Source organism: Rhizobacter sp. OV335, assembly GCF_900142965.1.
Lineage (GTDB): Bacteria > Pseudomonadota > Gammaproteobacteria > Burkholderiales > Burkholderiaceae_C > Rhizobacter.
Genome location: NZ_FRCQ01000010.1, coordinates 1 through 114,341 on the forward strand (window position 1 = coordinate 1; position 114,341 = coordinate 114,341).

Sequence of the window (114,341 nt, forward strand, 5' to 3'; positions counted from 1 at the left end):
AGCGCGATCGTGAACTGACTGTCGCCGACTGTTTGACCACAACGAACGAAGTGAGTGACGGGAGTTTCGGCGACGGGCCATCAAACCAGTCAGCGGAGGGGAGTCTTCGCCCCGAGAGGGGCGAAGACCGCACCGTCCGGCGAGCCACAGCCTCCCCACCCGCGCCTTTGCCGCGGAGCACCACCAAGCGTCACCGTTCTCGCATGCTCTCGCCGGCGTGCTCGATCAGCGGCGACAGCAGGAAGTCGATCACGCGGCGCGTGCCGATCTTCACCTCGGCCGACACCGCCATCCCGGGACTCAACGCCACCGTGCGCCCGTCGACCTCGATCGTTCCCTTGTCCAGCCGCACCCGCGTCGAGTAGACCAGCCCGCGCTTGTCGTCGTTGATCGCATCGCTCGACACCGACGCCACGCGCGCATGCAGCACGCCGTAGCGCGTGTACGGAAACGTCTCCACCTTCACCTCGGCCGACTGGCCCGGCGTGATGAAGCCGACGTCGCGGTTCTCGATCATCGCCTCGACTTCCAGCGGCATGTCGCGCGGCACCACCAGCATCAGCGGTTGCGCCGCCGTCACGACGCCACCCACCGTGTGCACCGCCAACTGCTGCACCGTGCCGTCGACCGGTGCGAGCAGCCGCTGGGCATCGCGGCGCGCGGCCGCCTTGCGCAGGTCTTGTTCCAGCGCCGCCGCCTTCTGCTGCGCCACGGTGATGCCGTCGAGCGCGACGCGCCGCGCCTCGGCGATCAGCTGCTCGCGCTGCCGGCGCGATTGCAGCAGGCTGGCATCGACCTCGGTCACGCGGCTGGTCAGCGCGGCCAGGTCGGCCTCCTGCTCGATGCGCGCCTGTTCGCGGTCGAGGTACCCATGCCGCGAAACGAAGTTCCTGTCGACCAGGTCCTTCAGGTCGGCCGCACGCTGGCGCGCGAGCGGCACGGTCTGCTCCAGCTTGTGCACCGATTCGAGCGTCGAGCGGCGGCTCGCCTCGCGCTGCGCCATCTCGGCGTCCAGCCGGGCCAGCCGCGCGAAGTGCTCGCCGATCTGGCCGGCCAGCATGCGGCGGGCCTCGTCGAAATCGCCGTTGCCGACCGACGGCGGGCGCTGCAGCGGCGTGTCATGCCCGCCGGCCACCGCGTCGAGCAGCGCCTGTCCGCGCGCGATCTGCAGCCGCGCCGCGGCCAGGTCGCCTTCGGTGCGGTCGAGGTCGGCCTGGGTGGCCGTCAGGTCCAGCTCGATCAGCAGGTCGCCGGCATGCACCACCTGCCCCTCGGTCACGCGGATCGCGCGCACCGTGCCGGGCTCGAGCGATTGCACCAGCTTGCTGCCTTCGGCCGGCACCACCTTGCCGGACGCGACCGCGACGATGTCGAGCCGCCCGATGCAGGCCCAGGCCACCGCCAGCGCGGCGAAGCCGAGCAGCAGCCCGATCGCGACATGCGGCGCCGGCGACAGCGGTGTCTCCTGCAGCGATTGCGCGGCCGGCAGGAACTGCAGTTCGTGCGGCAGCCGGCGCGGCGGCGCCAGCTCGGCGCGGGCGCCCCACGCGAGCCGCGACGCGCGGCCGTAGCGGCGCAGCAGGTCGCCGAAGGCCAGCAGGCGGACGGGCGTCTTCATGGTCGGCACTCCTTCATGCGCAGGGAGCGGGGCGTCATCCGCGCTGCAGCCGGTGCAGCCGCGCGTAGTGCCCGGCCTCCCGCTGCAGCAGCTCGGCATGCGGGCCGGCTTCGACGATGCGGCCTTCGTCCATCACGACGATGCGGTGGGCATCGCGCACCGCCGACAAGCGGTGCGCAATGATGATCACGGTGCGGCCGCGGCAGATCGCCTTCATGTTGTCGTGCACGATGCGCTCGGATTCGACATCCAGCGCGCTGGTCGCCTCGTCGAACACCAGGATGCGCGGGTTGCCCATCAGCGCGCGCGCGATCGCCAGCCGCTGCCGCTGCCCGCCCGACAGCGTCGAGCCATGCTCGCCGACCAGCGTGTCATAGCCCTCGGGCAGCGCGGTGATGAACTCGTGCGCGCCGGCCAGCGTCGCGGCCTGGATCACCGCGTCGAGCGGCGCGCCGGCATCGGCCAGCGCGATGTTCTCGCGGATGCTGCGGTTGAACAGCATGTTGTCCTGCAGCACCACGCCGATCTGGCGGCGCAGCGAACTCGATTCGATGGTCGACAGGTCGATGCCGTCGATCAGCACGCGCCCGCGCTCGGCCACGTACAGCCGCTGCAGCAGCTTCGCGAGCGTGCTCTTGCCCGAGCCGGAGCGGCCGACGATGCCGATCACCTCGCCGGCGGCGATGTCGATCGACAGGCTCTCGATCACCGGCGCGCGGTCGGGCCGGTAGCGGAACTGCACGTCGTCGAAGGTGATGCGCCCCGCCACCCGCGGCAGGCTGCCGCGCGCGCCGCCGCTTTCGGTGTGGGTGTCGAGGATGTCGCCCAGGCGCTGCATCGACACGCCGGTCTGCTGGAAATCGGTCCACAGCTGGGCCAGCCGCATCACCGGCAGCGCGACCTGCCCGGCCAGCATGTTGAACACGACGAGCTGGCCGACCGACATGCTGCCGTCGATGACCAGCCGCGCGCCGACGTACAGCGTCGCGAGCGTCACCGCCTTCGACACCATCGAGACGCCGCCCTGCGCGAGGCTCGCGATCGTCGTGGTGCGGAAGCTCGCCGACACGTAGGCGGCAAGCTGCTGGTCCCAGCGGCGCGTCCACTGCGGCTCCACCGCCATCGACTTGACGGTGTCGATGCCGTTCACCGTCTCGACCAGGAAGGCCTGGTTCTCGGCACCGCGGTTGAACTTCTCGGCCAGGCGCGCGCGCAGCAGCGGCGTGAGGGCCAGCGACAGCAGCAGATAGCAGGGCAGCGAGGCCAGCACGATCAGCGTCAGCCAGCCGCTGTAGCACAGCATCACCGCGATGAAGACGACCGAGAACAGCAGGTCGAGCACCACGGTGATCGCATTGCCGGTCAGGAAGCTGCGGATGTTCTCGAGCTCGCGCACGCGTGCCACCGAATCGCCGACGCGCCGTGCCTGGAAGTAGGCGAGCGGCAGCGCCAGCAGGTGGCGGAACAGCCGCGCGCCGAGTTCGACGTCGATGCGGCTGGTGGTGTGCGCGAACACGTAGCTGCGCAAGGCCGTCAGCGCGACCTCGAACACCATCACCGTGCCCAGCCCGATCGCGATCACGTCGAGCGTCGTGAAGCCGCGGTGCACCAGCACCTTGTCCATCACCACCTGGAAGAACAACGGCGTGACCAGCGCGAACAGCTGCAGCGCGAGGCTGACCAGCAGCACCTGGCCGAGCAGCCGGCGGTGGCGCACGACCGACGGGATGAACCAGGTGAAGTCGAACTTGCCCCATTCGCGGCCGGCCGAAACGCGCGACGCGAACAGGATCAGCTCGCCGGACCAGCGGGCACGCAACTCGTCGTGGCTCAGCAGTTCCGGGCGGCCGACCGCGGGGTCGTGGATCAGCACCCGGTCGCCGTCGACCTTCGCGATGATGAAGTAGTGCGGCGAGGCGGCGCCGGCGGTGTCTGCTGCAGGGGCCGCACAGGCGACGGCCGGCAGCGCGGTGGTGGCCAGCCGCTCGGGCGTGGTTCGGACGGCCTTGGCCTTCAGCTGCAGCTGCGCCGCGGCCTGCAGGATGTCGGCCGTGCCGAAGCAGCGGCCGCTGTCGACGAACTCGTGCGCGAGCTGCTCGCCGTCGGCGGCCACGCCGTGCAGGCGGGCCATCATCAGCAGGCAGGCGAGGCCGCTGTCGGCGGGGCGGGCGGGGGAGGGCAGCTGCGCCGGTGCGGCGTCGTGGGCCAGGGTCATGGTGCGATGCGCCTAGCTTTTCCAGTATTTGTTCATGGCTGTCAGCACGGCGTCGTAGCCGTCAGTCGTGGACAAATCGCCGGCTGTAGCCGGCAGGTCGAAATCTGCCATCGCGGTCACCAGAGACGCCACATCGGTGGAACTCAAGGTCACGGTCCCGCCGGAGGCCTTGGCAAGAATGCTCTCGATCTGGTGAGCGGCACCCAGGTACCAATCTTCGATCCGCAGGATCTCCGCGGTGGAGTCGGTCGCGCCACCGTAAACGTAGACTTCCAGATCGTTGCCGTCCTGCTTGAAAAACACTTGGCGTTTCGACACGTCGGTGTCGAAGGTGTCATCGCCACCGCTGTCGACGAGGACGTCGTCCCCATCCCCAGGCGTGAAGTTGTAGGTGTCATCGCCGTCGCCGCCGTTGATCAGGTCATTGCCGCTGCTGCCCCACAGAACATCATTGCCGCCATAGCCGAACAGGGTGTCGTCGCCCTTTCCGCCCGAGAGCGTGTCATTCAGGTCTCCGCCGCGCAGGGTGTTCGCGCTATCGGTGCCGATGCGATCAAGCCCGGAGACCTCGGTGCGGATCTTGGCGAGGTTCCAGTCGGAGCCGTGGCCGCTCCATTGGATGATCTGCAGTGGGTTCGAGGTGTTGCCGTCGTCGGCGCTGAAGCTGAAGTCCTCCACCGTGATCTGGTTGGTGTCATCAAGGTCGTCCTTGTCCATGTAGATCACCAGCGACGTTCCTTTCCTGGTCACCAGCACGCTGCTGCTGCTGATGCTGTTGTTTGAGATGCCCAGCGTATTGACCTCGTCGGTCGTGTCGCCGCTGGCGGCCAGCGTGTCCTGCCCGTCGCCGAAGTAAAAATATTGGTCATTGCCCTTGCCACCGTCGAGGACGTCGTTCCCCCCCTGACCCAACAGCGTGTCGTTGCCATCGCCTCCGTACATCACATCGTCGCCGGCTCCGCCGATCAACGTGTCTTTGCCGTCGTACCCGAACAGCGTGTCGTCGCCCGCGCCCCCGTAGAGCGAGTCGTTCAGGTCCGCGCCCCGCACCGTGTCGTCGCCGTCGGTGCCGGTGAGCGTGAGCCCGCCGACCTTGCCGCGGATCGTGGCGAGATCCCAGGTGGCACCGCCCACCGTGATGGCCTGCAGCGGGCTCGAGGTGTTGCCGTCGCCGGCGCTGAAGCTGAAGTCCTCCACCGTGATCTGGTCGGTGTTGTCGGTGTCGGTCTTGTTCAGGTAGATGACCAGCGAGGTTCCCATCCGGGTGAACGCCAGGTCGCTGCTGGCGACGTCCGATCCGAACGCGAGCGTGTTGGTGTCGGTCGCGTTCCCGCCCGCGGCCAGGGTGTCCTGCCCATCACCCTTGTTGAACGCGTAGGTGTCGTCGCCCAGGCCGCCGTTGATGGAGTCGTCCCCGAGGCCGCCGGTCAGCAGGTCCTTGCCGGCCAGTCCGGTCAGCGTGTCGTCGCCGTCCAGCCCGGTCAGCGTGTCGTTGCCCACCGTGCCGCCCAGCCGGTTGTCGTCCTCGTCGCCGGTCGACGCGACGCCGGTGATGTGGTCGAGGATGTCGGCCATGCCCCAGGGGGTGGTCGAACCGCTGAAGGCGATGTTCTGCACCGGGCTGTAGTCGCTGCCGCTGCCGGTGAAGTCGAAATTGTTCACCGTGATCTTGTCGGTGTTGCTCTTGTCGACCTTGTTGAACTCGACGATCAGAGCACCCTTCAACTGCGTCAGCACGATGTCGTCGGTGGTGTAGTCGTCGAGCTGCAAGCTGCTGTTCTTGCCCGGCGCGGTGTCGCGGTAGCCCATCAGCGAATCCTGGCCGTCGCCGTTCGCGAACTCGTAGGTGTTGTCGCCGGTGCCGCCGGTGAGGGTGTCGTTGCCCGCCCCGCCGTTCAAGGTGTCGTTGCCGGCGCGGCCGTCCAGCGTGTCGTTGCCGTAGCTGCCGCTGATGCTGTCGGCGTCGACGGTGCCGCGCAGGATGTCCGTCCCCGAGGTGCCGCCATACAGCTTCGCCAGGATGCCGCTGAGGTCGAGGCTGAACTTGCCGTGGCTGTCGGCGCTGTCGAAGCTGATGGTCTGCAGCGGGTTGTACGGATTGGACGCCGTGTCGCCGTACAGGAAGTTCTCGACGGTGATCTGGTCGGTGGCGTCTCCGCTGAGGCCGATGATCAGCGAGGTCCCCGAGGTTTCGAGCACCAGCTTGTCGGCCGACAGGAGCGGGTCGACGATGTGCAAGGTGTCGTTGCGGCCGACGGTGTTGTCCGACGCATCGACGGTGATCACGTCCAGGCCGTCGCCGACGCTGAACTGGTAGACGTCGTCGCCCTTGCCGCCGATCAGGGTGTCGTTGCCCTTGCCGCCGATCAGCGTGTCGGAGCCGGTGGTGCCGACCAGCTTGTCGCTGCCGCCCGTGCCGGTGTTGGTCTGCTTGACGATCCAGGCGATGTCCTTGGTCGCGTCATTGAAGGCGATGGATTGCAGCGGGTTGTAGGCGTTGTACGGATTGTTGAGCAGGAAGAAGCCCTTCACGGTGACCTGGTCGCCGGAGGTGGGCGTGCCGATGACGAGGTCGGAGCCGCTGCGCGTGAGCGTGGCCTCGCTGCTCTGGAGGTACTTCAGCTCGAGCGTGTCGGTCCGGCCGACCGTGGTGTCGCGGCTGAGCGAGAGCGTGTCCGAGCCGTCGCCTTGCTCGAACACGCAGGTGTCGTTGCCCTTGCCGCCGTCGATGGTGTCGTTGCCCTTGCCGCCGTCGATCCGGTCGTCGGCATCGGTGCCCTTGAGGGTCTGGGCGCTGTCGTCGCCGGAGGTCGAACCCGTGCTGCCCGAGGCGACGACCTTGCCCTGGATGTCGGCGAGGGTCCAGCTGGCCTTGATGGGGTTGCCCTTCGCATCGGTCCCCGTCGTGACGCCGTCGAAGGTGATGGCCTGCAGCGGGTTGTAGGTCGAATCGCTGTTCAGTGCGAACGAGAAGTTCTTGACGGTGAACGACTCCTTGTTCGTCGCGGTGAACGCGTTCAGCGTGATGACCAGGTCCGAGCCCGAGCGGGTCAGCTTGACGTCGCTCTCCACGATGCCCGCCCTGAAGACCAGCGTGTTGCTCTTGCCGCTGGCGTCGTCGTAGACCCCCAGCAGCGTGTCCGCGCCCTCGCCCAGCCCGAACCAGTAGCTGTCGTTGCCCTTGCCGCCGTCGATCAGGTCGTTGCCGGCACCGCCCTCGATCCGGTCGTCGCCGCCGCGGCCATCGATGGTGTCGTTGCCCGCCAGCGCGGTGATGGTGTCGGCGCCGGCGGTGCCGCGCAGCGTGTCGGCGCTGCTGCTGCCTTTGTACAGCTGCGCGAGGATCCCGGCGACGCTGAGACTGGTTCCGTCGTCGAACTTGATCTCCTGCAACGGGTTGTAGCCGTTGCCGGTGTCGTCCTGGTAGAGGAACTTGTCGACCGTGATCTGGTCGCCGTTCGTGCCGACCTTGATCACGAGCGAGGTGCCCGAGGTGCCGAAGGTCAGCGAGTTGGCGGTGACCTTCGAGGCGCCCACGACGGGGGACGTGTGGATCTCCAGCACGTCCGTCCGGTCGGCTTGCGTGTCCTGCGTCAGCGAGGTGATCAGGTCCCGGCCGTCGCCGACGGTGAACTCGATCGTGTCGTTGCCCTTGCCGCCGATGAGGGTGTCGTTGCCGAGGCCGCCGGACATCACGTCGTCGCCGGAGGTGCCCACCAGCCGGTCGTTGCCGGTGCCGCCGGTGTTCATCTTCGTGATCAGCTCGGCAATGTCGTAGTCGGCGATCGGCGTCTGGGGCGTCTTGCCGTCCGCGCTCATGAAGGTGATCTTCTGCAGCGGGTTGTAGTCGTTGTACGGATCGTCGTTGAAGAAGAAGAGCTTCGCCGTGATGCTGTCGCCGGGCTTGCCGCTGAAACCGATCACGAGGTCGCTGCCGCTGCGGCTCAGCAGCAGGTCCGTGGCCGCTATGCCGTTCAGCTGCAGCGTGTTGCTGGGCGTGCTGTCGTGGGTCGAGAGGAGCGTGTCCTGCCCGTCGCCCGCGCGGTAGACACAGGTGTCGTCGCCCAGGCCGCCGGTGATCGTGTCGTTGCCGGTGCCGCCGGTCAGGGTGTCGGCCCCGGTGGTGCCGGTGAGCTGGTCGGCCCCGGTGGTGGGGCTGTTGCTGGTGCCGCCGGAGCCGGCCGCGGCCACGGCGGCCTGCAGCATCGCGAAGGTCCAGGTGGTCTGCGTGCCGTCGAAGATGATCTGCTGCAGCGGGTTGTAGCCGTTGTCGGTGCCGGCGGTGAAGGAGAAGCCTTCGACGGTGATCGTGCTCGCCGGGATCGTGCCGGCGCCCTTGATGCCGATGAGCAGTGAGCTGCCCGAGCGGGTGAGCGAGACGTCGTCGGCCGTGATGCCCGAGGCGAAGTGCAGGATGTTGTTCTTGTTGGCGTTGCTGTCGCTCTGCAGCTTGATCAGGTCGTTGCCGTTGCCGCGGGTGTAGTCGTACGCGTCGTTGCCGGTGCCGCCGTTGAGCGTGTCGTCGCCCGCGCCACCCACCAGGGTGTCGTCGCCGGCGCGCCCATCGATCAGGTCGCCGCCGGCCAGGCCGGTGATCGAGTCGTTGCCGGCGGTGCCGTGCTGGTTGTCCGCGCCGGCGGTGCCGGTGTACAGCGCCTTCAGGATGGCGGCGACGTCCATCGGGGCCGTCGAGTCGCCTTTCAGCGTGGTGACCTTGTCGTCGGCGAAGGTGATGGACTGCAACGGGCCGTAGGTGTTGACCGCGTTGTCGTTGTAGAGGAACTTCTCGACGGTGATCTCGTCGGTCGAGCCGGCGAAGCGGATCAACAGCGAGGTTCCCCCGCTGCCGGTGCTCGCGAAGCTGAGGTCGTTGCGCGACAGGCCGGTGCCGAGCGCCAGCGTGTCGGTGTGGGCGCTGCTCAAGTCGTACGATGCGGCGATCAGGTCCTTGCTGTCGCCGCGGTTGAACCGGTATTCGTCGTTGCCGGCGCCGCCGGTGAGGGTGTCGTTGCCAGCGCCGCCGATCAGCGTGTCGGCGCCGGCGGTGCCGCGCAGGTCGTCGTCGCCGCTGCCGCCGGTGGTCAGGGCCGTGATGATCGACGCGATCGAGAGCCCGTCGAGCGGGTCTTGCGCGGTGCTGCCGTTCGCGCTCATGAAGGTGATGCGCTGCAGCGGGTTGAAATCGTTGTACGGATCGTTGCCGAGGAAGAAGAGCTTCACCGTGATGCTGTCGCTCGTCGTGCCCTTGAAGCCGATCACCAGGTCGTTGCCGGAGCGGCTGAACTGCAGGTCGGCGGACGCGATGCCGTCGAGCTGCAGCGTGTCGACCTTGTTGCCCGCGGTGTCGTAGGTGGCGGCGATGGTGTCCTGGCCACCGCCCGCCGCGTAGATATAGGTGTCGCTGCCCTTGCCGCCGTCGAACTGCTCGCTGCCTGCGGTGCCGGTCAGGGTGTTGTCGCCGGCATCGCCTTCTGTGTTCCTGGTGCTCATCCGCGGGTCCTGGGGCTGAATTGATCGCGCAGCTTAGGAGGCGGCTCTTCGGCCCGTCTACGGTCCAAAGCGACAGGCGAACGGAACTGGCCGCGAAAGCCGGTCATTTTCCGGACATCGCTCACGGGCCTGCCGCGGTGTACTTCCAGGGTGCCGCAGCTGCGGTCGTTCCTGGAGTCCCGTGTCATGACCGTCCGCCTGTCCTACACCCTGCGCCTTGCCGGCGTGCTGGTGGCCACCGCTGTCGCGCTGCCTGCGGTTGCCCGCTGCATCGATGACGAAGGTGTGGAGTCCAGCGTCAGCTACGGCGGCAGGCCCGTGGCGGGCGATGCCGGCGGGCCGCGCGCGTCGCTGCAATCGATGGTCCAGGAGGCCGTGCGGCGCAGCCAGTCGATCGGCGCGGCCAAGCTGCTGGCCGAGGCGGCCGCGGCCGATGTCGACGAGACCCGCATGTCCAGCCGCCCGCAGGCCGGCTTGACCGGCACGCTGGGCCGCGTCGGCACGTCGGCCCCCAACACCGAATCCCTCAGCGGCAACCAGGCTCGCCTGGGCGTCAGCATCAGCGCGCCGCTGTTCGACGGCGGCCGCATCACCCAGCTGACCGACTGGCGCAGCCACCTGGCCGAGGCCGCGCGCCAGGGCCAGCTGAGCGCGCAGGAGCAGGTCGCGCTGACGACCGTGTCGCTCGCGCTCGACCGCAGCCGCTACCGCATGCAGGCGCAGGTCTACCAGCAGTACTCGCGCAAGATGAGCTGCCTGGTCGAGGCACTCGAAACCATCGTGCGCGCCGACAAGGGCCGCACCAGCGAGCTGGTGCAGGCGCAGAAGAACCAGCAGCAGGCCGACCTGCAGCAGGTGCAGACGCTGTCGATGGTGCGCCAGATCGAGGTCAAGCTGCGCCGCTTCGTCGGCGACGGGTTGCCGCCGACCGAAGGCCTGTCGTCGGTGCTGCTCGACGTGCCCAAGCTCGACGAGCTGCTGGCCCAGGCCGACCGCGCCGCCGAGATCGCCCAGCTCGACCAGCAGGCCGAGGCGGCCGACAGCTACGCCCGCGCGGTGGTGGCCGGCCAGAAGCCGCAGGTCAACTGGACGGTGGGCGGCAGCAAGGCCAAGGGCGCCGGCGACGGCACCAACTGGTCGGCCGGCGTCAGCTTCAACATCCCGCTCTACAACGCCAGCAACGACTACTCCAGTGCCGCCGCGCGCAAGCGTGCCGAGGCCGCCAGACTGCAGCGCGCCGACGCGCTGGAAGGCCGGCGCTTCCGCATGAGCGAGGTGCACGAGCAGGCCACCTCCGCCTTCGACCGCGCGCAGCGTGTGATCTCGGTGCTGCGCGACAGCGACCGGGTGCGCAACTTCACGCTGCAGCAATGGCAGCAGCTGGGCCGCCGTTCGCTGTTCGACGTGATGGCCGCCGAGGGCGACCACTACGGCCTGCGCGTCGCCTACGTCAATGCGCTGTACGACGGCGAGCAGGCGAATGCGCTGCTGCGCTCGCTGGGGCTGGGCATCGGCGCCTGGCTCCAGTGACCTTCTTCTGATCCGGACCACACGGAAAGACACCGACACCATGGGAACCAACGACACCAGCCTGCTGGCCCCGCTCGCACTGCATCCGCAGGCCTTCATCGACCCGGAAGCCCACGTGCATGGCGACTGCGTCGTCAAGAGCGGCGCCCACATCTGCCGCGGCGTGGTCATCGAGGCCGGCTGCCAGATCGGCGCCAACGTCGTGTTCGTCGAGGCCGAAGGCCACGAGCCGGTCGGCACGACGGTGCGGCGCCAGGCCTGGATCGGCGCCAACTCGACGGTCTACGGCGGCCTGACGATCGCCGCGAAGGCGGTGGTGCGCCCCGGCTCGGTGGTCACGCGCTCGGTGCCCCCGGGCGCGATCGTCGAAGGCAACCCGGCCGCGATCGTCGGCTATGTCGACACCGACAAGGGCCCGGCGAGCGCGCTGCACCTGCCGAGCGCCGCCAACGGCTTCAAGATCGAGACTACGCCGGTGCACGGCGTCACGGTGCACCACTTCCCGGTGATCCACGACCTGCGCGGCGACCTGACGGTCGGCGAGTTCGACCGCCACGTGCCGTTCAAGCCGCTGCGCTACTTCATGGTGTTCGGCGTGCCCAGCCGCGAGATCCGCGGCGAGCATGCGCACCACCGCTGCCACCAGTTCCTGATCTGCCTGCGCGGCAGCTGCGCGGTGGTGGCCGACGACGGCAAGCGCCGCGTCGAGGTGGTGCTCGATTCGCCGCAGCGCGGCCTGTACCTGCCGCCGATGACCTGGGGCGTGCAGTACAAGTACTCGCCGGACGCGATGCTGATGGTGTTCGCCTCCGACTACTACGACGCGGCGGACTACATCCGCGACTACGGCGTCTTCACCGATCTGGTTGCTGCGCAATGAGCGTGGCTCGGCTGGGCAAGGCGGCGCGGCTGCAGGGCAAGACGCTGGTGTTCCGCGATGCCGCGGTCGCCGACGCCGAATTCATCCTCGGGCTGCGCACCGACGAGGCGAAGTCCCGCCACCTGTCGCGCACCTCCGGCGCGCTGGCCGACCAGCAGGCCTGGCTGGCCGCCTATGCCCAGCGCGACGGCGAGGCCTACTTCGTGATCGAGAGCCTGGCCGGCGACAGGCTCGGCACCGTGCGGCTCTACGACGCCCGCATGGTCGACGGCCACGCCAGCTTCTGCTGGGGCAGCTGGATCCTGTCTGACGCGGCACCGTCGTCGGCCGCGATCGAGTCGGCGCTGATGGTCTACGCGTATGCCCTCGATACCCTGGGCTTTACGAATGCGCACTTTCAGGTCAACCTCGCGAATGAGCGCGTCTGCGCCTTCCACGAGCGCTTCGGCGCCCAGCGGGTCTCGCAGGACGATGTCGAGATCGAGTACACGCTGGCGAACGCGGCGATCCGTGAGGCGATGAAGCGCTATGCCCGTTTCCTGCCCGACCCTCTCAAGGTGAGCATCTGACATGGTTCCCTTCCTCGACCTGAAGTCCGTGCAGCTGCAGCAGCGTGCCGAGCTGGTGGCTGCCTTCGAGCGCGTGCTCGATTCGGGCTGGTACATCATGGGCGACGAGCTGAAGCGCTTCGAGCAGGAGTACGCGGCCTACTGCGGCGCGGCGCACTGCGTGGGCGTGGCCAACGGGCTCGATGCGCTGAGCCTCGCGCTGCGCGCGCTGGACGTGGGCGCGGGCGACGAAGTGATCGTGCCGTCCAACACCTACATCGCGACCTGGCTCGCCGTGACGCACGTCGGCGCGACGCCGGTGCCGGTCGAGCCCGACGAGCGCACGCACAACATCGACCCGGCGCGGCTCGAGGCGGCCATCACGCCGCGCACCAAGGCCATCATGCCGGTGCACCTGTACGGCCAGCCGGCCGACATGGGCCCCATTCTGGAGATCGCGCGCCGTCACGGCCTGAAGGTCGTCGAGGACGGTGCGCAAGCGCATGCCGCGCGTTACAAGGGCGAGCGCCTGGGCGCGCACGGTGATGCGGTGGCCTGGAGCTTCTACCCCGGCAAGAACCTGGGCGCGCTCGGCGACGGCGGTGCCGTCACGACGCACGACGAAGGCCTGGCCACCCGGCTGCGCGAGCTGCGCAACTACGGCTCGAAGGTCAAGTACCACAACGAGGTGATCGGCTGGAACTCGCGGCTCGACGAGCTGCAGGCCGCGCTGCTGCGCGTCAAGCTGCCGAAGCTGGCCGCCGACAACAAGCACCGCGCCGCGATCGCGCAACGCTACCTGCAAGGCCTGGCCGGGCTCGACCTGGTGCTGCCGGTGGTGCCGGCCTGGGCCGAGCCGGCCTGGCACCTGTTCGTCGTGCGGCACCGCCAGCGCGATGCGCTGGCGAAGCGGCTGGCCGATGCCGGCATCGGCACGGTGATCCACTACCCGGTCGCGCCGCACCTGCAGCCGGCGTATGCCTCACTCGGCATCGCGCGCGGTGCGCTGCCGATTTCCGAGGCGATGCACGCGCAGGTGCTGAGCCTGCCGATCGGGCCGACCCAGAGCGTCGAGCAGACCGAGCAGGTGATCCACGCGGTGCGCGACGCCGTGGCGGCACTGGGCTGAACGCGATGAACATCACGACGCTGATCCCCGCCTACAAGACCCGCTACATCCTCGACCTGCTGAACTCGCTGCGCTACCAGACGCGGCCGTCGCAGAAGGTCATCATTTCCGACGACAGCCCGCACGGCGAGTTTCGCGAGGTCTTCTTCTCCGAGCCCTACAAGCCGCTGCTGGCGGGCCTGGACATCGAGTTCCACGAAGGCCCGCGCAACGGCGCGTACGAGAACCTGAAGCAGCTGGTGCGGCTGTGGGACGGCCGCTCCGAGCTGGTGCACGTGATGCTCGACGACGACGTGATGTACCCCGAGTTCTACGAGCGCCACCTGGTGGCGCATGCGTCGGCCAACTTCTCGTGCTCGGTGAGCCGCCGCTGGGTGGCCAACGAGCTCGGCCATCCGATGACCGGGCAGCCGGTGCCGGCGGCGATCGCCCACAACGCCAGCCGCATGATCGCGCTGAGCGACGACGTGATGTTCATGAGCACGGTGGCCGAGTGCAAGAACTACTTCGGCGAGTTCTCGAACGCGATCTTTCGCGCCGACTGCGCCGACCTGTTGCTGAAGCCGGCGCTCGGCGATGTGTCGTACGCCGGGCTGTGGGACCTGGGCGCGTTCGTCGCGGCCAGCATCCGCCGCCCGCTGTGCCACATCCAGGACCACCTCGGCTACTTCCGCATCAGCGCGGGGCAAAACTCGTCGAACGTCAACAGCCCGTTCATGAAGGGCGCGCACCTGGGCTTCGTCGCGCTGGCGGTCGGCGGGCACCGCATCGGCCGCCTGAGCACCGAACTGCTGCAGCAGTGCTGCCGCATCATCCAGCCGGCGCTGAACGTGCGCTACGGCAGCCAGCCCGACATGCAGCCGTTCTGCGCGCTGCTGCCCGAGCTGGCGGCGGGCACGGCCGGCGCCGAAGAGCGCTTCATCGCCGCGTGGAACGACTTCCTCGCGACGCACGGTTTCTGAGGTCGTCCCTGAGGTCGCCCCTGCGCACGCCGCGATGATGCTGAAGCTCGATCGCTACAAGACCTGGATCTCGAAGAGCAACCCGTTCGAGCTCGAGACCTGGGTGCGGGCGCTGCTGGTGCACTACTTCTTCCATGTGTCGGACAAGGCGGCCGTCGAGGTCACCGCGGCGCAGGACGGCGCCGCGCGCGTCGTCAACCTGCTGACGCCGACCGTCTTCAAGGGCGCGGGCCGCATCCGCCTGGCGCCCACCGTGGTGTTCGGCGTGCCGCGTTCGCCGGGCAGTTATTCGTGCAGCTACATCGAGGCGCGCACGCCGCAATCGCTGATCGAGATCGGCGACGGCACGACGATCAACAACCGGGCGGTGATCGTGTCCGAGGGCGCGTCCATCCACATCGGCCAGCGCTGCCTGATCGGCTCGGAGTTCCAGGTGATGGACTCCAACGCGCACCAGCTGGCGCTCGGCCAGCGGCACCTGCCGGACCAGCAGCCGCGGCCGGTGGTGATCGAGGACGAGGTGTTCATCGGCAGCCGCGTGACGCTGCTGAAAGGCTGCCGCATCGGGCGCGGCAGCGTGATCGCGGCCGGCACGGTGGTGCCGCCGAAGTTCGATGCACCGCCGCTGTCGGTGATCGCCGGGAACCCGGCGGTGATCGTCGGGCAGGTGCAGGCACCCGCTTGAACCAAGCAGCCTTTCCAACAAACCAGGAGACGAGAACATGCACGACGAACTCATCGCATCGGTGGCCAACGACTGGTGGTACTACAACGTCGAACTGGCGCCGGGGCTGATCACCAAGGGCACGCACATGCCGCGCGTGCCGATGATGCCGCGCATGCTGCTGCGCAACGCGAACCTGCAAGGCATGGACTGCCTGGACATCGGCAGCATGGAGGGCCTGATCCCGACGCTGATGACGCGCCAGGGTGCGAAGCGGGTGCTGGCGACCGACGCGCTGCCGCACTGCGAGAAGAAGATGAACGCGATCAAGACGATCTACGGCGTCAACTTCGACTTCAAGCAGATCGGGCTGCTGTACGACCTGAGCGTGAAGCTGAAGGACGAAGGCGGCTTCGACTTCATCAACCTGTCGGGCGTGCTGTACCACGTGTTCTCGCCGATGCACGTGCTGGCGGGGATCCGGCCGTTGCTGAAGAAGAACGGGCTGATGATCGTGTCGACCAACGTGATGCGCCGCGAAGGCCACACGCTGGAATACAACCACCGCGGCAACCTGCAGCGCGAGACCAACACCTTCTGGTACCACTCGGTGCCGATGCTCGAATCGCTGATCCGCCTCTTCAAGATGGTGCCGATCGACTGCTACTACTGCCCGCATTCGGATGTGAACCCGGCGAACTTCGCGCCGGGGGTCGACAGCGGCTACATGTCGGTGATGTGCAGGGCGGTGGATGACGGCGACATCCAGGACGGCGACGCGTGGGCCGCCGGGGCGCGGATGGCGTCGTGGGAGTTCCTGTCGCTGTGCAACGGCGAGATGATGAACGGGCAACCCCGCTCGACCATCTCGTACCGCGGCGACCAGGATTCAGGCGGCAAGGCGACCAAGGGCATCGACCTGTTCCAGACCATTGCCGACGAGCGGCATGTGGTGCGGGCGGTGGATGATTCGCGCAATGCGCATACCTTGCGGTTGGCGGACATGTACTGAGTACGCTGCTGCACGCGGTGCCTCAAGCCACCGCCGGCAACCGAAACACCGCCACTGCGTCCACCAGCCGCTGCGCCTGCAGCTTCAGGCTCTCCGCCGCCGCGGCGCTTTCTTCGACCAGCGCCGCGTTCTGCTGCGTCGCCTGGTCCATCTGCGTGATCGCGCTGCCCACCTGGGCGACGCCGGTGCTCTGCTCGCCGGTGGCGGTGCTGATCTCGCCCATCAGCACCGTCACGCGGCGGATCGCATCGACCACCTCGTTCATCGTCGTCCCTGCCTGATCGACCAGCGCGCTGCCCTGCGCCACGCGGTCGACGCTCGCGCCGATCAGGGCCGAGATCTCCTTGGCCGCTGCCGCGCTGCGCTGCGCCAGCGCACGCACCTCGCCGGCCACCACCGCGAAGCCGCGCCCCTGCTCGCCGGCGCGAGCCGCCTCCACCGCGGCATTCAGCGCGAGGATGTTGGTCTGGAACGCGATGCCGTCGATCGTGTCGATGATCGCGGCGATCCGGTTCGAGCTGTCGTGGATGCCCCGCATCGTCTGCACGACGTTCGCCACCACCTCGCCGCCCTTCATCGCCACCGAACTCGCGCCGTTGGCCAGCTGGTTCGCCTGCACCGCGTTGTCGGCGTTCTGCCGCACCGCGGCCCCCAGCTCGTCCATCGACGCGGCTGTTTCTTCCAGCGCCGCCGCCTGCTGCTCGGTGCGCAGGCTCAGGTCGTTGTTGCCGTGCGCGATCTCGGCACTGGCGGTCGCCACGCCCTCGGCATTGGCGCGTACGCCCCGCACCAGGTCGGTCAGCCGGCGTTGCATCTCGGCCAGCGCCAGCAGCAGCAGGCCCGTCTCGTCGCGGCTGCGCGCCTGCACCGCCACCGTCAGGTCGCCAGATGCCACCGCCTGCGCCACCTGCACCGCCTGGTCGAGCGGCCTGACGATCGTGCGGCTCACGCCGATGCCGACCACGATGCCCAGCAGCGTCACGCCGAACATCACCGCCAGGCTCAGCCGGATCGCATGCCGCCCATCGGATGCGGCCTGCGCCGCGATCTGCGCGCTCTCGGCGGCGATGCGCTGCGCCGCCTCGCCGAGCAACTTCACCGGCTCGCGGTCCATGCCCTTCACGCCGTTGTCGCCGGCCGCGGGGTCGAAGCCCGCCGCGGTGAAGGCGGCGTAGCCCTGCCGGTAGCCTTCGCCCATGCGGGCATGCGCCTGCGCGAACTTCTCCACCAGCGTTCGGCTTTCGCCGTCGGTCAGCGCCTCCTGCAGGCGTGCGGCGCCCTCGGACACCGACCGGTCTTCCTTCTGGAACGCGCCCCAGTAACGCTCGAGCTGCTGCGGATCCTTGCCGCGCAGCAGCGTGTTCTTCCACTCCTGGACCTGGGTCTTGAAGCTGTTCTCCAGCGCGGCCGCCGCGCGCTCGTGCGCCACGTAGGTCTGCACGACGGTGTCGTAGGCGGTGAGGGAGCGGTCGAGCTGGCGGATGCCGAACAGCGCCGCGATCAGCAGCAAGGCAAGCGTGAATCCGAAGGCCAGGGGAAGTTTCAGATTCAGCTTCATGGCGCGCTCCGTGCTGCTGGGGCGCGACAAGCATAGACCCGCGGGTTGACCGGCGGGGGATTTAAATCAACGGGCCGTTGCGCTGGGCGTCTTCGGCGAGCAGCCGGTGCTGCTCGGCGCTGAGGGCCGGGTTGGGCAGGTGGGCGGCCGGTGCCGAGGCGACCGCGGTCGCCGGGTGCGCGGCGTCATGCGCCAGTACCTCGCCGGCCGGGGCCGCCAACAACTCGTTCAACTGCACGGTCGGCGTCGAGAGCTTCTCCTTCGCGAACCACACATCCGCCATCTGGTGCTGCGAGCCGTCGCTCATCGTCACGCTCGACACCAACCCCAGCAGGTTTCCGTGGTCCACCTGGCTGCCCGTGAGCGCATGCAGGTCCAGCGACACCACACCCACGTCCGCCAGCGATTTCAGCTCGCCGGCATCCGTCTTGCCGTCGTGGTTCGCGTCGACCCATAGCCGCAGGTCCTTGAAAGCGGCATCGGCGGCGTTGATTGCGCCGTCGTGGTTGCCATCCAGCTGTGCCAGTGCGGCATAGCCGTTCGCCGCCCGCGTGCCGTCGGCCATCCGCGTGCCGATGCCGAACAGCTCACTGCCGTCGTTGATCACGCCGTCGTGGTTGCGGTCCAGCGCCAGCAGCGCCGAGCCTTCCGCGACCCAGCCGGTGCGCGACGCACTGCCGGTGGCCGCGATGTCGAAGCTCACGCCCTGGCTCGCCGCACTCGTGTGGATGCCGGTGCCGGCCAGGTCGAGCACGATCGGCGTCACCGACAGCAGCGCCGAGATCTGCGCGCCCGTCATCACGCCGAGATCTTCCGGCGTGATCGCGGCCACCTGCTGCAGCGACATCGCGGCGATGTCGGCCGTCTCCAGCGCCACCGTCTGCGCGGTCGTCAGCGCGGCGATGTGGTCGGTGCTCAACCCGGCGATCTGGTCGGTGCCCAGCGCCACGATTTGCGCCGTCGACAGTGCGGCGAACTGGTGGGTGCTCAAGACCCCGAGCTGGTCGCTGCCGAGGGCATGGAAGGCGGCGGTGCTGAGGGCCCGCAGGTCCTGCGTCTCCATCGCCGCCACCTGGGTGGCGTCGAGCCCGGCTGCCTGCGCGCTGGTCAATGCGGCGAACTGGGCGGAGCTCATCGCGACGATCTCGTCGGTCGTCAGCGCGGCAACGGCCGCGGCGCCGAGCGCCCGCACCGCGCCGCTGCTCAGCGCGGCCAGGTCGGCCGTCTCCAGCGCCGCCACCTGGGCCGGCGTCAGCGCCGCGGCCTGCGCGGTCGACAGCGCCGCGAACTGCGTGGTCGTCAGCGCGTTCAGGTAGTCGGTCGGCAGTGCTGCAAGCTGCGGACCGGTCAGCGATGCGATCTGCGCCGTCGTCAGCGCGGCGAACTGGTCCGAGCCGAGCGCCTCCATCTGCGCGGGCGTCAGCGCGCGGAACGCGGCCGAGCTCAGCGCGCGCAGGTCGGCGGTCTCCAGCGCCAGCATCTGATCCGTCGTCAGCGCGGCGGCCTGCGTCGCGGTGAGCGCCGCGGCCTGGGCCGTCGTCAGGGCGGCTATCTCGCCGGTCGTCAGCGCGGCGACCGAGGCCGCGCTCAGCGCCTTGATCGCCGCGGTGTTCAGCGCCGCCCAATCGGCCGTCTCAAGGCTCGCCACCTGGGTCGGCGACAAGGCCGCCACCTGCGCTGACGTCAGCGCGGCGAACTGCGCGGTGCCGAGCGCCTGCAGGTCGTCGCTGTTGAAAGAGGCCACCTGCGCCGGCGTCAGCGACGCGATCTGCGCGGTGGTCAGCACCGCCAGCTGTGTCGGGGTCAGCGCGTCGATCTGCGACGCGCTCAGTGCGCGGAACGCGGCCGAACTCAGCGCGCGCAGGTCGGCCGTCTCCAGCGCCGCGATCTGCGCGTCGCTCAATGCAGTGATCTGCGCCGAGCTCAGCGCCGCAGCCTGCGCGGTGGTCAATGCGGCGATCTCGTCCGTCGTCACCGCGGCCAGCGCCAGCGGGTCGATGCCGCGGATCGCGGCCGTCGACAACGCCGCCCAGTCGGCCGTGGGCAGCGCGGCCAGCTGTGCCGGGCTCAGCCCCGCGGCCTGCGCCGAGGTGAGGGCGGCGAACTGCTGTGTCGACATCTGCTGCAGGTCGTCGGTGCCGAGCGTCGCCACCTGCGCTGCTGTCAGCGCGGCGATCTGGGCGGTGCTCAACGCGCCGATCTGCGTCGGCAGCAGCCCGTCGAACTGCGTGGTCGTCAGCGCACCCAGCTGGGCCGTGCTCAACAGCGCGATCTGCGCGGTGGTCAAGGCATCGAGCTGCGCGGCCGACAGCCCGCGCAGCGCGGCCGTCGTCAGCGCGCGCAGGTCGGCGCTCTCCAGGTGCGAGATCTGCTGCGTGGTCAGCGCCGCGGCCTGCGCGCTGTTCAGCGCCGCGAACTCGGCGGTTGTCATCGCGTTCAGCGCCGCGGTCGCCAGCGCGGCGAGCGCGGCCGGCGACAGCGCGGCCACCTGCTGCGTGGTCAGCAGCACGATCTCCTGCGTCGTCAGCGCGGCCAGTTGCGCACTGCTCCAGCCGCGGATCGCCGCGGTGGTCAGCGCGCGCAGGTCGGCCGTCTCCAGGTTCGTGGCCTGCTGCGCGGTGATCGCGCCGGCCTGCACCGGCGTCAGCATGCCGAACTGCGCGGTCGTCAGCGCGTTCAGCTCGCTGGTCGTCATGCCGGCGATCTGCTGCGTCGTCAGCGCCTGCACCTGGGCGTCGGTGAGCCCGGTGGTGTTGGAGGTGGTGACCGGCGGCGCCGGCGTGGCCGACGCGCTCGCGGTGTTGCCGTCGGACGAGAACAGGTCCCGCCAGGCCGAAGGCAGCAGCTTGCCGACCAACCACTTGACGAAGCCGAATTTCATGCGGGCAGGGGGGCGGGTGACGGGCGTGAGCGCGCGGCACGCACTTCAGGGAGTGCGTGCCGCGCCATCATCGGTTGCCGCTCAGATCAGCGGGCCGATGTTCTTCAGGTGCTCTTCATCGGCCAGCAGCTTGTGGTCGATGTGCACCGCGGCGTGCGCCGTCGGTTGCGTCGCCGCCACCGTCGGGGCACTGCTGCCACCGGCCAGCACGTCGCTGGTCGGCGCGGCCAGCACGTCGGCCAGTTGCACCGGCAGTTCCTTGGCTGCCGCCGCATCGGTCGTCGGCGCCTTGCCGAACCACACGTCCGCCATGTCGTGCTTGGCGCCGTCCGCCGTCGTGTAGCTCGACACCAGGCCCAGCAGGTTGCCGTTCTGCACCGTCGCGCCGCTCGCGGCATGCAGGTCCAGAGAGACGATCCCGAAGTCGGCCAGGCCGTGCAGCTCGCCCTTCTCGGAGATGCCGTCCTGGTTGGCATCGACCCACACCTTCAGCTTGTCGAAGTTCACGTCCGCGGCGGTCAGCTTGCCGTCGTGGTTCGTGTCCTCGATCTTCATCGCTTCGTAACCGTTGCCGGCGCGGGTGCCGTCGGCCTTCACGGTCGCGACGCCGAACAGCTCGGTGCCGTCGTTGATCTTGCCGTCGCCGTTGCGGTCCATCACCAGGATGCCGTCGGTCGCGGCCGCCCAGCCCACCTTGTTGGCATGGCCGGTGGCGTTCAGGTCGAAGTTGACCCCGTGCGCCGCCGACACCGTCGAGACGCCGTCACCGTTCAGGTCCAGCACGATCGGCGAGGCCGCCATGAAGGCATCCAGCTGCGGCGACGACATCACCGCGATGTCCTGCCCTTCGAAGGCCGAGATCTGCGTCATCGACATCGCCGCGATGTCCTGGGTCTCCAGGGCCATCGTCTGCGTGGTCGTCAGCGCGATCACCTGGTCGGTCGTCAGCGAATGCACCTGGGCGGTCGTGAAGGCCGCGATCTGGGCACCGCTCAACGCCTGGAAGGTGTCGGTCGTGATGGCCTGGATCTGGTCGGTCGTCAGCGACTGGATCGCGGCCGTGCTCAGCGCATGGATGTCCGCGGTTTCCAGGTTGCCGATCTGCGTGGCCGTCAGCGACTGGATCTGCGCCGTGTTCATCACCAGGAACTGCGAGGCGGTGAACGCGTTCAGGTCGTCGGTCGCCAGGTGCGAGAGCTGCGAGGTCGTCAGGTTGCTCACCTGGCCGCCCAGCGACGACAGCTGCGTCGTGGTCAGTTCACCCAGTTGCGCATCCGTCAGGGCACGCAGCGAGGTCGAGGTCAGTGAGCGCAGGTCCTGCGTCTCGATCACCGAGATCTGGTCGGTCGTGATGCCGAGCACCTGGGTCGCCGACAGCGACGCGTAGTGCGCCGTGGTCAGGGCCTGCAGGTCATCGGTCGCCATCGTGCCGATCTGCGACGCGGTCAGCGAGGCCGACTGTGCCGTGGTCAGCGCCGCGAACTGCGTGCCCGTCAGCGCGTTCAGGTCGTCACTCGACAGGCTGGAGATCTGCGTCGTCGTCAGCGAAGCCACCTGGGCCGTCGTCAAGGCACCGAACTGGTCGGAACCCATCGCGTCCAGCTGCGCGGTGCTCAGCGAACGCAGTGCCGCGGTGCTCAGCGCACGCAGGTCGTCGGTCTGCAGGGCCGCCATCTGGTCGGACGTGAAGGACTGCACCTGGGCCGTCGAGAAGACCGCGAACTGGCTGGTGGTCAGCGCGTTCAGGTCATCGGTGGTCAGCGTGCCGACCTGGCTGGCCGACAGGGCCGCCACCTGGCCGGTGGTCAGGGCCGCCATCTGGTCGGAGGTCAACGCCTCCAGCTGGGCGGAGTCCAGCGCGCGGATCGCGTTGGTGCTCAGCGCGCGCAGGTCGGAAGACTCCAGGTTCGGCATCTGGTCGGTCGTCAGCGCATGCGCCTGGGCCGTGGTCAGTGCCGCGTACTGCGCCGTCGTCAGTGCACGCAGGTCGTCGGATTGCAGGCCGGCGATCTGGGTGACCGTCAGCGATGCCACCTGGGCCGTCGTCATCGCCGCGAACTGCGCGGTGCCGAAGGCGTTCAGGTCGTCGGTGACCAGGTTGCTCAGTTGCGCGGTCGTCAACGCCGTCACCTGGGCCACCGTGAGCTGGCCCATCTGGTCGGAGCTCAGCGCATCGATCTGCGCGGTGCTCATGTTGGCGATGGCCGAGGTGCTGAGGGCACGCAGGTCCGACGATTCCAGGTGCGGGATCTGGTCGGAGGTCAGCGAAGCCACCTGCGCGGTCGACAGGATCGCGAACTGCGTGGTGCTCAGCGCGTTCAGCGAGTCGGAGCTCAGCGACGACAGCTGGGTGGTCGTCAGCGCGCCCACTTGCGCCGTCGTCAGCGACGCGACCTGGTCCGAGGTCAGCGCAGCGAACTGGTCGCTGTTCAGGCCACGGATGCCGGCGGTGCTGATGGCACGCAGGTCAGCCGATTCCAGGTGCGGGATCTGGTCGCTGGTCAGCGCGCCGACTTGCGCGGTGCTGAGCGCAGCGTAGTGCGCCGTGGTCATCGCACGCAGGTCGTCGGTTTCCAGGCCAGCCACCTGGCCGACCGTCAGCGAAGCGACCTGGGCGGTCGACAGCGCGGCGAAGTCGGCGGTGTTCAGCGCGTTCAGGTCGGTGCTGGTCAGGTTGCTCAGCTGCGAGGTGGTCAGTGCGGCCACTTGCGCGGTCGTCAGCTGGCCCATCTGGTCCGAGGTCAGCGCATCGATCTGCGCCGTGGTCCAGTTGCGGATCGCGGCGGTGCTCAGGGCACGCAGGTCGGCCGATTCCAGCGTCGGGATCTGGTCGGTGGTCAGCGCGGCGGCCTGGGCGGTCGACAGCGTCGCGAACTGCGTCGTCGTCAGCGCGTTCAGGTCGTCGGTGCCCAGCTGCGACAGCTGGGTCGTCGTCAGCGCGGCCACTTGCGCGGTCGTCAGCGCGGCGAACTGGTCGCTGGTCAGCGAACCGAGCTGCGCCGAGTCGAGCTGGCGCAGCGCCGTCGTGCTGATCGCACGCAGGTCGCTGGATTCGAGGTTCGGCAGCTGGTCGGTCGTCAGTGCGGCGACTTGCGTGGTCGACAGCGCGGCGAAGTGCGCCGTCGTCATCGCACGCAGGTCGTCCGACTGCAGGCCGGCGATCTGGCCGGCCGTCAGCGATGCGACCTGGGCGGTCGACAGCGCGGCGAAGTCAGCCGTGTTCAGCGCGTTCAGGTCGTCGCTGACCAGGTTGCTCAGCTGGGCGGTCGTCAGGCCGGCGACTTGCGCGGTCGTCAGCTGGCCCATCTGGTCGGAGGTCAGCGCATCGATCTGCGCGGTGCTCCAGTTGCGGATCGCGGCGGTGCTCAAGGCGCGCAGGTCCGACGATTCGAGGTGCGGGATCTGGTCGGTCGTCAGCGACGCGGCTTGCGCGGTCGACAGGATCGCGAACTGGGCGGTGCTCAGTGCGTTCAGCGAGTCGGAGGTCAGCGACGACAGCTGGGTCGTCGTCAGCGCGGCGACTTGGGCGGTCGTCAGCGAAGCCACCTGGTCCGAGGTCAGCGCAGCGAACTGGTCGCTGTTCAGGCCGCGGATGCCGGCGGTGCTGATGGCACGCAGGTCAGCCGATTCCAGGTGCGGGATCTGGTCGCTGGTCAGCGCGCCGACTTGCGCGGTGCTGAGCGCGGCGAACTGCGCCGTCGTCATCGCACGCAGGTCGTCGGTCTCGAGGCCAGCCACCTGGCCGACCGTCAGCGCAGCGACCTGGGCGGTCGACAGCGCAGCGAAGTCCGCGGTGTTCAGCGCATTCAGGTCGGTGCTGGTCAGGTTGGCCAGCTGGGTGGTCGTCAGGCCGGCCACTTGCGCGGTCGTCAGCTGGCCCATCTGGTCGGAGCTCAGCGCGTTCAGCTGGTCGGTGTTCCACGAGCGCAGGGCAGCGGTGCTCAGCGCACGCAGGTCCGAAGACTCCAGGTGCGGGATCTGGTCGGTCGTCAGCGACGCGACTTGCGCGGTCGACAGGATCGCGAACTGGGTGGTGCTCAGTGCGTTCAGCGAGTCGGAGGTCAGCGAGGACAGCTGGGTCGTCGTCAGTGCGGCGACTTGCGCGGTCGTCAGCGAAGCCACTTGATCCGAGGTGAGGGCCGCGAACTGGTCGCTGTTCAGGCCGCGGATGCCGGCGGTGCTGATGGCACGCAGGTCAGCCGATTCCAGGTGCGGGATCTGGTCGCTGGTGAGGGCACCGACTTGCGCGGTCGACAGCGCGGCGAAGTGCGCCGTCGTCATTGCACGCAGGTCGTCGGTTTCCAGTCCGGCAATCTGGCTGACCTTCAGCGCGGCGACCTGGGCGGTCGTCAGCGCGGCGAAGTCAGCGGTGTTCAGCGCGTTCAGGTCCTCGGTCGTCAGGTTCGCCAGTTGGGTGGTCGTCAGGCCGGCCACTTGCGCGGTCGTCAGCTGGCCCATCTGGTCGGAGCTCAGCGCGTTCAGCTGGTCGGTGCTCCACGAACGCAGCGCCGCGGTGCTCAGCGTGCGCAGGTCGGACGATTCGAGCACCGGGATCTGGTCGGTGGTCAGCGACGCGACTTGCGTGGTCGACAGCGCGGCGTACTGCTGCGTCGTCAGCGCGCGCAGGTCGTCGCTGTTCAGCGTCGACAGCTGGGTGGTCGTCAGCGCGGCGACCTGGCCGGTCGTCAGTGCGCCGATCTGGCCCGAGTCGAGGGCGGCCAGCTGGTCGCTGTTCAGCGCGCGGATGGCCGTCGTGCTGATGGCGCGCAGGTCGGCCGATTCGAGGTTCGGGATCTGGTCGGTCGTCAACGCACCGACTTGCGCCGAGTTCATCGCGGCGTATTGCGCGGTGGTCAGGGCACGCAGGTCATCGGATTGCAGGCCGGCGATCTGGGTCGGCGTCAGCGACGCGACTTGCGCGGTGGACAGCGCAGCGAACTGCGCGGTGTTCATCGCGTTCAGGTCGTCGGTGACCAGGTTCGACAGCTGGGCGGTCGTCAGGCCGGCCACTTGCGCGGTCGTCAGCTGGCCCATCTGGTCGGAGCTCAGCGCGTCGATCTGCGCGGTGGTCCAGTTGCGCAGCGCGGCGGTGCTCAGCGAGCGCAGGTCCGACGACTCCAGGTGCGGGATCTGGTCGGTCGTCAGCGCAGCGGCCTGGGCGGTCGACAGGATCGCGAACTGGTTGGTCGTCAGCGCGTTCAGGTCATCGGAGCCGAGGCCGGCGAGTTGCGCCGGCGTCAGCGCAGCGACCTGGCCGGTCGTCAGCGCAGCGAACTGGTCGCTGGTCAAGGCACCGAGCTGGTCGGAGTTCAGCTGGCGCAGCGCGGCGGTGCTGATGGCGCGCAGGTCGGCGGATTCGAGGTTCGGCAGCTGGTCGGTGGTCAGCGCGGCGACTTGCGCGGTGTTCAGCGCGGCGTACTGGGCCGTCGTCAGGGCACGCAGGTCATCGGATTGCAGGCCGGCGATCTGCGTCGCGGTCAGGCCGGCGACTTGCGCGGTCGACAGCGCGACGAACTGCGCGGTGTTCATCGCGTTCAGGTCGTCGGTCACCAGGTTGCTCAGCTGGGCGGTCGTCAGGGCGGCCACTTGCGCGGTCGTCAGCTGGCCCATCTGGTCGGAGGTCAGTGCATCGACTTGCGCGGTGGTCCAGTTGCGGATCGCGGCGGTGCTCAGCGAGCGCAGGTCCGACGACTCCAGGTGCGGGATCTGGTCGGTCGTCAGCGCAGCGGCCTGGGCGGTCGACAGCGTCGCGAACTGGTTGGTCGTCAGCGCGTTCAGGTCGTCGGTGCCGAGCGTCGACAGCTGGGTCGTGGTCAGCGCGGCAATCTGGCCGGTCGTCAGCGCAGCGAACTGGTCGCTGGTCAGGGCGCCGAGCTGGCTGGAGTCGAGCTGGCGCAGCGCCGTCGTGCTGATCGCACGCAGGTCGGCTGATTCGAGGTTCGGCAGCTGGTCGGTCGTCAGCGCGGCGACCTGGGCGGTCGTCAGCGCTGCGAACTGGGCGGTGCTCAGTGCGCGCAGGTCATCGGATTGCAGGCCGGCGATCTGGGTCGGCGTCAGCGACGCGACCTGGGCGGTGGACAGCGCGGCGAACTGCGCGGTGTTCATCGCGTTCAGGTCGTCGGTGACCAGGTTCGACAGCTGGGCGGTCGTCAGGCCGGCGACTTGCGCGGTCGTCAGCTGGCCCATCTGGTCGGAGCTCAGCGCATCGACCTGCGCGGTGCTCCAGTTGCGGATCGCGGCGGTGCTCAGCGCACGCAGGTCCGACGATTCGAGGTGCGGGATCTGGTCGGTGGTCAGCGCGGCGGCCTGGGCGGTCGACAGGATCGCGAACTGGGCGGTGCTCAGCGCGTTCAGCGAGTCGGAGCTCAGCGAGGCCAGCTGGGTCGTCGTCAACGCGGCGACCTGGGCGGTCGTCAGCGAAGCCACCTGGTCCGAGGTCAGCGCAGCGAACTGGTCGCTGTTCAGGCCGCGGATGCCGGCGGTGCTGATGGCACGCAGGTCGGCGGATTCGAGGTGCGGGATCTGGTCGCTGGTGAGGGCGCCGACTTGCGCGGTGCTGAGCGCGGCGAACTGCGCCGTCGTCATCGCACGCAGGTCATCGGTCTCGAGGCCGGCCACCTGGCTGACCTTCAGCGCGGCGACCTGGGCGGTCGACAGCGCGGCGAAGTCGGCGGTGTTCAGCGCGTTCAGGTCTTCGGTCGTCAGGTTGGCGACCTGGGTGGTCGACAGCGCGGCAACCTGGGCCGTGCTCAGCGCGCCCATGTGGTCGGAGTTCAGCGCGGCCAGCTGGTCGCTGTTCAGCGCGCGGATCGCGGCGGTGCTCAGCGCACGCAGATCCTGCGTCTCCAGGTTCGACATCTGCGTCGTCGTGATGGCGGCGGCCTGGGCGGTCGTCATCGCGGCGAACTGCGCAGTGGTCAGCGCGTTCAGGTTGTTGGTGTTCAGGCCGTCGACCTGCGGCGTCGAGGTCAGCGCGGCGACCTGGGCGGTCGTCAGCTGGGCCATCTGGTCGGAGGTCAGCGCATTGATCTGGTCGGTGTTCAGCGCGCGGATCGCGGCGGTGCTGAGCGCGCGCAGGTCGGCCGATTCGAGGTTCGGGATCTGGTCGGTCGTCAGCGCGCCGACCTGGGCCGAGTTCATCGCGGCGTATTGCGCGGTGCTCAGCGCACGCAGGTCATCGGACACCAGTCCGGCGATCTGGGCGGTGGTCAGCGACGCGACCTGGGCGGTGGACAGCGCGGCGAACTGCGCGGTGTTCATCGCGTTCAGGTCGGCGGTGTTCAGGCTCGTCAGCTGGGTGGTGGTCAGGCCGGCCACTTGCGCGGTCGTCAACTGGCCCATCTGGTCGGAGCTCAGCGCGTCGATCTGGGCGGTGGTCCAGCTGCGCAGCGCGGCGGTGCTCAGCGTGCGCAGGTCCGACGATTCCAGGTGCGGGATCTGGTCGGTGGTCAGCGCGGCGGTCTGCGCGCTCGACATCGCGGTGAATTGCGCGGTGCTCAGTGCGTTCAGGTCGTCCGAGGCCAGCGAGGCGATCTGCGTGGTCGTCAGCGCGGCCACCTGCGTGGTCGTCAGCGACGCGATCTGGTCGGAGGTGAGGGCGGCGAACTGGTCGCTGTTGAGGCCGCGGATGCCGGCGGTGCTGATCGCACGCAGGTCCGAGGACTCGATGTTGGGCATCTGGTCGCTGGTCAGCGCGGCGACTTGCGCCGTCGTCATCGCGGCGTATTGCCCGGTGGTCAGCGCGCGCAGGTCATCGGATTGCAGGCCGGCGATCTGCGTCGGGGTCAGCGCGGCGACTTGCGCGGTCGACAGCGCGACGAACTGCGCGGTGTTCATCGCGTTCAGGTCGTCGGTGCTCAGGTTGGCCAGTTGGGACGTGGTCAGTGCGGCGACCTGGGCGGTCGTCAGCTGGCCCATCTGGTCGGAGGTCAGCGCGTCGACTTGCGCGGTGGTCCAGTTGCGCAGCGCGGCGGTGCTCAGCGCGCGCAGGTCGGACGATTCGAGCGTCGGGATCTGATCGGTGGTCAGCGAGGCGGCTTGCGCGGTCGACAGCGTCGCGAACTGCGTGGTCGTCAGCGCGTTCAGGTCGTCGGTGCCGAGGGTCGACAGCTGGGTCGTCGTCAGCGCGGCGACCTGGCCGGTGGTCAGCGCGGCCATCTGGTCGCTGGTCAGCGAGCCGAGCTGGTCGGAGTTCAGCTGGCGCAGCGCGGCGGTGCTGATGGCACGCAGGTCGCTCGATTCGAGGTTCGGGATCTGGTCGGTGGTCAGTGCGGCGACCTGGGCGGTCGTCAGCGCCGCGAACTGGGCGGTGCTCAGCGCACGCAGGTCATCGGACTGCAGGCCGGCGATCTGCGTCGGCGTCAGCGCGGCGACTTGCGCGGTGGACAGCGCGGCGAACTGGTTCGTCGTCAGCGCGTTCAGGTCGTCGGTGACCAGGTTGGCCAGCTGTGCGGTGGTCAGCGCAGCGACTTGCGAGGTCGTCAGCTGGGCCATCTGGTCGCTGGTCAGCGCGTCGACCTGGGCGGTGGTCCAGTTGCGGATCGCGGCGGTGCTCAGGGCACGCAGGTCCGACGATTCGAGGTGCGGGATCTGGTCGGAGGTCAGCGCGGCGGCCTGGGCCGTCGACAGCACGCCGAACTGCGTGGTGCTCAGCGCGTTCAGCGAATCGGAGGTCAGCGACGACAGCTGGCCGGTCGTCAGCGCGGAGATCTGGCCGGTGGTCAGCGAGCCGACCTGGTCGGAGGTCAGTGCGCCGAACTGGTCGCTGTTCAGGCCGCGGATGCCGGCGGTGCTGATGGCACGCAGGTCGGACGATTCGAGCTTCGGGATCTGGTCGCTGGTCAGCGCGCCGACTTGCGCGGTGGTCAGTGCAGCGTACTGGGCGGTGCTCAGGGCGCGCAGGTCATCGGATTGCAGTCCGGCGATCTGCGTCGGGGTCAGGGCCACGACTTGCGCGGTGGACAGTGCGGCGAATTGCGCGGTGTTCAGCGCGTTCAGGTCGTCGGTGGTCAGGTTGGCCAGTTGCGCGGTGGTCAGGCCGGCGACCTGGGCGGTCGTCAGCGCGCCCATCTGGTCGGAGGTCAGCGCGTCGATCTGCGCGGTGGTCCAGCCCTTCAGCGCGGCGGTGCTCAGCGCGCGCAGGTCGTTGGTTTCCAGCGTCGGGATCTGGTCGGTGGTCAGCGCAGCGGCCTGGGCGGTCGACAGCGCGGCGAACTGCGTGGTCGTCAGCGCGTTCAGGTCGTCGGTGCCCAGCGTCGACAGCTGGGTGGTCGTCAGCGCGGCGACCTGGCCGGTGGTGAGGGCGGCGAACTGGTCGCTGGTCAGCGAGCCGAGCTGGTCGGAATTGAGCTGGCGCAGCGCGGCGGTGCTGATCGCACGCAGGTCGCTGGATTCGAGGTTGGGCAGCTGGTCGGTCGTCAGCGCGGCGACCTGGGCGGTCGTCATCGCGGCGTACTGGGCGGTGCTCAGGGCACGCAGGTCATCGGACTGCAGGCCGGCGACTTGCGTCGGCGTCAGCGCCACGACTTGCGCGGTGGACAGCGCGGCGAACTGCGCGGTGTTCATCGCGTTCAGGTCGTCGGTGACCAGGTTGGCCAGCTGGGCGGTCGTCATGGCGGCCACCTGCGAGGTGGTCAGCTGGCCCATCTGGTCGGAGGTCAGCGCATCGATCTGCGCGGTCGACAGGTTGCGGATCGCGGCCGAGCTCAGCGAGCGCAGGTCCGACGATTCGAGCGTCGGGATCTGGTCGGAGGTCAGCGCCGCGGCCTGCGCGGTGGTCAGCGCGGCGAACTGGTTGGTCGTCAGCGCGTTCAGGTCGTCGGTGCCGAGGTGCGCGATCTGCGTGGTCGTCAGCGATGCGACCTGGGCGGTTGTCAGCGCGGCGAACTGGTCGGAGTTGAAAGCGCCCAGCTGGTCGGAGTTCAGTGCGCGCAGCGCGGTGGAGCTCAGCGCCCGCAGGTCTTGCGTCTCCATCACGGCGAGTTCGGCGGTGCCGATCGCGGAGATGTTGGTCGACGGGATCGCGGCGACCTGCGTCGTCGTCAGTGCCTGGAACTGCGCGGTGTTGAACGCGGCCCAGTCCTCGGTCGTCAGCCCGGCAATGGACTTCGTCGACAAGCCGGCGATCTGAGCGGTCGTCAGGAACTGAATGATGCTGGCCATGAAGGGCGTCCTTTGTGTGGAATTCGTTTGCGGGGTCGGTGGGTGTGCGTGCACCTGCTCCAAACCGGACCCAGTCAAACGGGAATATCGGATACATGTGTCGAACCCTTAAGGTGCAAATGAGGCGGGGATACGGCGCTGTTTGCGCAATCCGTCTGGTTTGGGTCCGCATCGGCCGGTGCTGGTAGATTGCGCGCCATGACCGATTTCACGTTTCTCTGGCACGACTACGAAACCTTCGGCCGCGTGCCGCGCCATGACCGGCCGGCCCAGTTCGCCGGCATCCGCACCGATGCCGAGCTGAACGAGCTGCCGGGAGGCGAGCTGATGGTGTATTGCCAGCCGGCGCCCGATTACCTGCCCGATCCGGAGTCCTGCCTGCTGACCGGCATCCTTCCGCAGGCCTGCCTGGAACGCGGCGTGCCGGAGCACGCGTTCGCCGACGCGATCGAGGCGCAGCTGGCGCAGCCCGGCACGGTGGGTGTCGGCTACAACACGATCCGCTTCGACGACGAGGTCACGCGCCACCTGTTCTGGCGCAACCTGATCGACCCGTACGCGCGCGAGTGGCAGAACCAGTGCGGGCGCTGGGATTTGCTCGATGTCGTGCGGCTGACCTGGGCGCTGCGGCCGGAGGGCATCACCTGGCCGACGCACGACGACGGCCGGCCGTCCTTCAAGCTGGAGCACCTGACGGCCGCGAACGGGTTGTCGCACGAGGCGGCGCACGATGCCTTGTCGGACGTGCGGGCGACGATTGCGCTGGCGAAGCTGATCAAGTCACGCCAGCCGCGGCTGTGGGATTTCGCACTGAAGCTGCGCAAGAAGGACGAGGTGCTCCAGGAGATGGGCGTCGGCCGGCCGTTTTTGCACATCTCGGGCATGTACGGCGTCGAGCGCGGCTGCATGGCGCTGGTGTGGCCGCTGGCGCCGCACCCGAGCAACAAGAATGAAGTGATCGTGTGGGACCTGGCCCACGACCCTGCGGAATTGTTCACGCTGGACGTCGAGACGATCCGGCTGCGCATGTTCAGCAAGGCGGACGACCTGCCTGACGGCGTGGCGCGCCTGCCGATCAAGACGATCCACATCAACAAGTCGCCGATGGTGATCGGCAACCTGAAGACGCTGAGCGATGCGGTGGCGGCGAAGTGGGGCGTCGACGTGCCGCTGGCGATGGCGCATGCGGAGCTCGCTGCGAAGCAGGGGCATCTGCTGGCAGGGATGTGGCCGGCGGTGTTCGAGCGGCCGGCACCGAGCGCGAAGCCGGACGTCGACGAGGATTTGTACGGCGGCTTCGTCGGCAACGAGGACCGCAAGGCGCTGCAGCGGCTGCGCGGCTTGTCGCCGCAGCAGCTGGCCGACAAGCGGCCGGCGTTTGCTGATCCGCGGCTGGCGGAGATTTTGTTCCGCTACCGGGCGAGGAATTTTCCGCAGACCCTCAGCGAGGCCGAGCAGGCGCAATGGCTGGAGCACCGGGTGCACAAGCTGCACGATGGGGCGGGGGGGGCGCTGACGCTGCAGGCCTTCTTCGACCGGATCGATGCGCTGCAGGAATCGGAAGCGCTGGCGGAGGATGAGCGGGCGCAGGATATTCTGGGTGCGCTGGTCGACTACGCCACCGAGATAGCGCCTGAGCGGGATTGATTCCCGCCGCGAAGCACCACCTGTTCCTGCTGAGCAAAGCAGATCCCCGACGGAATCCGGCGGTTGCAAAGAAACCCGTTCGCCCTGAGCCTGTCGAAGGGTCGGACTGAGCTTGTCGAAGGCCTGGCTCGCTTCGGGCACAACCCTTCGACGGACGCGCCCTCGACAAGCTCGGTCGCTGCTCGGGCCCTTCGACAGGCTCAGGGCGAACGGGATGCTGCCCGCGCCCGCTCGTCGGTCACTTCAATCTTTTCCCCCCAAACACAGCGCGGCGGTTCCGCAAAGGCGCGGGCGGGGAGGCTGGGGAGCGCCAATCAGGGCGGGGCGCCGGAGCTGGCTGGTTTCTTGGCCCGCGTGCGCAGCACGCTTCGTGAACTGACTGTCGCCGACTGTTTGACCACAACGAACGAAGTGAGTGGAGGGAGTTTCGGCGACGGGCCATGAAACCAGCCAGCGTAGGGGAGTCATCGCCCCCCAGGGGGCGGTGACCGCACCGACCGGCGAGCCCCAGCCTCCCCGCCCGCGCCTTTGCCGCGCAGAAAGACCTCAAGCCTCCGAATATTCCTTGATCCGATCGAAGTTCAGGTACTGGTAGACCTTGTCGGACGCCGCCGTCAGCACCCCCATGTCCGCCATGTACTCGTCCTTCGTCGGAATGCGCCCGAGCTTCGAGCAGATCGACGCCAGCTCGGCCGAACCCAGGTAGACGTTGCTGTTCTTGCCCAGCCGGTTCGGGAAGTTGCGCGTGCTGGTCGAGAACACCGTCGCGCCTTCCTTCACCTGTGCCTGGTTGCCCATGCACAGGCTGCAGCCCGGCATCTCCATGCGCGCGCCCGCCGTGCCGAGCACGCCGTAATGGCCTTCCTCGGTCAGCTGGTGCGCATCCATCTTGGTGGGCGGTGCCACCCACAGCTTCACTGGAATGTCGCGCTTGCCCTCGAGCAGCTTGCTGGCCGCCCGGAAGTGGCCGATGTTCGTCATGCACGAACCGATGAACACCTCGTCGATCTTCGCGCCCGACACCTCGGCCAGCGTCTTCACGTCGTCCGGGTCGTTCGGGCAGGCGACGATCGGCTCGTGCACGTCGGCCAGGTCGATCTCGATCACGGCCGCGTAGTCGGCATCGGCATCGCCCTTCAGCAACTGCGGGTTCGCGAGCCAGGCCTCTTGCGCGGCAATGCGACGCTCCAGCGTGCGCGCATCGGCATACCCCTGCGCGATCATCCACTTCATCAGCGTGATGTTGCTGTTGATGTACTCGATGATCGGTTCCTTGTTCAGGTGCACCGTGCAGCCGGCGGCCGAACGCTCGGCCGACGCATCGCTCAGCTCGAAAGCCTGCTCCACCTTCAGCTCGGGCAGCCCCTCGATCTCGAGGATGCGGCCCGAGAAGATGTTCTTCTTGCCCTTCTTCTCGACCGTCAGCAGCCCCTGCTTGATCGCATACAGCGGGATCGCGTTGACCAGGTCGCGCAGCGTGACGCCCGGCTGCATCGTGCCCTTGAAGCGCACCAGCACGCTCTCCGGCATGTCCAGCGGCATCACGCCGGTGGCCGCGGCGAACGCGACCAGCCCCGAGCCCGCCGGGAAGCTGATGCCGATCGGGAAGCGGGTGTGGCTGTCGCCACCGGTGCCGACCGTATCCGGCAGCAGGAAACGGTTCAGCCAGCTGTGGATCACACCGTCACCCGGGCGCAGCGAGATGCCGCCCCGCGTGCTGATGAAGTCCGGCAGCTCGTGGTGCATCTTCACGTCGACCGGCTTCGGGTAGGCCGCGGTGTGGCAGAAGCTCTGCATCACCAGGTCGGCGCTGAAGCCCAGGCAGGCCAGGTCCTTCAGCTCGTCGCGCGTCATCGGGCCGGTGGTGTCCTGCGACCCGACGCTGGTCATGCGCGGCTCGCAGTACGTGCCGGGGCGCACGCCCTGCTGCTGGCCGTTGACGACCGGCAGGCCGCAGGCCTTGCCGACCATCTTCTGCGCCAGCGAGTAACCCTTCTTGGTATCGACCGGGCTCTGCGGCAGGCGGAACAGCGTCGACGGCGCCAGGCCCAGTGCCTCGCGCGCCTTCGCGGTCAGGCCGCGGCCGACGATCAGCGGAATGCGGCCGCCGGCGCGCACCTCGTCGAACAGCACCTCGCTCTTGACCTTGAACTCGGCGATCACCTGGCCGTTCTTCAGCGCCTTGCCTTCATACGGGCGCAGCTCGACCACGTCGCCCATCGCCATCTGGCTCACGTCGAGCTCGATCGGCAGCGCGCCGGCGTCTTCCATCGTGTTGTAGAAGATCGGCGCGATCTTGTTGCCCAGGCACACGCCGCCGAAACGCTTGTTCGGCACGTACGGAATGTCTTCACCGGTGAACCACAGCACCGAGTTGGTGGCCGACTTGCGGCTGGAGCCGGTGCCGACCACGTCGCCGACGTAGGCCACCAGGTTGCCCTTGGCACGCAGGTCCTCGATGAACTTGATCGGGCCGCGCTTGCCGTCTTCTTCCGGGGTGATTCCCGGGCGCGCGTTCTTCAGCATCGCCAGCGCGTGCAGCGGGATGTCGGGGCGGCTCCAGGCGTCGGGCGCCGGCGACAGGTCGTCGGTGTTGGTTTCGCCACCCACCTTGAAGACGCTGACGGTGATCGACGCCGGCACCTCGGGGCGCGAGGTGAACCATTCGGCATCGGCCCAGCTCTGCAGCACCGCGCGGGCGTGGTCGTTGCCCTTGTCGGCCTTCAGCTTCACGTCGTGGAACTGGTCGAACATCAGCAAGGTGCCCTTCAGGCCCTTGGCGGCGACGGCGCCGACCGCGGCGTCGTCCAGCAGGTCGATCAGCGGGCTGATGTTGTAGCCGCCGAGCATCGTGCCCAGCAGCTCGGTCGCCAGCTCGCGGGAAATCAGCGAATTGGATTCGGTGCCATGCGCGACGGCGGCGAGGTACGAGGCCTTCACCTTGGCCGCATCGTCCACGCCCGCGGGCACGCGGTGCGTCAGCAGGTAGACCAGGTTGGCGCCTTCACCGGCCGGCGGAGCCTTCAGCAGCTCGATCAGTTCGGCGGTCTGCGCGGCCGACAGCGGCAGCGGCGGAATGCCGAGGGTGGCGCGTTCGGCAACGTGTTGGCGATAGGCTTGAAGCATGCGGTTCTCCGGGGGCAATGACGTTCAGGGAAAGGAAAGCCCTGCAGCCGCATTGCGCGGATCTGCCAGGCGCCGGCCGCCGGTCGTCGTCGCGACCCGAGGCACAGGGAACGAAAAAACGGGGGCAGGGCGCTGGCTCGATCTCCGGAGACCGTCGGCGTTTACTTGCCGGCGGCCGCAGCGGCAGCGCGTTGCTTCTCGTGGACGCAGCCGTCGACCAGGCGCTGGCCGACCTTGGTGTCCATCAGCATCGACTTGTTGGCGATCTGCAGCAGCAGCGCGACGCCCTTGACGTCTTCCAGGCGCAGCGCGCCCGTCGACGACGACACCGGCTTCATCGTGAACAGCTTCTTGCCGAAGGCCACGTCGACGTAACCGGGGAATTTCGGGTTGATCGAGACGTCGATCTTCTGGTTGAACTCGCATTCGTACGGGCCGTACAGCGTGCGCTCGGCGGCGTCGAGCTGGGCCTGGTCGGCTTGCGCCAGCGTGGCTTCGACCTTCTTGGGCGGCGCCTTCTTCGCGGCGGCGGCTGCCGGCTTCGCGGCCGGCTTGGCCGGGGTGGCGGGATCGGCGGCCATCGCAGCGGCCGAGGTCAGGCCGAAGGCCAGGGCAAGAATCAGATTGCGGGACATCGTGTCGCTCCAACAGGTTGTGAGAAGGAGCGATTGTGGAGGTGGGTGGTGGCACACATCGGCGGCCAACCCGCGTCTTTGAAACAATTTGATGGCTTGTTGCGCACTTGCCGCGCGCAGGCGTGGAAAACATCACGACCCCTCCGCGAAGAAGGCCTGCCGCACCTCGATCGGCAGCGGCTGTCCGGTGCGGGCGGCGCGTTCCAGCACGTGCCAGTAGTAGCGGTAGCTGGCCCGGTCGTGCAGCGTGTCGCGGTGGCTGGTCGGCGCCCAGCGGGCGGCCTGCGCCGCCATCAGGATCTCGGTCGCGAGGTCGGTTTCGGCGGCGGTCGGCGCGAACGCGTCGACGATGGTGCGGATCTGGTCGGGGTGGATGCTCCACATGCGCAGGTAGCCGAGCTGGCGTGAAGCCTTGGCCGCAGCGTTTTGCAGCAGATCGAGCTTGCGGAATTCGGTGACCACGCAGTGCGACGGCACCTTGCCGTGGCCGTGGCAGGCGGCCGAGATCTCCAGCTTGGCGCGCAGCACCAGCGGGTGCTCGAACTGGCCGGTGGCGCTCATCGCCTGGTGGCCGATCGCGCCGCGGTGGGCCGAGACGAAATCCATCAGCCCGAACGACAGCGACTCGATGCGCGGGTGCGCGGCGATCGCGTCGACCTCGCGCAGCGCGCCGTGCGTCTCGACCAGCGCATGGACCGGGATCTGCCGTTCCAGCCCGTGGCGCACGCCGGCGGCGTCGATCGACGAGATCGCCGCCTGCAGCTGCGCGAGGCTGTCGACCTTGGGCACCATCAGGTAGGCCAGCCGGGCGCCGGCCTGCTTCACCAGCGTGTCGACGTCGGCATCGAAGGCCGCATCGTCCGGCGCGTGCACGCGGGCGCCGACGCGGCCATGGCGGTTGGCGGCCGACATCACGAACGACGCGACCATCTGCGCATGCTCGGCCTCGCCGCCGACCGGCGCGCCGTCTTCGCAATCGAGCGTGATGTCGAACACCGGGCCGAGCTCGGCCTGCAGCGCGAGGCTCTTGTGCATGCGGGCCTCGACGCCGGCGTAGTGGTCGCAGACGGGCAGGGCGGGCGTGCGGTCGCCGGCGCCGAACAGGATGTCACGCGGGTGGATGGTCATCAGGCGGCCTTCTTCGCGACGATGAACAACCGCGGGAACGCCAGCAGCAGCCGGCCGTCCGCATGCGCCGGGTAGGCCTCGGCGATGCGGCGGGTGTAGGCCTCGAGGAACGAGGCGCGCAGCGGGGGCGACAGCGGGTCGATGAACGGCTTCAGCCCGGTGGCGCGCACCCATTCGACGATCGCAGCGGCGTCGGCCATCGGATGCTGGTAGGCGGTGCGCCACACCTGCACCCGTGCGGCCAGCGGTGCCAGCAGGTCGTAGTAGCCGCCCACGCCGAGCATCGGCGTGCGCTTGCGGTCCGCATCGCCGATCGGCTCGGCCCAGGGCGCGAGCGCGGCGGTCTCGCGCATCAGCCGGTGGGTCGGCTCGTCGCGGTTGTCGGGCATCTGGATTGCGAGCGTGCCGCCCGGCGCGAGTTCGGCAAACAGCCGCGGCAGCAGCGCCGCGTGGTCGGGCACCCATTGCAGCGAGGCGTTCGCGTAGATCAGCGCCGCGGGTGATGTGGCGGATGAGGCCGCGCGCCACGCCGAGATGTCGCTGAGCTCGAAGCGGCTGCCCGGCAGGCGCTCGCGCGCGCTGGCGAGCATCGCCTCGGAGGTGTCGGTGCCGACGACCTGCGCACCAGGGAAGCGCCGGACCAGCAGCTCGGTCGAGTTGCCCGGCCCGCAGCCGAGGTCGAACACCGGGCCGGACGGAATGGAATCCACCTGCGCCAGCAGATCGCGCGCCGGGCGCGTGCGCTCGTCCTCGAATTGCTTGTACAGGTCGGGATTCCAGTCGCTCATCGCTTGCTCCATCCATCGCGGGTCGAAAAAAAGGCCGGATGGAGTCCGGCCTTCTCTCGGGCCCGCAGCCGTGCTCACAGCAGGTGCTTGACGCCTTCTTGTTCCTCTTGGAGTTCCTTGAGGGTCAGGTTGATGCGCTCTTGCGAGAACGCATCGATCGCCAGGCCTTCGACCAGCTTGTATTCGCCGCCGGCGGTGGTCACCGGGAAGCCGAACATCGTGTCCTTCGGGATGCCGTACTGGCCGTCAGAGGCAATGCCCATCGTGACCCACTTGCCGTTGCTGCCCAGCGCCCAGTCGCGCATGTGGTCGATCGCGGCGTTGGCGGCCGACGCGGCAGAACTGAGGCCGCGCGCTTCGATGATCGCGGCGCCGCGCTTGCCGACGGTCGGCAGGAACGTGTCCTTGTTCCACACGTCGTCGTTGATCAGCTCCTTGACCGGCTTGCCGTCGATCGTCGCGAAGCGGTAGTCGGCGTACATCGTCGGCGAGTGGTTGCCCCACACGGTCAGCTTCTCGATGCTCGACACCGGCTTGCCGGTCTTGGCGGCGATCTGCGACGCAGCGCGGTTGTGGTCCAGGCGCAGCATCGCGGTGAAGTTCTTGCGCGGCAGGTCGGGCGCGCTCTTCATCGCGATGTAGGCGTTGGTGTTGGCCGGGTTGCCGACCACCAGCACCTTGACGTTGCGCGACGCGACGGCGTTCAGCGCCTTGCCTTGCGCGGTGAAGATCTGCGCGTTGGCGGCCAGCAGGTCCTTGCGCTCCATGCCCGGGCCGCGCGGGCGGGCGCCGACCAGCAGCGCGTAATCGGTGTCCTTGAAGGCGGTGTTGGCATCGCCGTGCGCTTCCATGCCGGCCAGCAGCGGGAACGCGCAATCGTCGAGTTCCATCATCACGCCCTTCAGCGCTTTCTGGGCTTTTTCATCGGGGATCTCGAGCAGCTGCAGGATCACCGGCTGGTCCTTGCCCAGCATCTCGCCCGAGGCGATACGGAACAGCAGGGCATAGCCGATCTGGCCGGCGGCACCGGTGACGGCAACGCGAACGGGTTTCTTGCTCATGAGAGGTCTCCGCAGGGTTCAGTGGTGCCTGAAGTGTAGGGCGAGTCTAGGTGGCGACCCTGCCTTCTGTCAAGGATCTTATGTCTTATATAAGACATCTTCCATCAGTCGTGGACGGCGAGGGCCGAGCTGTGCTGCAATCGCGCACTCATGGCCACTTCGATCCCTTCTTCCTCTGCTGTTGCATCTGCCGGCGAAGCGCCGCCCGCCGAATCCGGCGGGGCCGCTTTCAGCCCGCTGTACCAGCAGATCAAGGGGCTGATCACGCGCAGCCTGCAAAGCGGCGAGTGGAAGCCCGGCGAGGCGATCCCGAGCGAGATGGAGCTGGCCGCGCGCTACAAGGTGAGCCAGGGCACGGTGCGCAAGGCGATCGACGCGATGGCCGACGAGAACCTGCTGGTGCGCCGCCAGGGCAAGGGCACCTTCGTCGCGACGCATGCGGAAGAGAAGATCCAGTACCGCTTCCTGCGGCTGATGCCCGACGACGGCGAGATCGGCGGCGCGACACGCCATGTCATCGATTGCCGCCGCCAGCGGCCGGGCGCCGAGATCGCCCGCGCGCTCGAGCTGAAGGCCGGCGACGCGGCGATCCAGATCCGCCGGCTGCTGCAGTTCAAGCGCGTGCCGGTGGTGCTGGACGACATCTGGCTGCCGGCGTCGCTGTTCAAGGGGCTGACGGCGGAGCGTCTCACCGACTACCGCGGGCCGCTGTACGGCCTGTTCGAAACCGAGTTCGGCGTGCGCATGATCCGCGCCGAGGAGCAGTTGCGGGCGGTGGCGGCCGATGCCGGCGCGGCCGAACTGCTGGGCGTGCCGGTCGGCGAGCCGCTGCTCAGCGTGGAGCGGCTGTCGCGCACCTATGGCGACAAGCCGGTCGAGCTGCGGCGCGGCCTCTACAACACGCGCTCGCATTACTACAGGAACGAGCTCAGCTAGCCGCGAAGGCGCATCATTCGGCCGCGGTTGCTTTGCCGACCCGCACGCGAACGTGCTGCGTTGCAATAAAATCTTTCGATTCGACTCGCACACAACATGCAAACAAGGTGGGTATGACCGATCTCTCCAAGCCAATCTCCTCACGGAGGCCAGGAACGATGCGTCTGATCGACGCCACCCAATACCGGCTGCCCCTTGCGGGCTGGGTGTCCATCCTCCACCGCGTCAGCGGCCTGCTGATGTTCGTGCTGCTCCCGTTCATCATCTGGATGTTCGACACCAGCCTGACCTCCGAAGTCTCGTACACGCAGTTCACCGGCGTCTTCATGGGCGGCTACGGCTTCATCCCGGCCTGGTTCATCAAGCTGGTGACGCTCGCGCTGATCTGGTCCTACCTGCACCACTTCATCGCCGGCGTGCGCCACCTGTGGATGGACGCGACGCACTCGGTCAGCAAGGAATTCGGCCGCCAGTCGGCCCTCGTCACGCTGGTGCTGAGTGTCCTGCTGACCCTCGTGCTCGGCTGGAAGCTGTTCTTCTGAGGCGCGCCACACCATGACACAAAACTTTGGTTCGAAGCGCCTGGTCGTCGGCGCGCACTACGGCCTGCGCGACTGGATGGCCCAGCGCGCCACCGCGCTGGTGATGGCGCTGTTCACGGTCGCGCTGATCGTGCAGGTGCTGCTGCCGGGCCCGATGGGCTACGACAAGTGGGCGAACATCTTCTCGCGCCAGTGGATGAAGGTGCTGACCTTCGTCGTGATCGTCTCGCTGGCCTACCACGTGTGGGTCGGCGTGCGCGACGTGCTGATGGACTACGTGAAGCCGGTCGGCGTGAAGCTGGCGCTGCAGGTGTTCACGCTGGTGTGGCTGGTCGGCTGTGCCGGCTGGGCGATTCAAGTGCTCTGGAGACTCTGACGTGAGCTTTTCCTCTTCCTCGATCTCCAAGCGCAAGTTCGACGTCGTCATCGTCGGCGCCGGCGGCTCGGGCATGCGCGCCTCGCTGCAGCTGGCCCGCGCCGGCCTGAACGTCGCCGTGCTGTCCAAGGTGTTCCCGACCCGTTCGCACACGGTGGCCGCGCAAGGCGGCATCGGCGCGTCGCTCGGCAACATGTCGGAAGACAACTGGCACTACCACTTCTTCGACACCGTGAAGGGCTCCGACTGGCTCGGTGACCAGGACGCGATCGAATTCATGTGCCGCGAGGCGCCGAAGGTCGTCTACGAGCTCGAACACTTCGGCATGCCGTTCGACCGCAACCCCGACGGCACCATCTACCAGCGCCCGTTCGGCGGCCACACCGCCAACTACGGCGAGAAGCCGGTGCAGCGCGCCTGCGCCGCGGCCGACCGCACCGGCCACGCGATGCTGCACACGCTGTACCAGCAGAACATCAAGGCGCGCACCCACTTCTTCGTCGAGTGGATGGCGCTCGACCTGATCCGCGACGCCGATGGCGACGTGGTCGGCGTCACCGCGCTCGAGATGGAAACCGGCGAGCTGCACATCCTCGAAGCCAAGACGGTGCTGCTGGCCACCGGCGGGGCAGGGCGCATCTTCGCGGCCTCGACCAATGCCTTCATCAACACCGGCGACGGCCTGGGCATGGCGGCGCGTGCCGGCATCCCGCTGGAAGACATGGAGTTCTGGCAGTTCCACCCGACCGGCGTGGCCGGTGCCGGCGTGCTGCTGACCGAAGGCTGCCGCGGCGAAGGCGCGATCCTGCGCAACAGCGATGGCGAACGCTTCATGGAACGCTATGCGCCGACGCTGAAAGACCTGGCGCCGCGCGATTTCGTCTCGCGCTGCATGGACCAGGAGATCAAGGAAGGGCGCGGCTGCGGTCCGAACAAGGACTACGTCGTGCTCGACATGACCCACCTCGGCACCGAGACGATCATGAAGCGCCTGCCCAGCGTGCTGGAGATCGGCCACAACTTCGCGAACGTCGACATCACGAAGGAGCCGATCCCGGTCGTGCCGACCATCCACTACCAGATGGGCGGCATCCCGACCAACATCCACGGCCAGGTGGTCGTGCCGAAGGACGGCGACCCGAACGCGGTGGTCAACGGGCTGTACGCGGTCGGCGAATGCTCCTGCGTCAGCGTGCACGGCGCGAACCGCCTGGGCACCAACTCGCTGCTCGACCTGCTGGTGTTCGGCCGCGCGGCCGGCAACCACATCGTCGACGCGGCGCTGAAGACGCAAGCCCACAAGCCGCTGCCGGCCGATGCCGCCGAGCGCACGCTGGCCCGCCTGAACAAGTACGAGGCCAGCAGCGGCGGCGAGTACGCGCAAGACGTGGCCAACGACCTGCGCAACTCGATGCAGAAGCATGCCGGCGTGTTCCGCACGCAGGCCACGATGGACGAAGGCGTCGAGCAGGTCAAGGCGATCGCCGAGCGCGTGAAGAACATCCACCTGGCCGACAAGTCCAAGGTGTTCAACACCGCCCGCATCGAGGCGCTGGAGGTCGAGAACCTGATCGAGGCGGCCATGGCCACGATGATCTCGGCTGCAGCCCGCCATGAAAGCCGCGGCGCGCACACCGTCAACGACTATGCCGATTCGCCGGAATTCCCGAATGGGCGCAACGACAAGGTCTGGATGAAGCACTCGCTGTGGTACAGCGAAGGCAACCGCCTCGACTACAAGCCCGTCAAGCTCACGCCGCTGACAGCGGAATCCATCCCGCCGAAGGTCCGCTCGTTCTGAGCCATCGCCACAAGAACGTCGAAAGCATTTCATGACCAAGCGTGTTTTTCAGATTTACCGCTACGACCCGGACACCGACACCAAGCCGCGCATGCAGACGATCGAGGTCGAACTCGACGGCAGCGAGCGCATGCTGCTCGATGCGCTGATGAAGCTGAAGGCGGTCGACCCGACCATCAGCTTCCGCCGCTCGTGCCGCGAAGGCGTCTGCGGTTCGGACGCGATGAACATCAACGGCAAGAACGGCCTCGCGTGCCTGACCAACATGCGCACGCTGCCCGACGTCGTCGTGCTGAAGCCGCTGCCCGGCCTGCCGGTGGTGCGCGACCTGATCGTCGACATGACGCAGTTCTTCACGCAGTACAACTCGATCAAGCCTTACCTCGTCAACGACATGCCGCCGCCCGAGAAGGAGCGCCTGCAGTCGCCGGAAGAGCGCGAGGAGCTGAACGGCCTGTACGAGTGCATCCTGTGCGCCAGCTGCTCGACCAGCTGCCCGAGCTTCTGGTGGAACCCCGACAAGTTCGTCGGCCCCGCCGGGCTGCTGCAGGCCTACCGCTTCATCGCCGACAGTCGCGACCAGGACACCGCCGGCCGCCTCGACAACCTCGAGGACCCGTACCGCCTGTTCCGCTGCCACACCATCATGAATTGCGTCGACGTCTGCCCGAAGGGCCTGAACCCGACCAAGGCGATCGGCAAGATCAAGGAACTGATGGTGCGCCGCGCCGTCTGATCTCGACATGACCGACACGCTGCTCGACGAACGTGCCCTCAGCAAGCTGCGCTGGCGTTGCCGGCGCGGCCTGCTCGAGAACGACCTGTTCGTCGAGCGGTTCTTCGCACGTCATGAGTCCGCGCTGACGGTCCGGCAGGCAGAAGGCCTCGCGCTGCTGATGGACTTGTCCGACAACGACCTGCTCGACCTGCTGCTCGCCCGCAAGGAGCCCGATGGTGACCTGCACCGGGCCGATGTGCTGGAAGTGCTTCAGCTGATGCGCGCCCGGCACTAGATGGCGCGTGCGTATAAAGTCTTACTACCTCTGAAGGAACGCTCATGACCCCGTCCGACGTGAAAGCCACCCTGTCGTTCTCCGATGGCAGCCCTGCGATGGACCTGCCGGTCTACAAGGGCACGATCGGTCCGGACGTGATCGACATCCGCAAGCTGTACGCGCAGACCGGCAAGTTCACCTACGACCCGGGCTTCCTGTCGACCGCCGCCTGCCAGTCGAGCATCACCTACATCGACGGCGACAAGGGCGAGCTGCTGTACCGCGGCTACCCGATCGAGCAGCTCGCGACCAACTGCGACTACCTCGAGACCTGCTACCTGCTGCTGAACGGCGAACTGCCGAACGAGACCGAGAAGACCGACTTCGTCAAGCTGGTGACCAACCACACGATGGTCAACGAGCAGATGCAGTTCTTCCTGCGCGGCTTCCGCCGCGACGCGCACCCGATGGCGGTGCTGACCGGCCTGGTGGGCGGGCTGTCGGCCTTCTATCACGACAGCACCGACATCAACAACCCGAAGCACCGCGAGATCTCGGCGATCCGCCTGATCGCGAAGATGCCGACGCTGGTGGCGATGGCCTACAAGTACGGCATCGGCCAGCCCTACATCTACCCGAAGAACGACCTGTCGTACTCGAGCAACTTCATGCGCATGATGTTCGCGACGCCGTGCGAGGACTACGAGCCGAACGAGGTGCTGGTGCGCGCGATGGACCGCATCTTCATCCTGCATGCCGACCACGAGCAGAACGCCTCCACCTCGACCGTGCGCCTGTGCGGCTCGTCGGGCACCAACCCGTTCGCCGCGATCGCGGCCGGCGTGGCCTGCCTGTGGGGCCCCGCGCACGGCGGCGCCAACGAGGCGGCGCTGAACATGCTGGAAGACGTGCAGAAGATGGGCGGCGTCGAGAAGATCGGCGAGTTCATCAAGCAGGTCAAGGACAAGAATTCCGGCATCAAGCTGATGGGCTTCGGCCACCGCGTCTACAAGAACTACGACCCGCGTGCCAAGCTGATGCGCGAGACCTGCCACGAGGTGCTGAACGCGCTGGGCCTGCAGAACGACCCGCTGTTCAAGCTCGCGATGGAACTCGAGAAGATCGCGCTGGAAGACGAGTACTTCGTCGCCCGCAAGCTGTACCCGAACGTCGACTTCTACTCGGGCATCGTGCAGCGCGCGATCGGCATCCCGGTCAGCCTGTTCACCGCCGTGTTCGCGCTGGCGCGCACCGTCGGCTGGATCGCCCAGCTGAACGAGATGATCGGCGACCCGGAGTACAAGATCGGCCGTCCGCGCCAGCTATTCCACGGTGCCACGCAGCGCAACGTCAAACCGATTGCACAGCGAAACTGAGCCCCGCCGGCAAAGCAGCCTGAACTCACCCCTGCGAAAACCCCGGCCTGGCGCCGGGGTTTTTCGTTGTTCAGCGCCTAAAATCCGCAATTCGCCAGAGTTTTCCACCGGAAGCGCCCCATGGCACGAACGCTCTACGACAAGATCTGGGACGAACACGTCGTCCACACCGAAGACGACGGCACCGCCGTCCTCTACATCGATCGCCACCTGGTGCATGAAGTCACCAGCCCGCAGGCGTTCGAGGGCCTGGACCTGGCGCACCGCAAGGTGTGGCGCCTGTCGGCCAACCTGGCGGTCAGCGACCACAACGTGCCGACCACCGACCGCTCGCACGGCATCGCCGACCCGATCTCGAAGCTGCAGGTCGACACGCTGGACGCCAACTGCGACCGCGTCGGCATCACGCAGTTCAAGATGAACGACAAGCGCCAGGGCATCGTCCACGTGATCGGCCCGGAGCAGGGCGCCACGCTGCCCGGCATGACAGTGGTCTGCGGCGATTCGCACACCTCCACGCACGGCGCATTCGGCGCGCTCGCGCACGGCATCGGCACCAGCGAGGTCGAGCATGTGCTGGCCACGCAGACGCTGCTGGCGCGCAAGGCGAAGAACATGCTCGTCAAGGTGGACGGCACGCTGGCGCGCGGCTGCAGCGCGAAGGACATCGTGCTGGCCATCATCGGCAAGATCGGCACCGCCGGCGGCACCGGCTACACCATCGAGTTCGCCGGCAGCGCGATCCGTGCGCTGAGCATGGAAGGCCGCATGACGGTGTGCAACATGGCGATCGAGGCGGGTGCGCGCGCCGGCCTGGTCGGCGTCGACGACACCACCATCGCCTACGTGAAGGGCCGCCCGTTCACGCCGGCCGGCCTCGAATGGGACCATGCGGTCGCCTACTGGCGCACGCTGCACACCGAGCCGGGCGCGCACTTCGATGCCGTCGTCGAGCTCGACGCGTCGACCATCCGCCCGCAGGTCACCTGGGGCACCTCGCCCGAGATGGTGCTGTCCATCGACGACCGCGTGCCCGATCCGGACCGCGAGAAAGACAGCGGCAAGCGCGGCGCGATGGAGCGCGCGCTGCAGTACATGGCGCTGGAGCCGAACAAGCCGATCGCCGACATCCTGATCGACAAGGTGTTCATCGGCTCGTGCACCAACTCGCGCATCGAAGACCTGCGCGAAGCGGCGGCCATCGTGCGCCGCATCGGTGGCAAGCTGGCGAAGAACGTCAAGCTCGCGCTGGTGGTGCCGGGTTCGGGCCTCGTGAAGGAGCAGGCCGAGCGCGAAGGGCTGGACGTGATCTTCCGTGGCGCCGGCTTCGAATGGCGCGAGCCGGGCTGCTCGATGTGCCTGGCGATGAACGCCGACCGGCTCGAGCCGGGCGAGCGTTGCGCCTCCACCTCGAACCGCAACTTCGAAGGCCGCCAGGGTGCCGGTGGGCGCACCCACCTGGTCAGTCCGGCGATGGCGGCGGCTGCCGCGATGCAGGGCCATTTCGTCGACGTGCGGCGCTTGACCTGAAGGAGAGACTGACCATGCAAGCCTTTCGCATCCACACCGGCCTGGTCGCTCCGCTCGACCGCGAGAACGTCGACACCGACGCGATCATCCCGAAGCAGTTCCTGAAGTCGATCAAGAAGTCGGGGTTCGGTCCCAACCTGTTCGACGAATGGCGCTACCTCGACCACGGCGAGCCCGGCCAGGACCCGGCCAGTCGCAAGCGCAACCCCGATTTCGTGCTGAACCAGCCGCGCTACCAGGGTGCGTCGGTGCTGGTCACGCGCAAGAACTTCGGCTGCGGCTCGTCGCGCGAGCACGCGCCGTGGGCGCTCGACCAGTACGGCTTCCGCGCCATCATCGCGCCGAGCTATGCCGACATCTTCTTCAACAACTGCTTCAAGAACGGCCTGCTGCCGATCGTGCTGCCCGAGCACGAGGTGAGCCGCCTGTTCGACGAGGTGAACGCCTTCGTCGGCTACCAGCTGACGATCGACCTGGACCGCCAGGTCGTCGAACGGGCGGGCGGAGAGGCGATCCCTTTCGACGTCCAGCCGTTCCGGAAATTCTGCCTGCTCAACGGCTTTGACGACATCGGCCTGACGCTGCGCCATGCCGACAAGATCCGCGCGTTCGAAGCAGAGCGCCTGTTGCAGAAGCCCTGGCTGGCCCAGCGCGTGTGAAGGAGTGGCCGCCATGCCCTACAGCCGCCTCTATCTCCTGCTGTCGCGGCGCTGGTGGCTGGCCTTCCTGCTGATGGGCATCAGCTTCGTGGTCTTCGGGCTCGCGTCGCTGGACCTGCTGCACACCTTCAGCGCGAACCTGGAGTTCCTGACGACCTATCGCTGGGACGCCGTTCGCGAAGGGGCGCTCTGGCAACTGGGCCAGCTGATCCTGGCGGGGTATGCAGCGGCGGCGTCGTACGTGGTGTTCAAGCTGTGTGAGAAGGTTCTCGTCGAACGGCTGGCCGTCGACAAACGCAAAGGAACTGATTCGTGAAGATTGCGATCCTGCCGGGTGACGGCATCGGGGTGGAGATCATGGCCGAGGCCGTCAAGGTGCTCGGCTGCCTCGACCTGCGCTTCGAGACCGAGAGCGCCGAGGTCGGCGGCGCGGCCTATGCCGCCCACGGCCTTCCGCTGCCCGAGGCGACGCTCGCGCTGGCGAAGTCGGCCGACGCGGTGCTGTTCGGCGCCGTCGGCGACTGGAAGTACGACAAGCTCGAACGCCACCTGCGGCCCGAGCAGGCCATCCTCGGGCTGCGCAAGAACCTGGAGCTGTTCGCCAACTTCCGCCCGGCGATCTGCTACGAGGAACTGACCCATGCGTCGACGCTGAAGCCCGAGATCGTGGCCGGCCTCGACCTGCTGATCATCCGCGAGCTGACCGGCGACATCTACTTCGGCCAGCCACGCGGCCGGCGCCAGTCGCCCGACGGCGCGTTCGCCGGCGCCGACGAGGCCTTCGACACGATGCGCTACTCGCGCCCCGAGATCGAGCGCATCGCGCACGTCGCGTTCCAGGCCGCGCGCAAGCGCCGCAAGAAGCTGCTGAGCGTCGACAAGGCCAACGTGCTGGAGACCTTCCAGTTCTGGCGCGACGTCGTCACCGAGGTGCATGCGCAGTACCCCGACGTGGCGCTCGAGCACATGTACGTCGACAACGCGGCGATGCAGCTGGTGAAGGACCCGAAGCGGCTCGACGTGATCGTCACCGGCAACATGTTCGGCGACATCCTCAGCGACGAGGCGGCGATGCTGACCGGCTCGATCGGCATGCTGCCTTCCGCCTCGCTGAACGCGAAGAACCAGGGGCTGTACGAGCCCAGCCACGGCTCGGCGCCCGACATCGCCGGCAAGGGCATCGCGAACCCGCTGGCCACCATCCTGTCGGCCGCGATGATGCTGCGCTTCAGCCTGAACCAGGAAGCCGCGGCGCAGCGCATCGAGGCGGCCGTCAAGGCGGTGCTGGCAAAGGGCCTGCGCACCGCCGATATTCACAGTGAAGGCACCACCAAGGTGGGCACGAAGGAGATGGGCGACGCTGTTGTCGCCCACCTGAAAGCGAACGGCTGATCCCTTCGAATCAAACCCTTCACGACACGACGTCGACGACACGAATTCAAAGACAGGAATCAAGATGGCTACGAGATTGGTCGGCCTGGTGGGCTGGCGCGGCATGGTGGGGTCGGTGCTGATCGACCGCATGGCGCAAGAGAACGACTTCGAACTGATCGAGCCGGTGTTCTTCAGCACCAGCAACGCCGGTGGCAAGGCGCCTGCCTACGCGAAGAACGAGACCACGCTGCAGGACGCGAACGACATCGAGGCGCTGAAGCGCTGCGAGATCGTCATCACCTGCCAGGGCGGCGACTACACCAACGAGGTCTACCCGAAGCTGCGCAATGCCGGCTGGAACGGCCACTGGATCGATGCGGCCTCGTCGCTGCGCATGAAGGACAACGCCGTCATCGTGCTCGACCCGGTCAACATGCCGGTCATCAAGAACGCGCTGGCCGCGGGGCAGCGCGACTGGATCGGCGGCAACTGCACCGTCAGCTGCATGCTGATGGGCGTGGGCGCGCTCTACAAGGCGGGCCTCGTCGAGTGGATGAGCACGCAGACCTACCAGGCCGCCTCGGGCGGCGGCGCGCAGCACATGCGCGAGCTGCTGACGCAGTTCGGCACGCTGAACGCCGAGGTGCGCTCGCTGCTCGACGACCCGAAGAGCGCGATCCTCGAGATCGACCGCAAGGTCGCCGCGAAGCAGCGCTCACTCTCCGACGCCGAGACCGCCAACTTCGGAGCACCACTGGCCGGCAGCCTGATTCCCTGGATCGACAAGGACCTGGGCAACGGCATGAGCAAGGAAGAGTGGAAGGGCGAGGCCGAGACCAACAAGATCCTCGGCCAGGGCGCGGGCTTCGGCACGCCGGCCGTGCCGGTCGACGGCTTCTGCGTGCGCATCGGCGCGATGCGCTGCCACAGCCAGGCGCTGACGTTCAAGCTCAAGAAAGACGTGCCTTTGGCCGACATCGAAGCGTTGATCGCCAACGACAACGCCTGGGTCAAGGTCGTGCCGAACACGCGCGAGGCGACGCTTGCGGACCTGACGCCGGTGTCCGTGACCGGCACGATGACGATTCCGGTCGGGCGTTTGCGCAAGATGGCGATGGGGCCGGAGTACCTCGGCGCCTTCACCATCGGCGATCAGCTGTTGTGGGGTGCGGCCGAACCGCTGCGCCGCATGCTGAGAATTCTGCTGGCGTGACAGGAAGTTACCAATGAAGACGGGGTGTCCAGTTGCGTTGCCACGCTGCAACAGGACACTCCCGAGAAGCGCCGAATCCCCGCCCCGGCGGGAATGTCAGCCATTGCATGAGCTTGTCTTCGTATCTAGTTGATGTTATTGTGTTTTCTACTGCGCCTGGGGTGCGTGCTTAAAAAACGGCCGTCCGAATGCGGTTGTCCATAAGAACTATGCCAATCGACGGGAGCCCTTGCACACTGCCCGCCACCTCCACTTGGGAGACGCCTTGAAAAGAAATTCGCTGTTCGCTCGCCGCTTTGCACTGACCGGCGTGGCCATCGCTGCCATGTGCCTGTCTGCCACCAACGCCTGGGCGCTCGGCCTCGGCCGCTTGGCGGTCCAGTCGGCGCTTGGTGAAACCCTGCGCGCGGAAATCGACGTCACGAGCCTGACGCCCGAAGAAGCGTCGAACCTGAACGTGCGCATCGCGCCGCCGGAGTCGTACCGCGCCGCCGGCGTCGACTACAACCAGGTGCTGCCGGCCACGCAGGTCGTGCTGCAACGCCGCCCCGACGGCCGCTCCTTCCTGAAGGTCACGAGCGATCGCGCGGTGCAGGAGCCCTTCGTCGACGTGATCCTCGAGATCACCTGGTCGACCGGCCGCCTGGTGCGCGAATACACGATGCTGTTCGACCCGCCGTCGACACGCACGCTGGCCGCCGCGCCGCCGGCCACGTCGCCGGCACTGTCGTCGTCCACCGAAACTGCTGCGGCCGCCGCGCCCGCGTCGGCGCCGCGTGCGACCCGCCCGGCACCGGTGCCGCGCCCCGCCGTCACTGGCGATGCGCCGCCGGCACCTGCCCGCAACACGCCGCGCGTCGCCGCTGCACCGTCCGCCGACACCGGCGTCGAGGCTGGCTCGGGTGCCGACGAGTACAAGGTCAAGCCAGGCGACACGCTGTCGCGCATCGCCGGCAACACCAAGCGTCCGGGCGTCTCGCTCGACCAGATGCTGGCGTCGCTGTACCAGGGCAATCCGGACGCCTTCCTGAACAACAACATGAACCGGCTGAAGGCCGGTGCCGTGCTGGCCGTGCCGTCCGCCGAGACCGCGAAGGCCATCACGCCGACCGAAGCGCGCCAGCTGATCCAGGCCCAGAGCGCCGACTTCGGTGCCTATCGCCAGCGTCTGGCCAGCGGCGTGGCACCGTCGAAGGTCGAAGGCGCATCGCGCCAGACCAGCGGCACCGTGCAGGCCGAGGTCGACGACCGCAAGAAGGCGGCCGCCCCGACGCCGGACAAGCTGACGCTGAGCAAGGGCACCGCGTCGACGCCGGAAGCGAAGGTTGCGAAGGAACGCGAGGCGAAGGCAAACTCGTCGCGTGTCGCCGAACTGTCGAAGAACGTCGAAGAGCTGAAGAAGCTCGGCCAGGCTTCGGCCGGTGCCAAGGCGGGCTCGCCGGCGCAAGCCCCGGCCCCGGCCGCGGTGAACGTGCCGGTCAAGCCGCCCGTCGTCACGCCGCCGCCCCCGCCGGCTCCGGTGCCCCCGCCGCCGCCTCCTCCCCCGCCGCCGCCCCCGCCGGCTCCCGCACCGGCGCCTGTCGCTCCGGCACCGGTTCCGGCACCCGCCCCGGTGATCGAGACCCCGGCCTCGGCGCCTGCCGAAGCCGTGCCGCCGATCGCTGCCGCTTCGGCACCCGAGACGGTGGCCAGCGCGCCGGCCGTGGTCGTCCCGCCGCCGCCGAAGCCCGCTCCGGCGCCTGCGCCGGCGCCCGAACCCAGCTTCCTGTCGTCGCTGTTCGATGACAACCTGCCGGCGCTGCTCGGCGGCATCGCCGTGCTGCTGCTCGGCGGTTTCGCGGCGTGGCGCTTCAGCAAGCGCGCCAAGCGCGACAGCGGCGAAACCTCGTTCCTCGAAAGCCGTCTTCAACCGGACTCTTTCTTCGGGGCGAGCGGCGGCCAGCGCATCGACACGCGTGACGCCGGCGGTGCATCGTCGTCGATGAGCTATTCGCTGAGCCAGCTCGACGCCATCGGTGACGTCGACCCGGTCGCCGAGGCCGATGTCTACCTGGCCTACGGCCGCGACCTGCAGGCCGAAGAGATCCTGAAGGAAGCCATGCGCGCGAGCCCCGAGCGCCTGGCGATCCGCACCAAGCTGCTCGAGGTCTATGCGAAGCGCCGCGACACCAAGGGCTTCGAACTGCTCGCGACCCAGCTGTTCGGCCTGACCGGCGGCCAGGGCGAAGACTGGGCCAAGGCGCAAGAGATCGGCCAGCAGATCGATCCGGAAAATCCGATGTACCGCCCGGGCGGTGGACCGTCGACCGGCCATGGCGAGCCGCGTCCGTCGGCCGAGGTGCTGGGCGCGAGCACGATGCCGCAATCGGTGCTGCCGTCGCCGTCCGAGTTCGGCGCCAGCGGCTCGCACGGCAGTGGTTTCGACACCACCGGCGGCGGCATGGACCTCGACCTCGACCTGGCCCTGCCGAGCGGCTCGGCCGTGTCGGCGCCGCACCTGCCGGAAGAAACCCAGCCGCTGCCCACCGGCGAGGTCGGCCACTCGCTGGACGACATGAGCTTCGACCTGCCGCTGGATCCGCCGCCTCCGCCGCCACGCGCCGCGCCGGCCCCGGCGCGCAGTGCACCGGCCAGCGCGCCGATGGATTTCGACCTGTCCAGCATCTCGCTGGACCTTGGCGATTCAACGATCCCCGCACCGGCCGCCCCGCGCGCCGCCGCTGCCGCACCGGCTTCGTCGAGGAACGAATTCGGTGACATCGACCTCGGCGACGCGCCGGACGATGGCTCCGACCCGATCGCGCGCAAGCTCGAACTGGCCGAAGAATTCCGCCAGATCGGCGACATGGAAGGCGCCCGCGACCTGCTGCAGGAAGTGGTGGCCAAGGCGAGCGGTGCGACCAAGACGCGCGCTCAAGCCATGCTCAGCGACCTGGGGTGAACGAGCCGAAACTGGCCCTCGGTATCAGCTACCAGGGCCAGGCCTACCGAGGCTGGCAGAGCCAGCCGGGCGGGCAGACGATCCAGGACCATCTCGAACGGGCGTTGTCGCAATTCGCGGCCACGCCCGTTCGCACGATGTGCGCCGGCCGCACCGATGCCGGCGTGCATGCGCTGAACCAGGTGGTGCACCTGCACGCACCGGTGCCGCGCGAGACCGAATCGTGGATGCGCGGCACCAACCGCTTCCTGCCGCTCGACATCGCGGTGCAGTGGTGCCAGCCGGTGCCCGATGACTTCCACGCCCGCAACAGTGCGCACGGCCGCCGCTACGCCTACCTGCTGCTCGAATCGCGCGTGCGCGCGGCGATCGGCGCCGGTGCGGCCGGCTGGGTGTTCCGCCCGCTCGATGGCGATGCGATGCGCGAGGCCGCCGCAGTGCTGATCGGCGAGCATGATTTCAGCGCCTTCCGCGCCGCCGAATGCCAGTCGCCGACGCCGGTGAAGACGCTGCGCGAGATCCGCATCCGGCGCTTCGGCGCGTACTGGCGCTTCGATTTCGACGGCAATGCCTTCTTGCACCACATGGTGCGCAACATCATGGGCTGCCTGGTGGCGATCGGCGCGGGGCAGCGCGCGCCGGGCTGGATGGGCGAGGTGCTGGCGTCGCGCTCGCGCAGCGTGGCGGCGCCGACCTTTGCCCCCGACGGGCTGTACTTCGTCGGCCCGTACTACGATGCGCGCTTCGAGATTCCGTCCCACACGCCGCCGATGGACTGGCTCCCCGGCGGCGCTGGTCTGATCAGTCCCTGACCCGATGAGCGTTCGCACCCGAATCAAGATCTGCGGCCTGACGCGCGAGGCCGACGTCGACGCGGCCGTCGAGGCCGGCGCCGACGCGGTCGGCTTCGTGCTGTACGAGCGCAGCCCGCGGCACGTCAGCGTCGAGCGCGCGGCCGCATTGGCGCGCCGCCTGCCGCCCTTCGTCACGCCGGTCACGCTGTTCGTCAACGCGGCGCCGGCGCTGATCGCGAGTGCGGTCGGCGCGATCCCGAACCTGCTGCTGCAGTTCCACGGCGACGAGACGCCCGCCGACTGCGCCGCGCCGGGCCGCCCGTTCCTGCGCGCTGCCCGCATGGCAGGGGATTTCGATTTGCTAGACTTCGCGGCTCAGTTCCCGCTCGCCCAGGGGCTGTTGCTCGACGCCCATGTCGACGGGTATGGCGGAGGCGGAAAGGTCTTTGATTGGTCACTCATTCCTCGAAACGTGCGCTCTCCAGTCGTTTTGTCTGGTGGATTGCATGCCGGAAATGTGATCGAAGGAATTCTTCGGGTGCGGCCCTGGGCCGTTGACGTGAGTTCCGGCGTTGAAAGTGCCAAGGGCATCAAGGATGCCGAGGCGATCCGCCGTTTCTGCTCCGCGGTGCGCGAAGCCGATGCACTGGCATCCACCACCGCAGCCAGCACCCCGACCTGAAGCGAGTCAATCCATGTCGAATTATCAGCAACCCGATGCCAGCGGGCATTTCGGGCCCTATGGCGGCACCTTCGTCGCCGAGACCCTGATCCACGCGCTCGATGAACTGAAAGCGGCCTATGCCGAGGCGCAGCGCGACCCGGCCTTCCAGGCCGAGTACGAGTACGAACTGAAGCACTTCGTCGGCCGGCCGAGCCCGGTCTACCACGCGGCGCGCATGAGCCGCGAACTGGGCGGCGCGCAGATCTACCTGAAGCGCGAAGACCTCAACCACACCGGCGCGCACAAGATCAACAACACCATCGGCCAGGCGCTGCTCGCGCGCCGCATGGGCAAGCCGCGCGTGATCGCCGAGACCGGCGCCGGCCAGCACGGCGTGGCCACCGCCACCATCTGCGCGCGCTACGGCATGGAGTGCGTCGTCTACATGGGCAGCGAAGACGTGAAGCGCCAGTCGCCCAACGTCTACCGCATGAAGCTGCTCGGCGCGAGCGTGGTGCCGGTGGAGAGCGGCTCGAAGACGCTGAAAGACGCGCTGAACGAGGCGCTGCGCGACTGGGTCACCAACGTCGAGAACACCTTCTACATCATCGGCACGGTGGCCGGCCCGCACCCGTACCCGACGATGGTGCGCGATTTCCAGCGCGTGATCGGCGACGAGTGCCTGCTGCAGATGCCCGAGTTGGCCGGCCGCCAGCCCGATGCGGTGATCGCCAGCGTGGGCGGCGGCAGCAACGCGATGGGCATCTTCTATCCCTACATCGAGCATGCCGGCACGCGGCTGATCGGCGTCGAGGCGGCGGGGCAGGGACTTGATTCCGGCAAGCATGCCGCGAGCCTCAGCGCCGGTTCGCCCGGCGTGCTGCACGGCAACCGCACCTACCTGCTGCAGGACGAGAACGGCCAGATCATCGAGACGCACTCGATCTCCGCCGGCCTCGACTACCCGGGCGTCGGCCCTGAGCACGCGTACCTGAAGGACACCGGCCGCGCCGAATACGTCGGCATCACCGACGCCGAGGCGCTGAAGGCCTTCCACTACCTGTGCCGCACCGAGGGCATCATCCCGGCGCTGGAGTCGTCGCATGCCGTCGCGTACGCGATGAAGCTCGCGCCGACGATGCGGCCCGACCAGCACCTGCTCGTCAACCTGTCCGGCCGCGGCGACAAGGACATCGGCACGGTGGCCGACCTGTCGGGCGAGAAGGTCCATGCCCAGCCGTCCCAGGCGGGCCAGACGGTGAAGGGGCTGTCATGAGCCGCATCGCCACGCGTTTCGCCGCGCTGAAGAAAGAGGGCCGCAAGGCGCTGATCCCGTACATCACTGCCGGCGATCCGTACCCGGATGCGACGGTCGAGCTGCTGCTCGCGATGGCCGACGCAGGCGCCGACGTGATCGAACTCGGCGTGCCGTTCTCCGACCCGATGGCCGACGGCCCGGTGATCCAGAAGGCCGCCGAACGCGCCCTCGCGAAGAACATCGGCATGGTGCAGGTGCTCGACTACGTGCGGGGCTTCCGGGCCCGCAACACGACCACGCCGCTGGTGCTGATGGGCTATGCGAACCCGGTCGAGCGCTACGACCAGCGCCACGCCGCAGGCGCCGGTGAGAGCGCCTTCGTGCGCGATGCCGCCGAGGCCGGCGTCGACGGCGTGCTGATCGTCGACTACCCGCCCGAGGAGTGCGAAGCCTTCGCGGCCCGCTTGAAGGCGAAGCAGCTCGACCCGATCTTCCTGCTCGCACCGACCTCGACCGAACAGCGCATGAAAGAGGTCGGCCGAATCGCGACCGGCTACGTCTACTACGTCTCGCTGAAGGGCGTGACCGGTGCCGGCCACCTCGACACCGACGCGGTGGCCCGGATGGTGCCGCGGATCCAGGCCCATGTGCAGGTGCCAGTGGGTGTAGGCTTCGGAATCCGCGACGCCCAGACCGCCATCGCGGTCGCCAGGGTGTCGGATGCGGTGGTCATCGGATCCCGCATCGTGCAATTGCTTGAAACCCAGACGCGCGACAATGTCGTCCCCGCGGCCGCGGCGTTCATCGCCGAGATCCGCGCCGCCCTCGATACCTTGAAAGGAGCTCCCGCATGAGTTGGCTCGAGAAACTGCTTCCGCCGAAGATGCAGCAGACGGACCCGAGCGAGCGCCGCACGGTGCCCGAAGGCCTGTGGATCAAGTGCCCGTCGTGCGACACGGTGCTCTACAAGAGCGACCTCGAGCAGAACATCAACGTCTGCCCGAAGTGCGGCCACCACCACCGCATCCGCGCCCGCGCGCGGCTCGATGCCTTCCTCGATGGCGAAGGCCGCTACGAGATCGGGCAAGAGGTGCTGCCGGTCGACGCGCTGAAGTTCAAGGACAGCAAGCGCTACCCCGAGCGGCTCAAGGAATCGCTCGAAAGCACCGGCGAGACCGATGCGCTGGTCGTGATGGGCGGCGCGGTGCTCAGCATCCCGCTGGTGGTGGCCTGCTTCGAGTTCGACTTCATGGGCGGCTCGATGGGCTCGGTGGTCGGCGAGCGCTTCGTGCGTGGCGTCGAGGCGGCGGTCGAGCAGAAGGTGCCCTTCGTCAGCTTCGCGTCCACCGGTGGCGCGCGCATGCAGGAAGGCCTGCTGAGCCTGATGCAGATGGCCAAGACCAATGCCGCGCTGACGCTGCTGGCCAAGGCGAAGCTGCCGTACATCAGCGTGCTGACCGATCCGACGATGGGCGGTGTCTCGGCGAGCTTCGCGTTCGTCGGCGACATGGTGCTGGCCGAGCCGAAGGCGCTGATCGGCTTCGCCGGCCCGCGCGTGATCGAGAACACCGTGCGCGAGAAGCTGCCCGAAGGCTTCCAGCGCGCCGAGTTCCTGGTCAAGACCGGTGCGATCGACGGCATCATCGACCGGCGCGAACTGCGCACGACGATCGCCCGGTCGCTGGCGATGCTGCAGCGGCAAAGCGCCGACGCGGTGGCCTGAGGCGCGCCACCTCCCCACGGAAGGCGGCCTCGGCCGCCTTTCCTTCTTTCTGAAACCACCATGGCCACACCGACCACCCTCGCCGAATGGCTCGCTCACTGCGAGCAGCTGCACTCCAAGGACATCGACATGGGCCTCGAGCGCAGCCTGCTGATCAAGCAGCGGCTGGGCATCGATTTCCAGGTGCCGGTGATCACGGTGGCGGGCACCAACGGCAAGGGCTCGACCTGCGCGATGCTCGAGTCGATCGGGCTGCAGGCCGGCTACCGCGTCGGGCTCTACATCAAGCCGCATTTCGTGCACTTCGAGGAGCGTTGCCGCGTGAACGGCCGCAGCGTCGACGCGGCCGATCTGATCCCGCACTTCCAAGCCGTCGAGGAGGCCCGGGCCGGCATGCCGCTGACCTACTTCGAGTTCACGACGATGGCGATCCTGCGGCTGCTCGCGAGCGCGCCGCTCGACATGGTGATCCTCGAGGTCGGCCTCGGCGGCCGGCTCGACACCGTCAACGCGATCGACACCGATTGCGCGGTGATCACCAGCATCGACATCGACCACACCGCCTTCCTCGGCACCGACCGCGAGTCGATCGGCCGCGAGAAGGCCGGCATCATGCGCACCGGCAAGCCGGTGGTGGTCGGCGACCCGATGGTGCCGGCCAGCATCGTCGCGCGTGCCGCCGAGATCGGCGCCGACCTGCGGCTGCTCGGCCGCGATTTCAACTACGCCGGCGACAAGCAGCAATGGGGCTGGGGCGGGCGCGACAAGCGCTTCAACGGCCTCGCGTACCCCGCGCTGCGCGGCGCGAACCAGCTGCTGAATGCGTCGGCCGCGCTGGCCGCGTTCGAGACGCTGCGCGACCGCTTGCCGATCACCGCGCAGGCGGTGCGCAACGGCTTCGCGTCGGTCGAGCTGACCGGCCGCTTCCAGATCGTGCCGGGGCAGCCGACGCTGGTGCTCGACGTCGCGCACAACCCGCACGCGGTCGGCGCGCTGGCCGAGAACCTCGACCAGATGGGCTTCTTCCCGCGCACGCACGCGGTGTTCGGCGCGATGGCCGACAAGGACCTCGAAGCGATCATCCGCCGCATGGCACCGCTGGTCGACGCGTGGCATTTCACCGACCTGCCGATCGCGCGGGCAACCAGTGCGGCCGAGTTGCAGCAACTGCACGAACGCCTCGCGCTGAGAGGCCCCGGCCCGGTGACTACATTCCGTCACGCGAGCCCCGACGACGCACTGCGCGCGACGATGGCGACCGCAGACCCGGCTGATAGAATCGTGGTCTTCGGCTCGTTCTTCACCGTGGGCGGCGTGCTGAAGGACGGCATCCCCCGTCTCTCTGCCAAGCACCTGAGCTGATCGCTCGCTGCTCACCTGGAATCAGCTCTTCATGGGTCTGCTGTCCTTCCTGAAGCGCACGCCGGGCAACACGCCCAACAGCGCGTCCAAGGCCACCTCCAAGGCGAAGGCGCCCCCGGTCGCCGAATCCCCCGACACCGACACCGTCGCGCAGGCCCGCACCCGTGCGCGCCAGCGGCTCATCGGCGCGGCCGTGTTGGTGATCGCCGGCGTGATCGGCTTCCCGTTGTTGTTCGAGACGCAGCCGCGCCCGCTGCCGGTGGACACGCCGGTGGAGTTGCGGCGCGACACCGCGGCCGCGCCCACACCAGCGCCCGCCACGACCGGCGCGCGAGCCGCCGCGCCCAAGCCCGCGACGCTGCCGCCGAGCGTGATCGCCGAGAACGTCGCCGATGCGGGCCGCGAACCGGCTGCCTCGGCGCCTGCACCCGTGGCGCCGCCGCCGGCCACCGTGGCAACACCGCCGGCTGTGGCGCCCGTCACGCCGAAGCCGACGCCCGCGCCGGTCGCCGCACCGGTCGAGCGCAAGCCGGTCGAGAAGCCTGCCGACAAACCCTCTGACAAGCCGACCCCGAAGCCCACCGACAGCGCCCGCGCGCAGGCCTTGCTCGACGGCAAGCCGGCCTCGCCCGAGGCCGCCGGCCGCTTCGTCGTGCAGGTCGGCGCGTTCGCCGAGGTCAACGCCGCCCGCGATGCCCGCCACAAGGTCGAGAAGCTCGGCCTGAAGACCTACACGCAGGTCGTCGAGACCTCGGCGGGCAACCGCATCCGCGTGCGCGTCGGCCCGTTCGCGTCGCGAGACGAGGCCGACAGGGCTGCTGCGAAGATCAAGACCGCCGGCCTGCCGTCGGCCATCCTGACGCTGTGACGGCGCCGATGGGCTGGGTCGATGGACTTTTTCTCGGCATCCTGGGCATCTCGGTGCTGGTGGGCCTCGTGCGCGGCCTGGTGTTCGAGCTGCTGTCGCTGGTCGGCTGGTTCGCGGCCTGGTTCGCCGCGCAATGGCTGACGCCGATGGTCGCGCCGCACATTCCGGTCGGTCGCATCGGCTCCGGCATCAACCATGCGGCCGCGTTCGCGCTGACCTTCATCGCGGCGCTGATCGTCTGGGGCATCCTGGCCCGGTTGCTGCGCTTCCTGATCCACGTGACGCCGCTGAGCATCATCGACCGCCTGCTGGGCGGCTTCTTCGGCCTGCTGCGCGGCGTGGTCGTGCTGCTGGCCATCGGCATGGTGGTCGGCATGACGCCGATGGTGACTTCGCCGGCCTGGACCAGCTCGGTGGGCGCGCCGTGGCTCAATGCCACCCTGGCGGCCTTGAAGCCCGTGCTTCCGCCTCAACTCTCTTCCCACTTGCCCGCATGACGCGGCCAGGTTGAACAAGCAAGGACTCTCCCATGTGCGGCATCGTTGGCGTGATCTCGAAAACGCCGGTCAACCAGCTGATCTACGACGCGCTGCTGCTGCTGCAGCACCGCGGCCAGGATGCCGCCGGCATCGTCACGATGCTGGGCACCAAGTGCTTCATGCACAAGGCGCGCGGCATGGTGCGCGACGTGTTCCGCACCCGCAACATGCGCGGCCTGCCGGGCACCGTGGGCCTGGGCCAGGTGCGCTACCCGACCGCCGGCAATGCCTACAACGAGGAAGAGGCGCAGCCCTTCTACGTGAACGCGCCGTTCGGCATCGTGCTGGTGCACAACGGCAACCTGACCAATGCGCACTCGCTGAAGCAGGAGCTGTTCGATATCGACCGCCGCCACATCAACACCGAGAGCGACACCGAGGTGCTGATCAACATCCTGGCGCACGAGCTCGAGATGGCCGCGCGCGACCTGCCGCTGACCACCGAAGAGATCTTCAAGGCGGTCGGCGCGGTGCACAAGCGCATCAAGGGCTCGTACGCGGTGGTCGCGCTGATCGCCGGCTACGGGCTGCTGGCCTTTCGCGACCCATACGGCATCCGCCCGCTGTGCTTCGGCGAGGTGATGACGCCGAACGGCCCCGAGGTGATGGTGGCCAGCGAATCGGTCGCGCTCGAAGGCACCGGCCACAAGCTGGTCCGCGACGTGGCGCCGGGCGAGGCCGTCTTCATCGACCTGGACGGCAAGATCCACACCCAGCAGTGCGCCGAGAACCCGACGCTGAACCCGTGCATGTTCGAGTTCGTGTACCTGGCGCGGCCCGATTCGGTGATGGACGGCGTGTCGGTCTACCAGGCGCGCCTGAACATGGGCGAGACGCTCGCGCAGCGCCTGATCTCGACGATGCCGCCGAACGAGATCGACGTGGTGATCCCGATCCCCGAATCGAGCCGCCCGTCGGCGATGCAGCTCGCGCAGAAGATCGGCAAGCCCTACCGCGAGGGCTTCGTGAAGAACCGCTACGTGGGCCGCACCTTCATCATGCCGGGGCAGGGCGTGCGCAAGAAGTCGGTGCGCCAGAAGCTCAATGCGATCGCGGTCGAGTTCAAGGGCCGCAACGTGCTGCTGGTCGATGATTCCATCGTGCGCGGCACCACCTCGAAAGAGATCGTGCAGATGGCGCGCGACGCCGGTGCGCGCAAGGTCTACATGGCCTCGGCCGCGCCGCCGGTGCGCTTTCCGAATGTCTACGGCATCGACATGCCGACCAGCGAGGAGCTGATTGCGCACAACCGCAGCATCGAGGAGATCCGCCAGTTCATCGGCGCCGACGCGCTGATCTACCAGGACGTGGCCGCGATGAAGAAGGTGGTCGGCGCGCTGAACCCGTCGCTGAACGGCTTCGAGGCCTCGTGCTTCGACGGCTACTACGTGACGGGCGACGTGACGGCCGCCGATTTCGACGCGATCGCGGCGCAGCGCAAGTCGCAGGGCGGCGAAGAGGAAGAGGGCGCCGACCGCTCGCGCCTCGCACTGCAGAGCGCGACGACGGAGCGCGGCTGATGGCGGACGCGCCGGCGAAGCGAGGCATTCCGCGCGTCGAGCTGCCGGCCGACGTGCGGCGTGACACGCTGGCCGTGCGCGAGGGCCTGCCGCCGAGCGCCTGGGGCGAGAACTCGGAGGCGCTGTTCCTGACCAGCAGCTTCGTGCAGCCCGATGCGGCGAGTGCCGCCGCGCGCTTCGCCAACGAAGAAGAAGCCTTCATCTACTCGCGCTTCAGCAACCCGACGGTGACGATGTTCGAGCGGCGCCTGGCCGCGCTCGAAGGCGCGCAGGCCTGCATCGGCACCGCCAGCGGCATGAGCGCGATCCTGCTGCTGGGCATGGCGCTGCTGAAGGCCGGTGACCACGTGATCTGCTCGCGCAGCGTGTTCGGCTCGACCATCATGCTGTTCGGCCGCGAGTTCGCGAAGTTCGGCGTCGAGACGACGTTCGTCTCGCAGACCGATCCCGACGACTGGCGGCGCGCGCTCAAGCCGAACACGAAGCTGCTGTTTGCCGAGTCGCCGACCAACCCGTTGACCGAGGTGTGCGACATCCGCGCGCTGGCGCAGGTCGCGCACGAAGCGGGCGCATTGCTCGCGGTCGACAACTGCTTCTGCTCGCCGGCGCTGCAGCGGCCGATCGAGTATGGCGCCGACCTGGTCGTGCACTCCGGCACCAAGTACCTCGATGGCCAGGGCCGCGTGATCGCCGGCGCCGTGTGCGGCCCCGAACAACTGATCAACGACAAGTTCGTGCCGGTGATGCGCAGCGCGGGGATGTCGCTGTCGCCGTTCAACGCCTGGGTGGTGCTGAAGGGGCTCGAGACGCTGTCGATCCGGATGCAGGCGCAAGGGGACCGTGCGCTGCAGCTGGCCGGCTGGCTCGAGCAGCAGCCGCAAGTGGCGCGCGTCTTCTACCCAGGCCTGCGTTCGCACCCGCAGCACGAACTGGCGATGGCGCAGCAATCGGGCTCGGGCGGCGCGGTCGTGTCGTTCACCGTGAAGAGCACCGACGCCACCGGCGCGCGCAAGAATGCCTTCCATGTGATCGACCAGACGCAGGTGTGCTCGATCACCGCCAACCTCGGCGACACCAAGAGCACGATCACGCACCCGGCCAGCACCTCGCACGGCCGGCTCACCGAAGACCAGCGCCAGGCCGCCGGCATCACGCAGGGCCTGATCCGCGTGGCGGTGGGCCTGGATGACGTGCAGGACCTGAAGGCCGACCTGCTGCGTGGGTTGGCCGGCCTCGATTCCCTTTGATCCCCACATCATGACCCGACCGATCCGCACCCGCATCGCCCCGTCGCCCACCGGCTTCCTGCACCTGGGCACGGCCCGCACCGCGCTGTATTCGTGGGCCTTCGCGCGCCACTTCGGCGGCGAGTTCGTGCTGCGCATCGAAGACACCGACGTCGCCCGCTCGACGCAGGATTCGGTCGACCAGATCCTCGCGTCGATGCGCTGGCTCGGGCTCGACTACAACGAAGGTCCGATCTACCAGATGCAGCGGCTCGAGCGCTACCGCGCGGTGGTCGACCAGATGCTCGCCGAAGGCAGCGCCTACCGCTGCTACACGACGCCCGAAGAACTCGACGTGATGCGCGAGGAACAGCGCACGCGTGGCGAGAAAACCCACTACGACGGCCGCTGGCGTCCGGCGCCCGGCAAGACACTGCCGGCACCGCCGGCCGGCGTGGAACCGGTGATCCGCTTCGCGAACCCGCACGACGGCATCGTCACCTGGGACGACCTGGTGAAGGGCCCGATCAGCATCGCGAACAAGGAGATCGACGACCTGATCATCATGCGCGCCGACGGCGTGCCGACGTACAACTTCGCGGTGGTCGTCGACGACTGGGACATGGCGATCAGCCACGTGTTCCGCGGCGACGAGCATGTGAACAACACGCCGTGGCAGATCAACATCTTCAACGCGCTGAAGGCGCCGCTGCCGCTGTTCGGCCACGTGCCGGTGATCCTCGGCGACGACGGGCAGAAGCTGTCGAAGCGGCGCGGCGCGGTCAGCGTGACGGCGTACGAAGAGAACGGCTTCCTGCCCGAGGCGATGCTGAACTACCTGGCGCGCCTGGGCTGGAGCCATGGCGACGAAGAGCTGTTCACGAGCGAGCAGCTGGTGTCGTGGTTCGACGGCAGCCACCTGTCGAAGAGCCCCGCGCAATGGGATGCGGCGAAGCTCGCGTGGGTCAATGCGCACTACCTGAAGACCATCGACGAGCGGCGGCTGGCCGCGCTGGTGGTGGAGCAGTTCGCGCGCCGCGGCATCAGCGTGTCGGAAGACGAGGTGGCCGCGCGCTGCGGATTGTTCAAGGACCGCTGCTCGACGACGGTGGAACTGGCGGACTGGCTGCAGATGTATTTCGCCGACGTGGCGCCGAGCGCCGAAGACCTCGCGGCGCACGTGACCGATGCGGTCAAGCCGGCGCTCGCGACGCTGCGCGACAAGCTGGCCGCACTCAGCGAGTGGACCAAGCCCGCGATCGCGGCCGCGATCAAGGAGACGCTTGCGGCCCACGGCCTGAAGATGCCGCAGCTCGCGCATGCGGTTCGCGTGTTGGTGTGCGGCCGTGCGCAGACGCCTTCGGTCGATGCGGTGCTCGAGCTCTTCGCGAGACAAAAAATTCTGGAGCGTCTCCAGAAGGCCTAAAAAATCTGCCTATAATCGTGGTCTTCGCTAGTGAGAACAGCGCAGCGTCTGAAGGTAGTTCGCAAGAGCGTCCGACAGGTCACCCAAGGGGGTATAGCTCAGCTGGGAGAGCGCTTGCATGGCATGCAAGAGGTCAGCGGTTCGATCCCGCTTACCTCCACCAAGACTTCGAGTCTGGGTGCGCTGTTCGAAGTGGTGAAGTGATTGCGAGATCGGAAGGTTTCAGTCCCCTTCGTCTAGAGGCCTAGGACACCACCCTTTCACGGTGATTACAGGGGTTCGAATCCCCTAGGGGACGCCAAGTTTGGCGGGGCTTGCACAGAGAATCGGCGGCTGAAAGGCTGCGAGTCGAAGTGGAAACCTGCTGCGGTTAGAAGAAACTGGAGTGGTAGTTCAGTTGGTTAGAATACCGGCCTGTCACGCCGGGGGTCGCGGGTTCGAGCCCCGTCCACTCCGCCAACAAAAAGCCCTTGCAGCTCAATGAGTTGCAAGGGCTTTTCCGCTTTCTGAGCTGCCTGTTTTTTGTGCGCTCATCCCCTCATCTTCCAAAGTTTGGAATGTCGAGGCCAGGACGGTGGCTCCGTCTGCCCAGGGTGATCACCGACGGCGTTCGCTTTCTCTCTTCAGGTTCAGCCACTTGGCTGTGCAGCTTGGGCGTGCCAGCAGCCCTGCCACCGAACCGTGCTATCGCTCGAGGAGGCGAAGCGGGCGCCACTTCGCGCTGACCCAGCCTTGGCAGCCACCGTCATGGCACACGGATTGCCCGCGATCCTTTGCCACGGCAACGAGAGGAGATCGCGATGGCGATGCATACCGCCCTGAGCCGTCGGAGTTTGATCGGCACGATACGTGAACACGGCGGAGGTTCTTATGCCTGTGCTTAGCTGCATGAAACGCGACCTTGTGCATCATGGTCGCTTGGCCGTCGCTGCCCTGGTGTTCTTCGCTGGCTGCGGCAGTTCGGATGGCGACGATACCCGCTCGTACTTGGAGCGGACGCTGGCGCAGCAATTCGTCTCCGAGACGAGCCACCTCGTCACGCTGCAGACGTACCGCACGGAAGACCCGCAAAGCGAGCAGTTGGTGGTCGACAACCTGACGCGCTCGCGCGACTACCTGATGGGGCTGGCCCAGGAGTTCAACCTGGGGCAGAGCACCCTGAAGCTCGAGCCGTTCGAGTGGCGCCGGGCGGGCCCGACCCAGACCCAATGGGTGTTCGGGTTCCGTCTCGGCAGCGGGCCGAAGAAGGTCGCGATCCTGGCGCACCTGGACACCGTGCCCCCCGGCAATGCGGATTGGCGGCCTTTCGAGCCGCGGGTCGAGGCGCGTGACTACCGCGGCGCGGCGCAGCCCTTCCTGGTGGGCCGAGGGGCGGCGGATGACAAGGGCCCAGCCGTCCTCGCGCTCATCGTGATGCGGGCACTGGCGAACCGTTACGACGGAACCAACGCACTCGACGGGCTGACGGTCGAACTGATCTTCGACACTTCCGAGGAGACCGACTTCTCGACCGCGTACTACTTCCAGGAGGTCGGCGTGCCCGATTTCGGCATTGTCTTCGATGCGGTCTGGACGGTCCGCGCGGAGAAGGGGATCGAGCGGCCGATCTTCACCGTCCCGCTCGGCGCGGCGCCGAGCAACGGCATCTTCATCGAGGCATTCAACAGCGCCCCCGGGGCCACCAATCAGATCCCGGACACGGTGACCGCGCGCATCAACGGCAACGATGAGGCCGCGCTCGACCGCCTGGCGGCCAACGTCGCCGATCTCTACCAGCAATACGGCTTCGACGATCCGCTGTATCGGCGCGCCCCGCTCGAGGTTTCGCGCGACGCAAAGGCGGTGGTCCTGACCACCAAGGTCATCGGCGCGCAACACGGGTCGGTGCCGGATGAGAACCGCGCGAACGGAGCGAGCCCGGTCGTCTCGCTCGCGAACTTCCTCGCCCACCTGGTGGACGACGCGACGCTCACGCCGAACGGCGTCGGGCGGATGCTGCAGTTCATGACCTGGGGTTGGGGCACGACGGTCTTCGGCGAGAAGCATCCCGACCTGCTCGAACGCCACGATCAGGTCTTCGAGCAAGGCAACGGGACGACCTACGCGCTGACACGCGTCACGACCAGCCCCCAGGACGTGGCCCTCAGAATCGACATCCGCTATGCCCTCGGCCATCACGGCGTGGCGTGGGACGGCAAGACCGAGGGGCAGTTGCCAGGCACCAGCGTCTTCCCCGATGCCTTCGAACAACTGGTCAACCGCTTTCAGCAGGACCGGCCGGGTCAGGCCGTCACGGTGGCGACCGTGAACGCCGCTTCACCCGACGTGCGCGACCCGCAGAGTCCGCGGTTCCAACGGATCAGCGGCGCCTATGAGCGGGCGGTGGGCGCGCCGATGCCGTTGGCGGCCATCGGCGGGGGCACCGATGCAAAAGGGCAGGTCAATCTCGTCGCGGCCGGCCCGCTCTTCACCCTGGCGTTCGGGCCACCGATCAATTACCACGGCTTGAACGAGGGCGCCCCGATCGAAGACCTGCAGCTCAGCGCACGCATCCTGTACCAGATCATGCTGGACGAGATTGCAAACAAGACCACGAGATAGCCGATGCCATCCAGGTCTGCCCTTTAGTCCTTCCACATCAGCCAGCCCGTCTATTGGATGCGCTGCAGCACAGGAACGCACAGCCGCCTGCTGGGCGAGGGCCGAAGCTGCGATACGAAGTGCACCTGCTCGGAAGTGCCACCATCGTCTCCGACCCAGGTTCGAGTCCCATCAACCGCCTTGGCGGTGTCGAGCCGCTGCCGCATCTGCTCATGCCCTCGGTGCCCGCCGAACGCACAGGCGATCAGCTTACGCGTAGATGTCGAGATATCCGCCCAGTCCGTTCAGCGCCGTGCCGCCGACCGCCTGGGGCGGGTTCTGATCTTCGTTGCTGGAGCGCGCCGATGTCGATACGGTTTGGTGATCCCGCTTGGCGATGCGCGCCTTCAGGGTATCCAGGCGTGAACTGATTTCAGCGATCTTCTCCTTGCCTTCGGGCGTCTTGGCCGAGGGACAGTGCACCCAGTCGGACAACTGCCCCTCGCATTTGGCCAGTTCAGCCTCGAGCCCCGACCCCGAAGCGGCCGGTGCGGAGGCGGCATTGACCGCAACAGAAGAGATCGAGTTGACCATGACGACTTACTTCGGTTCGGCCTGGGGCAACTTGAGTCCCTGGCCGGTAGAGCTGACCTTGGAAGTCTCACGCGCGCAGGCGCGACCGCCGGTCTACGCAAGTGCCCACGCCAAGAGCTCGGCAACAATCACATGTGCCCGCCGTGCCACTCGATCGACGACCAGACTTCCAAGCAGCTGGTCTAGGGCGTGGAGCGCTTGATGCCACCAAGGATGTTTGGAATTCGTTCACCCGCTACCGGGCTACGCTGCCGGCTAAAGCGCGATCTTTGGAACGGTCGAGCTTCTGTGAAGCCGCGCGAATGCTCACTCCATGCCTCGGCCTGTCACGCCGGGGGGCGCGGGTTCGAGCCCCGTCCACTCCGCCAACAAAAAGCCCTTGCAGCTCAATGAGTTGCAAGGGCTTTTCCGCTTTCTGGATCGGCTGTTTCTTGGAATTCAATCTGCACCTTCACTGGCCGGCTGCTGCTTGCATTGCAGGAGCACTCTCTGGCGTCCGATGCCTGAGACGCTGACTGCGTTGGGAAGTCGGTTGCTGCACGCGAACTTCACTGCTGCTTCTCATGTGCAAGTCAAAGTGATTGTTCCAGGGTCGGCTGGACGGCGTGACCCACGCCCGGGCCGAGCGATCATTCCTTCCGTGCCCATAACTCATGACTTCACTGCGGTTTGCTGTTGCTCTGATCGTTGGCATTGCCGTTGCGTACGCGGGAAGTGACGGGCCAGGCACCTTCGCCGTGGTCGAGAGCGTGGCGGATGCCGCGAACCCGAATGCCGTCGACTATCAACTGTCTCGTGTGGGCGGCGGCGAAGGCGAACGCGAGGTCCTGGTGCATTCACCTCGACCGATCGAGTTGCTGTCTTGTGATGAAGGCCGCATCCTCTACGCTGAGGAGACCGGGCGTTTGCTCGAAATGGACCAGCAGTCGAAGGTAGTGCGCGTGGTTGGAGAACTGCCTGAACCTCTCTCGGAGGAATCGAAAGGGCACTACGTGCGAGTTGCACGGAGCGGCTCTGTGTTGGTGGCTGCCAATACCGACGCAGGCGACCTACGGGTCGAGGGAACATTCCGGCTCTACGAAGTGACCCGTGAAGGGCGCGCCAAAGTCCTTCTTGCCGGGCACAAGCGCGTGTCGGCAATGCGGATGGTGGCGCATGACGAAGCGGAGCTGATCCTCCCCGACAGGGTCTTGCGCTTCAATCTCGACGCCGGAACGTACGAGACCACGGGCGTCATCCCGCGCGAACTCGTCGGCGATTTGGTCTACGTGCGCAATGGGCTGAGCGTGCATGGATCCGATGCAGGCAAAACAATCACCATTCGTCGCGACCTTCACGGACCGGTCGTAGTGGCTTATCGCGCACGGGGGCACTTCGCGGGGTTTGCGGACCTTGACGGGTCGCGCGAGTCCATGCTGGTCATCGACGTCGGAATTGAGGAAGGGGATGGTCGTTTGGTGTCGAAGGGGGACCGCTTGATGGAGGTCCAAGCCAGCACCGAGCGTTCGACCGAGGTCTACCGGAGCAACGGAAACATGTTCTCTGCGTGCTTCGAGCGTCGATGATGGGCGGGAAGCCACGACCCATGGCGTAGCGATCTCAGTTTTGAACGCGAACGTCTGCGCTTTCGACGGCTGCTCGATGTCGGATGCGTGCCCTAATCTTTGGAATTTGCCCTTCGGCCAACGGGCTGTTGGGAGGCTGCGTTGAGGTTCTTTGGAACGGAAACTCAGGCCCGGGGCCGCGCCAATGCTCACTCCACACATCGGCCTGTCACGCCGGGGGTCGCGGGTTCGAGCCCCGTCCACTCCGCCAACAAAAAGCCCTTGTGAGTCAATGACTTACAAGGGCTTTTCCGTTTTCTGAACCGATCGTCTCGCGGTGGTTCAGAGCTTGGTGCCGCCACTCGCGTCGACGACCTGCCCGGTGGTCCACGCGCCGTCGGGTCCGGCCAGGAAGGCCACCACGCCGGCGATGTAGGCCGGTTGGCCGACGCCTGGCAGGGCTTGCACCTGTGCCAGCACTTCCTTGCCGCCCGGCTCGTTGATCCACGGACTCATGCGGGTCTCGATGGCACCCGGCGCCACCACGTTGACGGTGATGCCCCTGGGGCCCAGCTCAGCGGCCAGCTGCAGCGTCAATGCGTCCACGAAGCCCTTGCTCGCCGAATAGGCGGTGATGCCCGGAAACGCGATGCGTGTGGCCGCGGTACCGATGTTGACGATGCGGCCGCCATCGGGCATCAGCGGCACCACGCCTTGCGTGACGAAGAACAAGCTGCGCATGTTCACGCTGACGAGCTTCTCGAACTCCTCGGCACTGGTCCCGGCGAGCCCGGCAAACAGCGCGACGCCGGCGTTGTTGACCAGGATGTCGATGCGAGGCAGCTGCAAGGCGGCCAGGCGCGCGACGAGTTGCTGGCCGCCATCCACCGCCGCCAGGTCGGCCTGCAGCAGATGGGCCTTGTGGCCGGCATCGCGCAACGAGGCGGCCAGGGCTTCGGCTTCGGCGCGGCCGCTGCCGAAATGCAGAACCACCTCGGCGCCGTCGGCCGCCAGCCGTCGTGCGATGGCGGCGCCGATGCCGCGCGAGGCGCCGGTGACCAGCGCGATCTTTCCTGCAAGGGACTTGTCCATGAATGACTCCTAATAGACCAATCGGTCAATAACGATGGAAAAAGAAGCCGCGTGCGCGGCCAGGGAGAAATATGGGAAGGCTCAAGCCATGTCGAGAACCCCCAGCGTCAGCGCCGCCAGGCGCTCCATCTGCGCCCGGCCTCGCCCGGCACGCGCAGCAACGCGCAAGCCGCTGACCAGCGCGATCAGCAACTCGGCCAACTCGGCCGACGGTGCCTGATTGGCAATCGAACCATCGCGCTGCCCGCGCTCCACCACCGAGCGCAGCAACTCGTGGGTGGCCTGCCAACGGGCGGTCAATGCCCAGGCCAACGGGGGCTCGTCAACGCCTTCGAGCAGGCCGCCGGTCACGATGCAGCTGCGCTGCGCCGGATCTGCACTGGCGCAGTTCCGGACCATGGCATCGAAGAAAAGCGCCAAGGCCTCTCGCCCTTCTGCGGCGGACTGCATCGCAGCGGTGACGCCCGCGCCGCGTTGCACGGCACAGTCGATGGCCTGCAAGTACATGGACTGCTTGTCGCCGAAGGTGTTGTAGAGACTCTGCTTGCCCAGGCCGGTGGCCTCCTGCAGCAGTGCCAAGCTGGTGCCTGCATAGCCGTGGGTGCTGAAGACGTCGGTCAGGCGGTCCAGCACTTCGGGTTCGGAGAAGGAGCGTTCACGTGGCATGCCGGCGACTCTACGCCTTTTTGCACCGTTCGGTCAAATTGAGTGATCACCTTCGCCGAACGCCATCGTCCGTCACCACCTCGCCGTCCTCCTTGGTGAACGGCGGCAACTTGCCGACCGGCAGCAGCGTCAGCACCACGTACGAAGGACGGCACAGCGCCGTGCCCAGCGGGGTGACGACGACAGGGCGGTTCAACAGCAGCGGATGCGCGACGACGAAGTCGAGCAACTGCTCGTCCGTCCAATGGGCCTGGTCGAGGCCCAGCTCCGCGAACGGCGTGCCCTTCTCGCGCAGCAGCGCGCGCACCGGCTGGCCGCTGTCCGCGACCAGCTGGCGCAGGCGTTCCTTCGTCGGCGGTGTCTTCAGGTACTCGATGACGGTCGGCTTCAGCCCCGCATGCCGGATCAACGCGAGGACGTTGCGCGAGGTCCCGCACGCCGGGTTGTGAAAGATCGTGATGTCATCCATGGTGCTTTGCCGGTGAGTGATGGTCGTGTGGGGGAAGGCCCGGGAGGAGCCAACGGTGCACGACCAGCGCCAGCGCCGCGCCGCCCAGCTCGGCCGCGATGAAGGCCGGCACGCTGCGGGGCGCGATGCCGGCGAAGCTGTCGCTGAGCGCGCGCCCGACGACGGCCGCAGGATTGGCGAACGACGTGGACGCGGTGAACCAGTACGCCGCGCCGATGTACGCGGCAACCGCAATGGCGACGCGGGGCCCCGGGACGCGCAGGATGACGAGCAGCAGGCCGAAGGTCGCGACGCACTCCGCCAGCCAGAGACCCGGACCGCTGCGCGTTGTCGCGGCGAGCTGGAACAGCGGCAGGTCGAACATCGCGTGTGCCAACCAGGCGCCAGCCACGGCGCCGACCCCTTGGGCCGCCACATAGGCAGCCAGGTCCGCCCGCGGGAGCCGGCCCAGGCTGGCCATGGCGATCGACACCGCCGGATTGAAGTGAGCCCCACTGACGGGACCGAACACCTCGATCAATGCGTACAGCCCGCCCACCGTGGCCAGCGCGTTCGCGAGCAGCGCGATGGCCGCATTGCCGCCGGCCAGGCGCTCGGCCATGATGCCGGAGCCGATGACCACCGTCAGGAGCAGCCCCGTGCCGAGAAACTCAGCGAACGCACGAGAGGGCAGGCTGTTGATGCGCATGCGGGTCGTCAGCAGCAGGAGCCCGAAGCCGATGCCTTCACGGGAATGCCGAGCGGCTTGCCGCGAGGCGCCGTGGCCACGCAGCACGCCGCCGAGCCGGAATCATCGGACTGCGTTTTCTCACTGAACACCGGGATGTTGCCCAGCGTGCGGAACTGCTCCCAGGCGATGCCTTGCGGATCGGTCACCCAGTACTTGTCGCTGCGCGCGTAGCAGCAGCTGGTCTCGCCGACATCGAGCAGCGTCATGCCGGCGGCTTCGGCGCTGGCCTTCAGCGCGGAGAGTTCCTCTTCGGTGTCCGCCTGGATGCCGAGGTGGTCGACGCCGACGGCGTCGCCGCGGGTGGAGATCGCGAAGTTGATCCTGGGGTCTTCCAGCATCCATTTCGCATAGTCGCTCTCGACGCGGGTCGGCTCGGTGGCAAACATCCTGGAGTAGAAGGCGATGCTCTCCTGCAGATCCTGGACATGGGCGTGGACATGGAATCGCTTCATTTCGGGCTCCTGGGGTGGGTCAGCATCCGCAGCCGGCGGCTGCAGCGGGGACCGCGCAGGATTCACCCGCGCAGCAGTTCTCGGTGAGGTAGCCGATGACGCCGTTCATGCGCTCATAGGCGGCGCGGTAGACAAGGTGCCGGCTCACGCGTTCCTGCGTGACGAGGCTGGCGTTCACCAGCTCCTTCAAGTGAAAGGAGAGCGTCGTGCCGGCGATGCCCAGCCCCTCGCTCATCACCCCCGGGGTCAAACCGCTCGGCCCGGCGACCACCAGCGCGCGGAAGACTTGCAGGCGGATGGCGTGGGCAAGGGCTGCAAGGGCAGAAACGACGTCGTCCTGGTTCATGCATGCGACTGTACGAGAATTATCGAACTATCGCAAAAAACCATTTGATGCGGGTCTTGTCGCCTCGGGTGACGCCAATGGGCGAGCGCCAGCCAGGGGCACAGGCTGGCCATGGCTGGAACACCCGGCCCGCGCCGAAGGCGCTTCGGGGTGGGTCAGATCATCTCGGCGGGTGCGGTGTCGGCGCGGGGCCGCAGCGCGAGCGACAGCAACTCGTCGAGCCGGTGGTACGCGAGGCTCGCGCCCGACACGAAGTCGGTGCCCTGCGCGTGCGAGAAGCGGGCCGAGTCGAGCACGGCGGCCAGGCTGCGCCACGCGCGCGTGCGGCTGCCCAGCGGCGAGAGCAGGTGGCGCCCGCCATTCTCCTCGCTCAGGCCCAGGTGCTCGCCGAGGTTCTGCGACTGCGCCATCATGTCCAGGCTCAGCATCAGGCCCTCGCTCGCATACAGCCAGCCCAGCGCCTCCATCAGCCCGAGGCCGTGGGTCGCCGGCGTCGCGCCGGGGCTGGGCGGCCAGGCTTCCAGGTCGTGCAGGTCGGCCTCCATGCGGCTCGCGCGCGGTGCATCGGCGAGCTCGGGATCCGGGATGACGCGCCAGATCTCCTCATCGGCGTAGAGCCGCCGCACGTCCGCCAGCATGTGGTACTCCACCGTCAGGAAGCCGGCGTAGTGCTCGGTGGTCCGGAACGGCTCGATCAGGTTCAGGCCGTCGCGCAGGTAGTCGTGCAGGAAGCCGGCGTCTTCGGTGAGCCGCTGCGTCAGGGTCCTGCCCGACGGCGTCGGCGCGAACGGCGCCGGCACGGTCGGGAACTGCAGGGCGATGTAGGGGTTGTGCATAGGGAGCGCGTGGACCTCGGATCGACGTTCAGGGGCACTCAGCGGCTGGCGTGCTGCATCGGCTGCGTGGGCGCGAAGCCGTGCTCGGGCAGCGCCTGCGGCTCGGAATGCAGGTGCTCCGTGGCCGGGCGCGGCACTTTCGCCGCAGGCCCCGGCGAATGCGCGTGCGTGTGTGCGTGCATGTGCGCATGCGTCAGGTTGTCGGCCGCCTCGCGCAGGCGTTGCTTCGCGCGCGCTTCCTTCAGCTCCTGCGCCTGTTTCGCGAAGGTGGTCTGGAAACGGTTCAGTTCCTTCTTGTGCCGGCGCTCCACCTGCCCTAGCACGATGGACACGCGGCGCGACACGCGCTTCATCTCGCGCGCCCGCCCGAAGTGCCAGCCGGCCGCCACGCCGGCCGCAAGGAACACCGCCGCACTGCCGAGCCAGATCAGCAGCTCGGTCATGCGGGTTCCCCTTGCGGGCGGATGTCGTGCTGCGGCTCGGGGGCGCGGCGCACATGCCGCTGCCCGGAACTCGCCTTGCGGCCGCGCACGTCGGTGCCGCCCAGGCGGGTGCGGTACTCGGCCGGCGTGCAGCCGACCTGGCGCACGAAGGCCCGGCGCATGCGCTCGTCGTCGACGAAGCCGCTCTGCGCCGCGATCGCCTTGATCGACACCGGCGACGACTCCAGCAAATGGCAGGCGCGCTCGACGCGCAGCTGCTCCACCACCTTGGCGGGCGTCTGGCCGGTGCTGCGCACGAAGAAGCGTGCGAAGTTGCGTGGGCTCATGCCGGCGCGCCCGGCCATGTCGGTCACGGTGGTGGGCTGGCTCAGCCGCGTCGCGACCCAGCCCAGCAGGTCGGTCAGCATGCTGTCGGCGCCGCGCTGCGCAAGGCGCTCCTGCAGGTTCAGCAGCGTGCTGCGCTGCGCCTGGCTGCCGGAGCGCGCCATGAACACGACCAGCGCGCGTGCCACGTCCAGCCCGATCTGCGGCCCCAGGTCGGCACGCACCAGCGCGAGCGCCATGTCGATGCCGGCGGTCATGCCGGCAGCCGTCCAGAACTTGCCCGATTGCACGTAGATCGGGTCGTCGTCCAGGTGCACGCGCGGGAAGCGCGCTCTGAAATCGTCGCCATGGCCGGCCAGCGTGACGGCCCGCTGGCCATTCAGCAGGCCGGCCGCCGCCAGCAGGAACGAGCCGGTGCCGATCGAGCCGACGCGCGCCACTTTCGGCGCGGCCTGGGCGATCCAGTCGACCAGCACCGCATCGCGCAGCGCCGACCCGATCTCCGGGCCGCCGCACACCAGCAGCGTGTCGGTGGCGGCTGGTGCCACGGCCTCCAGCGGCTGGGCCTGCAGCGCGAATCCCGACGAGGTGCCGACCCAGCCGCCACGCCGCGAGACGCAGACGACGCGGTAGGCCGGTGGCCTGTCGGCCCGCGCCAGCAGCGCATTGGCCACGGTGAACACTTCGGCCGGACCGGCCACGCCAACGATGCTCGATCCTTCCGGTACGAGCATGGCGATGCATCGCACATCCGAGATGGCTTCCATTCTTTTTTTACTCCCTGTCCCAACATTGTTGCTGTTCGTAACAGGTCTATCTTCTCCGGCGAGTGTGGGATCCGACTGTGTACTTTCTCGCACATCGACCTCCCTTGGCGGGAATGGAGGTCGTATTGGCCTAAACCGATGGGTGGCGGGGGGCGGGTCGGCCCGGGGGGCGGTCAGGTCATCGTGGCGCGAACGGCTTCGGGCGCATCGGCGCGGGTGTTGATCTCGACCAGCAGGCCACCCGGCGCGATGCAGAAGAAGCGGGTGCCGCGCGGGCTGCGCACCAGCTCGACCTGGATCTCGATGCCGTCGGCCTTGAAGCGCTCGTAGAGGCTGCGCACGTCCTCGACCGTCGGCAGCTCGAAGCCGATGTGGAAGTTGTGCGGCCAGTCGACCTGGAAGCCCTGGGCCTGTTCGAGCACGATGTCGAAGCCCGGCCGCTTCAGGATGTTGAAGCCGGGGTAGGAGGTGCTGGTGCAGCCGAGCCGCTCCTCGAAGAATCGGGTCGACGCGGCGAGGTCGTTCGAAGGGAAGCTCAGGTGGTTGAGCTTCATGGTGGTGGTGATGGGGTTCATCAGGCGATGCCTCGGGGTGTGAAAGGAAGGCATCGTAGGAATCGGGCGCCGTTCGAGCTACTCGCATCGACGGGCCTGCGCCGGCCCGTGGGCGAGCCGAAGGCTCAGCGCTTGTCCGACTCGCTTTCGGGGCCTGCGGCGGCCAGGCGCAGGTAGCCGAAGACGGCTGCCTCGACGCGCCGGCGCAGCGCGGGCTCGTCGGATTCGCCACGCTCGCCGGCACCATCGACGATGCCGCGCACGATGGCGCCGACGTCGTCGACGGCGCGCTCCGGGTCGGGCTGGCGCGGCAGGTCGGCGCGGCCCAGCAGCTCGGCGACCAGCGCACGGAACGCCCCCTTGACCACCGCGGCCCGCAGCTCCGGGCGGCTCTCCTCCACGTCGAGCAGGCGCGCGAGTTCGGGCCGCCGCAACTGTTGCGCCACCGACGCGGCGATCAGCGCGCGCAAGGCCGCCGTGCCGTCGGCATGCAACAGCGCGGCCCGGGCCTCGGCGTGGAAGCGTTCTCCCTCGCGCTGCATCAGCCCGAGCGTCAGCGCTTCCTTGGACGGGAAGTATTGGTACAGCGAGCCGATGCCGACGCCCGCGCGCTCGGCCACCGCGTTGGTGTTGAAGCCCGCGATGCCGCGCGCTTCGAGCACCTGCGCGGCGGCCTCGAGCAGCGCCTCGACAGTGCGCTGCGAACGGGCCTGTTGTGGTGCCTTGCGGGGTGCCAGGGGAGCGGGACGGGGCATGTGCGGATTCTGGCGCACCGTCGGCTATGCTGCGCCGTATCCCGCACCCTGTATCCCGCATCTCGTATCCCGCACCACCGAAGGATGACCATGACCCGACTGTCCCCCATTCGCGCGGCCTGCCTGTCCGCCCTGTCGCTGCTGGCCCTCGGCATCACGCTGCCCGGCCATGCCGAGAGCTTCGCGTCGTCGGCATCGAGCGCCGGGTCGGCCTCGTCCGGCAGCGTCTCCGACTCGATCAAGGGATCGAGCAACAGCTCGAAGCGCGACAAGGAAGTGGCCGAAGGGCAGTACCAGGTGATCGAGGTGGCCGAGGTGGCGGAGCTGGCCGGCCGCCCGGCGATGATGCAGCTGACGCTGCGGGCCACCGAGGCCGGCGCCGATCGCGAGTTCATCCTCGAGCTGCCGCGCCAGGCGCTGGCGGCCCGCCCGCTCGGCACCGGCGACCTGGTGCAAGCCAACCAGCGGGCCTATGGCTTCGAATTCGCCCGTGTCGACACCCGCGAGGCCTTCTTCCTCGTGCTGACCGACGACTGGCGGCGCGACCTCGATTCGCGCGTCGTCACGCTGTGACGGCGTTGTGAAGAGACTCCGCGGCCGCATTGCGGTCGCGGCGCTGGCTTGCGTTGCCTGCTTCGGCACGGCGCAGGCCGCCAGCGTGCAGTTCTGCGAGCGCCCGGCCGCGATCAATGCGGGCCAGCAGGACAAGCTGCTGCGCTTCGCCGCGCTGGTGCGCCAGCAGCTCGACGGATCGGGCCGCAACGTGGCCCTGATCTCGCGCTCGGGCATCGACCTGAGCCGCTTCGGCATCCGCTACTCGCACGCCGGCATCCTGCTGAAGGCCGACGCCGACAGCGCCTGGGCGGTGCGCCAGCTCTACTACGCCTGCGAGGAATCGCGCCCGCGCATCTTCGACCAGGGCGTGGCCGGCTTCCTGCTCGGCGCCGACCGCCCGTCCGTCGGCCATGTCTCGATCGTGCTGCTGCCGCAGGCCGAAGGCGCGGCGCTCGCGCGCAGCTCGCTCGACCGCCGGCTCGCGCTCGACCTGCTGGCGGCGCGCTACAGCGCCAATGCCTACGCGTTCAGCACGCGTTACCAGAACTGCAACCAGTGGGTGATGGAGCTGATCGCCAGCGCCTGGGGCGGCTTCGACCCCGCGCGCGTCTCGCGCGAGCAGGCGCAGCAGTGGCTTGCGGCGCAGGGCTATGCGCCGGCGCCGGTCGAGATCGGTTCGCACGGGCTGATGTTCGCGGCGCAGTTCGTGCCGCTGATCCATGTCGACGACCACCCGCTGGACGACCTCTACGCGATGAAGCTGCGCATCAGCACACCGGCCGCGATGGAAGCCTTCGTACACCAGCAGATCCCTGGGGCCGAGCGCGTCGAGCTGTGTCACGACGAGCGCAAGGTGGTCGTGCACCGCGGCTGGCAGCCGCTGGGACCCGGGTGCGAAGCGGCGGCAGGCGACGAGGTGCTGGCCTTCGATTGAAAGGATCGCACGCGGGTGCATGACTTTGGTAACAAAGTGGAGTTGTCCATCTTCGCATTCGGCCCATCGGCTTCGGGTGAATCTGGAAATCAATATCTCTGTTCATCGAATACTGAATTCCTCATTCACACCGGATTGAAAGGAATTCACGATGGACAACAGTCGCATCGGGCCGCGCTATGGCTCTTACCAACCTTCCAGCAGCCGCTCGCAGCCGCGGGAGATTCCGGCCCGTTCACGCGGCCCGTCGGAAGATTCATGGGGTCCGTCGCCGTCGCGCTCGTCGGCGATCGGCATCCCGGGCGGTGGCCGCCGCCGGCGCGACAGCTTCGACTCGATCTCGTCGAGCGACGAGTCGGACGACGGCCGCCGGCGCCCCGCCGCGGCGTCGCTGGCGCCGCGCCGGAATCTGCCACGTCCGCAGGGTGTCGAGGTCTATCGCCATACGACGGATGAGGGCAACTACGACAGCATCTCCCGCACCGGCTTGCGGGCTGGCCACCACGTCGGCATCGGCGACCCCACGGGCCGAGCCAGCACCGACGGTGTCTACGTCGTGAATCCGGGTCGGCACATCATGGACAGCCAGGGTGGCAACGTGATGGTGGCTTCGTCGAGGCCGCCGTCGCACGACCCGCTGTACCACGGCGAAGCCGGAGTCTTCCGCCAACCGAACATTCCGCCGATGCGCGAGGCCCGGTATGGCCGCGGTGGACCCCAACCCACCCATTCGGCGGTGTTTCCGATGACGCCTTACACCGCCGATGGCGCGGCGGCGATGTATCGGCATCACAACCCGGGCTCGAATATTTCAGGGCCTGACGCTGCCGGTGCGATGTACTCGCAGTTCAACCGGAATTACCCGATGCACGCGCCGCACCCGGAGGACTCGAACCGCTACTACACGCCGCAGAGCCAGTATCAGCAGACGCTGGCGCCGAGGTCCAGCGTGCCGCCCTATTCGAATCCGGTCAGCAGCGTCAGCCACAACACGCCCCCGCGCGGGAGTTTCATTCCGTCGCGCCGCCACCCCGACGATCCGTATTACGACCGCTGAGCGGCTTTCGCTGACATCGTTCTGACCTTGTCGCGTCACTGACGCGACATCGGCGCTCCCTACCCTCGCGGCCACATCAACCGTGGCCTCAACGAGGGGAGAGAGCATGCTGAAGAAGACCATCGCGGCGCTGGCGGCGGGCATGGGCCTGTCGATCGCGAGCCTCGGCGCCTGTGCTGCGACGACGGCGGAACTGGCGTTCCGCTACGCACCGGTGCACTACCAGGACACCGACTCGAGCGACTACCCGTCGGAGTACATCACCGCGTACGACTACGACAACGACCGCATCACGACCAACAACTGGGACAACCGCGGCAACGGCCAGTGGCCCGCGACGGTGTACTACTCGGTGGTCGAGAGCTGCACGCACTGGTTCATCAGCTATTCGTTCTATCACCCGCGCGACTGGTCGGACACGGCCTTCGACCAGGAGCATGAGAACGACCTCGAGGGCACGATCATTTCGGTGCGCAAGGACGGCACGCCCTTCGGCACGATGGAAGGAATGATCACGGTGTTCCACACCGATTTCTTCGCGTTCACGCCGGCCGGCAGCCCGTACCGCAACGGCCATGAAACCATCGACGGCACGGTGTCGTTCGAGGTCGACAACGGCATCAGCCGCATGAAGACGGTGCAGGAGGCCAAGGGCCACGGACTGAAGGCCTGGCCGTATGCGTCCAACTTCAACGGCGCGGCCAACCAGGACGGCATCGTCTACTACCCGACGCTCGGGACCCCGGGCCATCCGTTGTCGGGCAACGACCGTCACGTGAACTACCGGCTCGTCGACCTGAACCAGCCGAACGGCATGTATGCCGCCGCGCTCAGCGACGCGCTGCAGCCGGCCGCGCAGGCGCTGACTTTCGCGAGCTGGGGCAGCTTCCGTGGCGACACCAGCGGTGGCTGCGGCTCGGGCTCGAAGACCTGCAGCACCAACTCGGCGAACACGCCGTGGGGCTGGGATGACGGCAACGACGGCGAGAGCTATCGCGGCGAGTTCGCGCTCGATCCGGCGCACCTGTTCTCGTTCTACTTCTCTGGCACCGGCAGCTTCAGCCAGCAGTACGTGAGCAACCCGTTCCTGACGGGGCTGCGCGATACCGGGTTCTATTCGGGGCATGCGCCGGCGGGGTTCGCTTCGCAGCTGGACCTGAACACGCTGTACGGGAAGCTGACGAACAGCTGCTCGTAGCCCGGACGCCAATCCGGGATCGCATCGGTATCATCCCCCCGCACAACAGCAGGACAACCGGGGGAGGGGCAGATGAGTGCGATGCGCGTTCCACGCCGCGTGCGCGGCTTTACGCTGATCGAGCTGATGACGGTCGTCTCGGTGATCGGCATCCTGGCCGCGGTGGCGCTGCCGGCCTACCAGCAGTACACCGTGCGAGCCCGCGTGGCCGAGGGGTTCGTGCTGGCGCGGGTGGTCGAGAAGAGCATCGCCGAGTACCGCGATCGCTGGGGGCGCCTGCCGGTCGACAACGCGGCGGCCGGCCTGCCGCCGCCCGCGGCGCTGCGGGGTGCCTGGGTGTCGGAGATCCAGGTGATCGAGGGCAGCATCACGGTGCGCTACTTGCCCGAGACGGGGAAGGAACTGAAGGGCCGCCCGGCCTTGCTGTTGCGGCCGGTGTCTGATCCCGAGCTTCCCACCGGCGCCTTGTCGTGGATCTGCCAGTCGGCCGCGACGCCGGCGGGGCGCGTCGCCCCCCCGGTCCCGAAAGAGCTGGTGCTGTTGCCGCGCCAGTACCTGCCGGGCACCTGCCGATGAACTGGCTCGTGCGGTCGCTGCCGATGGACCTGACGCTGAGCGCCTGCATCGTGTTTGTCGCCTCGGCGGTGTGCGTCAGCCAGGTGCCCGCCATTCTGGCCAAGGCGCGCCTGACCGAGCCCCTGATCGGCCTCGGCACGGCCCGCCTGGACGCTGTCGAAGCGTATGCGCTGCAGGGCCGGCTGATACCGTCATCCGAGCGCACCGAGGCCGCCGCCGACAACGCCCGGACCCAGTTCGTCTACGAGCGCGATGGCAGCAGCCTGCTCGTCAGTGGCGGGGTCGATCCCCGGCGATCACCGTTCCGTCTCGGCCTGCGTCCGGCCCTGGACGACGCCGGCATCGGCTGGACGGTGCTCTGGCTGTGCGGCCAGCGCGAGCCGCCCGCGGGCTGGTCGGCCGTCTCGCCGCCGCTGGTGCAGGGGCTGGCGCCCGAGCAGCTGCCGTCCGTCTGCGCCCGACGCGCTGCCCAACGTTCTCCCCGATGACATGACCTTCCAACACCTCGATCTCACCGGAATGGCCCTGCTGTTCCGCCAACTGGCCGGTGCCCACCGGCGCCAGCTGTCGCTCCAGGACGTGGCCAACGTCTACGCGCAGGACCCGGGCGCACCCGTGGCGGCGGGCGTCCAGCCACTGCGCGTGCTTCAGGCGCTGGCGCGCGGTGAGCCGCTGTCGGCCGCGCTGCGTGAGGCACAACCAGCGTTCGCAGACGACACGGTCAGCTGGGTCATCGCCGGCGAGCAGCACGGTACGCTCGCCGACACGCTGGACAGCCTGGCGCTTGATTTCGAGCGCCAGCAGCGCAGCGCCAGCGTGCTGCGGGTCGCGCTGGTCTGGCCGGCTTGCGTGGCGGTCGCCATCGTGGGGCTGTTCGCGGTCGGCTCGATCTTCGTCGTGCCGTCCTTCGTCGAGGTGTACGACAGCTTCGGCGTCGAGTTGCCGGTGCTGACGCGCTGGCTGTTTGCTGCCGGCCACCTGGCGTCGAGCGGCTGGTGGGTGTGGTTGCCGCTGCTGCTGGTCGCCGTCGGGTTGGCCGTGGCCGGCAAATTGCCGCGCCGCGTGCAGCGGTGGGCCCACGACGCAGCCGGCGGACTCGGGTTCGTCTCGCGGCTGCGGCACGCCAGCTTCGTCGCGCGTGGGCTCGGCCTGCTGCAGCGCCACCACGGCGACCGGACCGACTTGGCTGCCGCACTGGCGCACCTGGCCGCGACCACGCCGACCCGGCGCCTTGCGGCTGCGGCCCGGCAACTGCGGGCAGGCGTGCACGGCACCGATCCTCTCAGCCAGGCGCTTGCGACGCAGCCGGCCTGGCCGCCGCGCGTGCCGCTGTTCATTCGCCTGGGGGAGAAGGTGGGCGATCTGCCGTCCACACTTTCGCAGTTGAACGCGGATGCTGCGCAAGAACTCGAGATCGCGCTGGCGCGCTTCGAGCGTGGCGCGATCCTCACGCTGTACCTGCTGCTGGGCCTGGTGGCCGGCATCCTGGTGCTTGGCATCTACCTGCCGATCTTCAAGCTCGGCTCCATCATCTGAACGGTCCGACATGAACATCACACAGCAACGGCGTGGCTTCACATTGATCGAACTGATGATCGTGATCGCGATCATCGGCATCATGGCCACGATGGCCGTGCCATCGCTGCAGGATCGCGTGATCCGCGCGCAGGTGGCAGAGGGCCTGGCGTTGGCCGATTTCGCGAAGCAGTCCGTCCAGGGTTACTACGCGAAGACGCACCGGCTGCCGGCGAGCAACGAGGCTGCCGGTCTGCCGCCGGCCGAGCGCATCGTCGGCAACCACGTGGCCTCGCTGTCGGTGGTCGATGGTGCGATCACCATCACCTTCGGCAACCAGTCCAACCGCAATCTCTCCGGTCGCAAGCTGACGTTGCGGCCCGCCGTGGTGGCTGACTACCCGCAGGTGCCGATCGCCTGGGTGTGCGGCACGGCCGAGGTGCCGGACAAGATGAAGGCCGAGGGCCGCAACGCCACCGATCTGCCAGGGCCGCACGTGCCGCTGGACTGCCGCGCCAGTGGATTGAAGTAGTCCGGACGCCGATTCCGGTCGGCCATGCCGAAGCGATCCCGGATTGGCATCCGGGCTACAGGCGGGATTGGATCGTCGTGGCCACCTGAGGTGGTGCATCCTTCAACAACGCCGGCCACGCAATCGCCGCCAGCGCCCGCGTCTCGCGCACGACGCGCCGGAAGCGGTTGAACGCCAGCAGCCCCGCCGCCTTGGCCAGCGCCTCGGCGGCGTCCTCGTTCCAGGCCTTCAGCGATTCGTCCATCTTGCGGTTCTGCGCCAGCGCACGCGGATCGGCCGGGTCGAAATACGCCGCGACGCACACCATGTCGTAGGCCGGCGCGAGCCGCGGGTGCACGCCGTCTTCGTACAGCAGCGCCCAGTTCTTCGAGTGCGCATCGGTGTTGCCCATCAGCGCATACGCCGTCCAGCGGCGGAACACCTCGTCGAGCTCGCGCACGTCGCTCGCCGGCGACTGCTTCAGCAGCACCAGCAGCGCCCGCATCGCGGCCGGCAGGTCGCGGTACTTGCGGCGGCTGTCGATGCCGAGTGCCTGCGTCAGCTCCTCGAAGTGCACGCGCTGCGTGCGGCCGTCGAGCAGGCGCCGGCGGTCGAAGCGCGGCACATGCAGGTAGTGGCTGAACGGCAGCTCGACGCCGGGCAGGTCGAGCTCGGCCACCGGCCGCGCGCTCGCACCGGCCGTGCGCACGCCGACCGCCTCGGCCAGCCGGTAGCAGCAGGCCTCGTTGTGCACCAGGTCCGGGTAGGTGATCGACGGCAGCTTCACCAGCACCTCGCCGGCCTCGGTGCCGCTGCGCACCACGTAGCGCGTGCCGCGGTGGACCATCGAGAACTTGGTGACGAAGCCGCCGAGCGAGAAGCCGTCTTCGACCGGCGCCGCCACCGCCGACGGCTCCAGCGGTTCCAGCCGCTTCGTCGCGTGCAGCTCGACCACGCCGGTCGGCACCTCGTGCGCCGGCAGCACCTCCAGCGCGCCGGGCAGGTCGTGGCCGGCTGCTGCCAGCAACTCGAACTCGTCGTCGCGCTCGACGCCGCGCCGCTCGGCCAACCGGTCGCGGTTGTGGCCCTCGGGCAGCATGTTCTCGAAGAACACCGGCAGGCGGCCGATGCGCACCAGCCGCTCGTCGTTGACGGCCACGAGGATCGCGCGGGTCTGCGCCTCGTCGGCACCCCGGTACAGCTGCGACAGCGTCGGCCGGGCCGCGTCGCCGACGTAGGCGTCATCGAACGAGACGCGGATGTTGTCGCCGACCTGCGAGAGCCAGCCGATGCGCCGCGGTTGCGCTGCGTCGGGCACGTGCAGCCGCAGCTCGGCCATCGTGATGGGGGCGCTGGTGCGACTGGCGCTGCGGATCATGAGGGAGCCTCGCCGTCGTCGTCGATGGCGGCGTCGGCGTCCTTGCCGACCCGGTACTGGAACGCCTGCTGCCCGACCCCGAGTGGTGCGCTGACGCCCGCCGGCAGCGACACCGACTGCCCCTGGTTGTTGATGAACGCGACCGTCTCGGCCAGCAGCGGCTTGGGCACCGGCACCAGCACGTAGCCGAGTTCGTCGAACAGCGCGGTCAGCGTCGACAGCCGCGCATCGGCCTGGCCTTCGGCCGCCGCCACGGTCAGCCGGCTCAGGCCGGTGCGCTCGGCCAGGCTCACCAGCGAGCGCCGGCCGGCGCGGCGCAAGGCCTTCAGCTGGGCCGGGAGAGGGGCACCGGAGACATCAGTTTGCATGGCAAAGCACTCATTTTCGTCAAAATGAATGCTTCACTATACAGTGACAGGAAAACCATGCAAATCAGGCTGAATGTCTGGCAAACCATGCAGGCGGCTTCAGCACGCCGGTCGTCAGGCTGGTGCCGAGCAGGATCACCGCGCAGCCCAGCAGCATCTGCGGCGTCAGGCTTTCGTGCAGGAACAGCCAACCCCACAGCACCGCGAACACCGGGATCAGGAAGGTGACCGACAGCGCGTTCGCCGGCCCGATGTGCGCGATCAGCCGGAAGAACAGGATGTACGCGATGCCCGTGCAGCCGACCGCCAGCAGCGCGGCCGCCGACCACGCGGTGAGCGACGGCAGCGCGGCCGGCCACCACACCAGCGCCGGCACCGCCAGCAGCAGCGCCGACGACAGCTGGCTGCCGGTGGCCACAGCGAGCGGCGGCACGCCGGTCAGGAAGCGCTTCGTGAAGCTGCCCGAGAAGCCGTACAGCAGCGTGGCCGCCAGGCAGGCCAGCACGGCCCAGCCGCTGCTCGCGCCGGGCTTGAAGCTCGCCTTGTCCCACGCGAGCCAGAGCACGCCGAGGAAGCCGATCGCGAGGCCCGCCATGCGCGCGGGCGTCAGCTTGTCGCGCAGCCAGGCCCACGCGATCAGCGCGCCGAACAGCGGCGTGGCGGCGTTGAAGATCGACGACAGCCCGGCCGTGATCGACAGCGCGGCGTAGCTGAAGCACAGGAAGGGCAGGGCCGAGTTCGTGATGCCGACGACGAAGATCGGCCGCCAGTGGGCGCGCAGCGCACCGGCCTGGCCGCGCAGCGCGAGCAGCGGCAGCAGGAACAGCGTGGCGCCCCAGACGCGCACGGCGGCCAGCGCGACCGGGCCGAACTCGGCCGCGCCCATGCGCATGAAGAGGAAGGACGCGCCCCAGATCGCGGCGAGCCCGGTCAGTTCGATCGAATCGGCGCGTTTCAAGACGTGGTCTCCCGGAGGCCGATGACGCCATCCACGCCTTCGAGCTGCAGCAGCGCCTGCTTGCGGTGCAGCCCGCCGGCATAGCCGGTCAGGCTGCCGTCGTGGCCCAGCACGCGGTGGCACGGCACGATCACCGAGACCGGGTTGCGCCCGACCGCCGCGCCGACCGCGCGCACCGCCTGCGGCGCACCGACCTCGCGCGCGATCGCCGCATAGGTGCAGGTGCCGCCGGCCGGGATGCGCAGCAGCGCCTGCCAGACGATCTGCTGGAACGGCGTGCCCTGCAGGTCCAGCGGCAGCTCGAACTGCGTGCGTGTTCCGGCGAAGTAGTCGCGCAGTTGCTGCGCGGCTTCCTTCAGCAGCGGGTCGTCCGGGTCGTGCGGCACCGTGGGCAGTTCGCCCGGATGGGCCTTCTGGCCGTCGAACCACATGCCGGCCACGCCGTTCGCGGTGCGTGCCAGCAGCATCGGGCCGAGTGGTGAGTCGAACGCGGCCTGCGCGGTGCAGACGGCCTGCAGGCGGCGATTCAGCGTGCTGGAAGTGCTCATGATGTTTCTCCGGAAGAAGTTGAAGAAGGCGGAAGGGGCGCCAGGCTGTTCCACAACCTGAGCACCGCATACGAGCGCCAGGGCCGCCAGGCCTCGGCGCGGGCATCGGCCTCGCGCTGGTTCTGCGTGCCGAACAAGGTCTTCATCGCGTTCAGCACCGCGACGTCCTTCGGCGGGAACGCGTCGGGCCAGCCGAGCGCCCGCATCGCGAGGTAGTGCGCGGTCCACAGGCCGATGCCGGGCAGCTCGGCTAGCGCCGTCATCAGCGCCTCGGGCTGGTGCGGCAGCGCGAGCAGCCGCGTCAGCTCGGGCCAGGCGTTGGCGAGCGCCTGGATCGCGCCGACGCGGCTGCGGATGATGCCGAGTTCGGCGATGTGCTCCAGCGGTGCCGCGGCCAGCACGGCCGGTGCCGGGAAGCAGCGCAGCACGTCGTCCCACGGCGTCGCGACCGGTTCGCCGAAGCGCTCGATCAGCCGCCGCGCCAGCGTGCGCGCCGCCGCGACGGTGACCTGCTGGCCGAGCACCGCGCGCACCGCCATCTCGAACGCATCGATGCTGCCCGGCAGCCGCAGGCCGGGCGCACCGGGCAGGTCGCGCAGCACGTCGTCGATGGTCTGCGGCGCGGCATCGAGGTCGAGCCAGCGCCGCACCGCCATCACGACGCGGCCGCTGTGCCGCGCAAGCGTCGGCGCATAGCGCAGCCGCAGGCTCGCCGGGCGGGTCGGCGTCGCGTCGATGAACGAGGCCTCGAGCCAGCCGGCCTCGGGGCCGAGCACGCCGGCGCGCACGCTGCGCCGCACGCTGCAGGCCTCGACCGCCTCGACACCCGGCACCGCGCGCGCCGTCAGGAAGCGCAGCATCGCGGCGGTGTCGTAGGGCGCGCGGAAGCCGAGCGAGACCGTCACGCCGTCGTCGGGCGACACGGTCTCGGTGGCCGAATCGCCGCGCAGCCGCGTCGGGCTCATGCGGTAGCTGTCGGCGAAGGCCGCGTTGAAACGCCGCAGGCTGCGAAAGCCGCTGGCCAGCGCGACCTGCGCGATCGGCAGCCGCGTGTCGGTCAGCAACTGCTTGGCCAGCAGCAGGCGGCGCGTCTGCACATACTGCAGCGGCGTCACGCCGTGTTCGGCCGCGAAGATGCGCCGCAGGTGGCGGTCGCTGACGCCCAGGTGGGCGGCCAGCGCGGCGATCGACGGCGTTTCTTCCTCGGCCGCCGCATGGTCCAGCCAGTGCGCCGCCTGGCGGGCCAGCGTGCGCGATGCATCCATCACCGTCCACGCGAGCCCCGGGCCGGGCGCGACCTCGGGCCGGCACTTCATGCACGGCCGGAAGCGCGCGGCCTCGGCCTGGGCCGGCGTGTCGAAGAACACGCAGTTCTCGCGGCGCGGCGTGCGCACGCGGCAAATCGGTCGGCAATAAATGCCGGTGGACGTGACGCCGACGAACCAGCGGCCGTCGAAGCGGGCGTCGCGGGCCTTGATGGCCAGATAGGCGGCATCGGAGTCGAAGGTAGGCATGGCGTGATTATCGAACCCCTGCGCCGCAAGACTCGCCGTTTTCGGACATGTCGCGGTGATACATCTCCAACTGACTTGGCCTGAAGCCTGCATGTCGTTGCGCTGCTCATTGCACAGACCTGTGCATGCATCGGACGACCCAGCGGCCTCCGTGGAACCGGCTTTGCCGGGCCACTGGAGGCGCCCCTTGAGGGGAGGGCGCGCAGCGCCTTCGGGGTGGTCCATTCCCCTCTCTACAATCGCCCACTCTCCAGGAGAAACCGAATGCAAGTGACTGCGTCCAACTTCAAGGCCTATGACATCCGCGGCATCGTCGGCAAGACGATCGACGAAGCGTTCGCGGAGCACCTGGGCCGTGCCTTCGGCAGCGAGGCACTGAAGGCGGGTGAGAAGGCCGTGGCGGTGGGGCGCGACGGCCGCTTGTCGGGGCCGGGCCTCGTCGCCGCGCTGATCCGCGGCCTCGCGTCGACCGGGCTCGACGTCGTCGACATCGGCGCCGTGACCACGCCGATGCTGTACTACGTGGCCGCCACGCGCGGCAAGCACGGCTGCAACAGCGGCATCCAGGTCACCGGCAGCCACAACCCGAAGGACTACAACGGCTTCAAGATGGTGCTGGCCGGCCGCGCGATCTACGGCGACGAGATCCAGGCGCTGCGCATCCGCATGGAGGCCGAGAACTACACCGTGGCCAGCGGCCGCACCGGCACGATGGACGTGCTGGCCGAGTACGGCGCGCGCATCGTCGGCGACTGCAAGCTGGCCCGCAGGATGAAGATCGTCGTCGACTCCGGCAATGGCATCCCCGGCGCCTCGGCGCCCGGCATCCTGCGCGCGCTCGGCTGCGAGGTGACCGAGCTTTATTCCGAGGTCGACGGCGATTTCCCGAACCACCACCCGGACCCGAGCAAGCCGGAGAACCTGGCCGACCTGATCCGCACCGTGAAGGAGACCGATGCCGAGCTGGGCCTCGCGTTCGACGGTGACGGCGACCGCCTGGGCGTGGTCACCAAGGAAGGCAACATCATCTACCCGGACCGCCAGCTGATGCTGTTCGCGACCGACGTGCTGTCGCGCAACAAAGGCGGCACCATCATCTTCGACGTGAAGTGCACGCAGCGCCTCGCGCCGACCATCCGCGCCGCCGGCGGCAAGCCGCTGATGTGGAAGACCGGCCACTCGCTCGTGAAGGCGAAGATGAAGGAGCTGAAGGCGCCGCTGGCCGGCGAGATGAGCGGCCACATCTTCTTCGGCGAGCGCTGGTACGGCTTCGACGACGCCACCTACACCGCGGCGCGCCTGCTCGAGATCCTGTCGCGCAGCAAGAACCCGAGCCAGGTGCTGAACGCGCTGCCCACCAGCTTCAGCACGCCCGAGCTGAACGTGCCGTGCGACGAAGGCGAGCCGAAGATGGTGGTGCAGAAGCTGCTCGACGGCGCGCGCTTCCCCGGCGCGAAGGAGATCATCACGATCGACGGCCTGCGCGCCGAGTACGACGACGGCTTCGGGCTGATCCGTTCGTCGAACACCACGCCGGTGCTGGTGCTGCGCTTCGAAGGCCACACCGAGGCGGCGCTGCACCGGATCGAGGCCGACTTCATGGCCGCGCTGCGCGTCGCCAAGCCCGACGCGCAGATCGCTGCCGCCGCGCATTGACCGCGGCCGTGTCTTCGTGCGCGTCCTGATCGTCAAGTTGTCGTCGCTCGGCGACGTGGTGCATGCGATGCCCGTCGTCCACGACCTCCAGGCGGTCTACCGCCATGCGCAGGTCGACTGGGTCGTCGAGCCGGGCTTCGCGCCGCTGGTGCGGCGCGTGCACGGCGTCAGCGAGGTGATCGAGTGCGCGCAGCGCCGCTGGCGCCGCGCCTGGTGGACGCGCCCGGTGCGCGACGAATGGCGCGCCTTCCGCGCGCAGCTGGCGCAGCACCGCTACGACGCGGTGCTCGACCTGCAGGGCCTGACCAAATCGGCACTGATCGCACGGCTGGCCGACGGCCCGAGCTTCGGCCTCGCGAACCGCACCGACGGGTCCGGCTTCGAATGGCCGGCGCGCTGGCTGATCGACCAGCCGCTCGCGATGGAGCCGCACGTGCATGCGCTCGACCGCTCGCGCAAGCTGGCCGGCATGGCGCTGAACTACACCGTGCAGGGGCCGCCGCAATTCGGCCTGCGCGCCGATGCGCAGCCGCTGCCGGTGCCGACGCTGGTGTTCGTGCACGGCAGCTCGCGCGACGACAAGCTGTGGCCGGAGCAGCACTGGATCGATTTCGGCAAGCGCTGCATCGGCTCGGGCTGGCGCATCGCGCTGCCGCATGCCGGACCGGTCGAACTTGCGCGGGCGCAGCGCCTGCAGCAGGCCTTCGGCGCGCATGCCGAGGTCTGGCCGGCGATGTCGCTCGACGCGCTGGTCGACCGCATGGGCGCGACGCAGGGCGTGATCGGCGTCGACAGCGGCCTGAGTCACATCGCGGTCGCGCTCGGGCTCCCGCATGTGCAGCTGTACAACTTCCCGACCGCGTGGCGCACCGGCCCGCAGGTCGCGCACGGCCATCGGCACCAGGTGTCGGTCGAACGCTCGCCGACACCCGAGGTCGACCTGGTGTGGGCCACCTGGCAGGTCGTGCGCGCCGCGTCGCGCGCATGACGGGCACCGTGGATCCTTTGCACGATGTTCCGGCCGGCACCTGGCGGCAGTGGCTGGCGCGGCAGGCCTACTCGCTGCTGCTCGCGTCGCTGAAGCCGGCCTACCTGCTGCGGCTGTGGCTGCGCGGGCGGGCCGAGCCGCTGTACCGGCACAAGGTGCTGGAGCGGCTGGGCGATTACAGCGACCACCGCCAGCAGCACAGCGGGCGCTGGGTCGGCGACGTGTGGGTGCATGCGGTGTCGCTCGGCGAGACGCGGGCCGCGTCGGCGTTGATCGATGCACTGCGCGCCGAGCGGCCGAACCTGCGGCTGCTGCTGACCCACAGCACGGCCACCGGCCGCGAAGCCGGCGAGGCGCTGCTGCGCGACGGCGATGTGCAGGCCTGGCTGCCGTACGACACGCCGGGGGTGGTGCAGCGCTTCTTCGAGCAGTTCCATCCGCGCGTCGGCGTGCTGATGGAGACCGAGATCTGGCCGAACCTGCTGCGGCGTGCGCAGGGCAGCGGCATCCCGATGGTGCTGGCGAACGCGCGGCTGAGCGAGAAGAGCCGGCGCCAGGGCGAGCGGCTGGCGGCCGTGCTTCGGCCGGCGGTCGAGGCGATCACGCTGGTGCTGGCGCAGACCGAGGCCGATGCGCAGCGGCTGCGCGAGTCGGGCGCGCGCGAGGTCGTCGTCTGCGGCAATCTGAAGTTCGACATGGCGCCCGACGAGGCCTTGCTCGCGCGCGGCCGCGCCTGGCGACATGCGCTGGCGCGGCCGGTGCTGCTCGGCGCGGTGATGCGCGAAGGTGAAGAGGCGATGCTGCTGGCCGAATGGACCAAGCGTCCCGCGATGAACCGCCCGCTGCTGCTTATCGTGCCGCGGCACCCGCAGCGCTTCGACGAGGTCGCGGCGCTGGTGCAGGGCGCCGGGCTCACGCTCGCACGGCGCAGCACCTGGGGCGACACGCCGCCGGCCGAAGCCTTGCAAGCTGATGTGTGGCTGGGCGATTCGATGCGCGAGATGGCGCTGTACTACGCGCTGTCCGACGTGGCGCTGCTCGGCGGCAGCTTCGCGCCGCTCGGCGGGCAGAACCTGATCGAGGCCGCGGCCTGCGGTTGCCCGATCGTGATGGGACCGCACACCTTCAACTTCGCGCAGGCGGCGGAGTTGTCTCAAGCGGCCGGGGCGGCGCTGCGCGTGGCCGACATGGCGACAGGTGTCGACACGGCATGTGCCTTGCTCGACAGCCCGGAGCGCGAGCAGCGCGCGGCGCAGGCCAGGGCGTTCGCGGCCGCGCACCGCGGCGCGGCGCGGCGGATGACGGACTACCTGTTGAGGTGGTTGCCAGCCTGAACGCCGGATGTTGGTGGTAACATATGTGGTACCAATTCGGACGATAGGTGCCGATGCTGACTGTTCTCGAATACCTGGATGAAGACGAAAACAGTCCGTTCGCAGACTGGTTCGCCGACCTGGACGCGACGGCTGCGGCCAAGATTGCCGTGATCCTGACGCGGATCACGCAGGGCAACCTGTCCAACGTCAAAGGCGTCGGGGCGGGTGTACTCGAATACAAGCTCGACTTCGGTCCCGGTTATCGCGTGTATTTCGGCCGAGACGGTGATGTCCTGGTGATCTTGCTCGCCGGTGGGACCAAGAGACGGCAACAGCATGACATCGAGTCCGCGCAAGCTCGTTGGGCGGACTACAAGCGACGCAAACGATTGGAGAAGTAATCCATGGCACTCACACGAGATTTCAAGCAGACGGTTCAAGCGCGAGTGCTGGCCGATCCCGCGTTTCGCGATGCGCTGCTCAAGGAAGGCGTGGAAACGATGCTGGCTGGAGACGTGGACACCGGCAAGGGAATTCTGCGCGACTACATCAAGGCCACGGTTGGTTTCGAAAGGCTCGGCGCCGACACGGGCACCTCACCGAAAAGCCTGATCCGCATGTTCGGTCCGACGGGGAATCCCCAGGCTCGCAACCTTTTCGCGGTCATCAGTCATTTGCAGCAGCACGCCGGCGTGACCTTGCAGGTGACGTCCCGAACGCGTTAGGTTGCCTATGTAGCCCGCCTCGGATGTTCGTCCGATGGTGCCGAACCCCGGCTGAGCGGACAGTTCGTGCTCTGCCAACACACCTGGGACACACCATGAACATCGTCAAGCTGGCCGCCCTCGGCCTCACCGCATCCATCGTCGCTGCCTCGGCCGGCGCCGCCACCCCGGCTGGCGCCGACACCGCGAAGCCCAGCGTCGTGATCGTCCACGGCGCGTTCGCCGACGGCTCCGACTGGGCCAAGGTCGTGCCGCTGCTGCAGGCCAAGGGCTTGCACGTCGTCGCGGTGCAGAACCCGCTGAGCTCGCTGGCCGACGATGTCGCCACCGCCAAGCGGGTGATCGATGCGCAGCCCGGCAAAGTCGTGCTGGTCGGCCATTCGTGGGGTGGCATGGTCATCACCGAAGCGGGTGACAACCCCAAGGTCGCCGGCCTCGTCTACGTGGCCGCCTTCGCGCCCGATGCCGGCCAGTCGGTCGGCGATGTCGGCAAGGGCTTCGCGCCGGGCGCGGGCCTGGCCCACCTGGTGGCCGATGGCGGCGGCTTCCTGTCGCTGACGCAAGAAGGCATGAGCAAGCACTTCGCGCAGGACCTGCCGGCCGCCGCCACCGCGGTGATGACCGCGACGCAAGGCCCGATCAACGCGAAGGCCTTCGAGCAGAAGGTGTCGGTCGCTGCATGGAAGCAGAAGCCGTCGTGGTACCTCGTCACCGAAGCCGACCACATGATCGTGCCGGAGCAGCAGCGCGCGATGGCCAAGGCGATCAACGCCAAGGTCTCGAGCGTCGCCAGCAGCCACGTGCCGCAGCAGTCGCAACCGGCCAAGGTGGCGGCGGTGATCCTCGACGCGGTGCAGGCGGTGCAGGCCGCCCAGTGATCGCGGCATGATGCGGGGCCTGCCGTGCGCGGCAGGCCCCTTCTTTTTACAGATGCCCGTTTCGATGCAACCCACGACCGCTCCGCCGCCCGACGCCCAGGTCCTCGTCTTCGATGCCGTCAAGGCGCTCGCCTTCGTCGGCGACCTCAGCATGGGCCAGCCGGTCGACCACTCGGCGCGCACCGCGTGGATCGCGGCGCAGCTCGCCGCGGCGCTCGGTCTTGGTGCCGAGGCCTGCTCCAACGCCGCCTACGTGTCGCTGCTGCGCTGGTCGGGCTGCACCGCGAACGCGCCGGAGTTCTCCGAGCTGATGGGAGACGACGTCGGCGGCCGGCACGCGATGCTCGCGGCCGGCCTTCCGGCGCACCTGGCCGGCTCGATGACGCCGGTGGCGCAGATCCACTGCGAGGTCTCCGGCGACGTCGCACACACGCTCGGCATGCCGCCGTCCGTCGAGCTGTCGCTGCGCCGCATCTTCGAGCGGCCCGACGGCCATGGCCAGCCGAACGGCCTGCGCCCGCCCGACATCCCGGTCGAGGTGTTCATCGTCTCGGCCGCCAGCGACCTGGAGATCTTCAGCCGCGTCTACGACCTCGAGCGTGCGCTGAGCTACCTCGCCTCGCGCGCCGATGCGGCCTACCCCGCCGAGCTGGTCGAGGCGGTGCGCCGCCATGCGGTCGACTGGCTGCACACGCTGGAGCAGGACCCGGCCTGCGTCGACACCGCGCCGGTGGTCGGCATCGGCACCACCTCGCTCGAACTGATCGCCGACGTGATCGACCTGAAGCTGCCGTGGCTGACCGGCTACTCGCGCCGCGTCGCGCAGGTGGCGGCCGCCTGCGCCGAGCGCCTGGGCCTGCCGGCGCTGGCGCGCCAGCGGCTGTACCGCGCGAGCCTGGTGCACGGCATGGGCCGCGCGGCCGTGCCGAACGCGCTGTGGGACCAGCCGGGCCCCCCGAGCGAATCGGCGATGGAGCGGCTGCGGTTGGTGCCGTACTGGACGGCGCGGGCCGCGCGCCGCATCGGCAGCCTGGCCGACGAGGCCGAACTCGCATCGCATGCCGACGAGCGGCTCGATGGCTCCGGCTTCTTCCGCGGCGTGTCGGGCGCGGCGCTCGGCATCGAGGCCCGCGTGCTGGCCGCGGCAGCGCATGCGGTGCTGCTGCAGACCGCCCGCCCGGGCCGCGCGGCGCTGTCGTTCGACGAGGCGCAGGCGCAGCTGCAGCGCGAGGCGCAGCGCGGGCGGTTCGATGCCGAGGTGGTGGCCGCGCTCGGCGGCGCATCGCGTGCGGCCGAGGCGCCGCGTGCGGCCGAGCCCGTGGGCTTGCTGACCGGCCGCGAGGTCGAGGTGCTGCGCTGCATCAGCCTCGGCGAGAGCAACAAGGAAGCGGCCCGCACGCTCGGCATCAGCCCGAGCACCGTGCGGGCCCACCTCGAGAACATCTTCCGCAAGCTGGAGTGCACGACCCGGGCCGCCGCCACCCTGAAGGCGATGACGACCGGGCTGCTCTGATCAGCGGCCGCGCACCGCAGCCTTGCCCAGCGCTTGGGCAACCGCTTTCGCGGACTGCGCCTTCGCGGGCGGCAGGCCGCCCAGCAGCCCGCCGTTGACGATCTCGACCACCAGACCACCCGCCGTGCCGCGCACGCGGCCGATCACCTGGCCGTTGCCGCTGATCGTCACGGTGCCGCTGCCGCTGCCCGGCAGCCCTTGCGAGCCGAAGTCGAGCTGGAAGAAGCCGTCGACCAGGTAGCTCACGCCGCCGCGGCTGAACGCGAGCTGTGCGTACTCCTGGCGCATCAGCAGCGGCCGGACCAGCGGCTCCACGCCCTGCGACACCGAATGCATCAGCGCATTGCCGCCGCTGAAGGTCGCCACCGACTGGCTCGCGACGTCGGTCACGGTCAGCCCGTTGGCCGGCAGGTAGCGCAGCTTCGTCGTCTCGGTCGTGCCGTTCAGGCTGCCGTCGAGTTCGACCTTGGCATTGCCCTGCACGCGGCTCGTCTTCTCGTTGCCGTTGATGTCGTCGGCCGTCACGCGGAAATCGGTCACCGTCGACTGGGCCGAGCCGACGCGGTGCGCCAGGTCCGCGAAGGTGTACGCGAGGCTGCTGCCGCCGCTGTAGAGCGAGGCCGCTTCGGTGCGGCAGGCCGTGAACTGCGCGGCCAGCGTGTGGTTGCCGGTGGGCAGCGTCGTGCCTGCGGCCGGCGCGGCGCCACCGTCCAGCGTGACGGCCGCGGTTCCGCCACCGCACACCGCATCGACCGCCAGCACCTTGAAGTCGTCGTCGGCGAACTGCAGCGGTGCACCGGCGGCTTCCATGCCCGGCAGCCACGCGGTCATCAGCGCGAGCAGCTTCGCCTGCTGGTCGTCGCTGGCCTGGTTGACCGTCAGCGTCGCGGCGGCGCTGGTCACGCTGCCTTTCGGGTTCTTCACGACCACCTGGAACTGCGCGCCGTTGTCGGTCGCGGTCACGGCATCCAGCCGCAGGACGTTGGCGGTCGCGCCGGCGACGTCAGTGCCGTTGCGCTGCCACTGGTAGCTCAGCGGCGCGCTGCCCTTGGCGTCGACCGCGAAGACGGCCGGGCTGCCGACGTTGACGATGATGCCCTGCGGCTGCGTCGTGATCACCGGGGCCGATTGCGCCGGCACCACCGTGAGCTTCGCGGCATCGGTCTGCAGCGTGCCGCCGGCGTTGCTCACGGTGACGCTGAACAGCGCGCCGTCGTCGGCATCCACTGTTGCGAACGTGTAGACGGCGGCGGTCGCGCCGGCGATCGGCTGGCCATTGCGCTTCCATTGGTAGCCGAACGGCGCGCTGCCGTTCACCGCCACCGAGAAGACGGCGGTCTCGCCAGAATCAACGGTCGTGTTCTGCGGCGCGAACGCCAGCGTCGGTGGGATCGGCGTCGCGCTGACGGTGAGCTTCGCCGTCACCGTCGTCACGCTGCCGGCGGCGTTCGTTCCGCGCAGGCTGTAGACGGCGCCGTTGTCGGCCAGCGTCACCTCGGGCAGCCACAGGAAGTTGCTGTCGCTGCCGGCGATCTCGACGCCGTTGCGCAGCCAGACGTAGACCATCGGCTGCGTGCCGTCGATGGTCGCGTAGAACATCACCGTCTCGCCGATCGCGACCGTCTGCGCGCGCGGGTTGCTGGTCACCTTCGGCGCGAGCTTGCTGCCGCTGGTGGCGGCTTCGAGCACCATGCACTCGGTCATCGCGCCGTTCTCGCCTGCCATCGTCACCTGGTGGATGGCCGTGACGAGCTTGTCGGTCGCGGCCCACACCGAGGTGGTCGACGCCTTGCGCACCTGCACGACGAAGTGACCGCTGTCGTCGGTGAAGGCCGAACTGCGGCCGGAGTAGTCGACGCCGCTGGTGCTGACGAGCACGTTCGCCGCCGGCTTGCCGTCGGCGGTCACCACGCAGCCTTCGAGGTCCACGGTCTCGGCGATCTGGTCGGCGTTCCAGTAGCTGAAGTGCGTCACCGTGCCTTCGTAGTACTGGTTGGCGCCGGTGCCGGCGAGCGTGGCCGTGCCTTCCTGCACCCAGCGTGCGCTGGCTTCGTCGAAGTGCCACAGCGGCACGCTGGCGGGTGGGTTCGGCGAGCGCGTCGACAGCGGGATGCGCACGGTGGCGGTGCTGCCGGGCTTCAGGTTCAGGCGCTTGCCCTGCGCATCGCGCAGGTCGACCTTGACCGCGCCGAAGCTCTCGATCGTGCGCACGCTGCCGTTCTGCAGCGTCGTGTAGCCGCCGGGCATGCGCTCGGGGTCGCGCGCCGGGTCGACCGGCGTGATGCTGACCGACACGGTGCCGGCGGCGGCTGCGCCGGTCGTGGCGTCGACCAGGCTGTTGGCGGGCAGCGTCACCTGCGCGGTGCCGGTGGCGTTGCCGATGGTGGCGGACGCCGCGGCATCGAAGCTCTGCGGCGCGGCGAGCTTCAGCAGGCGCACGCGGATGTCGGCCGTGCTCCCGGTGGCGAGCTTGACGACGGCGACGTTCGCGCCGTGCTGGGTGGCCTCGACCTGGACGCTCACGCGCTCGGCCGGCGCGACGCCGGTCAGCGTGAAGCTGCCGTCGGCGGCGGTCTTCGTGCTCGCGCTGCCGGCGCTGACGGTGGCATCGGCGACGGCCAGGTCGCTGTCCATGTCGACGACGTGGCCGGTGACGCTGGCGGTGGCGGGTGGTGGCGGGGTGCCGCCGTCGTTGGAATCGCCGCCGCCGCAGGCAGCGAGGACGACGCTGGCGAGCAGCGCCGCCAAGCCGTGGGTGAATGATTTCTTCATCGCGGTCTTTCTCTGTGAAAACGAAAAGCGGGGGAGGCTTCAGCGGTTGCCGGCGGCGCGCGGCGGGAGGCCCTTCAGGTGCAGGTACAGCGCCTGCGCATCGGTGTCGTTCAACGCCTGCAGCGATTCGAACGGCATCACGCGGTCGACGGCACTGCCGTCGGGGCGTCGCCCGGTGCGCAGCATCCTGATGAACGCATCGGCATCGGCGTAATGCGCCATCGCGCTGCCATCGCCTGGCGTCAGGTTCGCCGCGGCCGGCCACTCGGGCGGTGCGCCGGGAATGCGCCCGCCCGACAGCCCGGCGCCGTGGCAGCCGATGCAGGCGTTCGCGACGTACCCGCCGTGCAGCGCGGTCGACGCCTCGGGCACCGGTTGCGACGGCGGCAGCGCATGGTCGATGACCTCGGCCGCATCGTGGATCACGCCGGCCGCATACAGCGCCTTCACCGGCAGCGCGAACTCGATCACCGCGGGCCCGCCCTTCGCGCTCGGCATCTGCCGCACGTAGGCGATCAGCGCGCCGAGGTCGGCATCGGTCAGCCGGTTGTAGTCCTCGCTCGGCATCACGATCGCCGGGCGGCCGTCGGGCTTCACGCCGTGGCGCACGGTGCGCACCCAGTCGGCGACGGTGTATCGCTCGACCGCGCTGCCCGGTGCCGGCGTGATGTTGGGCGCCCGCACCCGCATGCCCTTGCCGTCGTTGACGACGTCCTTGCCGGCGCCATTGACGCCATGGCATTCGGTGCAGCCCCGCGACAGGTACAGGTACCTGCCGCGCGCGAGCCCGGCTTCGTCGCCCGGCAACGCGACCGCGCCGATCGGCTGCAGCGCGACCTGCCGCTGCATCTTGCGTTCGCCCAGCTGCGCGCCGAGCACGAGGGCCGCGGCCAGCGCCGCGACCAGTCCGGTCGCCGTGAAGGCGCCGCGTTTCAACCACTTGTTCATCTCTGGGCTTCAGGGTGTTGCGGGGAGGTTCGCAGTGTTCCGCCGCCACCGCATCGCGACATCGCCCGAAGGAGCCACCGGCCGCGTCAGCGAGGAGCCACCCCCTTTAGGGGAGCCGCGACCGCTACCAGCTGCAACAAGCCGCCGCCGTGGTTGACGACCTGGTGCTCGGCACCCGCCGGTACGATCAGGGTGCAGGGCGCCTGGAAGCGCTGCGGCCCGTCGGGCAGCTGCAGCTTGCCGCTGCCTTGCAGCACCAGGATCGCCAGCTCGCCGTCATGGCGCTGGCAGCCGGTGGCGGCGCCGGGTTCCAGCTGCTGCGTCCAGGCCTCGAAGCCGTGGATGCCCTGGGCGGCGCCGGCGACGCCGACGCGCGGGTTCGGGCCGTCGGGCGGGTCGCGGGGCAGGGCGCTGTGGCTGATGACGAGCATGCCGCGATGCTGCGGGCCAGGGGCCATCGCGCGCATCGGCCGAAAGAGCCATGGTCCGCGAGACGGCGGGCCATCCCCTCATTTGAGGAGGTCGCGCGAGGCCGCGATGCGGGCGGGCGCCGTCAGAATCCCGCGATGTCGTCCGCCGTCGTTCCGCATGCCTTCGCGCTGGCCAAGATCCAGCCGCCGCGGCCGCGCACCAGCCTGGTCGGCCGGCCGGCGCTGGAGCTCGCGCTCGGCGCGGCGCTGCTGCAGCAGCGGCTGACGCTGCTGCTCGCGCCGGCCGGCTACGGCAAGACCTCGGCGCTGGCCCGCCAGATCCGCCTGCTGCCGCCGGGCACCGCGCTCGCCTGGGTCACCGCCGACGAGGACGACCAGCTGCCGCGCTTCCTCGCGTGCCTGGGCAGTGCGCTCGAGCCGCACGACCTGCCGTGGCGCGTCGACCCGGAGGCGCTGGCCACGCTGGCGCTCGGCGAGCGCGGGCTGCGCGCGGTGGCCGACGAGCTGATCAACGCGCTGGCCGGTGCCGAGCTGGTGCGCGGCTTGCTGGTGCTCGACGACGTGCACCGCATCGCCGACCCGCAGGTGTTCGAGCTGTTGCAGCTGCTGATCGAGCGATTGCCGCAGCACTGGGGCGTCGTGATGGCGAGCCGGCTCGAGCCGCCGCTCGCGATGGGCCGCTGGCGCGCGGCCGGCGAGCTCAGCGAGTTCCGGCAGTACGCGCTGCGCTTCAACGAGGACGAGGTGGCCGAGCTGCTGGCGAGCGCCGGGCTGCCGGCCGGGGCAGGGGTCGCACGCGAGCTGCTGGAGCGCACCGACGGCTGGGCCGCCGGGCTGCGCCTGAACCTGTCGGCGCGGCCCGGCGATTCGGCCGCCCGCGCCGGCGTGCTGACGCAGCGCCACCTGTTCGACTACCTCGCCGCCGAGGTGCTCGACGAGATGCCCGCCGAACTGCGCAGCTTCCTGCTGTGCTGCGCGGTGCTGCCGGAGCTGACGGCCGCGCGCTGCGCCCACGTCAGCGGCTCACCGCATGCGGCGCGCCTGCTGGCCGAGGTGGAGCGGCGCGGGCTGTTCGTCAGCGTGCTCGATGCCGACGAGCTGACGCTGCGGCTGCACGACCTGTTCCGCGATTTCCTCGAAGACCGGCTGCAGCGCGAGCGGGCCGGCGAGCTGCCCGCGTTGCTGCGCCGCGCCGCCGATGGCGAGGACGACCTGCCGCGCGCCGTCGGCTACCTCGCACGCGCCGGCGCGTGGGACGAGGCGGCGCAGGCGGTGGCCGGGCGCGGCGTCGAGCTGCTGGCGATCGGCGGCGGGCCGAGCCTGGCGCGCATGCTGGCCTTGTTTCCGCCGGCCGAATTCGAGCGCCGGCCCGAGCTGCATTTCCTGCGCGGGCTCAGCTGCTTCCCGACCTTTGCGTTCGACACCATGCTGGCCGCGATGCAGCAGGCCGAGGCCGGCTTCCGCGCGGCCGGCCGCGATGCGCAGGCCTGGCGCGCGCGGGCCTATGCCTGCCTCGCGATGGAGAACATGGCGCAGACCGAGGTGGCGGCGCGCGAGCTGCCGAAGCTGCTGGCGCTGCCGCTGGACGACGGCACGCGCGCCTTCGTGTGCTTCGGTGCGGCCTGGGCGGCCTATGCGCAGGCGCGCGCGGCCGACGTGGCGCCCTGGTTCGAGCAGATGCTGCAGGCGCTGGAGCGCGTGCCCGAGCAGCCGGTGTGGGACTCGTGCTTCTTCCACAGCCTGATGGTCGGCATGCCGGGCATGGACGGGCTGCTGGAGCGCTTCGGCCAGCGGGCCACGGCGCTGTTCGGCGACACGCCGACGCAGCTGCGCGCCGGCGTGCTGCATGCGCGGGTGTGGCTGGCGTTCTCGGCCGGCCGGCTCGACGAGGCCGAGCACTGGCTGGCGCGTGCCGACGAAGACTGCCGCTGGCTCGGCCGGCCGCGCAGCGTGCTGACCGAGAACCACATGGCGCACACGCTGGTCGATGCGGTGTGCGGCCGGCGCGACGCGGCCTATGCGGCGGCGCTGGCGTGCCGGCACGACATCACCGAGCACGGCTCGGCACCGAACCGGCTGACGCACGAGTACGAGGTGATCTTCACGCACAGCCGCGCCGCGTGGATCCTGCAGGACGAGGCCACGCTGCGCGAGCTGGATGCGCGGCTCGCGCAGGTGCTGAACCCGTACGAGTGGGCGGCGGCGCGCGACGACCGCTGCTTCAGCCGCGCGTTCATCGCGATGCTGGAGGGGCGGCTGCATGACGCGCAGGCGCTGCTGGTGCCGCTGGCGATCGATCACGAGTCGTCGTGCTTCTTCCCGGCCGCGCAGGCGACGCTGCTTCTGGCCGACGTGCGGCTGCGGCTCGGGGCGCTCGACGAGGCCGCCGCGACCTTGCGGCCGTGGATCGCGCGGGCGATGGGCGGTGGCTCGGTCGGTGGGGCGCTGCTGTGCGGCTGGCCGGTGCTGCAGCGCTTGCGCGACACGCGCTGGGGCGAGCGGCTGTCGGTGGACGAGAAGGCGGTGCTGGGTCGGCTGGCGGCGACGCTGGCGCCGCGCGAAGACCCCGCGGTGCGCGCCGCACGCCCGGGTGGCCCGGCCGCGCGCGCGCCGCAGGACGAGGCCCAGCTCGCGCCGCGCGTGCGCGCCGAAGGGCTGGCCGGCCTCAGCGAGCGCGAACGCGAGGTGCTTGCCCGCCTGGCCGCCGGCGACAGCAACAAGCTGATCGCGCGCGGGCTCGACCTGAGCCCGCACACCGTGAAGCGGCATGTCGCCAACATCCTCGGCAAGCTGGGCGTTGACACGCGCGGCCAAGCCGCTGCGCGGTGGCGCGAGGATTCGTAGCCCGGATGCCAATCCATCCGGGGGGGCCGATGAAGCCCTCAGGCCGCGATGCCGAACAGCTCCAGCAGTGCCTGCCGCATCGGCGCCTCGCCGACCGCATGCGTGTCATGGTGCGATCCCCCCGGCACCAGCACGAAGCGCTTGGCCGACACCGCCGCGTCGAACAGCGCCCGCCCCAGCGCGTGCGGGATCAGCCGGTCGTCGTCGCCATGCACCACCAGCACCGGGGCGCGCACCGCGCCGATCTTCTGGGCCGCATCGAAGCGCTGCGTGATGAAGCGGCGCACCGCCGACCAGCCGCAACTGAAGCTCGCGACCACGTCGGACAGCGACGTGAAGCTGCTCTCGATGATCAGACCGGCCGCGTCGTCGACCTCGGACGCCAGGTGGATCGCGATCGCGCCGCCCAGCGAGTGGCCGAAGATGTAGCGCGCATGGCCCGGCTGCCGGGCCGCGAGCCATTGCCACGCGGCGCGGGCGTCTTCATAGGCGCTGGCCTCGGACGGCAGCTCGCCGCCGCTCTTGCCGAAGCCCCGGTAGTCGACCGCCAGCACCGAGAAGCCCATGCGCTGCAGCCGGCGCAGGCGCTCGGCGCTGCAGCTCACCTCGTGCTGCGCGCCGTGCAGGTACAGCAGCAGCGGCGCCTGCGCATCGTCGTGCGGGTGCCACAGCCCGTGCAGCCGCACCGCCTGCCCGCTGAGCGCCGAGTCGAAACCGATCCACACCTCGTGCATGTCGGTCAGCCGGCGCAGCGCGCGCGCCTGCGACCAGCGGTTGCGCTTCTGCGGCCGGAAGATCCACTTGCGCTGCTGCGTGTCGATCAGCCGGTCGCCGGCGACCGCGGCGAACGCGGTCAGCGCGGCGGCAGGCCAGCCGGCACGGGTGAGGGCATAGGGAAGTTGCATGCCCTGATCTTCGGCCGCGGCGCCCTTCGCTTGAATCCCCGGGTCACGCTCCCCGCGTTCAAGTGGCCGCAGTTCCCAACATTCGTTCTCACGAGCTGCTCAATGCGCGTGCGCTTCGAGCAGCTGCACCGTCTTGTTGGGCAGCTTGATGGCGCTCTTCTCGCGCTCGGCCCGCGCCTCGTGGCACATCTTCATGCCGGTGTGGTGCTCCAGGATCTCGGCCACCCAGTCGACGAACACCCGCACCTTCGACGACAGGTGGCGGTTCGACGGGTACACCACGTGGAACGGGATCTCGTCCGACAACCAGTCGCACATCAGCAACTCCAGCACGCCGCAGCTCGGGTACTGGCGGAACATGTAGGTCGGCAGCCGGCCGACGCCCAGGCCCGCCAGGCAGGCGTCGACGTACGCGTTGGAGTCGTTCAGCGTCAGCGGGCTGTCCACCGGCAGCAGGATACGCTCGCCGTTGCGCACGAAGTCCCAGTCGAACACCTGGCCGGTGCGCAGCGAGAAATAGTTCAGGCAGGTGTGCTTCTTGAGATCCAGCGGGTGCTGCGGGCGGCCGTGGCGCGCCAGGTAGCCGGTGGTCGCGCAGGTCACCAGGTTCATCGTGCCGACGCGGCGCACCACGACGGACGGGTCCGACACCTCGCCGACGCGCAACGCGCAGTCGATGCCCTCGCTCAGCAGGTTCGGCGGCCGGTCGCTGCAGCCCAGTTCCAGCTCGATGTCGGGGTAGCGCTCGAAGAACGACGGCAGCAGCGGGATCAGCAGCCGGCTCGCCACCGCGGTGCTCACGTCCACCCGCAGCTTGCCGCGCGGCGAGGCCTGGCTGGACGAGAACGACTCCTCGGCGTCACGCAAATCCTCGAGGATGCGCACGCAGCGTTCGTAATAGGCGGCGCCGTCTGCCGTCACCGACACCTTGCGTGTCGTTCGGTGCAGCAGCCGCACCTTCAGGTGGCCCTCCAGCTCGGCGACGCTGGCCGACAGCGTCGCTTTCGGCACGTTCAGCAGCACCGCTGCACTGGTGAAACCGCCGGTGTTGACGACGCCGACGAAGGCTTGCATGGCTTTGATGGTGTCCATTGTCCCGATTCCTGAACAGTCATTCCGCAAAACGCTACTTTATAACTGATTCACAGACCAATACATTTGATGGTGCAACGCAGCATGGGGTATTTCCCGTGACTGTCGACTATTTCCATTTGTCTCTTTTATTTCGGTGGGGCCGCGTGCTCCGCTGTCCAGGATGACCCCCATGACCCTCCGTCCCACCTCCCTGATGTTCTCGACCGTCGCGTTGACGCTCGTGTCGGCTGCCATGTTGTCGCTGAGCGGCTGCTCGCGCGGCGGTGAAGCGATGGCCGCCACGGCTGGTGGGCCGCCGCCGGCGCCGCCGGTCAGTGTCGCCGTCGTCGTCTCGCGCAACGTCGTCGAGCAGCAGGATTTCTCCGGCCGCATCGAAGCCATCGAGTCGGCGCAGATTCGTGCCCGCGTGCCCGGCACCATCGACGCGGTGCAGTTCAAGCCCGGCGCGCTGGTCAAGAAGGGTGACGTGCTGTTCGTGATCGACCCGCGCAGCTACCAGGCCGAGGTGGCCAAGCTGGAAGCGGCGGTCGCCAGTTCGAAGGCCAAGGCCGACCTCGGCCGCACCGAGCTCGAGCGCTCGAAGCGCCTGATGGCCGACAACGCGATCGCCCAGCGCGATTTCGACGAGCGTGCCGCCAGCGCCCGCCAGCTCGAAGCCGGCGCGCAGGCCGACCAGGCCGCGCTCGCGGTCGCGAAGCTGAACCTCGAATACGCCGTCGTGCGGGCGCCGTTCGCCGGCCGCATCGGCAAGGCCGAGGTCACGGTCGGCAACCTGATCGACAGCAGCGTCGTGCTGACCTCGCTGGTCTCGATCAGCCCGGTGTACGTCAGCTTCGACGGTGACGAGTCCACCTTCCTGAGCATCGGCGGCGCCGCCCGCGAAGGTGGCAAGGGCGTCAAGGTGCGCACCGGGCTGACCAACGAGAGCGGCTTCCCGCACGAAGGCCGGCTCGACTTCATCGACAACCGGGTCGACCCGGCCTCCGGCACGGTGCGCATGCGCGCGGTGCTCGAGAACAAGGATGGCGCGCTGATTCCCGGGCTGTTCGCGCGCGTGCAGGTCGGCGCCGACATCGGCGCACCGGCCGCGCTGCTGATCAACGACACCGCGATCGGCACCGACCAGAACCGCAAGTACGTCTACGTCGTCAACGCCGAGAACAAGGCCGAGTACCGCGTCGTCCAACTCGGCCCGCTGGTCGATGGCTTGCGCGTCGCGCGCACCGGGCTGAAGCCGGGCGAGCGCATCGTCGTCAACGGCCTGCAGCGCGTGCGCCCGGGTTCGCCGGTCGCCCCTGAAGTCGTCGCGATGAATGCCGACACGGCAGCCAGCGCCCCGGCTCGCCAGTAATCGGCCAGACAAAAAGTCAGATCGAAAGACCCCATGCGATTCTCAAAATTCTTCGTGGACAGGCCGATCTTCGCGGCCGTGTTGTCCATCCTGTTGTTCCTCGCCGGGTTGATCGCGATCTTCCGGCTGCCGATCTCGGAATACCCCGAGGTCGTGCCGCCGTCGGTCGTCGTCAGCACCCGCTTCCCGGGTGCCAACCCGACCGTGATCGCGCAGACCGTGGCCGCGCCTCTCGAAGAGGCCATCAACGGCACCGAGAACATGCTGTACATGGCCTCGCAGGCCACCGGCGACGGCGGCATGAACCTGACCGTCACCTTCAAGGTCGGCACCAACGTCGAGCAGGCTGAAACGCAGGTGCAGAACCGCGTGCAGCGTGCCTTGGCGCGCCTGCCCGAGGAAGTGCGGCAGATCGGCGTGACCACCGTCAAGAGCTCGCCCAACATCACGATGGTGGTGCACTTGCTCTCGCCGAACTCGCGCTACGACGAGGTCTACCTGCGCAACTACGCGGTGCTCAACATCAAGGACCGGCTGGCCCGCGTGGCCGGCATGGGCCAGGTGCAGGTGTTCGGCGCCGGCGACTACTCGATGCGCGTCTGGCTCGACCCGCAGAAGATCGCCGCGCGCGGCCTGACCGCGCCCGACGTGGTGGCCGCGATCCGCGAGCAGAACGTGCAGGTGGCCGCCGGCGTGGTCGGCGCGTCGCCCGCGAAAGACGCGCCGTTCCAGCTGTCGGTCAACACGCAAGGCCGCCTGAGCACCGAAGAGGAATTCGGCGACATCATCATCAAGACCGGCAGCCTCACCGCCAGCGGCGGCGTGATCCGCCTGCGCGACGTGGCCCGCCTCGAGCTGGGTGCTTCCACCTACTCGCTGCGCTCGCTGCTGAACAACAAGCCGGCGGTCGCACTCGGCCTGTTCGAGGCGCCGCAATCGAACGCGCTGCAGATCTCGACCGACGTGCGCGCGCTGATGGAAGACCTGAAGAAGGACTTCCCGCAGGACCTCGAATACGCCATCGTCTACGACCCGACGCAGTTCGTGCGCGATTCGATCTCGGCCGTGATCCACACGCTGCTCGAGGCGATCGCGCTGGTGGTGCTGGTGGTGATCGTGTTCCTGCAGACCTGGCGCGCGTCGCTGATCCCGCTGCTGGCCGTGCCGGTGTCGGTGATCGGCACGATGGCGGTGCTGCTGGGCTTCGGCTTCTCGATCAACACGCTGTCGCTGTTCGGGCTGGTGCTCGCGATCGGCATCGTGGTCGACGATGCGATCGTGGTGGTCGAGAACGTCGAGCGCAACATCGCCAACGGGCTGAGTCCGCGCGACGCGACCATCCAGGCGATGAAGGAGGTCTCCGGGCCGATCATCGCGATCGCGCTGGTGTTGTGCGCGGTGTTCGTGCCGATCGCGTTCGTCTCCGGGCTGACCGGCCAGTTCTACCGCCAGTTCGCGCTGACCATCGCGATCTCCACGGTGATCTCGGCCTTCAACTCGCTGACGCTGTCGCCGGCGCTGGCCGCCGTGCTGCTGAAGCCGCACGGTGCCCCGAAGGACAAGCTGGCGCGTGCGATGGACTGGGCCTTCGGTGGCTTCTTCCGCGTGTTCAACCGCTTCTTCGACCGCTCGTCGCACGGCTACACCGGTGGCGTCAAGCGCGTGCTGGCGCACAAGGGCGCGACCCTCGTGGTCTACGTGCTGCTGATCGTCGGCGCGGTGTTCATGTTCCGCATCGTGCCGTCGGGGTTCGTGCCGGCCCAGGACAAGCAGTACCTGGTCGGCTTCGCCCAGCTGCCTGACGCCGCCTCGCTCGACCGCACCGAAGGCGTGATCCGCCGCATGTCGGAGATCGCGCAATCGGTGCCGGGCGTCAAGAGCTCGGTGGCCTTCCCGGGCCTGTCGATCCACGGCTTCATGAACGCGCCGAACTCCGGCATCGTGTTCTACACGCTCGACGATTTCGACAAGCGCAAGGGCGCCGCGCTGTCCAGCGGCGCGATCGCCGCCGAGGTCAACAAGCGGCTCGGCGCGATCCAGGACGCCTTCATCATGGTGTTCCCGCCGCCGCCGGTGAACGGCCTCGGCACGATCGGCGGCTTCAAGCTGTACGTCGAAGACCGCGCCAACCTCGGGCCCGACGCGCTGTACCAGGCGGTGCAGGCGCTGCAGATGAAGGCCTGGCAGACGCCGCAGCTGGCGGGCGTGTTCTCGGGCTACCAGATCAACGTGCCGCAGCTGAAGGCCGACGTCGACCGCACCAAGGCCAAGCAATTGGGCGTGCCGCTGGCGGACATCTTCGACACGATGCAGATCAACCTCGGTTCGCTCTACATCAACGACTTCAACAAGTTCGGCCGCACCTACCAGGTGATCGCGCAGGCCGACGCGCCGTTCCGCTCCGACGCCTCGGCGATCGGGCAGTTCAAGGTGCGCAACGCAGCGAACGAGATGGTGCCGCTGGGCAGCCTGGTGAACGTCAGCAACACCTATGGTCCCGACCGCGTCGAGCGCTACAACTCGTACACGGCGGCCGACTTCAACGGCGGCCCGGCTCCGGGCGTGTCGTCGGGGCAGGCGCAGGACATCATGGCCAAGCTGGCGGCCGAGACGCTGCCGCGCGGCATCAACTTCGAGTGGACCGACCTCACGTACCAGGAGATCCTGGCCGGCAACACGCTGGTGATCGTGTTCCCGCTGTGCGTGCTGCTGGTGTTCCTGGTGCTGGCCGCGCAGTACGAGAGCTGGACGCTGCCGCTGGCGGTGATCCTGATCGTGCCGGCGTCGATCCTGTGCGCGCTGCTGGGCGTCTACCTGACCAAGGGCGACAACAACATCTTCACGCAGATCGCGTTGTTCGTGCTGGTGGGGCTGGCGTCGAAGAACGCGATCCTGATCGTCGAGTTCGCCCGTGACCTGGAGCACCAGGGCAAGAGCATCGTCGAGGCCGCGCTCGAAGCCTGCCACCTGCGCCTGCGCCCGATCCTGATGACCTCGATCGCGTTCATCATGGGCGTGCTGCCGCTGGTGTTCTCGTCGGGTGCCGGTTCGGAGATGCGCCATGCGATGGGCGTCGCGGTGTTCGCCGGCATGCTGGGCGTGACGCTGTTCGGCCTGTTCCTGACCCCGTTGTTCTACGTGCTGCTGCGCAAGCTCGCGGTGGCGATCGAAGGGCGCTCCGGCGCTGCCGCGGCGCCGGTGGCGCACGAGGCGACGACCTGAGCAACGACAAGACCATGACACACACTTTGTTCAAGACTTCCGCGCTGGTGACGGCGCTGGTGCTGGCGGGCTGTTCGCTGGCCCCGACGGTGCCGCAGCCCGATGTGGGCGTGCCGTCGGCCTACAAGGAGATGACGGCCGTCGAAGGCAGCTGGAAGGCGGCCGCGCCGTCCGAGGCGCAGCAGCGTGGCGCCTGGTGGGCGACCTTCGGCGATGCGAAGCTGGATGCGCTCGAGGAGCAGGCCGCGAAGGCGAACCCGACGCTCGCGTCGGCCGCCGCTCGCGTCAAGGCGGCGCGCGCCGCGCTCGGCAGCGCCGAGGCCGATCGCTGGCCGCAGCTCGGCCTGAATGCCGGTGTCACGCGCAGCCGCTCGGCGCCAGGGCAGCTCGGCGTACCGGCCGGCACGCCGGTGTCGCCGTCGACCGTCTACAGCGCCGGCCTGGGCGCGAGCTACGAGGTCGACCTGTTCCAGCGGGTCGGCAACGGTGTCAACGCCGCGAAGGCCGATGCCGAGCAGGTCGAGGCCAGCTACCGCTCGGTGCTGCTCGCGCTGCAGGCCGATGTGGCGCAGACGTACTTCGCGCTGCGGGCACTCGATGCCGAAGCGGCGCAACTCGATGCGACGCTCGCGCTGCGCACCGAGAACGTCCGCCTGATCGGCAAGCGCTTCCAGGCCGGCGACGTTGCCGAGCTCGACGTGGCGCGCTCGCGCACCGAGCTGTCGACGTTGCAGGCCGAGGTGGTCGCGCTGCGCGGCAGCCGCTCGCGGCTCGAGCATTCGCTCGCGCTGCTGCTCGGCCAGGCGCCGGCCGGTTTCAACTTCGACAACCAGCCGCTCGCGATGGATGCCACCGTGCCGGTGGCGCCGCCCGGCTTGCCGTCGGCGCTGCTGGAACGCCGGCCCGACGTGACGGCCGCGCAGCGCAGCATGGCGGCGGCGACGGCGCGTGTCGGCGTGGCCAAGTCGGCGCTGTTCCCGGCGCTCGCGCTGACGGCCAACGGCGGCTATGCCTCGACCGAGCTGAGCGACCTGTTCAAGACCAACGCGCAGTCCTGGCTGACCAGCCTGGTGTTCTCGCTGCCGATCATCGACGGCGGGCGCAACAAGGCGGCCATCAAGCGCGCCGAGGCGCAGCTCGAAGGCGCGGTGGCCGATTACCGCCAGTCGGTGCTGCTGGCCTTTGCCGACGTGGAGGACAACCTGTCCGGCCTGCGCTCGGTGCGCGAGCAGGTGGGCTTCACCGACGCGGCGGTGTCGTCGGCACGCCGTGCAGCCGAACTCGCTGACAAGCGCTACCGCGCCGGCGAGGACAGCTACCTGCAACTGCTGGAAGCGCAGCGCGACCTGCTGACCATCGAGCGGCAGGCGGTGAAGCTGCGCGGCACCTGGGCGACCACGACGGTCGGCCTGATCCGCTCGCTCGGCGGGGGTTGGGAAACCACCCAGTGACGGAATGCCCGCTTCTGCGGGCATGATCGGGACCTGATGTAAGACGACCCGCCCGAGTTCGACTCAGGCGGGTCTTTTCAACTTTCATCCACAGGAGAACCCGATGAACAACCGTCTGATCGCCTCGTCCGCCCTCGCTTCCGTGCTGGCCCTGGGCCTGTTGGGCCACGCCAACGCCGCCGACGAGAAGGCCAAGGAAAAGTGCTTCGGCATCGCCACGGCCGGCCAGAACGATTGCGCCAACGCCTCGGGCTCGCACTCGTGCGCCGGCCAGTCGAAGGTCGACAAGGGCGCCGACGAATGGAAGTACGTCGCCAAGGGCACCTGTGCGAGCCTGGGCGGCAAGACCGCCGAAGAAGCCAAGAAGAAGTGAGCCCGCGGTGAGCGCCGCCGCGCGGCCGGCCGCCGACCGCTGGGTCGGCATCGGCCTGCGCCAGCCTCACTACGCCGAGCTGCTGGACCGCCCCGAGGCGGCTCCGGCGCTCGGTTTCGTCGAGGTGCATTCCGAGAATTTCTTCGCCGATGGCGGCGCCGCGATGGCGGTGCTGCACGCGGCGCGCTCGCGGTGGGACGTGAGCCTGCACGGCGTCGGGCTGTCGCTCGGCTCGGCCTGCGGGCTCGACCCGTGGCACCTCGATCGGCTGGCCCGGCTGGCCGAGCGCATCGAGCCGGTGCGCGTCTCCGACCATGCGAGCTTCGCCCGCGCCCCCAGCGGCCTGGCGGGTTCCGCCACGCTGCACGCCAACGACCTGCTGCCGCTCGCGTTCACCCGGGAGGCGCTCGACGTGATGGTGCGCAACGTGACCCAGGTGCAGGAGCGCCTGCGCCGGACCCTCCTGGTCGAGAACCTGTCGGCCTACCTGGCCTGGACCGACCAGGAGATGAGCGAGCCCGAATTCTTCAACCAGCTGACGCGCCGCACCGGCTGCGGGCTGCTGCTGGACGTCAACAACCTGGTCGTCAATGGCTTGAATCAGGCGAGAGACCGTCCCGCCGACGCGGCGCGCGAAGCCTGCGACTGGATCGACGCGATCGATGCGGCGAGCGTCGGCGAGATCCACCTGGCCGGCTACCTCGAACTGCCGGACATCGTGATCGACGACCACGGCAGCCGCGTGCATGCGCCGGTGTGGCAGGTGTTCGCGCACGCGATCAGCAGGCTGGGGCCGAGGCCGACGCTGGTCGAATGGGACACCGAGCTGCCACCGCTGGCCGTGCTGCTCGACGAAGCGGCGCACGCCGGCCGCGTGATCGCCGAGGCCGGCGCCCGATGAACGAGCTCGACCGCCAGCAGGCCTTGCTGCGCAGCCTGTGGGCGCGCGACGACGGCGCGTCGCTGGCCGGCGCAGTCAGCGAGCAGGGGGCCAGGCTGCTGCGCGGCTGGCAGGCGTACCAGGCGAACGGCGGCGCCTCGGCCGAGCGCGCGCTGGCAACGCGTTATCCGACCGTGCAGGCGATGCTGGGCGAGGAATCGTTCGCCGCGCTGGCGCGCGCGTTCTGGCAGGCGCAGCCGCCGCAGCGCGGTGACCTGGCCGAGTTCGGCGAGGCCTTGCCCGGCTTCATCGCCGCGAGCGACCAGCTGGCCGATGTGCCCTACGTGGCCGACAGTGCGCGGCTCGATGCGCTGGTCGCGCGCTGCGAGCAGTCGGCCGACATCGGATGCGACACCGCGAGCCTCGCGCTGCTGGCGCAGGCCGATCCCGCTGAACTCACGCTGACGCTGGTGCCGGCGGTCGGCCTGCTCTCCAGTGCCTGGCCTGCGGCGAGCCTGTGGCTGGCGCATCGCCTGGGCGACGAGGCGGCCCGCCACCTCGATGCCGCTCGTGAAGCGCTTGCCGCCGGTCGTGGCGAACATGCGCTGGTGTGGCGCGATGGCTGGCGTGCGCAGGTGCGGCCGATCGGCGAGGCCGACGCGCGCTGGACGCGGGCCTTGCTGGAGGGCAGGCCGCTGTCGGAGGCATTGGACCGCGCCGGCGAGAGCTTCGCTTTCGAACCCTGGTTGTTGCAGGCCGTGCAGCACGGCTGGCTGGCTGGCGCGCGGGCGGCGAAAGAAATGCCGCTGCCCGCCGACCAAGCCCCATCGAATCGAAAGAAACCACCATGAGCCTCACCCCCTTGCTGACCCTGTGGCGCCGCTTCGTCGCGGTGCTCGAATCGCTGCAGCCGGTCGCGCAGCTGGCGGCGCGGCTCTACGTTGCGCACGCCTTCTTCCTGTCCGGCCTGACGAAGATCCGCGACTGGGACACCACGCTCGCGCTCTTCAACGACGAGTACCACGTGCCCTTGCTGCCGCCCGAGCTGGCGGCCGTGATGGGCACCGGCGGCGAGCTGGTGCTGCCGGTGCTGCTGGCGCTCGGGCTGGCCGGACGCTTCGCGGCGCTCGGGCTGTCGGTGATGAACGTGGTCGCGGTGCTGAGCCTGGCCGAGATCGCACCGGCCGCGCTGCAGCAGCACCAGTTCTGGGGCAGCCTGCTGATCGGGCTGGCGCTGTGGGGCCCGGGCCTGCTGTCGCTCGACCGGCTGATCAGCGCCCGCTGGGGCATTCGTCCAGGCCTGGCGGTGCGCTGACGGCCGAGGCCGGCGCCCGGGGCACAATGCGGGATTGCACCCGCATTGCTTGCCCACCTCCCCTCGATGAAGCATCTCGTTCTGCTGGGCGCCGGACCTGCCCACCTCCAGGTGCTGCGCGAGTTCGCGGCGCAGGCGCTGCCCGCCGCGCAGGTCACGCTGGTGGCGCCGTCGCTGCGCCCGATGTCGCAGGCGGCGCTGCCCAGTTGGATCGCCGGCCGGCGCAGCCTCGATGACAGCGTCACGCCGCTGCTGCCGCTCGCGCAGCAGGCGCGGGTGACGCTGGTGGAAGGCGAGGTGGAGTCGCTCGACGCCGCCGGCCGGCGGGTGACCTTGGTCGGCGGCCAGGTCATCGACTACGACGCGCTGAGCCTGGACCCCGCGCCGGCGATGGACCGCGACGCGATCTCCGGCACCCGCGAACATGCCCTCTTCATGCAGCCCACCGAGCAGTTCGTGCGCCTGTGGGATGCGCTGCTCGCGCTCGCGCAGCAGCGCACGCTGAGCGTGGTCGTCATCGGCTCGGGCATCGCCGGTGTCGAGCTGTCGCTCGCGGTGCAACGGCGCCTCGGCAAGCGCGCCCGCGTCGCGCTGGTCACGCACGGTGGCCCGCCGCTGCCCGACTTTCCGTCGTCGGCGCAAGGCCGCATGCACCGCATCCTGAAGCGCCGCAACGTCACCTTGTTCGAGGAAGAGTGCGTCGCCGTCGGTGCACGGCAGGTGATGGTCGGCGACGGCATGCGGCTGGTCTGCGATGCGCCGCTGCTGGCCCTGCCCGGCCGCCCGCCGTCGTGGGTCGAAGGCAGCGGGCTGCAGCGCGATCCCGAAGACGGCACCGTGGTGGTCGGCCCCACGCTGCAGAGCGCGTCGCACCCCGAGGTGTTCCGCGGCGATGAAGATCCCGCGGCGCTCGCGACCAACCTGCGCCGCTTCGTGGCCGGTGGTGCGCTGGTCACCGCGAAGACCACCGGCCCGGCGCTGCGCTGGGTCGACTGCGGCGATGGCGACGCGCTCGTCAGCTGGGGCGCGTGGTCGTTCGAGGGACGCTTCGTGGCTTGGCTGCTGCGGCGGCGCGAGCGCGGCGCAGGGGCGCGCCCGGGGCTGCCTGCCTCACATGTCGTTCGGCCGGAAGCCGACGACCAGCGGTGACGGTACGCGACCGTTCTCATCAGGCGGCAGCTTGGCGGTCTTGTCGATCGCGCGCAGCACGGTCTCGTCCCACTCCTTGATTCCACTGCTCTTCGTGACGACTCGGCTGACGATGGTGCCTTCAGGGGTGGTGCGAATCTCGACTTCGACGCGCGGATTGCCTTCTATGGGAGCGATCAGCGTGATGTTGGGCAGTATCGCGCGGAAAATTTTGCCGCCGTAGTTCGCCGACGGCGCCGCGTCGCGCGCGGCGTTGCCGGTGCTGGTCGCCGCGCCGGTGGCGCCGGCCTGGCCGAGGATGCGATCCAGCTGCTTCTTGCGCTGCTCTTCGGTCTGCGCCGCCTGCCGCTCGAGGTCTTTCTTCTTGCGGTCAGCCTCGGCCTTGGCATCCGCGAGCCGCTTGGCTTCTTGCGCCTTCTTCTCTTCGACTTCCTTGTCCTGCTGGGCCTTCAGCTCCTTCTGCTTGGTCTTCTCCTTCTCGATCGCGATCTGCGGATCGGGGGCAGGGCGGGGCGGTGGCGGAGGCGTCTCGACCTTCGGCTCGGGCGCGGGCTTCGGTGCCGGCGGTGGTGGCGCGGGCGGCGGCTCGACAGCCTTCGGCGCAGCCACCTGTGGCACGGCGGCCCACAGCTCCGCCGCGACCGCCACGGGTTCGCTCGACTGCCAGTTCACGCCGAAGGCCAGCGCGGTGACCAGCAGCACGTGCGCGCCGGCCGCGAACGCGAAGCCGGCACCGACGCTGTCGGAGTTATCAGGCCGCAGCGCGTCGTGCTCGCGGAACTTCAGGAGGGTGGCGGTGCTCATCGCAGCGTCAGGAGCGGTCAATGGGTCAGATTCCGGTGTTCTTGACCGACAGCCCGACGCGCAGCACGCCGGCGCGCTGCAGCGTGTCCATCACGCGCACCACCGCCTCGTACTTGACCTGCCGGTCGGCCGAGATCACGACCGGCGATTGCGCGTTGCCGCCCTGCGCCTCCTTGACGGTGGCGGCCAGCGCGGTGAGCTTCAGCGGCGACGGCTCCTTGCCGTCGACGCGCAGCTTCAGGCTCTCGTCCTTGCCGACGACGACCTCGATCACGTGCTCGGGCTGCTGCTTGCTCTTGCCGACG

93 protein-coding genes and 3 tRNA genes (1 of these 96 running past the window's edge) are annotated in these 114,341 nt (G+C 68.7%); 61 read left to right on the forward strand and 35 right to left on the reverse strand.

Annotated elements, in window-relative coordinates; all coding sequences use genetic code 11:
* Positions 1–190 precede the first annotated feature (190 nt).
* From BUE42_RS12360 to BUE42_RS33730, 3 genes are read right to left on the reverse strand one after another with little or no spacing between them, the layout of a single operon-like run.
* On the reverse strand, positions 191–1,618 hold the full coding sequence (locus BUE42_RS12360) for an HlyD family type I secretion periplasmic adaptor subunit (protein ID WP_073465415.1): 1,428 nt from the start codon (positions 1,616–1,618) through the stop codon (positions 191–193).
* A gap of 34 nt (positions 1,619–1,652) precedes the next feature.
* Complete coding sequence (locus tag BUE42_RS12365) at positions 1,653–3,833, reverse strand: type I secretion system permease/ATPase (RefSeq protein ID WP_073465416.1); 2,181 nt, start codon at positions 3,831–3,833, stop codon at positions 1,653–1,655.
* Positions 3,834–3,845: 12 nt separating this feature from the next.
* A complete protein-coding gene (locus BUE42_RS33730; RefSeq protein WP_073465417.1) occupies positions 3,846–9,323 on the reverse strand; it encodes a calcium-binding protein in 5,478 nt (1,825 codons plus the stop codon).
* Positions 9,324–9,509: 186 nt separating this feature from the next.
* Here BUE42_RS33730 and BUE42_RS12375 point away from each other — a divergent pair, with 186 nt between their 5' ends.
* The 7 genes from BUE42_RS12375 to BUE42_RS12405 are packed head-to-tail and all read left to right on the forward strand — an operon-like array spanning position 9,510 to position 16,048.
* A complete protein-coding gene (locus BUE42_RS12375; protein WP_073465418.1) occupies positions 9,510–10,853 on the forward strand; it encodes a TolC family protein in 1,344 nt (447 codons plus the stop codon).
* Positions 10,854–10,893: 40 nt separating this feature from the next.
* A complete protein-coding gene (locus tag BUE42_RS12380; protein ID WP_200798954.1) occupies positions 10,894–11,733 on the forward strand; it encodes a WxcM-like domain-containing protein in 840 nt (279 codons plus the stop codon).
* Complete coding sequence (locus tag BUE42_RS12385) at positions 11,730–12,302, forward strand: GNAT family N-acetyltransferase (protein WP_073465420.1); 573 nt, start codon at positions 11,730–11,732, stop codon at positions 12,300–12,302. The genes BUE42_RS12380 and BUE42_RS12385 overlap by 4 nt, the downstream gene beginning before the upstream one ends.
* A gap of 1 nt (position 12,303) precedes the next feature.
* Positions 12,304–13,410, forward strand: coding sequence for a DegT/DnrJ/EryC1/StrS family aminotransferase (locus BUE42_RS12390; protein WP_073465421.1), 1,107 nt, complete (start codon positions 12,304–12,306; stop codon positions 13,408–13,410).
* 5 nt (positions 13,411–13,415) lie between these two features.
* Positions 13,416–14,372, forward strand: coding sequence for a glycosyltransferase family A protein (locus tag BUE42_RS12395; RefSeq protein WP_073465422.1), 957 nt, complete (start codon positions 13,416–13,418; stop codon positions 14,370–14,372).
* A gap of 34 nt (positions 14,373–14,406) precedes the next feature.
* Complete coding sequence (locus BUE42_RS12400) at positions 14,407–15,057, forward strand: acyltransferase (RefSeq protein ID WP_083614094.1); 651 nt, start codon at positions 14,407–14,409, stop codon at positions 15,055–15,057.
* 37 nt (positions 15,058–15,094) lie between these two features.
* The gene (locus BUE42_RS12405) at positions 15,095–16,048 is read left to right on the forward strand and encodes a class I SAM-dependent methyltransferase (RefSeq protein WP_056811835.1); all 954 of its coding nucleotides are present in this window, start codon (positions 15,095–15,097) and stop codon (positions 16,046–16,048) included.
* A 22-nt stretch (positions 16,049–16,070) separates the two neighbouring features.
* Here the strand turns inward: BUE42_RS12405 and BUE42_RS12410 are convergent, their stop codons facing one another.
* From BUE42_RS12410 to BUE42_RS12420, 3 genes are all read right to left on the reverse strand, one after another.
* Positions 16,071–17,606: a methyl-accepting chemotaxis protein gene (locus BUE42_RS12410; RefSeq protein WP_073465564.1), complete on the reverse strand. Its 1,536-nt coding sequence runs from the start codon at positions 17,604–17,606 to the stop codon at positions 16,071–16,073.
* Between the two features lie 61 nt (positions 17,607–17,667).
* A complete protein-coding gene (locus BUE42_RS12415; RefSeq protein WP_073465423.1) occupies positions 17,668–20,487 on the reverse strand; it encodes a hypothetical protein in 2,820 nt (939 codons plus the stop codon).
* 81 nt (positions 20,488–20,568) lie between these two features.
* Positions 20,569–30,648, reverse strand: a complete 10,080-nt coding sequence (locus BUE42_RS12420; protein WP_073465424.1) for a hypothetical protein — start codon at positions 30,646–30,648, stop codon at positions 20,569–20,571.
* Positions 30,649–30,846: 198 nt separating this feature from the next.
* Here BUE42_RS12420 and sbcB point away from each other — a divergent pair, with 198 nt between their 5' ends.
* Positions 30,847–32,295 (forward strand): exodeoxyribonuclease I, encoded by a 1,449-nt coding sequence (sbcB, locus tag BUE42_RS12425; protein WP_073465425.1) that lies wholly within the window; start codon positions 30,847–30,849, stop codon positions 32,293–32,295.
* Positions 32,296–32,841: 546 nt separating this feature from the next.
* On the opposite strand, the gene acnB is transcribed toward sbcB, so the two are convergent.
* The 5 genes from acnB to BUE42_RS12450 form a co-directional block, all read right to left on the reverse strand.
* Complete coding sequence (gene acnB / locus BUE42_RS12430) at positions 32,842–35,421, reverse strand: bifunctional aconitate hydratase 2/2-methylisocitrate dehydratase (RefSeq protein WP_073465426.1); 2,580 nt, start codon at positions 35,419–35,421, stop codon at positions 32,842–32,844.
* A gap of 161 nt (positions 35,422–35,582) precedes the next feature.
* Positions 35,583–36,056, reverse strand: coding sequence for a hypothetical protein (locus tag BUE42_RS12435; protein ID WP_073465427.1), 474 nt, complete (start codon positions 36,054–36,056; stop codon positions 35,583–35,585).
* Positions 36,057–36,188: 132 nt separating this feature from the next.
* Entirely contained in the window at positions 36,189–37,184 is a 996-nt protein-coding gene (locus tag BUE42_RS12440; protein WP_073465428.1) for an HpcH/HpaI aldolase/citrate lyase family protein, read from the reverse strand.
* Positions 37,184–37,972 (reverse strand): trans-aconitate 2-methyltransferase, encoded by a 789-nt coding sequence (tam, locus tag BUE42_RS12445; RefSeq protein ID WP_073465565.1) that lies wholly within the window; start codon positions 37,970–37,972, stop codon positions 37,184–37,186. The genes BUE42_RS12440 and tam overlap by 1 nt, the downstream gene beginning before the upstream one ends.
* Before the next feature lie 74 nt (positions 37,973–38,046).
* A complete protein-coding gene (locus BUE42_RS12450) occupies positions 38,047–39,033 on the reverse strand; it encodes a malate dehydrogenase (protein WP_073465429.1) in 987 nt (328 codons plus the stop codon).
* 150 nt (positions 39,034–39,183) lie between these two features.
* On the opposite strand from BUE42_RS12450, the gene BUE42_RS12455 reads away from it, so the two are divergent.
* From BUE42_RS12455 to BUE42_RS12590, 28 genes are all read left to right on the forward strand, one after another.
* Positions 39,184–39,969, forward strand: coding sequence for a GntR family transcriptional regulator (locus BUE42_RS12455; protein ID WP_083614095.1), 786 nt, complete (start codon positions 39,184–39,186; stop codon positions 39,967–39,969).
* A gap of 113 nt (positions 39,970–40,082) precedes the next feature.
* Complete coding sequence (gene sdhC, locus BUE42_RS12460; RefSeq protein WP_073465430.1) at positions 40,083–40,511, forward strand: succinate dehydrogenase, cytochrome b556 subunit; 429 nt, start codon at positions 40,083–40,085, stop codon at positions 40,509–40,511.
* A gap of 13 nt (positions 40,512–40,524) precedes the next feature.
* A complete protein-coding gene (sdhD, locus tag BUE42_RS12465) occupies positions 40,525–40,887 on the forward strand; it encodes a succinate dehydrogenase, hydrophobic membrane anchor protein (RefSeq protein ID WP_073465431.1) in 363 nt (120 codons plus the stop codon).
* A 73-nt stretch (positions 40,888–40,960) separates the two neighbouring features.
* On the forward strand, positions 40,961–42,688 hold the full coding sequence (gene sdhA / locus BUE42_RS12470) for a succinate dehydrogenase flavoprotein subunit (RefSeq protein WP_369822967.1): 1,728 nt from the start codon (positions 40,961–40,963) through the stop codon (positions 42,686–42,688).
* A gap of 31 nt (positions 42,689–42,719) precedes the next feature.
* A complete protein-coding gene (locus BUE42_RS12475; RefSeq protein ID WP_056811792.1) occupies positions 42,720–43,424 on the forward strand; it encodes a succinate dehydrogenase iron-sulfur subunit in 705 nt (234 codons plus the stop codon).
* A gap of 7 nt (positions 43,425–43,431) precedes the next feature.
* Positions 43,432–43,701 (forward strand): FAD assembly factor SdhE, encoded by a 270-nt coding sequence (locus BUE42_RS12480; protein ID WP_056811790.1) that lies wholly within the window; start codon positions 43,432–43,434, stop codon positions 43,699–43,701.
* A gap of 44 nt (positions 43,702–43,745) precedes the next feature.
* Positions 43,746–45,059, forward strand: a complete 1,314-nt coding sequence (gltA, locus tag BUE42_RS12485) for a citrate synthase (RefSeq protein WP_073465433.1) — start codon at positions 43,746–43,748, stop codon at positions 45,057–45,059.
* 120 nt (positions 45,060–45,179) lie between these two features.
* A complete protein-coding gene (leuC, locus tag BUE42_RS12490; RefSeq protein ID WP_073465434.1) occupies positions 45,180–46,589 on the forward strand; it encodes a 3-isopropylmalate dehydratase large subunit in 1,410 nt (469 codons plus the stop codon).
* A 14-nt stretch (positions 46,590–46,603) separates the two neighbouring features.
* Positions 46,604–47,248: a 3-isopropylmalate dehydratase small subunit gene (leuD, locus tag BUE42_RS12495; RefSeq protein ID WP_073465435.1), complete on the forward strand. Its 645-nt coding sequence runs from the start codon at positions 46,604–46,606 to the stop codon at positions 47,246–47,248.
* Between the two features lie 13 nt (positions 47,249–47,261).
* Positions 47,262–47,564, forward strand: coding sequence for a hypothetical protein (locus tag BUE42_RS12500; protein WP_143171463.1), 303 nt, complete (start codon positions 47,262–47,264; stop codon positions 47,562–47,564).
* Positions 47,561–48,640: a 3-isopropylmalate dehydrogenase gene (gene leuB / locus BUE42_RS12505; protein WP_073465437.1), complete on the forward strand. Its 1,080-nt coding sequence runs from the start codon at positions 47,561–47,563 to the stop codon at positions 48,638–48,640. The genes BUE42_RS12500 and leuB overlap by 4 nt, the downstream gene beginning before the upstream one ends.
* Before the next feature lie 64 nt (positions 48,641–48,704).
* The gene (asd, locus tag BUE42_RS12510) at positions 48,705–49,835 is read left to right on the forward strand and encodes an aspartate-semialdehyde dehydrogenase (protein WP_073465438.1); all 1,131 of its coding nucleotides are present in this window, start codon (positions 48,705–48,707) and stop codon (positions 49,833–49,835) included.
* Positions 49,836–50,100: 265 nt separating this feature from the next.
* Complete coding sequence (locus BUE42_RS12515; protein WP_235002299.1) at positions 50,101–52,776, forward strand: motility hub landmark protein FimV; 2,676 nt, start codon at positions 50,101–50,103, stop codon at positions 52,774–52,776.
* Entirely contained in the window at positions 52,773–53,588 is an 816-nt protein-coding gene (gene truA / locus BUE42_RS12520; RefSeq protein WP_073465440.1) for a tRNA pseudouridine(38-40) synthase TruA, read from the forward strand. Before BUE42_RS12515 ends, truA begins: the two co-directional genes overlap by 4 nt.
* A 4-nt stretch (positions 53,589–53,592) precedes the next feature.
* The gene (locus tag BUE42_RS12525) at positions 53,593–54,252 is read left to right on the forward strand and encodes a phosphoribosylanthranilate isomerase (protein ID WP_073465441.1); all 660 of its coding nucleotides are present in this window, start codon (positions 53,593–53,595) and stop codon (positions 54,250–54,252) included.
* 13 nt (positions 54,253–54,265) lie between these two features.
* A complete protein-coding gene (gene trpB / locus BUE42_RS12530; protein WP_073465442.1) occupies positions 54,266–55,510 on the forward strand; it encodes a tryptophan synthase subunit beta in 1,245 nt (414 codons plus the stop codon).
* Positions 55,507–56,346, forward strand: coding sequence for a tryptophan synthase subunit alpha (gene trpA, locus BUE42_RS12535; RefSeq protein ID WP_073465443.1), 840 nt, complete (start codon positions 55,507–55,509; stop codon positions 56,344–56,346). The genes trpB and trpA overlap by 4 nt, the downstream gene beginning before the upstream one ends.
* Positions 56,343–57,215, forward strand: coding sequence for an acetyl-CoA carboxylase, carboxyltransferase subunit beta (accD, locus tag BUE42_RS12540; protein WP_073465444.1), 873 nt, complete (start codon positions 56,343–56,345; stop codon positions 57,213–57,215). Before trpA ends, accD begins: the two co-directional genes overlap by 4 nt.
* A 60-nt stretch (positions 57,216–57,275) precedes the next feature.
* Entirely contained in the window at positions 57,276–58,577 is a 1,302-nt protein-coding gene (folC, locus tag BUE42_RS12545; RefSeq protein WP_073465445.1) for a bifunctional tetrahydrofolate synthase/dihydrofolate synthase, read from the forward strand.
* Positions 58,578–58,608: 31 nt separating this feature from the next.
* Positions 58,609–59,445 carry an SPOR domain-containing protein gene (locus BUE42_RS12550; protein WP_143171464.1) on the forward strand — a complete coding sequence of 279 codons (837 nt, stop codon included), beginning with the start codon at positions 58,609–58,611 and terminating at the stop codon, positions 59,443–59,445.
* On the forward strand, positions 59,442–59,942 hold the full coding sequence (locus BUE42_RS12555) for a CvpA family protein (RefSeq protein ID WP_235002301.1): 501 nt from the start codon (positions 59,442–59,444) through the stop codon (positions 59,940–59,942). Before BUE42_RS12550 ends, BUE42_RS12555 begins: the two co-directional genes overlap by 4 nt.
* Positions 59,943–59,974: 32 nt before the next feature.
* Positions 59,975–61,504: an amidophosphoribosyltransferase gene (gene purF / locus BUE42_RS12560; protein WP_073465446.1), complete on the forward strand. Its 1,530-nt coding sequence runs from the start codon at positions 59,975–59,977 to the stop codon at positions 61,502–61,504.
* On the forward strand, positions 61,504–62,751 hold the full coding sequence (locus tag BUE42_RS12565) for an O-succinylhomoserine sulfhydrylase (RefSeq protein ID WP_073465447.1): 1,248 nt from the start codon (positions 61,504–61,506) through the stop codon (positions 62,749–62,751). The genes purF and BUE42_RS12565 overlap by 1 nt, the downstream gene beginning before the upstream one ends.
* A 10-nt stretch (positions 62,752–62,761) precedes the next feature.
* Positions 62,762–64,156, forward strand: coding sequence for a glutamate--tRNA ligase (gltX, locus tag BUE42_RS12570; RefSeq protein ID WP_073465448.1), 1,395 nt, complete (start codon positions 62,762–62,764; stop codon positions 64,154–64,156).
* A gap of 87 nt (positions 64,157–64,243) precedes the next feature.
* A tRNA-Ala gene (locus tag BUE42_RS12575) sits at positions 64,244–64,319 on the forward strand.
* A gap of 62 nt (positions 64,320–64,381) precedes the next feature.
* Positions 64,382–64,457, forward strand: a tRNA-Glu gene (locus BUE42_RS12580).
* 81 nt (positions 64,458–64,538) lie between these two features.
* Positions 64,539–64,615 (forward strand) — tRNA-Asp (locus tag BUE42_RS12585).
* A gap of 429 nt (positions 64,616–65,044) precedes the next feature.
* Complete coding sequence (locus tag BUE42_RS12590) at positions 65,045–66,757, forward strand: M20/M25/M40 family metallo-hydrolase (RefSeq protein ID WP_083614096.1); 1,713 nt, start codon at positions 65,045–65,047, stop codon at positions 66,755–66,757.
* A gap of 249 nt (positions 66,758–67,006) precedes the next feature.
* Here the strand turns inward: BUE42_RS12590 and BUE42_RS12595 are convergent, their stop codons facing one another.
* Positions 67,007–67,330 carry a hypothetical protein gene (locus BUE42_RS12595; RefSeq protein ID WP_143171466.1) on the reverse strand — a complete coding sequence of 108 codons (324 nt, stop codon included), beginning with the start codon at positions 67,328–67,330 and terminating at the stop codon, positions 67,007–67,009.
* A 653-nt stretch (positions 67,331–67,983) separates the two neighbouring features.
* Between BUE42_RS12595 and BUE42_RS12600 the strand changes: the two genes are divergently transcribed.
* Positions 67,984–68,895: a hypothetical protein gene (locus tag BUE42_RS12600; RefSeq protein ID WP_073465450.1), complete on the forward strand. Its 912-nt coding sequence runs from the start codon at positions 67,984–67,986 to the stop codon at positions 68,893–68,895.
* A gap of 321 nt (positions 68,896–69,216) precedes the next feature.
* Here BUE42_RS12600 and BUE42_RS12605 read toward each other — a convergent pair whose 3' ends face one another.
* The 11 genes from BUE42_RS12605 to BUE42_RS12655 form a co-directional block, all read right to left on the reverse strand.
* Positions 69,217–69,966, reverse strand: coding sequence for an SDR family NAD(P)-dependent oxidoreductase (locus BUE42_RS12605; protein ID WP_073465451.1), 750 nt, complete (start codon positions 69,964–69,966; stop codon positions 69,217–69,219).
* An 81-nt stretch (positions 69,967–70,047) separates the two neighbouring features.
* Positions 70,048–70,632 carry a TetR/AcrR family transcriptional regulator gene (locus BUE42_RS12610; RefSeq protein WP_073465452.1) on the reverse strand — a complete coding sequence of 195 codons (585 nt, stop codon included), beginning with the start codon at positions 70,630–70,632 and terminating at the stop codon, positions 70,048–70,050.
* A 46-nt stretch (positions 70,633–70,678) separates the two neighbouring features.
* Positions 70,679–71,101, reverse strand: a complete 423-nt coding sequence (gene arsC, locus BUE42_RS12615; protein WP_073465453.1) for an arsenate reductase (glutaredoxin) — start codon at positions 71,099–71,101, stop codon at positions 70,679–70,681.
* On the reverse strand, positions 71,094–71,783 hold the full coding sequence (locus BUE42_RS12620; protein ID WP_143171477.1) for an aquaporin: 690 nt from the start codon (positions 71,781–71,783) through the stop codon (positions 71,094–71,096). The genes arsC and BUE42_RS12620 overlap by 8 nt, the downstream gene beginning before the upstream one ends.
* Positions 71,784–71,797: 14 nt before the next feature.
* Positions 71,798–72,283, reverse strand: a complete 486-nt coding sequence (locus BUE42_RS12625) for an ArsI/CadI family heavy metal resistance metalloenzyme (protein ID WP_073465455.1) — start codon at positions 72,281–72,283, stop codon at positions 71,798–71,800.
* A gap of 19 nt (positions 72,284–72,302) precedes the next feature.
* Positions 72,303–72,629 (reverse strand): ArsR/SmtB family transcription factor, encoded by a 327-nt coding sequence (locus tag BUE42_RS12630; protein ID WP_073465456.1) that lies wholly within the window; start codon positions 72,627–72,629, stop codon positions 72,303–72,305.
* Between the two features lie 155 nt (positions 72,630–72,784).
* Entirely contained in the window at positions 72,785–73,465 is a 681-nt protein-coding gene (locus tag BUE42_RS12635) for a biliverdin-producing heme oxygenase (protein ID WP_073465457.1), read from the reverse strand.
* Positions 73,466–73,503: 38 nt separating this feature from the next.
* Positions 73,504–73,908, reverse strand: a complete 405-nt coding sequence (locus BUE42_RS12640; RefSeq protein ID WP_073465458.1) for a hypothetical protein — start codon at positions 73,906–73,908, stop codon at positions 73,504–73,506.
* The gene (locus BUE42_RS12645) at positions 73,905–74,966 is read right to left on the reverse strand and encodes a GlxA family transcriptional regulator (RefSeq protein WP_159445408.1); all 1,062 of its coding nucleotides are present in this window, start codon (positions 74,964–74,966) and stop codon (positions 73,905–73,907) included. Before BUE42_RS12645 ends, BUE42_RS12640 begins: the two co-directional genes overlap by 4 nt.
* Positions 74,967–75,172: 206 nt before the next feature.
* On the reverse strand, positions 75,173–75,574 hold the full coding sequence (locus tag BUE42_RS12650) for a VOC family protein (RefSeq protein ID WP_200798955.1): 402 nt from the start codon (positions 75,572–75,574) through the stop codon (positions 75,173–75,175).
* Positions 75,575–75,678: 104 nt separating this feature from the next.
* Positions 75,679–76,308 (reverse strand): TetR/AcrR family transcriptional regulator, encoded by a 630-nt coding sequence (locus tag BUE42_RS12655; RefSeq protein ID WP_073465460.1) that lies wholly within the window; start codon positions 76,306–76,308, stop codon positions 75,679–75,681.
* Between the two features lie 90 nt (positions 76,309–76,398).
* Between BUE42_RS12655 and BUE42_RS12660 the strand changes: the two genes are divergently transcribed.
* The 8 genes from BUE42_RS12660 to BUE42_RS12695 all read left to right on the forward strand — a co-directional run bounded on the left by BUE42_RS12660 (position 76,399) and on the right by BUE42_RS12695 (position 82,675).
* Positions 76,399–76,881, forward strand: coding sequence for a hypothetical protein (locus BUE42_RS12660; protein ID WP_073465571.1), 483 nt, complete (start codon positions 76,399–76,401; stop codon positions 76,879–76,881).
* A 7-nt stretch (positions 76,882–76,888) separates the two neighbouring features.
* Positions 76,889–77,797, forward strand: a complete 909-nt coding sequence (locus BUE42_RS12665) for a DUF2145 domain-containing protein (protein ID WP_073465461.1) — start codon at positions 76,889–76,891, stop codon at positions 77,795–77,797.
* 151 nt (positions 77,798–77,948) lie between these two features.
* The gene (locus BUE42_RS12670) at positions 77,949–78,854 is read left to right on the forward strand and encodes a hypothetical protein (RefSeq protein WP_073465462.1); all 906 of its coding nucleotides are present in this window, start codon (positions 77,949–77,951) and stop codon (positions 78,852–78,854) included.
* Positions 78,855–78,960: 106 nt separating this feature from the next.
* Complete coding sequence (locus BUE42_RS12675) at positions 78,961–80,052, forward strand: hypothetical protein (protein WP_073465463.1); 1,092 nt, start codon at positions 78,961–78,963, stop codon at positions 80,050–80,052.
* Between the two features lie 72 nt (positions 80,053–80,124).
* Positions 80,125–80,628 (forward strand): pilin, encoded by a 504-nt coding sequence (locus BUE42_RS12680; RefSeq protein ID WP_073465464.1) that lies wholly within the window; start codon positions 80,125–80,127, stop codon positions 80,626–80,628.
* Positions 80,625–81,116 (forward strand): hypothetical protein, encoded by a 492-nt coding sequence (locus tag BUE42_RS32995; protein ID WP_073465465.1) that lies wholly within the window; start codon positions 80,625–80,627, stop codon positions 81,114–81,116. Before BUE42_RS12680 ends, BUE42_RS32995 begins: the two co-directional genes overlap by 4 nt.
* Before the next feature lies 1 nt (position 81,117).
* Positions 81,118–82,164: a type II secretion system F family protein gene (locus tag BUE42_RS12690; RefSeq protein ID WP_159445409.1), complete on the forward strand. Its 1,047-nt coding sequence runs from the start codon at positions 81,118–81,120 to the stop codon at positions 82,162–82,164.
* A gap of 10 nt (positions 82,165–82,174) precedes the next feature.
* A complete protein-coding gene (locus BUE42_RS12695) occupies positions 82,175–82,675 on the forward strand; it encodes a pilin (protein WP_073465467.1) in 501 nt (166 codons plus the stop codon).
* Between the two features lie 55 nt (positions 82,676–82,730).
* Here the strand turns inward: BUE42_RS12695 and BUE42_RS12700 are convergent, their stop codons facing one another.
* The 5 genes from BUE42_RS12700 to BUE42_RS12720 all read right to left on the reverse strand — a co-directional run bounded on the left by BUE42_RS12700 (position 82,731) and on the right by BUE42_RS12720 (position 87,420).
* Positions 82,731–84,032, reverse strand: coding sequence for a type II toxin-antitoxin system HipA family toxin (locus tag BUE42_RS12700; RefSeq protein ID WP_235002303.1), 1,302 nt, complete (start codon positions 84,030–84,032; stop codon positions 82,731–82,733).
* Positions 84,029–84,400 (reverse strand): helix-turn-helix domain-containing protein, encoded by a 372-nt coding sequence (locus tag BUE42_RS12705; RefSeq protein WP_143171467.1) that lies wholly within the window; start codon positions 84,398–84,400, stop codon positions 84,029–84,031. The genes BUE42_RS12700 and BUE42_RS12705 overlap by 4 nt, the downstream gene beginning before the upstream one ends.
* A 64-nt stretch (positions 84,401–84,464) precedes the next feature.
* Entirely contained in the window at positions 84,465–85,358 is an 894-nt protein-coding gene (locus BUE42_RS12710) for a DMT family transporter (protein WP_073465469.1), read from the reverse strand.
* On the reverse strand, positions 85,355–85,906 hold the full coding sequence (locus BUE42_RS12715; RefSeq protein ID WP_073465470.1) for a methylated-DNA--[protein]-cysteine S-methyltransferase: 552 nt from the start codon (positions 85,904–85,906) through the stop codon (positions 85,355–85,357). Before BUE42_RS12715 ends, BUE42_RS12710 begins: the two co-directional genes overlap by 4 nt.
* On the reverse strand, positions 85,903–87,420 hold the full coding sequence (locus BUE42_RS12720) for a DNA-3-methyladenine glycosylase 2 family protein (protein WP_073465471.1): 1,518 nt from the start codon (positions 87,418–87,420) through the stop codon (positions 85,903–85,905). Before BUE42_RS12720 ends, BUE42_RS12715 begins: the two co-directional genes overlap by 4 nt.
* Before the next feature lie 264 nt (positions 87,421–87,684).
* On the opposite strand from BUE42_RS12720, the gene BUE42_RS12725 reads away from it, so the two are divergent.
* From BUE42_RS12725 to BUE42_RS12755, 7 genes are all read left to right on the forward strand, one after another.
* Positions 87,685–89,076 carry a phosphomannomutase/phosphoglucomutase gene (locus BUE42_RS12725; RefSeq protein ID WP_073465472.1) on the forward strand — a complete coding sequence of 464 codons (1,392 nt, stop codon included), beginning with the start codon at positions 87,685–87,687 and terminating at the stop codon, positions 89,074–89,076.
* A 16-nt stretch (positions 89,077–89,092) separates the two neighbouring features.
* The gene (gene waaC, locus BUE42_RS12730; RefSeq protein WP_073465473.1) at positions 89,093–90,064 is read left to right on the forward strand and encodes a lipopolysaccharide heptosyltransferase I; all 972 of its coding nucleotides are present in this window, start codon (positions 89,093–89,095) and stop codon (positions 90,062–90,064) included.
* The gene (locus BUE42_RS12735; protein ID WP_073465573.1) at positions 90,061–91,398 is read left to right on the forward strand and encodes a 3-deoxy-D-manno-octulosonic acid transferase; all 1,338 of its coding nucleotides are present in this window, start codon (positions 90,061–90,063) and stop codon (positions 91,396–91,398) included. Before waaC ends, BUE42_RS12735 begins: the two co-directional genes overlap by 4 nt.
* Before the next feature lie 53 nt (positions 91,399–91,451).
* Positions 91,452–91,781, forward strand: a complete 330-nt coding sequence (locus tag BUE42_RS12740) for a type II toxin-antitoxin system RelE/ParE family toxin (RefSeq protein ID WP_200798959.1) — start codon at positions 91,452–91,454, stop codon at positions 91,779–91,781.
* 3 nt (positions 91,782–91,784) lie between these two features.
* Entirely contained in the window at positions 91,785–92,105 is a 321-nt protein-coding gene (locus BUE42_RS12745) for a transcriptional regulator (RefSeq protein WP_073465474.1), read from the forward strand.
* A gap of 95 nt (positions 92,106–92,200) precedes the next feature.
* Complete coding sequence (locus BUE42_RS12750) at positions 92,201–92,983, forward strand: alpha/beta fold hydrolase (protein ID WP_073465475.1); 783 nt, start codon at positions 92,201–92,203, stop codon at positions 92,981–92,983.
* A gap of 64 nt (positions 92,984–93,047) precedes the next feature.
* A complete protein-coding gene (locus BUE42_RS12755; protein WP_073465476.1) occupies positions 93,048–94,496 on the forward strand; it encodes an HD domain-containing phosphohydrolase in 1,449 nt (482 codons plus the stop codon).
* On the opposite strand, the gene BUE42_RS12760 is transcribed toward BUE42_RS12755, so the two are convergent.
* The 3 genes from BUE42_RS12760 to BUE42_RS12770 all read right to left on the reverse strand — a co-directional run bounded on the left by BUE42_RS12760 (position 94,497) and on the right by BUE42_RS12770 (position 98,647).
* On the reverse strand, positions 94,497–97,268 hold the full coding sequence (locus BUE42_RS12760; protein WP_073465477.1) for a carboxypeptidase regulatory-like domain-containing protein: 2,772 nt from the start codon (positions 97,266–97,268) through the stop codon (positions 94,497–94,499). It lies immediately after the preceding gene.
* Between the two features lie 39 nt (positions 97,269–97,307).
* A complete protein-coding gene (locus tag BUE42_RS12765; RefSeq protein WP_073465478.1) occupies positions 97,308–98,216 on the reverse strand; it encodes a c-type cytochrome in 909 nt (302 codons plus the stop codon).
* An 86-nt stretch (positions 98,217–98,302) separates the two neighbouring features.
* Positions 98,303–98,647, reverse strand: coding sequence for a cupin domain-containing protein (locus BUE42_RS12770; protein ID WP_159445410.1), 345 nt, complete (start codon positions 98,645–98,647; stop codon positions 98,303–98,305).
* Between the two features lie 135 nt (positions 98,648–98,782).
* Between BUE42_RS12770 and BUE42_RS12775 the strand changes: the two genes are divergently transcribed.
* Positions 98,783–101,491: a winged helix-turn-helix domain-containing protein gene (locus BUE42_RS12775; protein ID WP_073465480.1), complete on the forward strand. Its 2,709-nt coding sequence runs from the start codon at positions 98,783–98,785 to the stop codon at positions 101,489–101,491.
* 38 nt (positions 101,492–101,529) lie between these two features.
* Here BUE42_RS12775 and BUE42_RS12780 read toward each other — a convergent pair whose 3' ends face one another.
* Both BUE42_RS12780 and BUE42_RS12785 read right to left on the reverse strand, forming a co-directional pair.
* Positions 101,530–102,396, reverse strand: coding sequence for an alpha/beta hydrolase (locus BUE42_RS12780; protein ID WP_073465481.1), 867 nt, complete (start codon positions 102,394–102,396; stop codon positions 101,530–101,532).
* Between the two features lie 99 nt (positions 102,397–102,495).
* Entirely contained in the window at positions 102,496–103,488 is a 993-nt protein-coding gene (locus BUE42_RS12785) for a LysR family transcriptional regulator (protein ID WP_073465482.1), read from the reverse strand.
* 172 nt (positions 103,489–103,660) lie between these two features.
* On the opposite strand from BUE42_RS12785, the gene BUE42_RS12790 reads away from it, so the two are divergent.
* The 8 genes from BUE42_RS12790 (at position 103,661) to BUE42_RS12825 (ending at position 113,232) form a co-directional block, all read left to right on the forward strand.
* Positions 103,661–104,842 carry an efflux RND transporter periplasmic adaptor subunit gene (locus tag BUE42_RS12790; RefSeq protein ID WP_073465483.1) on the forward strand — a complete coding sequence of 394 codons (1,182 nt, stop codon included), beginning with the start codon at positions 103,661–103,663 and terminating at the stop codon, positions 104,840–104,842.
* A gap of 33 nt (positions 104,843–104,875) precedes the next feature.
* Positions 104,876–108,064: an efflux RND transporter permease subunit gene (locus tag BUE42_RS12795; protein ID WP_073465484.1), complete on the forward strand. Its 3,189-nt coding sequence runs from the start codon at positions 104,876–104,878 to the stop codon at positions 108,062–108,064.
* A 14-nt stretch (positions 108,065–108,078) separates the two neighbouring features.
* Positions 108,079–109,515 carry an efflux transporter outer membrane subunit gene (locus BUE42_RS12800; protein ID WP_073465485.1) on the forward strand — a complete coding sequence of 479 codons (1,437 nt, stop codon included), beginning with the start codon at positions 108,079–108,081 and terminating at the stop codon, positions 109,513–109,515.
* A gap of 103 nt (positions 109,516–109,618) precedes the next feature.
* Positions 109,619–109,888: a BufA1 family periplasmic bufferin-type metallophore gene (locus BUE42_RS12805; RefSeq protein WP_073465486.1), complete on the forward strand. Its 270-nt coding sequence runs from the start codon at positions 109,619–109,621 to the stop codon at positions 109,886–109,888.
* 7 nt (positions 109,889–109,895) lie between these two features.
* Positions 109,896–110,789, forward strand: coding sequence for an MbnB/TglH/ChrH family RiPP precursor modification enzyme (locus tag BUE42_RS12810; protein WP_073465487.1), 894 nt, complete (start codon positions 109,896–109,898; stop codon positions 110,787–110,789).
* Positions 110,786–111,619 carry an HvfC/BufC N-terminal domain-containing protein gene (locus BUE42_RS12815; protein ID WP_073465488.1) on the forward strand — a complete coding sequence of 278 codons (834 nt, stop codon included), beginning with the start codon at positions 110,786–110,788 and terminating at the stop codon, positions 111,617–111,619. The genes BUE42_RS12810 and BUE42_RS12815 overlap by 4 nt, the downstream gene beginning before the upstream one ends.
* Positions 111,616–112,083, forward strand: coding sequence for a DoxX family protein (locus tag BUE42_RS12820; protein WP_073465489.1), 468 nt, complete (start codon positions 111,616–111,618; stop codon positions 112,081–112,083). The genes BUE42_RS12815 and BUE42_RS12820 overlap by 4 nt, the downstream gene beginning before the upstream one ends.
* 66 nt (positions 112,084–112,149) lie before the next feature.
* Positions 112,150–113,232, forward strand: a complete 1,083-nt coding sequence (locus tag BUE42_RS12825) for an NAD(P)/FAD-dependent oxidoreductase (RefSeq protein WP_073465490.1) — start codon at positions 112,150–112,152, stop codon at positions 113,230–113,232.
* Here the strand turns inward: BUE42_RS12825 and tolA are convergent.
* Together tolA and tolR are read right to left on the reverse strand one after the other, a co-directional pair.
* Positions 113,194–114,036: a cell envelope integrity protein TolA gene (tolA, locus tag BUE42_RS12830; RefSeq protein ID WP_073465491.1), complete on the reverse strand. Its 843-nt coding sequence runs from the start codon at positions 114,034–114,036 to the stop codon at positions 113,194–113,196. The two genes, BUE42_RS12825 and tolA, sit on opposite strands and share 39 nt — an antisense overlap.
* 25 nt (positions 114,037–114,061) lie before the next feature.
* Positions 114,062–114,341 carry the 3' portion of a protein TolR gene (gene tolR / locus BUE42_RS12835; RefSeq protein WP_073465492.1) on the reverse strand. 146 nt of this gene lie beyond the right edge of the window, so the window shows 280 of its 426 coding nt (coding positions 147–426); its start codon lies off the right edge, out of view; its stop codon occupies positions 114,062–114,064.

Excerpts from the sequence above, each read along its gene's own strand:
- BUE42_RS12360 (WP_073465415.1), bottom strand. The coding sequence starts at position 1,618 with ATGAAGACGCCCGTCCGCCTGCTGGCCTTCGGCGACCTGCTGCGCCGC.
- BUE42_RS12365 (WP_073465416.1), bottom strand. The coding sequence starts at position 3,833 with ATGACCCTGGCCCACGACGCCGCACCGGCGCAGCTGCCCTCCCCCGCC.
- BUE42_RS33730 (WP_073465417.1), bottom strand. The coding sequence starts at position 9,323 with ATGAGCACCAGGAACACAGAAGGCGATGCCGGCGACAACACCCTGACC.
- BUE42_RS12375 (WP_073465418.1), top strand. The coding sequence starts at position 9,510 with ATGACCGTCCGCCTGTCCTACACCCTGCGCCTTGCCGGCGTGCTGGTG.
- BUE42_RS12380 (WP_200798954.1), top strand. The coding sequence starts at position 10,894 with ATGGGAACCAACGACACCAGCCTGCTGGCCCCGCTCGCACTGCATCCG.
- BUE42_RS12385 (WP_073465420.1), top strand. The coding sequence starts at position 11,730 with ATGAGCGTGGCTCGGCTGGGCAAGGCGGCGCGGCTGCAGGGCAAGACG.
- BUE42_RS12390 (WP_073465421.1), top strand. The coding sequence starts at position 12,304 with ATGGTTCCCTTCCTCGACCTGAAGTCCGTGCAGCTGCAGCAGCGTGCC.
- BUE42_RS12395 (WP_073465422.1), top strand. The coding sequence starts at position 13,416 with ATGAACATCACGACGCTGATCCCCGCCTACAAGACCCGCTACATCCTC.
- BUE42_RS12400 (WP_083614094.1), top strand. The coding sequence starts at position 14,407 with ATGATGCTGAAGCTCGATCGCTACAAGACCTGGATCTCGAAGAGCAAC.
- BUE42_RS12405 (WP_056811835.1), top strand. The coding sequence starts at position 15,095 with ATGCACGACGAACTCATCGCATCGGTGGCCAACGACTGGTGGTACTAC.
- BUE42_RS12410 (WP_073465564.1), bottom strand. The coding sequence starts at position 17,606 with ATGAAGCTGAATCTGAAACTTCCCCTGGCCTTCGGATTCACGCTTGCC.
- BUE42_RS12415 (WP_073465423.1), bottom strand. The coding sequence starts at position 20,487 with ATGAAATTCGGCTTCGTCAAGTGGTTGGTCGGCAAGCTGCTGCCTTCG.
- BUE42_RS12420 (WP_073465424.1), bottom strand. The coding sequence starts at position 30,648 with ATGGCCAGCATCATTCAGTTCCTGACGACCGCTCAGATCGCCGGCTTG.
- sbcB (WP_073465425.1), top strand. The coding sequence starts at position 30,847 with ATGACCGATTTCACGTTTCTCTGGCACGACTACGAAACCTTCGGCCGC.
- acnB (WP_073465426.1), bottom strand. The coding sequence starts at position 35,421 with ATGCTTCAAGCCTATCGCCAACACGTTGCCGAACGCGCCACCCTCGGC.
- BUE42_RS12435 (WP_073465427.1), bottom strand. The coding sequence starts at position 36,056 with ATGTCCCGCAATCTGATTCTTGCCCTGGCCTTCGGCCTGACCTCGGCC.
- BUE42_RS12440 (WP_073465428.1), bottom strand. The coding sequence starts at position 37,184 with ATGACCATCCACCCGCGTGACATCCTGTTCGGCGCCGGCGACCGCACG.
- tam (WP_073465565.1), bottom strand. The coding sequence starts at position 37,972 with ATGAGCGACTGGAATCCCGACCTGTACAAGCAATTCGAGGACGAGCGC.
- BUE42_RS12450 (WP_073465429.1), bottom strand. The coding sequence starts at position 39,033 with ATGAGCAAGAAACCCGTTCGCGTTGCCGTCACCGGTGCCGCCGGCCAG.
- BUE42_RS12455 (WP_083614095.1), top strand. The coding sequence starts at position 39,184 with ATGGCCACTTCGATCCCTTCTTCCTCTGCTGTTGCATCTGCCGGCGAA.
- sdhC (WP_073465430.1), top strand. The coding sequence starts at position 40,083 with ATGACCGATCTCTCCAAGCCAATCTCCTCACGGAGGCCAGGAACGATG.
- sdhD (WP_073465431.1), top strand. The coding sequence starts at position 40,525 with ATGACACAAAACTTTGGTTCGAAGCGCCTGGTCGTCGGCGCGCACTAC.
- sdhA (WP_369822967.1), top strand. The coding sequence starts at position 40,961 with ATGCGCGCCTCGCTGCAGCTGGCCCGCGCCGGCCTGAACGTCGCCGTG.
- BUE42_RS12475 (WP_056811792.1), top strand. The coding sequence starts at position 42,720 with ATGACCAAGCGTGTTTTTCAGATTTACCGCTACGACCCGGACACCGAC.
- BUE42_RS12480 (WP_056811790.1), top strand. The coding sequence starts at position 43,432 with ATGACCGACACGCTGCTCGACGAACGTGCCCTCAGCAAGCTGCGCTGG.
- gltA (WP_073465433.1), top strand. The coding sequence starts at position 43,746 with ATGACCCCGTCCGACGTGAAAGCCACCCTGTCGTTCTCCGATGGCAGC.
- leuC (WP_073465434.1), top strand. The coding sequence starts at position 45,180 with ATGGCACGAACGCTCTACGACAAGATCTGGGACGAACACGTCGTCCAC.
- leuD (WP_073465435.1), top strand. The coding sequence starts at position 46,604 with ATGCAAGCCTTTCGCATCCACACCGGCCTGGTCGCTCCGCTCGACCGC.
- BUE42_RS12500 (WP_143171463.1), top strand. The coding sequence starts at position 47,262 with ATGCCCTACAGCCGCCTCTATCTCCTGCTGTCGCGGCGCTGGTGGCTG.
- asd (WP_073465438.1), top strand. The coding sequence starts at position 48,705 with ATGGCTACGAGATTGGTCGGCCTGGTGGGCTGGCGCGGCATGGTGGGG.
- BUE42_RS12525 (WP_073465441.1), top strand. The coding sequence starts at position 53,593 with ATGAGCGTTCGCACCCGAATCAAGATCTGCGGCCTGACGCGCGAGGCC.
- trpB (WP_073465442.1), top strand. The coding sequence starts at position 54,266 with ATGTCGAATTATCAGCAACCCGATGCCAGCGGGCATTTCGGGCCCTAT.
- trpA (WP_073465443.1), top strand. The coding sequence starts at position 55,507 with ATGAGCCGCATCGCCACGCGTTTCGCCGCGCTGAAGAAAGAGGGCCGC.
- accD (WP_073465444.1), top strand. The coding sequence starts at position 56,343 with ATGAGTTGGCTCGAGAAACTGCTTCCGCCGAAGATGCAGCAGACGGAC.
- folC (WP_073465445.1), top strand. The coding sequence starts at position 57,276 with ATGGCCACACCGACCACCCTCGCCGAATGGCTCGCTCACTGCGAGCAG.
- BUE42_RS12550 (WP_143171464.1), top strand. The coding sequence starts at position 58,609 with ATGGGTCTGCTGTCCTTCCTGAAGCGCACGCCGGGCAACACGCCCAAC.
- purF (WP_073465446.1), top strand. The coding sequence starts at position 59,975 with ATGTGCGGCATCGTTGGCGTGATCTCGAAAACGCCGGTCAACCAGCTG.
- BUE42_RS12565 (WP_073465447.1), top strand. The coding sequence starts at position 61,504 with ATGGCGGACGCGCCGGCGAAGCGAGGCATTCCGCGCGTCGAGCTGCCG.
- gltX (WP_073465448.1), top strand. The coding sequence starts at position 62,762 with ATGACCCGACCGATCCGCACCCGCATCGCCCCGTCGCCCACCGGCTTC.
- BUE42_RS12590 (WP_083614096.1), top strand. The coding sequence starts at position 65,045 with ATGAAACGCGACCTTGTGCATCATGGTCGCTTGGCCGTCGCTGCCCTG.
- BUE42_RS12595 (WP_143171466.1), bottom strand. The coding sequence starts at position 67,330 with ATGGTCAACTCGATCTCTTCTGTTGCGGTCAATGCCGCCTCCGCACCG.
- BUE42_RS12600 (WP_073465450.1), top strand. The coding sequence starts at position 67,984 with ATGACTTCACTGCGGTTTGCTGTTGCTCTGATCGTTGGCATTGCCGTT.
- BUE42_RS12605 (WP_073465451.1), bottom strand. The coding sequence starts at position 69,966 with ATGGACAAGTCCCTTGCAGGAAAGATCGCGCTGGTCACCGGCGCCTCG.
- BUE42_RS12610 (WP_073465452.1), bottom strand. The coding sequence starts at position 70,632 with ATGCCACGTGAACGCTCCTTCTCCGAACCCGAAGTGCTGGACCGCCTG.
- arsC (WP_073465453.1), bottom strand. The coding sequence starts at position 71,101 with ATGGATGACATCACGATCTTTCACAACCCGGCGTGCGGGACCTCGCGC.
- BUE42_RS12625 (WP_073465455.1), bottom strand. The coding sequence starts at position 72,283 with ATGAAGCGATTCCATGTCCACGCCCATGTCCAGGATCTGCAGGAGAGC.
- BUE42_RS12630 (WP_073465456.1), bottom strand. The coding sequence starts at position 72,629 with ATGAACCAGGACGACGTCGTTTCTGCCCTTGCAGCCCTTGCCCACGCC.
- BUE42_RS12635 (WP_073465457.1), bottom strand. The coding sequence starts at position 73,465 with ATGCACAACCCCTACATCGCCCTGCAGTTCCCGACCGTGCCGGCGCCG.
- BUE42_RS12640 (WP_073465458.1), bottom strand. The coding sequence starts at position 73,908 with ATGACCGAGCTGCTGATCTGGCTCGGCAGTGCGGCGGTGTTCCTTGCG.
- BUE42_RS12645 (WP_159445408.1), bottom strand. The coding sequence starts at position 74,966 with ATGCTCGTACCGGAAGGATCGAGCATCGTTGGCGTGGCCGGTCCGGCC.
- BUE42_RS12650 (WP_200798955.1), bottom strand. The coding sequence starts at position 75,574 with ATGAACCCCATCACCACCACCATGAAGCTCAACCACCTGAGCTTCCCT.
- BUE42_RS12655 (WP_073465460.1), bottom strand. The coding sequence starts at position 76,308 with ATGCCCCGTCCCGCTCCCCTGGCACCCCGCAAGGCACCACAACAGGCC.
- BUE42_RS12660 (WP_073465571.1), top strand. The coding sequence starts at position 76,399 with ATGACCCGACTGTCCCCCATTCGCGCGGCCTGCCTGTCCGCCCTGTCG.
- BUE42_RS12670 (WP_073465462.1), top strand. The coding sequence starts at position 77,949 with ATGGACAACAGTCGCATCGGGCCGCGCTATGGCTCTTACCAACCTTCC.
- BUE42_RS12675 (WP_073465463.1), top strand. The coding sequence starts at position 78,961 with ATGCTGAAGAAGACCATCGCGGCGCTGGCGGCGGGCATGGGCCTGTCG.
- BUE42_RS12680 (WP_073465464.1), top strand. The coding sequence starts at position 80,125 with ATGAGTGCGATGCGCGTTCCACGCCGCGTGCGCGGCTTTACGCTGATC.
- BUE42_RS32995 (WP_073465465.1), top strand. The coding sequence starts at position 80,625 with ATGAACTGGCTCGTGCGGTCGCTGCCGATGGACCTGACGCTGAGCGCC.
- BUE42_RS12690 (WP_159445409.1), top strand. The coding sequence starts at position 81,118 with ATGACCTTCCAACACCTCGATCTCACCGGAATGGCCCTGCTGTTCCGC.
- BUE42_RS12695 (WP_073465467.1), top strand. The coding sequence starts at position 82,175 with ATGAACATCACACAGCAACGGCGTGGCTTCACATTGATCGAACTGATG.
- BUE42_RS12700 (WP_235002303.1), bottom strand. The coding sequence starts at position 84,032 with ATGATCCGCAGCGCCAGTCGCACCAGCGCCCCCATCACGATGGCCGAG.
- BUE42_RS12705 (WP_143171467.1), bottom strand. The coding sequence starts at position 84,400 with ATGCAAACTGATGTCTCCGGTGCCCCTCTCCCGGCCCAGCTGAAGGCC.
- BUE42_RS12715 (WP_073465470.1), bottom strand. The coding sequence starts at position 85,906 with ATGAGCACTTCCAGCACGCTGAATCGCCGCCTGCAGGCCGTCTGCACC.
- BUE42_RS12720 (WP_073465471.1), bottom strand. The coding sequence starts at position 87,420 with ATGCCTACCTTCGACTCCGATGCCGCCTATCTGGCCATCAAGGCCCGC.
- BUE42_RS12725 (WP_073465472.1), top strand. The coding sequence starts at position 87,685 with ATGCAAGTGACTGCGTCCAACTTCAAGGCCTATGACATCCGCGGCATC.
- BUE42_RS12735 (WP_073465573.1), top strand. The coding sequence starts at position 90,061 with ATGACGGGCACCGTGGATCCTTTGCACGATGTTCCGGCCGGCACCTGG.
- BUE42_RS12740 (WP_200798959.1), top strand. The coding sequence starts at position 91,452 with ATGCTGACTGTTCTCGAATACCTGGATGAAGACGAAAACAGTCCGTTC.
- BUE42_RS12745 (WP_073465474.1), top strand. The coding sequence starts at position 91,785 with ATGGCACTCACACGAGATTTCAAGCAGACGGTTCAAGCGCGAGTGCTG.
- BUE42_RS12750 (WP_073465475.1), top strand. The coding sequence starts at position 92,201 with ATGAACATCGTCAAGCTGGCCGCCCTCGGCCTCACCGCATCCATCGTC.
- BUE42_RS12755 (WP_073465476.1), top strand. The coding sequence starts at position 93,048 with ATGCAACCCACGACCGCTCCGCCGCCCGACGCCCAGGTCCTCGTCTTC.
- BUE42_RS12760 (WP_073465477.1), bottom strand. The coding sequence starts at position 97,268 with ATGAAGAAATCATTCACCCACGGCTTGGCGGCGCTGCTCGCCAGCGTC.
- BUE42_RS12765 (WP_073465478.1), bottom strand. The coding sequence starts at position 98,216 with ATGAACAAGTGGTTGAAACGCGGCGCCTTCACGGCGACCGGACTGGTC.
- BUE42_RS12770 (WP_159445410.1), bottom strand. The coding sequence starts at position 98,647 with ATGCTCGTCATCAGCCACAGCGCCCTGCCCCGCGACCCGCCCGACGGC.
- BUE42_RS12775 (WP_073465480.1), top strand. The coding sequence starts at position 98,783 with ATGTCGTCCGCCGTCGTTCCGCATGCCTTCGCGCTGGCCAAGATCCAG.
- BUE42_RS12780 (WP_073465481.1), bottom strand. The coding sequence starts at position 102,396 with ATGCAACTTCCCTATGCCCTCACCCGTGCCGGCTGGCCTGCCGCCGCG.
- BUE42_RS12785 (WP_073465482.1), bottom strand. The coding sequence starts at position 103,488 with ATGGACACCATCAAAGCCATGCAAGCCTTCGTCGGCGTCGTCAACACC.
- BUE42_RS12790 (WP_073465483.1), top strand. The coding sequence starts at position 103,661 with ATGACCCTCCGTCCCACCTCCCTGATGTTCTCGACCGTCGCGTTGACG.
- BUE42_RS12795 (WP_073465484.1), top strand. The coding sequence starts at position 104,876 with ATGCGATTCTCAAAATTCTTCGTGGACAGGCCGATCTTCGCGGCCGTG.
- BUE42_RS12800 (WP_073465485.1), top strand. The coding sequence starts at position 108,079 with ATGACACACACTTTGTTCAAGACTTCCGCGCTGGTGACGGCGCTGGTG.
- BUE42_RS12805 (WP_073465486.1), top strand. The coding sequence starts at position 109,619 with ATGAACAACCGTCTGATCGCCTCGTCCGCCCTCGCTTCCGTGCTGGCC.
- BUE42_RS12815 (WP_073465488.1), top strand. The coding sequence starts at position 110,786 with ATGAACGAGCTCGACCGCCAGCAGGCCTTGCTGCGCAGCCTGTGGGCG.
- BUE42_RS12820 (WP_073465489.1), top strand. The coding sequence starts at position 111,616 with ATGAGCCTCACCCCCTTGCTGACCCTGTGGCGCCGCTTCGTCGCGGTG.
- BUE42_RS12825 (WP_073465490.1), top strand. The coding sequence starts at position 112,150 with ATGAAGCATCTCGTTCTGCTGGGCGCCGGACCTGCCCACCTCCAGGTG.
- tolA (WP_073465491.1), bottom strand. The coding sequence starts at position 114,036 with ATGAGCACCGCCACCCTCCTGAAGTTCCGCGAGCACGACGCGCTGCGG.